The sequence below is a fragment of the Alkalihalobacterium sp. APHAB7 genome, from assembly GCF_048323755.1.
Lineage (GTDB): Bacteria > Bacillota > Bacilli > Bacillales > Bacillaceae_F > Alkalihalobacterium.
The window spans coordinates 1-115,343 of the sequence record NZ_JBLWFS010000008.1 but is presented as its reverse complement, the minus strand read 5'-3'; the positions used below and the strand labels follow the sequence as shown (position 1 = coordinate 115,343).

At 37.9% G+C, this 115,343-nt stretch carries 107 protein-coding genes, 2 pseudogenes and 1 riboswitch (1 of these 110 running past the window's edge); of the genes and pseudogenes, 72 read left to right on the top strand and 37 right to left on the bottom strand.

Annotated elements, in window-relative coordinates; genetic code table 11:
* From adhE to ACNSTQ_RS10445, 11 genes are all read left to right on the top strand, one after another.
* A protein-coding gene (adhE, locus tag ACNSTQ_RS10495; RefSeq protein WP_418199788.1) for a bifunctional acetaldehyde-CoA/alcohol dehydrogenase crosses the window boundary here: on the top strand, nucleotides 1-1,783 show its 3' portion. It extends 821 nt beyond the left edge of the window; 1,783 of the gene's 2,604 nt are visible here — the last part of the coding sequence; its start codon lies off the left edge, out of view; it ends in the stop codon at nucleotides 1,781-1,783.
* A 358-nt stretch (nucleotides 1,784-2,141) separates the two neighbouring features.
* Entirely contained in the window at nucleotides 2,142-2,486 is a 345-nt protein-coding gene (locus tag ACNSTQ_RS10490) for an ArsR/SmtB family transcription factor (protein ID WP_418199787.1), read from the top strand.
* A gap of 35 nt (nucleotides 2,487-2,521) precedes the next feature.
* Nucleotides 2,522-3,589 (top strand): ACR3 family arsenite efflux transporter, encoded by a 1,068-nt coding sequence (gene arsB / locus ACNSTQ_RS10485; RefSeq protein ID WP_418199786.1) that lies wholly within the window; start codon nucleotides 2,522-2,524, stop codon nucleotides 3,587-3,589.
* Nucleotides 3,590-3,610: 21 nt separating this feature from the next.
* The gene (gene arsC / locus ACNSTQ_RS10480; protein WP_418199785.1) at nucleotides 3,611-4,030 is read left to right on the top strand and encodes an arsenate reductase (thioredoxin); all 420 of its coding nucleotides are present in this window, start codon (nucleotides 3,611-3,613) and stop codon (nucleotides 4,028-4,030) included.
* Between the two features lie 80 nt (nucleotides 4,031-4,110).
* Entirely contained in the window at nucleotides 4,111-4,476 is a 366-nt protein-coding gene (arsD, locus tag ACNSTQ_RS10475; protein WP_418199784.1) for an arsenite efflux transporter metallochaperone ArsD, read from the top strand.
* 15 nt (nucleotides 4,477-4,491) lie between these two features.
* Nucleotides 4,492-6,261 carry an arsenical pump-driving ATPase gene (arsA, locus tag ACNSTQ_RS10470; protein ID WP_418199783.1) on the top strand — a complete coding sequence of 590 codons (1,770 nt, stop codon included), beginning with the start codon at nucleotides 4,492-4,494 and terminating at the stop codon, nucleotides 6,259-6,261.
* A gap of 227 nt (nucleotides 6,262-6,488) precedes the next feature.
* Nucleotides 6,489-7,964 (top strand): protein adenylyltransferase SelO, encoded by a 1,476-nt coding sequence (locus tag ACNSTQ_RS10465; protein WP_418199782.1) that lies wholly within the window; start codon nucleotides 6,489-6,491, stop codon nucleotides 7,962-7,964.
* Between the two features lie 210 nt (nucleotides 7,965-8,174).
* Entirely contained in the window at nucleotides 8,175-8,840 is a 666-nt protein-coding gene (locus tag ACNSTQ_RS10460) for an NAD-dependent epimerase/dehydratase family protein (protein ID WP_418199781.1), read from the top strand.
* A gap of 456 nt (nucleotides 8,841-9,296) precedes the next feature.
* Nucleotides 9,297-9,422, top strand: a complete 126-nt coding sequence (gene sda, locus ACNSTQ_RS10455) for a sporulation histidine kinase inhibitor Sda (protein WP_418199780.1) — start codon at nucleotides 9,297-9,299, stop codon at nucleotides 9,420-9,422.
* 352 nt (nucleotides 9,423-9,774) lie between these two features.
* Nucleotides 9,775-10,506 carry a LytR/AlgR family response regulator transcription factor gene (locus ACNSTQ_RS10450; RefSeq protein WP_418199779.1) on the top strand — a complete coding sequence of 244 codons (732 nt, stop codon included), beginning with the start codon at nucleotides 9,775-9,777 and terminating at the stop codon, nucleotides 10,504-10,506.
* 166 nt (nucleotides 10,507-10,672) lie between these two features.
* The gene (locus ACNSTQ_RS10445) at nucleotides 10,673-12,541 is read left to right on the top strand and encodes an ATP-binding protein (protein WP_418199778.1); all 1,869 of its coding nucleotides are present in this window, start codon (nucleotides 10,673-10,675) and stop codon (nucleotides 12,539-12,541) included.
* Between the two features lie 84 nt (nucleotides 12,542-12,625).
* On the opposite strand, the gene ACNSTQ_RS10440 is transcribed toward ACNSTQ_RS10445, so the two are convergent.
* The 3 genes from ACNSTQ_RS10440 to ACNSTQ_RS10430 form a co-directional block, all read right to left on the bottom strand.
* The gene (locus tag ACNSTQ_RS10440; RefSeq protein WP_418199777.1) at nucleotides 12,626-12,778 is read right to left on the bottom strand and encodes a DUF6241 domain-containing protein; all 153 of its coding nucleotides are present in this window, start codon (nucleotides 12,776-12,778) and stop codon (nucleotides 12,626-12,628) included.
* Nucleotides 12,779-12,918: 140 nt separating this feature from the next.
* Nucleotides 12,919-13,548: a sterol desaturase family protein gene (locus ACNSTQ_RS10435; RefSeq protein WP_418199776.1), complete on the bottom strand. Its 630-nt coding sequence runs from the start codon at nucleotides 13,546-13,548 to the stop codon at nucleotides 12,919-12,921.
* Between the two features lie 15 nt (nucleotides 13,549-13,563).
* The gene (locus ACNSTQ_RS10430) at nucleotides 13,564-14,247 is read right to left on the bottom strand and encodes a GntR family transcriptional regulator (RefSeq protein WP_418199775.1); all 684 of its coding nucleotides are present in this window, start codon (nucleotides 14,245-14,247) and stop codon (nucleotides 13,564-13,566) included.
* 408 nt (nucleotides 14,248-14,655) lie between these two features.
* Between ACNSTQ_RS10430 and ACNSTQ_RS10425 the strand changes: the two genes are divergently transcribed.
* From ACNSTQ_RS10425 to ACNSTQ_RS10415, 3 genes are all read left to right on the top strand, one after another.
* On the top strand, nucleotides 14,656-17,730 hold the full coding sequence (locus tag ACNSTQ_RS10425) for a GNAT family N-acetyltransferase (RefSeq protein ID WP_418199774.1): 3,075 nt from the start codon (nucleotides 14,656-14,658) through the stop codon (nucleotides 17,728-17,730).
* Between the two features lie 11 nt (nucleotides 17,731-17,741).
* Complete coding sequence (locus tag ACNSTQ_RS10420) at nucleotides 17,742-18,593, top strand: amidohydrolase family protein (RefSeq protein ID WP_418199773.1); 852 nt, start codon at nucleotides 17,742-17,744, stop codon at nucleotides 18,591-18,593.
* A gap of 276 nt (nucleotides 18,594-18,869) precedes the next feature.
* Nucleotides 18,870-20,576: an acyl-CoA dehydrogenase gene (locus ACNSTQ_RS10415; RefSeq protein WP_418199772.1), complete on the top strand. Its 1,707-nt coding sequence runs from the start codon at nucleotides 18,870-18,872 to the stop codon at nucleotides 20,574-20,576.
* 186 nt (nucleotides 20,577-20,762) lie between these two features.
* On the opposite strand, the gene ACNSTQ_RS10410 is transcribed toward ACNSTQ_RS10415, so the two are convergent.
* Nucleotides 20,763-21,479, bottom strand: coding sequence for a 3-ketoacyl-ACP reductase (locus tag ACNSTQ_RS10410; RefSeq protein ID WP_418199771.1), 717 nt, complete (start codon nucleotides 21,477-21,479; stop codon nucleotides 20,763-20,765).
* A gap of 351 nt (nucleotides 21,480-21,830) precedes the next feature.
* Here ACNSTQ_RS10410 and ACNSTQ_RS10405 point away from each other — a divergent pair, with 351 nt between their 5' ends.
* Nucleotides 21,831-23,174, top strand: a complete 1,344-nt coding sequence (locus ACNSTQ_RS10405; protein ID WP_418199770.1) for an alkaline phosphatase — start codon at nucleotides 21,831-21,833, stop codon at nucleotides 23,172-23,174.
* A 345-nt stretch (nucleotides 23,175-23,519) separates the two neighbouring features.
* Nucleotides 23,520-24,665, top strand: coding sequence for a S8 family peptidase (locus ACNSTQ_RS10400; protein WP_418199769.1), 1,146 nt, complete (start codon nucleotides 23,520-23,522; stop codon nucleotides 24,663-24,665).
* A gap of 96 nt (nucleotides 24,666-24,761) precedes the next feature.
* On the opposite strand, the gene ACNSTQ_RS10395 is transcribed toward ACNSTQ_RS10400, so the two are convergent.
* Complete coding sequence (locus tag ACNSTQ_RS10395; protein WP_418199768.1) at nucleotides 24,762-24,923, bottom strand: hypothetical protein; 162 nt, start codon at nucleotides 24,921-24,923, stop codon at nucleotides 24,762-24,764.
* 202 nt (nucleotides 24,924-25,125) lie between these two features.
* Here ACNSTQ_RS10395 and ACNSTQ_RS10390 point away from each other — a divergent pair, with 202 nt between their 5' ends.
* The 12 genes from ACNSTQ_RS10390 (at nucleotide 25,126) to ACNSTQ_RS10335 (ending at nucleotide 39,087) form a co-directional block, all read left to right on the top strand.
* Complete coding sequence (locus ACNSTQ_RS10390; RefSeq protein ID WP_418199767.1) at nucleotides 25,126-25,995, top strand: helix-turn-helix domain-containing protein; 870 nt, start codon at nucleotides 25,126-25,128, stop codon at nucleotides 25,993-25,995.
* 797 nt (nucleotides 25,996-26,792) lie between these two features.
* A complete protein-coding gene (locus ACNSTQ_RS10385; protein ID WP_418199766.1) occupies nucleotides 26,793-28,133 on the top strand; it encodes a cytochrome ubiquinol oxidase subunit I in 1,341 nt (446 codons plus the stop codon).
* Nucleotides 28,130-29,146, top strand: coding sequence for a cytochrome d ubiquinol oxidase subunit II (locus ACNSTQ_RS10380; protein ID WP_418199765.1), 1,017 nt, complete (start codon nucleotides 28,130-28,132; stop codon nucleotides 29,144-29,146). Before ACNSTQ_RS10385 ends, ACNSTQ_RS10380 begins: the two co-directional genes overlap by 4 nt.
* Nucleotides 29,147-29,158: 12 nt before the next feature.
* Entirely contained in the window at nucleotides 29,159-29,260 is a 102-nt protein-coding gene (gene cydS, locus ACNSTQ_RS10375) for a cytochrome bd oxidase small subunit CydS (protein ID WP_418199764.1), read from the top strand.
* Nucleotides 29,261-29,263: 3 nt separating this feature from the next.
* A complete protein-coding gene (cydD, locus tag ACNSTQ_RS10370) occupies nucleotides 29,264-30,979 on the top strand; it encodes a thiol reductant ABC exporter subunit CydD (protein ID WP_418199763.1) in 1,716 nt (571 codons plus the stop codon).
* A 2-nt stretch (nucleotides 30,980-30,981) separates the two neighbouring features.
* Nucleotides 30,982-32,700, top strand: coding sequence for a thiol reductant ABC exporter subunit CydC (gene cydC, locus ACNSTQ_RS10365; protein ID WP_418199762.1), 1,719 nt, complete (start codon nucleotides 30,982-30,984; stop codon nucleotides 32,698-32,700).
* A 483-nt stretch (nucleotides 32,701-33,183) separates the two neighbouring features.
* Nucleotides 33,184-34,713 carry an AbgT family transporter gene (locus ACNSTQ_RS10360; protein WP_418199761.1) on the top strand — a complete coding sequence of 510 codons (1,530 nt, stop codon included), beginning with the start codon at nucleotides 33,184-33,186 and terminating at the stop codon, nucleotides 34,711-34,713.
* A gap of 259 nt (nucleotides 34,714-34,972) precedes the next feature.
* Nucleotides 34,973-35,389: a GAF domain-containing protein gene (locus ACNSTQ_RS10355; RefSeq protein ID WP_418199760.1), complete on the top strand. Its 417-nt coding sequence runs from the start codon at nucleotides 34,973-34,975 to the stop codon at nucleotides 35,387-35,389.
* Nucleotides 35,390-35,761: 372 nt separating this feature from the next.
* Nucleotides 35,762-36,415, top strand: a complete 654-nt coding sequence (locus tag ACNSTQ_RS10350) for a response regulator transcription factor (protein ID WP_418199835.1) — start codon at nucleotides 35,762-35,764, stop codon at nucleotides 36,413-36,415.
* Complete coding sequence (locus ACNSTQ_RS10345; protein WP_418199759.1) at nucleotides 36,408-37,514, top strand: PAS domain-containing protein; 1,107 nt, start codon at nucleotides 36,408-36,410, stop codon at nucleotides 37,512-37,514. Before ACNSTQ_RS10350 ends, ACNSTQ_RS10345 begins: the two co-directional genes overlap by 8 nt.
* Nucleotides 37,515-38,349: 835 nt before the next feature.
* Nucleotides 38,350-38,775, top strand: coding sequence for a universal stress protein (locus ACNSTQ_RS10340; RefSeq protein WP_418199758.1), 426 nt, complete (start codon nucleotides 38,350-38,352; stop codon nucleotides 38,773-38,775).
* 93 nt (nucleotides 38,776-38,868) lie between these two features.
* On the top strand, nucleotides 38,869-39,087 hold the full coding sequence (locus tag ACNSTQ_RS10335) for a KTSC domain-containing protein (protein ID WP_418199757.1): 219 nt from the start codon (nucleotides 38,869-38,871) through the stop codon (nucleotides 39,085-39,087).
* A 394-nt stretch (nucleotides 39,088-39,481) separates the two neighbouring features.
* On the opposite strand, the gene ACNSTQ_RS10330 is transcribed toward ACNSTQ_RS10335, so the two are convergent.
* From ACNSTQ_RS10330 to ACNSTQ_RS10315, 4 genes are all read right to left on the bottom strand, one after another.
* A complete protein-coding gene (locus ACNSTQ_RS10330) occupies nucleotides 39,482-40,534 on the bottom strand; it encodes an iron-containing alcohol dehydrogenase family protein (protein ID WP_418199756.1) in 1,053 nt (350 codons plus the stop codon).
* Nucleotides 40,531-41,184, bottom strand: coding sequence for an MtnX-like HAD-IB family phosphatase (locus ACNSTQ_RS10325; protein WP_418199755.1), 654 nt, complete (start codon nucleotides 41,182-41,184; stop codon nucleotides 40,531-40,533). Before ACNSTQ_RS10325 ends, ACNSTQ_RS10330 begins: the two co-directional genes overlap by 4 nt.
* Before the next feature lie 106 nt (nucleotides 41,185-41,290).
* The gene (locus ACNSTQ_RS10320; protein ID WP_418199754.1) at nucleotides 41,291-42,502 is read right to left on the bottom strand and encodes a SpoIIE family protein phosphatase; all 1,212 of its coding nucleotides are present in this window, start codon (nucleotides 42,500-42,502) and stop codon (nucleotides 41,291-41,293) included.
* A complete protein-coding gene (locus ACNSTQ_RS10315) occupies nucleotides 42,495-43,346 on the bottom strand; it encodes an alpha/beta fold hydrolase (RefSeq protein WP_418199753.1) in 852 nt (283 codons plus the stop codon). Before ACNSTQ_RS10315 ends, ACNSTQ_RS10320 begins: the two co-directional genes overlap by 8 nt.
* A 536-nt stretch (nucleotides 43,347-43,882) precedes the next feature.
* Between ACNSTQ_RS10315 and rlmN the strand changes: the two genes are divergently transcribed.
* Nucleotides 43,883-44,944: a 23S rRNA (adenine(2503)-C(2))-methyltransferase RlmN gene (gene rlmN / locus ACNSTQ_RS10310; protein WP_418199752.1), complete on the top strand. Its 1,062-nt coding sequence runs from the start codon at nucleotides 43,883-43,885 to the stop codon at nucleotides 44,942-44,944.
* Nucleotides 44,945-45,054: 110 nt separating this feature from the next.
* Here the strand turns inward: rlmN and fbpA are convergent, their stop codons facing one another.
* Nucleotides 45,055-45,231, bottom strand: a complete 177-nt coding sequence (fbpA, locus tag ACNSTQ_RS10305) for a Fur-regulated basic protein FbpA (RefSeq protein ID WP_418199751.1) — start codon at nucleotides 45,229-45,231, stop codon at nucleotides 45,055-45,057.
* A gap of 598 nt (nucleotides 45,232-45,829) precedes the next feature.
* On the opposite strand from fbpA, the gene ACNSTQ_RS10300 reads away from it, so the two are divergent.
* From ACNSTQ_RS10300 to ACNSTQ_RS10275, 6 genes are all read left to right on the top strand, one after another.
* Nucleotides 45,830-46,720 carry a nitrilase-related carbon-nitrogen hydrolase gene (locus tag ACNSTQ_RS10300; protein ID WP_418199750.1) on the top strand — a complete coding sequence of 297 codons (891 nt, stop codon included), beginning with the start codon at nucleotides 45,830-45,832 and terminating at the stop codon, nucleotides 46,718-46,720.
* Between the two features lie 269 nt (nucleotides 46,721-46,989).
* Nucleotides 46,990-48,342 carry an NAD(P)-dependent oxidoreductase gene (locus ACNSTQ_RS10295; protein WP_418199834.1) on the top strand — a complete coding sequence of 451 codons (1,353 nt, stop codon included), beginning with the start codon at nucleotides 46,990-46,992 and terminating at the stop codon, nucleotides 48,340-48,342.
* A gap of 23 nt (nucleotides 48,343-48,365) precedes the next feature.
* The gene (gene preA / locus ACNSTQ_RS10290; RefSeq protein ID WP_418199749.1) at nucleotides 48,366-49,652 is read left to right on the top strand and encodes an NAD-dependent dihydropyrimidine dehydrogenase subunit PreA; all 1,287 of its coding nucleotides are present in this window, start codon (nucleotides 48,366-48,368) and stop codon (nucleotides 49,650-49,652) included.
* A gap of 21 nt (nucleotides 49,653-49,673) precedes the next feature.
* The gene (gene hydA, locus ACNSTQ_RS10285; RefSeq protein ID WP_418199748.1) at nucleotides 49,674-51,089 is read left to right on the top strand and encodes a dihydropyrimidinase; all 1,416 of its coding nucleotides are present in this window, start codon (nucleotides 49,674-49,676) and stop codon (nucleotides 51,087-51,089) included.
* Between the two features lie 153 nt (nucleotides 51,090-51,242).
* A complete protein-coding gene (locus ACNSTQ_RS10280) occupies nucleotides 51,243-52,700 on the top strand; it encodes an NCS1 family transporter (RefSeq protein WP_418199833.1) in 1,458 nt (485 codons plus the stop codon).
* Between the two features lie 46 nt (nucleotides 52,701-52,746).
* Complete coding sequence (locus ACNSTQ_RS10275; RefSeq protein ID WP_418199747.1) at nucleotides 52,747-52,980, top strand: hypothetical protein; 234 nt, start codon at nucleotides 52,747-52,749, stop codon at nucleotides 52,978-52,980.
* Between the two features lie 79 nt (nucleotides 52,981-53,059).
* Here ACNSTQ_RS10275 and guaC read toward each other — a convergent pair whose 3' ends face one another.
* Complete coding sequence (guaC, locus tag ACNSTQ_RS10270; RefSeq protein ID WP_418199746.1) at nucleotides 53,060-54,043, bottom strand: GMP reductase; 984 nt, start codon at nucleotides 54,041-54,043, stop codon at nucleotides 53,060-53,062.
* A gap of 81 nt (nucleotides 54,044-54,124) precedes the next feature.
* Nucleotides 54,125-54,224: riboswitch (purine riboswitch) on the bottom strand.
* Nucleotides 54,225-54,575: 351 nt separating this feature from the next.
* On the opposite strand from guaC, the gene ACNSTQ_RS10265 reads away from it, so the two are divergent.
* Nucleotides 54,576-55,052, top strand: a complete 477-nt coding sequence (locus ACNSTQ_RS10265; RefSeq protein ID WP_418199745.1) for a CarD family transcriptional regulator — start codon at nucleotides 54,576-54,578, stop codon at nucleotides 55,050-55,052.
* A 518-nt stretch (nucleotides 55,053-55,570) separates the two neighbouring features.
* On the opposite strand, the gene ACNSTQ_RS10260 is transcribed toward ACNSTQ_RS10265, so the two are convergent.
* Nucleotides 55,571-55,771, bottom strand: coding sequence for a cold-shock protein (locus tag ACNSTQ_RS10260; protein WP_418199744.1), 201 nt, complete (start codon nucleotides 55,769-55,771; stop codon nucleotides 55,571-55,573).
* 524 nt (nucleotides 55,772-56,295) lie between these two features.
* Here ACNSTQ_RS10260 and ACNSTQ_RS10255 point away from each other — a divergent pair.
* The 4 genes from ACNSTQ_RS10255 (at nucleotide 56,296) to ald (ending at nucleotide 62,475) form a co-directional block, all read left to right on the top strand.
* Entirely contained in the window at nucleotides 56,296-57,912 is a 1,617-nt protein-coding gene (locus tag ACNSTQ_RS10255) for a PucR family transcriptional regulator (RefSeq protein ID WP_418199743.1), read from the top strand.
* Between the two features lie 263 nt (nucleotides 57,913-58,175).
* Nucleotides 58,176-59,642, top strand: coding sequence for a CoA-acylating methylmalonate-semialdehyde dehydrogenase (locus ACNSTQ_RS10250; RefSeq protein ID WP_418199742.1), 1,467 nt, complete (start codon nucleotides 58,176-58,178; stop codon nucleotides 59,640-59,642).
* Between the two features lie 168 nt (nucleotides 59,643-59,810).
* Nucleotides 59,811-61,169, top strand: a complete 1,359-nt coding sequence (locus ACNSTQ_RS10245; RefSeq protein WP_418199741.1) for an aspartate aminotransferase family protein — start codon at nucleotides 59,811-59,813, stop codon at nucleotides 61,167-61,169.
* Between the two features lie 181 nt (nucleotides 61,170-61,350).
* Nucleotides 61,351-62,475 carry an alanine dehydrogenase gene (gene ald, locus ACNSTQ_RS10240; RefSeq protein ID WP_418199740.1) on the top strand — a complete coding sequence of 375 codons (1,125 nt, stop codon included), beginning with the start codon at nucleotides 61,351-61,353 and terminating at the stop codon, nucleotides 62,473-62,475.
* 543 nt (nucleotides 62,476-63,018) lie between these two features.
* Here the strand turns inward: ald and ACNSTQ_RS10235 are convergent.
* A complete protein-coding gene (locus ACNSTQ_RS10235; protein ID WP_418199739.1) occupies nucleotides 63,019-63,510 on the bottom strand; it encodes a hypothetical protein in 492 nt (163 codons plus the stop codon).
* Nucleotides 63,511-63,738: 228 nt separating this feature from the next.
* Here ACNSTQ_RS10235 and ACNSTQ_RS10230 point away from each other — a divergent pair, with 228 nt between their 5' ends.
* A complete protein-coding gene (locus tag ACNSTQ_RS10230; protein WP_418199738.1) occupies nucleotides 63,739-64,131 on the top strand; it encodes a hypothetical protein in 393 nt (130 codons plus the stop codon).
* A gap of 7 nt (nucleotides 64,132-64,138) precedes the next feature.
* On the opposite strand, the gene ACNSTQ_RS10225 is transcribed toward ACNSTQ_RS10230, so the two are convergent.
* Entirely contained in the window at nucleotides 64,139-64,957 is an 819-nt protein-coding gene (locus ACNSTQ_RS10225; protein WP_418199737.1) for a tyrosine-protein phosphatase, read from the bottom strand.
* Between the two features lie 253 nt (nucleotides 64,958-65,210).
* Between ACNSTQ_RS10225 and ACNSTQ_RS10220 the strand changes: the two genes are divergently transcribed.
* The 3 genes from ACNSTQ_RS10220 (at nucleotide 65,211) to ACNSTQ_RS10210 (ending at nucleotide 69,219) form a co-directional block, all read left to right on the top strand.
* On the top strand, nucleotides 65,211-66,542 hold the full coding sequence (locus ACNSTQ_RS10220; protein WP_418199736.1) for a S8 family peptidase: 1,332 nt from the start codon (nucleotides 65,211-65,213) through the stop codon (nucleotides 66,540-66,542).
* Between the two features lie 445 nt (nucleotides 66,543-66,987).
* Nucleotides 66,988-68,397: an alanine/glycine:cation symporter family protein gene (locus ACNSTQ_RS10215; protein ID WP_418199832.1), complete on the top strand. Its 1,410-nt coding sequence runs from the start codon at nucleotides 66,988-66,990 to the stop codon at nucleotides 68,395-68,397.
* A 129-nt stretch (nucleotides 68,398-68,526) separates the two neighbouring features.
* The gene (locus ACNSTQ_RS10210; RefSeq protein WP_418199735.1) at nucleotides 68,527-69,219 is read left to right on the top strand and encodes a pseudouridine synthase; all 693 of its coding nucleotides are present in this window, start codon (nucleotides 68,527-68,529) and stop codon (nucleotides 69,217-69,219) included.
* A 443-nt stretch (nucleotides 69,220-69,662) separates the two neighbouring features.
* On the opposite strand, the gene ACNSTQ_RS10205 is transcribed toward ACNSTQ_RS10210, so the two are convergent.
* Both ACNSTQ_RS10205 and ACNSTQ_RS10200 read right to left on the bottom strand, forming a co-directional pair.
* Entirely contained in the window at nucleotides 69,663-69,977 is a 315-nt protein-coding gene (locus ACNSTQ_RS10205; RefSeq protein ID WP_418199734.1) for a DUF3817 domain-containing protein, read from the bottom strand.
* Between the two features lie 166 nt (nucleotides 69,978-70,143).
* Entirely contained in the window at nucleotides 70,144-70,914 is a 771-nt protein-coding gene (locus ACNSTQ_RS10200) for an endonuclease/exonuclease/phosphatase family protein (RefSeq protein ID WP_418199733.1), read from the bottom strand.
* A 174-nt stretch (nucleotides 70,915-71,088) separates the two neighbouring features.
* Between ACNSTQ_RS10200 and ACNSTQ_RS10195 the strand changes: the two genes are divergently transcribed.
* On the top strand, nucleotides 71,089-72,180 hold the full coding sequence (locus tag ACNSTQ_RS10195) for a nitric oxide synthase oxygenase (protein ID WP_418199732.1): 1,092 nt from the start codon (nucleotides 71,089-71,091) through the stop codon (nucleotides 72,178-72,180).
* A gap of 123 nt (nucleotides 72,181-72,303) precedes the next feature.
* On the opposite strand, the pseudogene ACNSTQ_RS10190 reads toward ACNSTQ_RS10195, so the two are convergent.
* Nucleotides 72,304-72,702, bottom strand: a pseudogene (locus ACNSTQ_RS10190) (metal-dependent hydrolase); the annotation flags it as partial.
* Between ACNSTQ_RS10190 and ACNSTQ_RS10185 the strand changes: the two are divergent.
* Entirely contained in the window at nucleotides 72,685-72,831 is a 147-nt protein-coding gene (locus ACNSTQ_RS10185) for a hypothetical protein (protein ID WP_418199731.1), read from the top strand. The pseudogene ACNSTQ_RS10190 and the gene ACNSTQ_RS10185 sit on opposite strands and share 18 nt — an antisense overlap.
* A 78-nt stretch (nucleotides 72,832-72,909) precedes the next feature.
* On the opposite strand, the gene ACNSTQ_RS10180 is transcribed toward ACNSTQ_RS10185, so the two are convergent.
* Nucleotides 72,910-74,246, bottom strand: a protein-coding gene (locus ACNSTQ_RS10180) for an IS3 family transposase (protein ID WP_418199730.1) whose coding sequence is annotated in 2 segments (ribosomal slippage) — nucleotides 72,910-73,859 and nucleotides 73,859-74,246 — 1,338 coding nt in all. Because the reading frame shifts where the segments join, the coding sequence is not laid out codon by codon here.
* Nucleotides 74,247-74,489: 243 nt separating this feature from the next.
* Here ACNSTQ_RS10180 and ACNSTQ_RS10175 point away from each other — a divergent pair.
* Together ACNSTQ_RS10175 and ACNSTQ_RS10170 are read left to right on the top strand one after the other, a co-directional pair.
* On the top strand, nucleotides 74,490-74,654 hold the full coding sequence (locus ACNSTQ_RS10175; RefSeq protein WP_418199729.1) for a hypothetical protein: 165 nt from the start codon (nucleotides 74,490-74,492) through the stop codon (nucleotides 74,652-74,654).
* Between the two features lie 191 nt (nucleotides 74,655-74,845).
* On the top strand, nucleotides 74,846-75,148 hold the full coding sequence (locus ACNSTQ_RS10170) for a hypothetical protein (RefSeq protein ID WP_418199728.1): 303 nt from the start codon (nucleotides 74,846-74,848) through the stop codon (nucleotides 75,146-75,148).
* On the opposite strand, the gene ACNSTQ_RS10165 is transcribed toward ACNSTQ_RS10170, so the two are convergent.
* The 7 genes from ACNSTQ_RS10165 to ACNSTQ_RS10135 form a co-directional block, all read right to left on the bottom strand.
* Nucleotides 75,149-75,349, bottom strand: coding sequence for a PLDc N-terminal domain-containing protein (locus ACNSTQ_RS10165; RefSeq protein WP_418199727.1), 201 nt, complete (start codon nucleotides 75,347-75,349; stop codon nucleotides 75,149-75,151).
* Between the two features lie 175 nt (nucleotides 75,350-75,524).
* Nucleotides 75,525-75,911, bottom strand: a complete 387-nt coding sequence (locus ACNSTQ_RS10160) for an ectoine synthase (RefSeq protein WP_275119450.1) — start codon at nucleotides 75,909-75,911, stop codon at nucleotides 75,525-75,527.
* Between the two features lie 106 nt (nucleotides 75,912-76,017).
* The gene (gene ectB, locus ACNSTQ_RS10155) at nucleotides 76,018-77,301 is read right to left on the bottom strand and encodes a diaminobutyrate--2-oxoglutarate transaminase (RefSeq protein ID WP_418199726.1); all 1,284 of its coding nucleotides are present in this window, start codon (nucleotides 77,299-77,301) and stop codon (nucleotides 76,018-76,020) included.
* A gap of 121 nt (nucleotides 77,302-77,422) precedes the next feature.
* Entirely contained in the window at nucleotides 77,423-77,947 is a 525-nt protein-coding gene (ectA, locus tag ACNSTQ_RS10150) for a diaminobutyrate acetyltransferase (protein ID WP_418199725.1), read from the bottom strand.
* A gap of 631 nt (nucleotides 77,948-78,578) precedes the next feature.
* Nucleotides 78,579-78,737 (bottom strand): YfhD family protein, encoded by a 159-nt coding sequence (locus tag ACNSTQ_RS10145; protein ID WP_418199724.1) that lies wholly within the window; start codon nucleotides 78,735-78,737, stop codon nucleotides 78,579-78,581.
* Between the two features lie 150 nt (nucleotides 78,738-78,887).
* Nucleotides 78,888-78,998, bottom strand: a complete 111-nt coding sequence (locus ACNSTQ_RS10140; RefSeq protein ID WP_275119455.1) for a YfhE family protein — start codon at nucleotides 78,996-78,998, stop codon at nucleotides 78,888-78,890.
* A gap of 110 nt (nucleotides 78,999-79,108) precedes the next feature.
* The gene (locus ACNSTQ_RS10135; protein ID WP_418199723.1) at nucleotides 79,109-80,032 is read right to left on the bottom strand and encodes a TIGR01777 family oxidoreductase; all 924 of its coding nucleotides are present in this window, start codon (nucleotides 80,030-80,032) and stop codon (nucleotides 79,109-79,111) included.
* 194 nt (nucleotides 80,033-80,226) lie between these two features.
* Between ACNSTQ_RS10135 and recX the strand changes: the two genes are divergently transcribed.
* The 3 genes from recX to ACNSTQ_RS10120 all read left to right on the top strand — a co-directional run bounded on the left by recX (nucleotide 80,227) and on the right by ACNSTQ_RS10120 (nucleotide 83,192).
* A complete protein-coding gene (gene recX / locus ACNSTQ_RS10130) occupies nucleotides 80,227-81,033 on the top strand; it encodes a recombination regulator RecX (RefSeq protein ID WP_418199722.1) in 807 nt (268 codons plus the stop codon).
* 95 nt (nucleotides 81,034-81,128) lie between these two features.
* Entirely contained in the window at nucleotides 81,129-82,802 is a 1,674-nt protein-coding gene (locus ACNSTQ_RS10125; RefSeq protein WP_418199721.1) for an L-lactate permease, read from the top strand.
* An 81-nt stretch (nucleotides 82,803-82,883) separates the two neighbouring features.
* Complete coding sequence (locus ACNSTQ_RS10120) at nucleotides 82,884-83,192, top strand: YfhH family protein (RefSeq protein ID WP_418199720.1); 309 nt, start codon at nucleotides 82,884-82,886, stop codon at nucleotides 83,190-83,192.
* A gap of 176 nt (nucleotides 83,193-83,368) precedes the next feature.
* Here the strand turns inward: ACNSTQ_RS10120 and ACNSTQ_RS10115 are convergent, their stop codons facing one another.
* Entirely contained in the window at nucleotides 83,369-83,515 is a 147-nt protein-coding gene (locus ACNSTQ_RS10115) for a YpzG family protein (protein WP_075388112.1), read from the bottom strand.
* 45 nt (nucleotides 83,516-83,560) lie between these two features.
* Nucleotides 83,561-83,707, bottom strand: a complete 147-nt coding sequence (sspK, locus tag ACNSTQ_RS10110; protein WP_418199719.1) for a small, acid-soluble spore protein K — start codon at nucleotides 83,705-83,707, stop codon at nucleotides 83,561-83,563.
* A 140-nt stretch (nucleotides 83,708-83,847) separates the two neighbouring features.
* Between sspK and ACNSTQ_RS10105 the strand changes: the two genes are divergently transcribed.
* Nucleotides 83,848-84,114 carry a YfhJ family protein gene (locus ACNSTQ_RS10105; protein ID WP_418199718.1) on the top strand — a complete coding sequence of 89 codons (267 nt, stop codon included), beginning with the start codon at nucleotides 83,848-83,850 and terminating at the stop codon, nucleotides 84,112-84,114.
* A 68-nt stretch (nucleotides 84,115-84,182) separates the two neighbouring features.
* Here ACNSTQ_RS10105 and ACNSTQ_RS10100 read toward each other — a convergent pair whose 3' ends face one another.
* Entirely contained in the window at nucleotides 84,183-85,166 is a 984-nt protein-coding gene (locus tag ACNSTQ_RS10100) for a metal-dependent hydrolase (protein WP_418199717.1), read from the bottom strand.
* A gap of 526 nt (nucleotides 85,167-85,692) precedes the next feature.
* Between ACNSTQ_RS10100 and ACNSTQ_RS10095 the strand changes: the two genes are divergently transcribed.
* The 7 genes from ACNSTQ_RS10095 to ACNSTQ_RS10065 are packed head-to-tail and all read left to right on the top strand — an operon-like array spanning nucleotide 85,693 to nucleotide 91,307.
* Nucleotides 85,693-86,007 (top strand): hypothetical protein, encoded by a 315-nt coding sequence (locus ACNSTQ_RS10095; RefSeq protein ID WP_418199716.1) that lies wholly within the window; start codon nucleotides 85,693-85,695, stop codon nucleotides 86,005-86,007.
* 18 nt (nucleotides 86,008-86,025) lie between these two features.
* A complete protein-coding gene (mutY, locus tag ACNSTQ_RS10090) occupies nucleotides 86,026-87,111 on the top strand; it encodes an A/G-specific adenine glycosylase (protein ID WP_418199715.1) in 1,086 nt (361 codons plus the stop codon).
* A 5-nt stretch (nucleotides 87,112-87,116) separates the two neighbouring features.
* A complete protein-coding gene (locus ACNSTQ_RS10085) occupies nucleotides 87,117-87,875 on the top strand; it encodes an SDR family NAD(P)-dependent oxidoreductase (protein ID WP_418199714.1) in 759 nt (252 codons plus the stop codon).
* A gap of 12 nt (nucleotides 87,876-87,887) precedes the next feature.
* Nucleotides 87,888-88,541, top strand: a complete 654-nt coding sequence (gene bluB / locus ACNSTQ_RS10080; protein WP_418199713.1) for a 5,6-dimethylbenzimidazole synthase — start codon at nucleotides 87,888-87,890, stop codon at nucleotides 88,539-88,541.
* A 36-nt stretch (nucleotides 88,542-88,577) separates the two neighbouring features.
* Nucleotides 88,578-90,191, top strand: coding sequence for a gamma-glutamyltransferase family protein (locus ACNSTQ_RS10075; protein WP_418199712.1), 1,614 nt, complete (start codon nucleotides 88,578-88,580; stop codon nucleotides 90,189-90,191).
* Nucleotides 90,192-90,213: 22 nt separating this feature from the next.
* A complete protein-coding gene (locus ACNSTQ_RS10070) occupies nucleotides 90,214-90,780 on the top strand; it encodes a chromate transporter (RefSeq protein WP_418199711.1) in 567 nt (188 codons plus the stop codon).
* Nucleotides 90,777-91,307, top strand: a complete 531-nt coding sequence (locus ACNSTQ_RS10065) for a chromate transporter (RefSeq protein ID WP_275119468.1) — start codon at nucleotides 90,777-90,779, stop codon at nucleotides 91,305-91,307. The genes ACNSTQ_RS10070 and ACNSTQ_RS10065 overlap by 4 nt, the downstream gene beginning before the upstream one ends.
* Before the next feature lie 245 nt (nucleotides 91,308-91,552).
* Here the strand turns inward: ACNSTQ_RS10065 and ACNSTQ_RS10060 are convergent, their stop codons facing one another.
* From ACNSTQ_RS10060 to ACNSTQ_RS10045, 4 genes are all read right to left on the bottom strand, one after another.
* The gene (locus tag ACNSTQ_RS10060; protein WP_418199710.1) at nucleotides 91,553-91,888 is read right to left on the bottom strand and encodes a hypothetical protein; all 336 of its coding nucleotides are present in this window, start codon (nucleotides 91,886-91,888) and stop codon (nucleotides 91,553-91,555) included.
* A 208-nt stretch (nucleotides 91,889-92,096) separates the two neighbouring features.
* On the bottom strand, nucleotides 92,097-93,059 hold the full coding sequence (locus ACNSTQ_RS10055; RefSeq protein WP_418199709.1) for an NADPH:quinone reductase: 963 nt from the start codon (nucleotides 93,057-93,059) through the stop codon (nucleotides 92,097-92,099).
* Nucleotides 93,060-93,071: 12 nt separating this feature from the next.
* Nucleotides 93,072-94,223 carry an LL-diaminopimelate aminotransferase gene (locus ACNSTQ_RS10050; RefSeq protein WP_418199708.1) on the bottom strand — a complete coding sequence of 384 codons (1,152 nt, stop codon included), beginning with the start codon at nucleotides 94,221-94,223 and terminating at the stop codon, nucleotides 93,072-93,074.
* A gap of 198 nt (nucleotides 94,224-94,421) precedes the next feature.
* Complete coding sequence (locus ACNSTQ_RS10045; protein WP_418199707.1) at nucleotides 94,422-94,643, bottom strand: cytosolic protein; 222 nt, start codon at nucleotides 94,641-94,643, stop codon at nucleotides 94,422-94,424.
* A gap of 181 nt (nucleotides 94,644-94,824) precedes the next feature.
* Here ACNSTQ_RS10045 and ACNSTQ_RS10040 point away from each other — a divergent pair, with 181 nt between their 5' ends.
* From ACNSTQ_RS10040 to ACNSTQ_RS10025, 4 genes are all read left to right on the top strand, one after another.
* Entirely contained in the window at nucleotides 94,825-95,019 is a 195-nt protein-coding gene (locus ACNSTQ_RS10040) for a gamma-type small acid-soluble spore protein (RefSeq protein ID WP_418199706.1), read from the top strand.
* A 571-nt stretch (nucleotides 95,020-95,590) separates the two neighbouring features.
* Entirely contained in the window at nucleotides 95,591-96,046 is a 456-nt protein-coding gene (locus ACNSTQ_RS10035) for a DUF3939 domain-containing protein (RefSeq protein ID WP_418199705.1), read from the top strand.
* Between the two features lie 18 nt (nucleotides 96,047-96,064).
* The gene (locus ACNSTQ_RS10030; RefSeq protein WP_418199704.1) at nucleotides 96,065-96,595 is read left to right on the top strand and encodes a DUF402 domain-containing protein; all 531 of its coding nucleotides are present in this window, start codon (nucleotides 96,065-96,067) and stop codon (nucleotides 96,593-96,595) included.
* A 270-nt stretch (nucleotides 96,596-96,865) separates the two neighbouring features.
* Nucleotides 96,866-98,611 carry an ABC transporter ATP-binding protein gene (locus ACNSTQ_RS10025; protein ID WP_418199831.1) on the top strand — a complete coding sequence of 582 codons (1,746 nt, stop codon included), beginning with the start codon at nucleotides 96,866-96,868 and terminating at the stop codon, nucleotides 98,609-98,611.
* 476 nt (nucleotides 98,612-99,087) lie between these two features.
* On the opposite strand, the gene ACNSTQ_RS10020 is transcribed toward ACNSTQ_RS10025, so the two are convergent.
* On the bottom strand, nucleotides 99,088-99,735 hold the full coding sequence (locus ACNSTQ_RS10020; protein ID WP_418199830.1) for a vitamin K epoxide reductase family protein: 648 nt from the start codon (nucleotides 99,733-99,735) through the stop codon (nucleotides 99,088-99,090).
* Between the two features lie 101 nt (nucleotides 99,736-99,836).
* On the opposite strand from ACNSTQ_RS10020, the pseudogene ACNSTQ_RS10015 reads away from it, so the two are divergent.
* Nucleotides 99,837-100,139 (top strand): annotated as a pseudogene (locus ACNSTQ_RS10015) (GNAT family N-acetyltransferase); the annotation flags it as partial.
* A gap of 264 nt (nucleotides 100,140-100,403) precedes the next feature.
* Here the strand turns inward: ACNSTQ_RS10015 and ACNSTQ_RS10010 are convergent.
* The 3 genes from ACNSTQ_RS10010 to ACNSTQ_RS10000 all read right to left on the bottom strand — a co-directional run bounded on the left by ACNSTQ_RS10010 (nucleotide 100,404) and on the right by ACNSTQ_RS10000 (nucleotide 108,161).
* The gene (locus ACNSTQ_RS10010) at nucleotides 100,404-101,486 is read right to left on the bottom strand and encodes an FUSC family protein (protein ID WP_418199703.1); all 1,083 of its coding nucleotides are present in this window, start codon (nucleotides 101,484-101,486) and stop codon (nucleotides 100,404-100,406) included.
* A gap of 435 nt (nucleotides 101,487-101,921) precedes the next feature.
* Nucleotides 101,922-106,409 (bottom strand): glutamate synthase-related protein, encoded by a 4,488-nt coding sequence (locus ACNSTQ_RS10005; RefSeq protein ID WP_418199702.1) that lies wholly within the window; start codon nucleotides 106,407-106,409, stop codon nucleotides 101,922-101,924.
* 459 nt (nucleotides 106,410-106,868) lie between these two features.
* Nucleotides 106,869-108,161, bottom strand: coding sequence for a glutamate-1-semialdehyde 2,1-aminomutase (locus ACNSTQ_RS10000; RefSeq protein ID WP_418199701.1), 1,293 nt, complete (start codon nucleotides 108,159-108,161; stop codon nucleotides 106,869-106,871).
* 155 nt (nucleotides 108,162-108,316) lie between these two features.
* Here ACNSTQ_RS10000 and ACNSTQ_RS09995 point away from each other — a divergent pair, with 155 nt between their 5' ends.
* From ACNSTQ_RS09995 to perR, 7 genes are all read left to right on the top strand, one after another.
* Complete coding sequence (locus ACNSTQ_RS09995; RefSeq protein WP_418199700.1) at nucleotides 108,317-109,333, top strand: ABC transporter ATP-binding protein; 1,017 nt, start codon at nucleotides 108,317-108,319, stop codon at nucleotides 109,331-109,333.
* Nucleotides 109,323-110,117 carry an ABC transporter permease gene (locus ACNSTQ_RS09990; RefSeq protein ID WP_418199699.1) on the top strand — a complete coding sequence of 265 codons (795 nt, stop codon included), beginning with the start codon at nucleotides 109,323-109,325 and terminating at the stop codon, nucleotides 110,115-110,117. Before ACNSTQ_RS09995 ends, ACNSTQ_RS09990 begins: the two co-directional genes overlap by 11 nt.
* A 4-nt stretch (nucleotides 110,118-110,121) precedes the next feature.
* Nucleotides 110,122-110,907, top strand: coding sequence for an ABC transporter permease (locus ACNSTQ_RS09985; RefSeq protein ID WP_418199698.1), 786 nt, complete (start codon nucleotides 110,122-110,124; stop codon nucleotides 110,905-110,907).
* Nucleotides 110,908-111,659: 752 nt separating this feature from the next.
* On the top strand, nucleotides 111,660-112,082 hold the full coding sequence (locus tag ACNSTQ_RS09980; RefSeq protein ID WP_418199697.1) for an ion channel: 423 nt from the start codon (nucleotides 111,660-111,662) through the stop codon (nucleotides 112,080-112,082).
* 59 nt (nucleotides 112,083-112,141) lie between these two features.
* On the top strand, nucleotides 112,142-112,612 hold the full coding sequence (bcp, locus tag ACNSTQ_RS09975; protein ID WP_418199696.1) for a thioredoxin-dependent thiol peroxidase: 471 nt from the start codon (nucleotides 112,142-112,144) through the stop codon (nucleotides 112,610-112,612).
* 42 nt (nucleotides 112,613-112,654) lie between these two features.
* Complete coding sequence (locus ACNSTQ_RS09970; RefSeq protein WP_418199829.1) at nucleotides 112,655-112,942, top strand: cyclic-di-AMP receptor; 288 nt, start codon at nucleotides 112,655-112,657, stop codon at nucleotides 112,940-112,942.
* Between the two features lie 127 nt (nucleotides 112,943-113,069).
* On the top strand, nucleotides 113,070-113,507 hold the full coding sequence (gene perR / locus ACNSTQ_RS09965; RefSeq protein ID WP_275119485.1) for a peroxide-responsive transcriptional repressor PerR: 438 nt from the start codon (nucleotides 113,070-113,072) through the stop codon (nucleotides 113,505-113,507).
* 31 nt (nucleotides 113,508-113,538) lie between these two features.
* On the opposite strand, the gene ACNSTQ_RS09960 is transcribed toward perR, so the two are convergent.
* Nucleotides 113,539-113,889: a YgzB family protein gene (locus ACNSTQ_RS09960; RefSeq protein WP_275119486.1), complete on the bottom strand. Its 351-nt coding sequence runs from the start codon at nucleotides 113,887-113,889 to the stop codon at nucleotides 113,539-113,541.
* A 211-nt stretch (nucleotides 113,890-114,100) separates the two neighbouring features.
* On the opposite strand from ACNSTQ_RS09960, the gene ACNSTQ_RS09955 reads away from it, so the two are divergent.
* Nucleotides 114,101-114,967, top strand: coding sequence for a nucleotidyltransferase-like protein (locus tag ACNSTQ_RS09955; protein WP_418199695.1), 867 nt, complete (start codon nucleotides 114,101-114,103; stop codon nucleotides 114,965-114,967).
* Nucleotides 114,968-115,343 lie beyond the last annotated feature (376 nt).

Here is a 115,343-nt window from a genome sequence, read left to right as displayed (position 1 = left end):
AATGGAGAGGAATGGCTGCTATTTTCTAAATGAAAAAGAACGAAAGAAAGTAGAAAAGCTTGTGATTAATGAAAAGAGCTGCGCAGTTAATCCAGATATCGTTGGTAAAACACCTTATTATATTGCAAGTCTCGCTGGTGTTGATGTACCTGAAGATACGAAAATATTAATAGCAGAAATTAAAGGGGTAGGCCCAGAATATCCACTATCTCGTGAAAAGTTAAGTCCAGTTCTAGCTTTTTATAAAGTAAACTCTACAGAGGAAGGATTAACTCGGGCAGAAGAAATGTTGGCTTTTGGGGGACTAGGTCACTCGGCGGTCATCCATTCTGAAAATGATGGAGTTATTAAAGAGTTTGGAAATCGAATGAAAGCTGGGCGTTTAATTGTGAACTCGCCTTCTAGTCAAGGAGCAATCGGGGACATATACAATGCATTCTTACCTTCGTTAACTTTAGGGTGCGGTTCCTATGGACGTAATTCAGTTTCTTCTAATGTTAGTGCCGTTCATTTGTTAAATATTAAAAGATTAGCGAGAAGGAATACAAACATGCAATGGTTTAAGGTGCCACCAAAAATTTACTTTGAAAAACATTCCACTCAGTATTTATCGAAGATGCCGAAAATCTCAAAAGCGTTCATTGTAACTGATCCAGGCATGGTAAAGCTCGGTTATGTGGACAAGGTGTTGTATTACTTAAGAAAACGCAGTGATTATGTACATTGTGAAATCTTCTCAGATGTTGAACCAGACCCATCGATTGAAACCGTCATGAAAGGTGCAGAAATGATGCACAATTTTCAACCAGATGTAATTATTGCGCTTGGCGGTGGTTCTGCGATGGACGCAGCAAAAGGAATGTGGTTATTTTATGAGCATCCAGAGACGGACTTTAAAGGCTTAAAACAAAAGTTTCTCGATATTCGTAAACGAATTTTTAAATATCCAAACCTAGGAGGAAAAGCACAGTTTGTTGCCATTCCAACAACTTCAGGAACGGGTTCAGAGGTTACCTCTTTCTCGGTCATTACGGATAAAGAGAACAATGTAAAATATCCGTTAGCTGACTATGAGTTAACGCCTGATGTAGCGATCATCGATCCTCAATTTGTAATGACAGTACCAAAGCATGTTACGGCAGATACAGGAATGGATGTATTAACTCATGCGATTGAAGCGTATGTCTCCATCATGGCTAATGATTTTACAGATGGTTTGGCTATGAAAGCCATTCAGCTTGTATTCGACTATCTTCCAACAGCGTATCGTAATGGAAGTAACGAGCTTGCTCGAGAAAAAATGCATAATGCGTCAACGATCGCTGGAATGGCCTTTGCGAATGCTTTCTTAGGAATTAACCATAGTTTAGCTCATAAACTAGGTGCTGAGTTCCATATTCCGCATGGTCGTGCAAATACAATCTTAATGCCGCATGTTATCCGGTACAATGCAACAAAACCGAAGAAGTTTACCGCTTTTCCTAAATATGAGCATTTCATTGCGAACGAGCGTTACGCTGAAATAGCAAAAATGCTTGGTTTACCTGCTAGAACGACAGAAGAGGGAGTTGAAAGCTTAGTTCAAGCGGTTTCTAAATTGGCAAAAGAACTAGACATTCCAATGAGTATTGAAGCGTGCGGTGTAACGAAAGAAGACTTTGAGGCCAAAGTCGAACAGTTAGCAGAGCGTGCGTTTGAAGATCAATGTACAACAGCGAATCCAAAGCTGCCATTAGTCACTGAGTTAGCAGAGATTTACCAAAATGCATTTAAAGGTATGTAGAGTAACTTCTTCTAATTAAAAGAATGTAAACAGCATGAAAAATTCCTAAAGCACCGGTTAAGAAATTAGAAATCTGATTTCTTAACCGGCTTTTGTTGCTAATTAAAGCTTAAATGAATGGGGATATGTAAATGACCACTATAGTATTCTTAACAAATACTTCACAAAGAGACAGTTGAAATTTATATATAAGTGAAATATCATATAAGTAAATACTTATATGATCGAGTTCCATAGTATTTAGCACCGGAATAATATTGAGGAATGGTTTAAAACTAAATCTCATAATAAAATCCGTTACATATATAAGTATATTATTATATGGTGATATTGATAATGAATTTTAGGGGGTGTTTGCATGCGAGTGTCAACTGTTGAAATAGAAAAAGCGGCCGCGATCTTGAAATTATTAGGTGATAAAACACGACTAACGATGGTTAAAATACTCGACTCCAATGATTGTTGTGTTTGTGAATTTGTAGAGATATTCAAAACGAGTCAACCTGCCATTAGTCAACATATTCGTAAGTTAAAAGATGTAGGCATTGTTCGAGAAACAAGAAGAGGACAGTGGATCATCTATTCCTTAAATAAAGATAATGACTATTATCCATTGGTTCAAAATCTGCTTCAACATCTTCCGAATCAAGATTTTAAATTAGATGAATTGGAAGAGCAAGGTTTACGGATTACATGTGAATAATATAAAAATAATAAACATGAAGGAGAGCGAGAGAAGTGAGTACAGAAAAGGAAGAGAAGCAGGGCATTGGTCTTTTCGAGCGCTATTTAACTGTCTGGGTTGCTCTATGTATCATTGTTGGTCTTGCGATTGGACAGTGGCTGCCAGCTGTTCCAGAGACGTTAAGCCAATTTGAATATGCCCAAGTATCCATCCCTGTAGCCATACTAATTTGGCTCATGATTTATCCAATGATGGCACAAATCGATTTTAAAAGTATCGTAGATGCTGGAAAGAAACCAAAAGGATTAGTTGTTACATTAGTAGTCAATTGGATTATCAAACCTTTTACGATGTTTTTCTTTGCCTGGTTGTTCTTTAAAGTAATTTTTTCACCATTTATTTCGGGTGACCTGGCAACGGAGTACATTGCTGGTGCCGTTTTGTTAGGTGCGGCTCCGTGTACAGCGATGGTGTTTGTATGGAGCTATTTAACAAGGGGAGATGCAAGTTATACACTAATTCAAGTTTCAGTAAATGATTTGATCTTAATTTTTGCCTATGGCCCTATCGTCATGTTTTTACTACGCATTAACAATGTGATTGTTCCATATGAAACAGTCATCTTGTCTGTTGTATTGTTTATTGTTGTTCCTTTAGTTGCGGGATATATTTCTCGCGTTTTATTAATAAAAAATAAAGGAAAAGAATGGTTTGAACAGGTCTATTTAAAGAGAGCTGGAAAATTTACAATGGTTGGTTTATTACTCACGTTGATCATTATTTTTTCTTTCCAAGGTGATGTTATTTTAAATAATCCATTTCATATCGGTCTAATTGCTATTCCGTTAATCATTCAAACCTTCTTTATATTTATTATTGCCTACTTCTGGGCAAGGAAGTGGCGTCTTGAGCATAGTGTCGCGGCCCCTGCTGCTATGATTGGAACTAGTAATTTCTTTGAACTAGCCGTTGCCGTGTCCATTGCGTTATTTGGATTAAATTCAGGAGCCACATTAGTCACCGTAGTAGGTGTTCTTGTAGAAGTGCCGTTAATGCTGTATTTAGTCAAAATAGCGAACAATACAAAGCATTGGTTCCCAAGTCAAAAATTAGCAAAATAAATTTAAGAAGGAGTTTTTAAGTTGAGTAAGCAAACAATTTATTTTTTATGTACAGGAAATTCATGCAGAAGTCAGATGGCTGAGGGGTGGGCAAAGAAGTACTTAGGAGATGAGTGGAACGTCTACAGTGCTGGAATTGAAGCTCACGGATTAAATCCGAATGCTGTAAAAGCTATGAAGGAAGCTGGAATTGACATTACAAATCAAACATCAGATATTATTGATCCAGAAATTTTAAATACAGCTGATTTAATTGTTACTTTATGCGGTGATGCAGCTGACAAATGCCCGGTGACACCATCACATGTAAAAAGAGAGCATTGGGGCTTTGATGATCCAGCAAAAGCTGTAGGAACAGACGAAGAGAAATGGGCATTTTTCCAGCGTGTACGTGATGAGATCCGTGATAGACTTAAGCAGTTTAGTGAAACGGGTAAATAAGAGAATTACAATTAAAAAACCAAGAGAGTCTTCTCTTGGTTTTTATTACTACTGAAATCAGAATATGGGAGGGTATAAAAATGAAAAAAGTTGAAATTTTTGATCCTGCAATGTGTTGTTCTACAGGTGTTTGTGGACCAAGTGTTGATCCAGAATTAACACGAGTGGCATCAGCTGTTTATTCATTAGAAAAAAATGGATTTAATATAGTGCGTTATCAATTAACAAACGATCCAGATAAATTTGCTGAAAATCAAGATGTAAATCGTATTTTACATGAAAAAGGACCTGATGCGCTCCCAGTTATTTTAGTAAATGATCAGGTTGTAAAAGTAGGAAGTTATCCGACGAATGATGAATTTGCAAAATGGTTTGAGGTGAAACCTGAAGAATTAACTAAAAAACCAAAAGTTCATCTTTCTATTGATTTAAAATCTTCGAAGTAAGAAAGAAGGGAAATGATGTTTCAGTCTTTCGATCCAAAACATGTAATTGATACACCTTTTCTTTTTTTGACTGGAAAAGGTGGGGTAGGTAAAACGTCAACGGCTTGTGCAACAGCCGTGGCATTAGCGGATAGTGGAAAAAAGGTGTTATTGATTAGCACAGACCCTGCTTCTAATTTACAAGACGTATTTGAAATAGAATTTACAAATTCACCGAAAAGAGTGCCTTCAGTAGAAAACTTATATGCAAGTAACTTAGACCCGGAAAGCTCAGCACTAGCTTATCGAGAAAAAGTTGTTGGTCCATACCGAGGGAAGCTTCCTGATGCCGTAGTAGCTACGATGGAAGAGCAATTGTCAGGAGCTTGTACAGTTGAAATCGCAGCTTTTGATGAATTTACTGGCTTGCTAACGAATGACGAAATTGTAAACGAATTTGACCATATTATTTTCGACACCGCTCCAACCGGTCATACATTACGGTTATTGCAACTTCCAACGGCTTGGAATGGATTTTTAGAAGAAGCGACACATGGTGCATCGTGTTTAGGACCTTTATCTGGACTAGCAGATAAAAAGGATCTTTATTCTCAAACAGTTGATGTTCTTTCAGATCCTAGCCAAACGACTTTGATACTCGTAACAAGACCGGACGTTTCATCACTTTTAGAGGCTGATCGTGCATCAATAGAACTGAACGAGATCGGTATAAAAAAGCAGGTACTCATCGTTAACGGTCTCCTCTTGAACCATGTCAAAGAAGATGAAGTATCATTGGCCTTTTATCAGCGGCAAAGAAAGGCATTAGAACAAATGCCTAATCATTTAGGACAAACAGCGATTTACTCCTTACCATTTGTATCTTATTCATTAACCGGTGTGGAAAACCTTCGGAGAATTTTCAAACCAGATGATTTGACAGTAAAAGAGTTAGTAAGCGATTTAGAATTAAATCATCTTTTAAGGTTGGATGATGCGATTAATGATTTTTCATCTACAAATACAAGGCTTATATTTACAATGGGTAAAGGTGGTGTTGGAAAGACAACAGTTGCCTCTGCAATTGCTGTTGGTTTAGTTGAAAAAGGACATCGCGTCCATTTAACAACGACAGACCCAGCTGCCCACTTACAGTATCATTTCCAGGACAAAGATCTCAATCAAAATTTAACTATTAGTAGGATCGATCCAAAAGAGGAAGTAGAGAACTATAAAGCTGATGTTTTAGCAAACGCCGAAAAAGAGTTAGATGACGATGGTTTGGCGTATTTGAAGGAAGACCTAAATTCACCTTGCACAGAAGAAATTGCCGTATTCCGAGCATTTGCTGAAGTAGTGGCCAGATCAGTAGATGAAATAGTTGTAATTGATACTGCTCCAACCGGACATACCTTATTATTATTAGATGCGGCTCAGTCATATAGTAAAGAAATTGCTAGGTCGACAGGGGAAGTACCAGAAAGTGTCAAAAAATTGCTTCCTCAAATTAGAAATCCTGAACAGACAGCTGTAGTTATTGTGACCTTGGCAGAAGCGACACCTGTTTTAGAAGCTTCTCGTTTACAAGACGATCTAAAACGCGCTCACATTCGTCCGAAATGGTGGATCATTAATCAAAGTTTATTAGCCACTAATACAAAAGACCCTGTGTTAAGAGGTAAGGCTGTTTCAGAAAAGGAATGGATTCAACAGGTAAGAGAAAAAGAGGCTGAGAAGTGTGCAATTATTCCTTGGCTGAATGAAGAAAAGGTAGGGTATGACAAGTTAAAAGATTATATTAGCTAGTAGTGGATGTTAATTGGAAGATAAATTGTTAATAAGAAAGAGCATAGCTAGTGCACGCCTAGTTTAGGTACGCATTGGTTGTGCTCTTTTCCATATGGGAAAGGTATAAAGTGTTGGAAGAAACAGACAATAAAAGAGCTTTAAAGTTTGGAACTAGAATGAGATAACTGTAAAATCATCATATAGTTAAATTGAATAAAAATTCGAAAGAAGAGAAGGAGAGTATGATGACCGAAAGAATAGCAATGCAAGAAGCAGGCTGGAATTTAGACAATAGTTATGCAAGTCTACCGAAACCTTTTTTTTCAACCATCGATGTAAATCCTGTTCGTTCACCTGAATTAGTTATTCTCAATGAAGAATTAGCTACCTCTCTAGGATTAAAAGCAGAGGAGTTAAAAGGAGTTGATGCTGTAGCGGTGTTTGCAGGTAATGCGATGCCTGAAGGCTCAATCCCTCTTGCTCAAGCTTATGCGGGGCATCAGTTTGGACATTTTACGATGCTAGGAGATGGAAGGGCTCTTTTAGTTGGTGAACAGATGACTTCGAGTGGTGAGCGTTTTGATATTCAGCTTAAGGGCTCGGGGAGAACACCTTATTCCCGCGGGGGGGACGGTCGAGCGGCACTTGGACCGATGCTACGCGAATATATCATGAGCGAAGCGATGCATGCACTTGGTATCCCCACCACCCGTAGCTTAGCGGTGGTAACAACAGGTGAGTTCGTCATTCGTGAAACAGATTTACCTGGTGCCATCTTGACTCGCGTTGCTGCTAGTCACCTGCGAGTTGGAACCTTTCAATATGCCGCTAAATGGGGAGCGGTTGATGATATAAGAGCGTTAGCTGATTATACAATAGAACGACATTACCCAAATGTTAATAATGACTCTAACCGTTATCTTTCGCTTCTTCGCGAAGTGATTAAGCGACAGGCGAGTTTAATTACAAAATGGCAAATGGTTGGATTTATTCATGGGGTGATGAATACAGACAACATGACGATTTGTGGGGAAACGATTGATTATGGACCATGTGCTTTCATGGATACTTATGATCCGGATACCGTATTTAGCTCAATTGACAGACAAGGTCGTTATGCTTATGGTAACCAACCTTATATTGGAGGTTGGAATTTAGCTAGATTTGCTGAAACACTTTTACCACTTTTACATGATGACCAAGAAGAGGCTGTCAAACTCGCCCAAAAGGAAATATCAGGTTTTACCGAGTTGTATACGGCCAATTGGCTGGCTGGAATGCGAGCGAAGTTAGGATTGTTTCATGAGGAAGAAGAGGATGAAACACTGATTGAAGGCCTCCTCAGTATTATGAAGGAGTATCGTGCTGATTTTACAAATACATTCCGCGCATTAACGTTCGATCAGCTAGAGGACACAGACTTATCCGGTAAAAAAGAATTTGATCAATGGTATGAACTGTGGCAAGCGAGACTTGGCAAACAGGATGAAGCCAAAGAGGCTTCACACGAATTGATGAAGACGAACAATCCTGCAATCATTCCTCGTAACCATCGAGTAGAGGAAGCGTTAGAAGCAGCAGTGGAACGTGAGGATTACAGTGTGATGGAGAAACTTCTTAAGGCGCTATCTAAACCGTATGAGCATTCTTGTGAACAAGCGGAATATAGTACGTTGCCTGATCCAGCGAGTCATCCTTACCGTACATTTTGCGGGACTTGATCTAGAAGACGTGGAGAAAAATGTAATCTAGAAATGATGAAGCCAGAAGTCTCGCTATAAACCCTTTGTGATTTAGGAGTGAGAGTTCTGGCTTGTTTAATATTCTTTAAGTAATATGGATGTGAGAACATGAAGTGGTACACTAATAAATTTTATTAGAATAGAACAGCGTTTGGCGTATATAAAATCGTTTGAAGAGGGGATAAAAAAATGAAGCAAAAAACTGCTCTCATTGTAGGAGCCACAGGTTTAATTGGAAATGAATTATTACAGATTTTACTTAACAAATCGGAATATAAAAAAGTGATTGCTATTGTACGAAAGCCGCTTGGAATCAGCCACTCCAAATTAGAAGAAAAGGTCATCGATTTTGACCAATTAGATGAGTCTCTGATTAATTTTGAAGTGGACGATGTGTTTAGTTGTCTCGGAACGACAATCAGAAAAGCAAAGTCGCAAGAAGTGATGCGGAAAGTTGATGTCACATATCCGTTAACGATTGCAAGGTTAACGAGAAAAATGGGGGCCAAACAGTTTCTGTTTGTGAGTTCACTTTCTGCAAACGCTCAATCCTCGAATTTTTACTTAAGAATAAAAGGAGAGTTGGAAGAAGAAGTTAGCCAAATCAATTTTGATTCTGTTACGATTTTCCGTCCGTCTCTTCTAATGGGAAAGCGCCAAGAGTTCAGATTAGGAGAAAAATCGGCCGAAGTGTTCTACACAGCACTTTCTGTATTCTTTATAGGTCCATTGAAAAAGTTTAAAGCTATACAAGGAAGAACGGTTGCTAACGCCATGTTTAAGGCAGCTCAATTGGATCATAACGGAGTAACTATCTACCCATCGGATAAAATTGAAGGGTTAGGGAAATCTTGATAGAGATCAAAACAGAAATAAAAAACAGTAGATATTATGCTTTCATTTTCATTTTTTGTATGTGTGCATGTAGTCTTGATGTATCCTCATAGAATTTTAGTCATTTAATAACCTCTACTCTTCATTCCTTGGATTTAAAATCATCATTATTTTTACCATCCTCTATTCTAAAAGAGTTGCTTTAAGCTATTGGACCGTAAACGAAACGAAAGCTTAGTTCTTCACGCTTTAGCGTGAAGCTTTTTAAGAACGGTCCAATAGCAACAAAGTTTCTGATAATAGCGGTTTACAAAAAAAGTTCAAAGGTCGATTTGGTTTTCTGAAATAACTAATAGTTTGTTTAATATGTCTAATTTATTGTTTGAATGTAGTGTTTTAAATGATCAATAAAGTTTAAGAATAGGTATTATAGTGAATAGAAGGATAGCTTAGATTTTTTATAGGAGTGATAAGAACATGTACCAATTGAGTAACAAAATGCTAATAAATACTTACAGGAAGGCCATTAATTTAAATTTAGAGAAAGACTTTATAAAAATGCTAGAAAAAGAGATGGATAAGAGACAACTAGAAAGATTTTAATGGACAAAAAATAAGCTTCATACCATGGGGTTTAGGTGTATAGGTTAACCTATACTTTAAATAATGGCTAAGCACAATGTTGATATTCAACATCAACTTTAAACTCGTCTAAATAAAAGGGTGTTGGTAATGTTTTACTCATTCAGTTAGATCAATAGATGAAGAAGAAAATAATGATACAATGAGGTAAACCATTCTTCAGAAAATTAAAGAATTTCACACTAAAAACTCACTAACAACGGGACTATTAAAGTTTGCAAGATAAAAGTATTTCGGTATTGAATTAAAAATTATGTAACAAACGTTTCTAGATACTGCAAGAAAGGCATCTAGCTAAATGGAGGTACTTTAATTGGATCCAAAAATAAAAGTAGTTATCGCTGAAGACCATATAGATGCACAAGAAATAATTGCAAGCTTTATTGAACCTCTTAAAACGTTTGAAGTTATTGGTATAGTTGATAATGGTGAAAGTCTATTAGAGTTGAACTTCAATAGGAAGCCTAATTTAATCATAGCAGACATCAACATGCCTAAACTAAATGGAATTGAAGCTATTTCATCATGTTTAAAAGTTAACCCTGACTTAAAATTTATCTATACAACCGCTTACGATGACTATGCTGTTAAGGCTTTTGATTTAAATGCAGTAGATTATGTAATGAAGCCAATAAAGCAAGACCGTTTATATATTGCTTTAGAGAGGGTAAGTGCGTTACTACTTAATCAAAGTCAAGTCGGAAAGAAGGAAATTCTAACGATAAAAAGGGATAGCACATCGTATTTTATTCATTTCTCAAAAATTGTTTGTATCGAAAAAGAAAATCGAAAAACAATTATTCATACAGAAGATCAAAAGTATGAAACGAATGAATCGTTAGATAGTATGTTTAAACGGTTAAATGATCATTTCTTTCGAACACATCGGTCATTTATTGTTAATGTCAATTACATTTCTCATATAGTCTTAGAAGGTGAGACATATTTTGCTTATTTTAGAAACTATCCTCACTATGCCCATGTGTCTAAACGACGAATAAATGAACTTTATAAAACTCTATCTTATGATATAGAAAACTTTTAGTAGCGGGGTATACCGTATATTAAAAGTTTTTTATTTTGCTGAAAATACCGTTGACTAGGAGATTTGAGCGAATCCATCTATTTCCTTTGTCAATAATTCTTACGGTACGCTAAACTTTTAATTATAACTTAAGAGTCAAGTTAGTTTTTTGATGGGGGAAATTGAAATGGTCGAACAAACAGAAAACACAACATTAGATAGTGAGAGTCTTACGCTACAGCAATTAATAAAGAGGCTAGGAGAAAAAGGCTCTCATATTATATATATGTTTAATGAATATGATAAGTATATTGAAAATGCTTTAGCTTATATATCTGAAGGCATAGATAATAGGGATAAGATCTTATTAATTGAGAGTCAAGACGTTTATACTAGTATTACGAAAAAGTTAATACAAATGGGTTACTCAGAGGATGATAGACAATTAATAAAATATACTACTAACACTGATTTCTATCGTTCTGAAGAAACATTTAGTGCTGAAAAAAGTATAGAACAACTTAGTGGACTATTAAAGGGAAATATTGAGCGTGGTGTAAGAACAAGAATTTGGGGTCAGGTTCTGGCTAGTAACTCATCTATTTGTGAAATAAGATTGTATGAGAATGACTGTGATCATTTTTTCCATGGAAAAAACATTGTATCCGTTTGTGCATATAACGGACTCATTACCCCTGCGTTTCTTCAAAATGAACTTTTAAAAGTTCATGAGTATTTAATGCTTGATAGTCAAATCGAAAAGTCTCCCTTTTACAATAGAAACTATATGGATAGATTTTCTGAATTCGAACTGGAAAAGTTACAAAAACTAGAGAAAGAAAACGACTTGTTAAAAGCTAAAAATGAAAAACTAATACTAAATAGTGCTCGTCAAAAAGAGCGAGAAAAGTATTTAAAGCTTGAAAAAATGAATGCAGAAAAGGCTAGTCGTGAAAAAAGTGTATTTCTATCGCAAATGAGTCATGATTTACGAACACCATTAAACACCATTCAAGGCTATTCGCAAATAATGCTAATGGATGAAATTGATAAGAATATCCGAAAGAAAATATCGAAAATATATAATGCTTCTGAACATTTATTAAAGCTAATTGAAGAAATATTAGGTTTTACGGTTATAGATTCAGGGCAGATAAACATACAAAAAGAGGAAATCGAGTTAATACCTTTCCTTGAAAATTGCATCGAAACGATATTAGAAATTAGTACACCTGGAATAAACATTCAATTAGAAGAGATTGAAGATAATGTCTACATTGAGGCAGATCCATTTCGACTTCATCAAATCATTACGAATTTACTAAACAATGCAATGAAATATAGCAGACCAAATGGGACAATAAAGATCTATTGTACTTTGGATAAACATACTGAGGACATTAAAATAAATATAAAAGATACAGGAATTGGAATTGAAAATGAAGAGCTTGATTTAATATTCGAGCCTTTTTATAGATCGAAAAACAGTATGAATAACTGGGAAGGAACAGGTTTAGGATTGGCAATTGTTGCTCAACTGACAAAAAGAATGAACGGGAAGTACGGGGTATTAGCAGAGGAAGGAAAGGGATCAACGTTTTGGGTCTCGTTTAATAGAGTTAAGCCTAACCATTATTCTGATAGCGAGTATAAGGAAACCCAAATAGGGTCAATTTCTTTGCAGGATACAATCAAGGTTTTATATGTTGAAGACAAGCAGGAAAATATTGATGTAATGACTTCAATGTTACATTTAATTGGAAATGTTAACTTACATTGCGTCACTTCTGGTTGCGCAGGTATAGAAAAGGCATTTGAATTACACCCTGATATCATAATGTTAGACCTTAGCTTACCAGATATAGATGGTTTTGAGGTATTAAACAAACTTAAGTCTAATCCTATCACGCAAAACTTACCTATTATAGCAGTAAGTGCCGATGCATTGGAAACTACGATTAAGAAGGCATTGTTAGAAGGGTGCACAGCATATGTGACAAAGCCAATTAGCATGGAAGAAATAAATAGGGTAATTGTAAAAGTAATGAGGACATAAGTAGCAATTTTACTATGTCCTGTTAACTACCAAAAATATGTAAAAATAGAAACGCCAGTGCCATACTGACGTTTTTTTGATTGTTTATTCAAAATACATTTGAATATATTCTCTTTCTTCCTCTTCAGTTAACAATCTTGTTGCTTTACCGACGGTTCCTCCTTGAATCTCCCAAATTACATTATGATCATATACAGCTTGACTAAAGTCGCCTTTAGTTGATCTAGAAGGTAACAAATTTGCTGTAGGTCGAGTGTTAACATTGTTAAATTTTTATTGATTAGTGATTAGTGGGGAACTGTATCCCTAACCTTCATTCGAACAGAATACAGTTCCACGGAAATATTTGTTGTTTTGGATCCTATCATATTTTTTAATTATAACTTTATATTGTGTTCGTCTCGTTTCTCAAGGTTCTTAGCCGTTTCACTCGTCTCAACATCTTTTTGATCCCTGAATGTACCTAGTAAAAAATCATAGGCTGGATTCGTTACGCCGTACCAGTAGTTTTCGTTTTTAAAATGATGCCATAAATGAATTTTCTTCATCCACTTTCCCCATGGGGATATTGGCTGAATGGGGCGGTGAGCAACATAATGCTTCCACTCATAAAATAATAAGAAAAGCATTACACCTGCAATGAAAGCATTGGTAATGACCAAGCTCCATGTAAAAAAGTAGACAATAACAGCAGTCATAGCAATGGCAGGTAAGCTGTACCATAATGGTAAAAATAACAGATGCAAGTCATTCGGTTTTGAATGATGGTCATAGTGAATTCGCTTCATGAATTTAAGAAGGTAGCCGTTTTTAGGTGGCTTCATATGAAATATAAACCGATGTGTAAGGTATTCGTTCAGCGTATAACCAATCATCCCTAGTAAAAAAGCCAGCAAGGTCATGATAGAAAAGCTGAAAATCATAAACCCAAAACTAATAAAGAAGAGAAAGCTCATGATAAACACATCAGGGAACAAGAAAAACTCTTTTACGTATTTTCCTTTCATTATAAAAGCCTCCTTTTAGTCTTTTCGATCTTTCCAAAGTGTTAAACTTCTTTCCATGACCTTTCTAGCAATTTTCTCGGCTTCAATGGAGTCCCCCTTTAAAGCTATCGTTAGTAGCTCGTTGTAATATTGTAATGATAATTTTCTATGTGCTTCGATAGAAAAATATCGAGTTGCCATCGGCAAGTAGAAGGAGTCGAAGCTATTTAGGATGAGCAGGTAAATCGGGTTTGGCGATAGACTAGCAAATTCTTTTTGTAACTTCCAATCAAACGCTGCATAAGTATCGGCATCGTCTTTCAAATCCTCTAAGTGAGCTAGCAAAGCAACGACTTTGGCTTGGTTGCCTGTGACAGCATCGCGAATGTATGTTGGCGTCAAAGAACATCGTAATTCGAGCAAGTACAGAATAAACTCATCTGTTACAGATTGTTGATTTTGAACAATACTGACGAGCATCGTTAAATTGCCTTGACTCCAATAATTATTTACTATTGATGGTTGCCCTTTTCGCGCTGTGATCCAGCCATCTCGCTCTAAACGCTGTAACGCCTCTCTGACGGTAGGGCGTCCTACACTGAATGTTTTAGCAAGTTCTCTTTCAGGAGGGAGTGCACTTCCTGCATGTAATTTTCCTGTTAGTATTTCATCGATTAATTTTTTCTCTACTTTGTCTGATGTACGGTCGCTTTTTTTCAAGTTCGTCTTCCTCCAATATATGAATATGAATTAGTGTATTTAGGTATTACATGTAGTTAACTGTGGTATTACCAAAATTATAAATTAAAACTGAATTTTCTGTCAAATTACTTTTAACTGTATGCAGGGTATTTTGTGTAAGTATGAAACCCCCGGCTGTAATCTTTGAGACCAGGACAATCCTTTAACAGTTATCATGCTCAACCGTTACTTCTACTTGAAACTACTGAAGAAGAATTTGAATATTCTTTACTTTATTCTCATAACATTTTAAACTATGAAAAGGTATGTAAAATTTACCAATACAAAATGAAAGGGGGAGTTGGCGATGATCAAATTCGTCAATGTTATTCAAAAAATTAAAAATTGTGAGGTTCGACATACAAAAACATAGTGTAGGAGGAAGTTATGAAAACTTCAGCTCAAGTGAAAATCGTAGAATATCATGAAGGTCTTGCTAGGGGAGTAGCCAAAATGTGGAATGAAAGTCGAGATGACTGGGGTGGTGACTCGGCTGTTATGTCAGAGCAAGATGTGATTGAAAAGGAAGCAAACTCTGCAAATCTCCATTTATTTTTGGCACTGGTTGGGGAAGAAGTAGTTGGGTATTGTGGCTTATCCGAATATAAAGAAGACGAGGGCTCTCTTTATATTCCCTTACTGAATGTCCACCCATCCTATCAAGGGCTAAAGATCGGAAAGCAACTCGTATTAAGAGCGATTGAGAAAACGGTCGAATTGAATTGGCCGAGATTAGACTTATTTACGTGGGCTGGAAATACAAAGGCCGTTCCACTTTATAAAAAGTGCGGCTTCTTTTGGGAAGAAAGAGATGATGTGACACACTTAATGAACTTTATTCCAATGGTACTCCAAGTGGAATGGCTTCGTCCTTTTTTTGAAAAGCACAATTGGTATACTACGAGTCAACGCAACATTGAGGTAAAGCCAGATGGTATAAAAGAAAACGGACATACTTACTATGAGTATAGATGGGAAGCCGGTAACGAATTTGTACGAATTCAAGTAGAACGAACAGGACGAGGATTTCGCCTAATTGAAACGCAAGATTTATTAGTAGAAATGAAGCTACCAGCTTTTAAATTACTTGAAAAAGAGGAGCACCTTGTCACGTACCGTATCGTTAATAAAACCGATCAGTCAATGGCAGTCTCTATCTTAGGGAAATCAACAATGACTGTGGATCATAGCTTCATAGAAACGCTCGATATTAAAGACGAATGGGTTGGGGAAGTACCTTTGAAGCTGACTATGGCGAAAAGTGAACCGAGTCCTTGGAAAACTCACCCTGTCGTTGAAGTCAACCTCGAGATGAATGGAAGCGTGTTTCCACTAAAAATGGGGGTATATCCAAAAAAAGCAGGAAAGCTGCATTTTCGTTCTATGAAGAAAAATTGGATCCCTCAGCAAAAAGGAACCGTAAATTTAGACCTTGAAAGTCAACTAGAAGAAGAAACAACATGGACGATCAAACTTCCTGTGAATGAAGTAGTGAAATGGCAACTTTCAGAAGTAAAGACAACACTTCAAGGAAAAGAACGAGTCTCTATTCCTTTGGATTGTGAGCTTCTGAAAAATGGTTTTCTCACAGAAGAAGTTGAAGTACATGTACAACGGCCGAACGGCCAATCGTTCACTTTTACAACTAATTTGTCTATCGCCTTTCCAGGGGCTGGCGCAAAGTTTGGTGGAGAGAGTGAAGGGTATTGGTATATATACAACGGACCTTACTTTGTTAAGATAGAAAAGAGAAATCATATTGCAAAAATAGGCTCGATTCGTTCCAAGCAAGCACCACTTACACTACTTACACCTAAAATTGGGAAACCTTATAGTGAAGAGTTTTCGAAAAAGGAAGCGACTTCTGTAGAATTTATTAATTGCAATGAAGCGTCAGTAATCAAAACGACCCTGGATTCTGAAGCCTTTCCTCATCTTACACTCCATACTTCATTTACATTATATGGAGATGGATTAGTAGAATTAAAACATGAAATCAATAACGAAGGACAAGATGAAAAAGAGTCGATTTCTCTTCTACAGCCTTTTATTCCAAAATTCGATAATATGGCTATTCCTCAAAAAGAGGGTGTAATGATTGGTAATGAAGCCACGATACCATTTACCCCTTACATATCGGATAAGGATATTTCAGAACCTTGGATGTTCACTTCGGCTTCAAATGGGGAAACAAAGGCAATTGCCTGGCCTAAGGAAGCAATTGGGAGAAAAGATGACTGGCGCTTTGCGGTTGAATATAAGCTGGGTACGATTGGGTCAAGCGGGAAGGCTAGCTTTGGTCCAATTCAAATTGGGATTAATACGGTAATGACCTGGTCGGATTGGCGAGAGTTAGTCGTTGAGGAAGGGACTAATCGTTTGAAGGAATTGCCACTTTATACTTTAGAGGCAGAAGGTGGGAACATGATTTCCGCTGTCGGTGAAAAGGTCGATTATTCTTTCCATTCGATGCTGACTCCTTATGTACATGGAAGTTTAATGTTACAGCATAATGGAAAGTTATATATGAAGGAAACGAAATTTGAGGATGCTGTTCATCATATTACACTGCAACTAGAGCACAAACAGCCAGGCATACAGTCCATTACTGGAGACTTTCGTTCGTCTAGTCACCGTGCGCAAGTGCAATCTTTGCAGTTGGTGAAAGGAAAACGAGAAGTGACAACTGTCGAGAGTAATGGGATTTGGACGGTTCAAAACGGTGTGATTGAGTATAAGGCTTCTTCGACTTATTTTCCAGGTGTCTACTCCCTAACTTATAAAGGAGAAGAATCATTACACCACCAATACCCAGAAGCCGGGCCGAAAGCGTGGTGGAACCCATGGGGCGGCGGATTACGATACACATTTCAAAATGTAAGCGCCTATTCAATGATGAAGGAGAATACTACGGTAGAGTCTGTAACAAAAGTTGATGAGTATGGGCATCAGTGGACAGGGCTTTGTATCTCTACTGCATTTACAGAGCATGAAACGATGAAAGGAGTTGTCCTTCGTCAGTTTGCTTTAACATTACCAGAAGTTCCAGTTATCGCTTTATTTGCAGAAATTGAGCAAAGCTCGGGAAGAACATTTACAACTGAAGTGTTGGACTTAGAGGCTTTCATTAAACCAGCAGAAAAACTGACTTCTTGTTATGCAAACATGCCGACTGAAGGCACCATCCATACGTATTATGCTGGGGTGGAGGAGTTTATTTTAAAAGATACACCTTTTGTTACAATCGGGTCTGATGAGCGGGAAGATGATCTAATCGTTATCCATCCAAGGGAGAAAAAAATGGCAGAGCTATACATGAATCAAGAAGTGATGTTAGTAGCTTCTGAAACGGATTGGTCTGCTTCGTCTGGAGAGATCGTCAGAATTCAACCGACGATCATGCTATTTGGTGATGGTAAACAAACACACTATACACAATTACAAAGACTTTCGTTTAAATAGGAGTTATATTGATGAAAATGATTGACGCACATATTCACTTTTCGAATATAGGTAGCTTTAAAGAAACCGCAAAAAATCTTTCACTCGTTGATTACTCAAGTTACGGTCTGCAGCAGGAAATGAAAAACGGAAATATTCAATTAGCGATTGGTATGGGGGTTACGGAAACTCCGCAAATGGGGTTCCCTGATCATCATGCCGTTTCACCAATGGGGCTGGACTTAGAGGAAGAACTACCGCCTAAAGTAGCCGTATGTCCTGGCATTAATCCATACCACCTAAATCAGTCGGGTTTAGATGCTTTAGAAAAAGAGTTACAGAAATCAGAAGTTGTAGGCATTAAAATATACTTAGGTTATTACCCGTACTATGCGTATGACGCCGTTTATCAGCCGGTTTATGACTTGGCGGCAGCCTACCGGGTTCCTGTCGTTTTTCATACGGGGGACACCTATTCTGAAAGAGGGCTGTTAAAGTACTCTCATCCACTGACACTTGATGAAGTGGCAGTCATGCGGCGTGATGTCAATTTTATGATGGCTCATTTAGGCGACCCTTGGGTTTTAACAGGTGCTGAAGTGGTTTATAAAAATCGCAATATGTTTGCAGACCTGTCAGGCTGGGTCGTCGGAACAAAAGAAGAGCTGGACGCAAAATCAAAAGGAAACTTCCTTGATCACATCCGGCATGCCATCACTTTTTGTGATCATTATGAAAAGCTACTGTTCGGTTCAGACTGGCCGTTAGCTCCAATAAAAGATTACGCGAATTTCATTGGCGACTTAATTCCATCTAAGCATGTTGAAGATGTTTTTTATCAAAATGCCATTCGGTTATTTCCTAAGATAGAAAAGATGATGTAGGTCGCGCAAAGAAGGCAGTTAACTTATTGCGGAAACAGTGTTTTTATCACAAATACCGACCTTGGAATTCCTAAAATCTTGTTCATCTTTTTTTAGCAGAATAATAGAGGTGCAAATCATCATGTGATATGCACCTTTTTTTTGTTTGTTATTAAATTATCCCCCTTACTAATTGACCATTTACAAAAAATAGTAAAAAACAAGCAGGATTTTTAAGAGTCTTTATCTAATTTAAACTGAGTGAATATTCATTCATTTTATAAAAGGAGGAGTAGTATGCTTTTTTTAAACCCTATGAACGTTAGCCAACAGGTGGAGGACGAGAAGACTAAAACTTTAATGGAAAAGACAGTAAAATTCTTTGAGGAAAAGGGACTTGATAATATAAAGGAAGAGGACCAAGCTTCTAAATGGTACGATGATTTCATTGAATTTCTAAAAGAAGAAGAAATTTTTGCTACGCTATTAACCCCAACAGGTTATGGTGATGAAGAGGCAAGATTTGATTTGTCTCGTATTTGTGATTTTAGCGAGTTAACGGCATTTTATTCTTTGGCTTATCAATATTGTTATCAAGTGAGTATACTGGGTCTTGGGCCAATCTGGATGTCTAACAATGAGGAGCTAAAACAAAGAACGGGGAAGCTCTTGAAAGATGGGGGTATTTTTGCCTTTGGCATGTCCGAAAAAAAGCACGGAGCTGATTTGTACTCAAACCAAATGAAGCTGTACACTCAAGATGACGGCTCTTATATAGGAAACGGTTCTAAGTACTATATAGGAAATGCGAATAAAGCAGCGCTAGTCTCTGTTTTTGGACGTATAGCTGAAACAGATGAATTTGTATTTTTTGTCGTTGATCCAACTAATGAAAACTATCATTTACAAAAGAAAATTAATACATCAGGAGTTCGCCCAGCGTTTGTTGGTGCATTTTCAATTGAGGATTATCCAATTACAGATGCTGAAGTGCTATCAAAAGGGCGTGCAGCATGGGATTCGTCTTTATCGACGGTGAACATTGGTAAGTTCCAGTTAGGGTTTGCTTCAGCAGGAATTTGCCAGCATGCTTTTTATGAGGCGCTAAATCATGCGGATAATCGCGTATTGTATGGACAAAAGGTTACTGATTTTAACCATGTACAAGATTTATTTACCGAGTCGTATGTACGTATTATTGCCATGAAGCTTTATGCATTAAGGGCTGTTGATTACTTCCGATCTTCATCTGAAGAAGATCGCCGGTATCTTTTATTTAACCCTATTCAAAAAATGAAAGTAACAAAGCAAGGAATGGAAGTCATTGATATGCTGTTGGATATCGTTGCAGCTAAAGGGTTTGAACAAGATACGTACATGGAATTAGCCATTCGAGATATCGGTATGATTCCTCGTTTAGAAGGAACGAGTCATGTTAATATGGCTTTAGTTATTAAGTTTATGGAAAATTACTTCTTTAATAACGAGGAGTTTGCAGAAATCCCTACACGTCGTGATGCACAAGATGATTCTAATTTATTTAAACAAACCACTGGATCGTTAGGAAGTGTAAAATTCCCAGACTATCGCCGTAGCTATGAGGGGATCAATCACCTTAATGTAATAACGTTCTTAGAGCAAGTTGAGCTATTACGAGAAATGTTATACAAAGCACCGCTGACGAAAGAACAGCAAGAAAATAAAAATTATATGCTCCATTTAGGTGAACTATTTACAATGGTTGTTTACGCTCAGCTTGTCATAGAAAATGCTAAACTGTATCAAGTGGACGGCGATGTTATAAATCATATGTTTAAATTTATGGTTAGTGATTTTGCCCAATATGCTCTTGCACATTTGTCCAAGTTTGAGAATACTTCGGAACAAGTGGAGTTTTTAGAGAGAATGTTAAAACGACCACAAATCAATGCCGACCAAGAGAAGAAAATTTGGAAAGAACACGTACTGCCATTAAAAGAAGCGATGACAGCTCTAGTAAAATGATTATGATCAGTAGATGTAGAAATATAGGGTCGATTACTAACTTAAAAGCCAATGAGTGAAAAGTAGAAAATAGTATGAAGAAATGAGCTCTCGGGAAAAACCGAAGCTCATTTTTTTAATAGCCAACTGAAGTTTTTAATTCAAATCCTTGAATAAGTGCATTGTCATGTCATGTGATCAACTACCTTATGGATTTGTTGACCATAACCCAGCGGTTTTGACAAAAACTCTAGGGTGGAGTTTTAATCCTGCGACTAGCATTTCTGCTAAATCTTCTGGATGCATGACATTTTCAGGGTTTCCAGTAATAAGATTAGATTCGACGGCTAAATCCGTTACAACCGTACTTGGCGTTAGTGCTGTCACACGGATATTATGTTTTCTCACTTCTAGCATCAGTGATTCTGTGAGTCCCATGACGGCAAATTTAGAAGCGCTGTACGCGCTTGTAACAGGGGCGCCTTTTTGGCCGGCTGTTGATGCAATATTCACAATGTCTCCCGATTTTCTTTCAATCATTTGCGGTAATACCGCTCGAGTGACATGATAGACACCCATTAAGTTAACCCGAATGATATTTTCCCACTCTTCTGGGGTTAAATCTAAAAAACCTCCAAACTTGCCGACACCGGCATTATTAATGAGAATGTCGATAGAACCTAAATCGGATTGAATATGGTCAACAGCATGTTCAACAGATACCAAATTAGCGACATCAGCTGTTGCCGCAGAAATCGTAACATTATAGGGTTCCAGATCTGAAGTAAGCTTTTCGAGGTTTGACATATTAAGGCCGAGTAAGCCAACATTTACGCCCTCTTTAGCTAAAGCGATGGCGATAGCTCGTCCAATCCCTCTACCAGCGCCAGTAATTAATGCATTTTTTCCATTTAGTGCATTCAATGACAACACTCCTAATAAGAAATAGTGACTAGAAATGGGATGCATCGATACTTTTAGTCATTATATATTTTGCATAGAAATTTTTTATATTCCAATGGATACAACTGGATGAGTTGGGGGTTAGGATGGGAAGCGATAGAGCATACTTACCTTATGGAATTTTTGATACTTAGTAAGCTTTATTTTCTTTATAAAAGGCTTTTTTTCAATGATTGTTGCTCTTTGCTTTTCGATCGTAAGCCAAGCCGATGCTTGGCTCTTCACGCATAGCGCTTTTCACGTAACCGTCCACAAGCAACACAGTATACGAAAACTGCCTTATAAACAAGTTAAAAATGAGAGGTCGAAATGATGAAGTATAACAAGAGAACGATACCTATCCTTTGTTTTATTTTACTTTTCACGAGTTTCTTATTGGATCATCCTGTGGAAGCGAATAGTACAGGCCATGAAGCTGCCCACGTAAACAATGTAATTTTTATGATACCTGATGGGTTTTCTACTAGTTATGCTACCAATTATCGAATTTACAAAGGAAGTGAGGAGTCAAGTCTCGACCCATTGCTAGTAGGAATGATGAAGACGAAATCAGCTAATAATTGGGTTACAGATTCGGCTGCTGCTGCAACAGCAATGGCAACAGGATATAAAACCAATAATGATATGATAAGTATTTCTTCGGACGGAAAACCGTTAGAAACGATTTTGGAAGCAACAAAAAAAGCGGGTAAGGTGACAGGACTCGTTGCTACCTCTACCGTTACACATGCAACGCCAGCCGCCTTTGCTGCGCATGTTTCGTCCCGTGAAAGTAAAGCCGAAGTAGCCTTACAAATGGTAGAAAAAGTGGATGTTCTTCTTGGTGGCGGCAAGCGAAATTTCTTACCTCAATCATCCGGCGGTTTGCAAAAAGACCGGAATTTAATAGAAGAACTACAGCATAAAGGCTACTCATTCATTGAAAATCGGGACGAGCTGTTAAAGCATCAAGAATATACAAGTAAGTTATTAGGTTTATTTGCTGCAGGACCGATGTCACCAGAGCTCGACCGTCACGTGACAGAACAACCGAGCTTGGCTGAAATGACGACAGCTGCTATCACCTCGTTAAGTCAACATCCTGAAGGTTTTTTCTTAATGGTTGAAGGAAGCCAAATTGATTGGGCTGGACACGCTCACGATGCAGCTTGGGCGATGAAGGATATAGAAGCGTTTGAAAAAGCAGTTGAGGTCGTGTTAGATTTTGCTGAAAAAGACCAACATACTTTGGTAGTTGTGGGCGGTGATCATGATACAGGTGGAATGAGCGTAGGTGGGTATGGTGCCTATTTATCGAAAGCTGACGTTCTTCGTGATGTAAAAGCAACCGGTAAATATATGGCAGAACAATTAAATTCAAAACGAAGTAATGCAAAAGAAGTTTTGAAGAAATACGCAAACATTGAATTAACGAAAGAAGAAGCGAAACGAATTAAAAAAGCGGAAGCCGAGGAATTGGGGTATGTGATCAACACGATCACTAGTGAACGTGCGTACATCGGCTGGACGACGAAGGTACATTCTGGACTGGATGTTCCGTTATATGCCTACGGTCCTGCTTCGGATTGGTTTCGTGGTTCAATAGATAATACGGATGTGCCAAAACTGATGGCTAAGGCGATGAACATTCCATTTCTGTCTTCGGAGGGTTATTAACAAAATTCTGAAAAGCACCGTGATGATTACTCACGGTGCTTTTCTCATATAACGTCATATGGAAAATGGATAAATTGTTTAGGTGAGGCTAGACATAAAAAAGTGAAATATACAAAATTTTACTTATGCATAAAAGAATATTGTTTGTCATCAAAGCTATTTAATAATAGTTTATTATAGTTAAGTTAATGCGAGTTTTAGTTTTTGGTTAATTTTGAAGATTGGTAATAGTAGTTTTCTCCATTATAGTGAACACACGAGGTTTTTTAGTGGCACTAAACTTTTAGTGTGGGTTCAAAATCTTTGGCCAAAGTTTTGATATAAACTAATCAATGGAGGTATTGGATGAAAAAACTTTTAATATTATTACTTGTCTTAGGGATCGTTTTCAGTACTGGGTTAGTTTCTGTTGCAGCAAATCATACAACGGATGAAAGTAGCGAAGAGTATTTAGTAATGTTTGACGGGCCAGCTGAAAAGGGGCTTCTTCAAGCTTTTGGTGTAAAAACTGAAGACATTCTTTACGAATACAGTCTTAAACCGGTAGTACATCTAGAATTAACTTCAAAACAAGCTCGAGGGTTACAAAACCACCCACAAATTAAATATGTTGAAAAAAATGCAGAAGCACAAGCATTCGGTCAAACCGTTCCTTGGGGAGTACCGCACGTCCAATCAACTGAAGTCCATAATATGGGGCAAACAGGAACCGGTGTTAAAGTAGCTATTTTAGATACAGGTATTGATAATACTCACGAAGATTTAGCCGCCAATGTTAAAGGTGGACATTCTGTATTTACCGATACTGCTAACAAAGATCCATTTTATGATGGAAGTGGTCATGGTACACACGTTGCTGGAACAGTTGGGGCAATTGATAATAATCTAGGTGTTATTGGAGTTGCGTACCAATCGGATTTATACGCTGTTAAAGTTCTAAATAATGATGGCAGTGGTTCTTACGCTGGTATTGCAGAAGGTATTGAATGGTCTATACTTAACGGAATGGACATTATTAATATGAGTTTAGGAGGTTCACAATCTTCTTCTATACTAAAAGAATTTTGTGATCTCGCATATGATGAAGGCTTACTAGTTGTTGCAGCAGCAGGAAACAGTGGGAATCGTGGAGGAAACAACGATAGTGTCGGTTACCCAGCAAAATATGAATCTGTTATTGCTGTAGCAGCCATTGACGAAAATAATAACCGTGCTTCCTTTTCAAGTACTGGGCCTGCAGTAGAGATTTCGGCTCCTGGAGTAAGTGTATTAAGTACAATTCCTGGTAATGGTTATGCTTCATACAATGGTACTTCGATGGCATCACCACATGTTGCAGGTGTGGCTGCGCTTGTATGGGGAGAGCATGCTCATTTAACCAATAAGGAATTGCGCAATTTACTGAATAACACAGCTATTGATCTAGGACGCAGTAATCAATTTGGCAATGGATTAGTTCAAGCTAAAGATGCAATTGATTTTGTACGTTAATTAATAAAAGAGTATAGAAACGAATGAGGTGTCCCTAAATTTTTAGGGACGCCTCATTTTTACCTTCGATGATTGAAATTTATATCATACTATTTTCTAGTGTTCTGAAGGCAACTCTGTGGGAGTAGTAAGATTTTCGTTCATAGCAACTACAGATAGTTTTTCATTCAACGTATTTGAAGGGGTAGTGCCGTAGTTTCCTTGTAACATTAAACCAATAACTAAGCATGAAAATCCAATCATAATTCTCTTTTTCATATTGAAACCACCTCTTTTTATGAATATATTAGATTATAACTCATTTATTATATTTTTAATTAATAGAATATTGTGATTATAATTAAAAATATAGTATTATATCAAAGTTTTAATTCCTTTTATCTCAGGTGATATAACTCTAGGCATATTTCGTTTAAAACATTACAAAGAATTCCTGAATACATTGATAGGGGGAAAAGAAATGGATACGTTAGGAATAAAAATTAAAGAATTACGCTTACAACGAGGAATGTCTCAAAAAAATTTAGCAAAGGGCATATGCACGCAAGCTCAAATTAGTAAAATTGAGAAGGGATATGTTCTCCCGCTGACATCGACTTTACATAGTTTAGCGGAAAGACTTGGTACAAATGTGAATTACATTTTAGATTTAACCATTTATAAAAAATTAGATTATGTTATTGAAGTTCAGTCCCAAATGAGACAGCTGGTAAGAAAAAAGAAGTATGGTGAACTCTACGAACAAGTTCAGCTTGAAAAAGCAAGTCCGTTATTCCAAGAAGTGTATAAATACCGTCAATTTGTGATGTGGCATGAAGGGATTTGTGAATTTCACTTAAATCATGACGCAAAGAAAGCTTTAGCAGTCCTGCAAGAGGCGTTACTGATAACAAACGTTAGTGAAGAAGTCTACTCAGAACGGGAGATAGAAATAGTCAACAGTATGGGCATCGTTCACTTTGAAACAGGGCATTATGATGAAGCTATTACCAACTATGTCAAAGCATTAAAACAATTTACTAATGATAACAAACCTACAGATATAAGAGTCCGCCTTTTGTATAACTTAGCTAAAGCACTTACGAGAAAAGAGCAGTATGAGGCTTCTATCGAACAGTGTAAAAAAGCCATACAATTATGTATGAAAAACCATCTGATGTACCTCTTAGGAGAACTTCATTATCATATGGCTTATAATTTCATGTTACTTACAAAATGTGAGAGTGCATTAACACACTTTGAAAGTGCTATATCCATATTTAAATTACAAGGAAATCAAAGATATATAGAGCATATCGAGCTAAAGATGGAAGAAGCCGCAAAGCTGTAGTATGTTCACGGATCTATTTTAATTTATGTTGGAATTAAACCAAGCGACAAAAGTGTAAGAGCAAAGGCAGATATAAGAGGGCTCTCTACCTAATGTATCTGTTTTTTTCTCTTTTTCAAACATAAGCCTTTCAATAGGTTCGAGTACATCCTTTGAAAGTAAATTAGGGGACTAACAGGCCCTTATTCCTGTCGAAAGTTTAATTTTTCTTGTGTTAGAGGACTCAGAAGCCCTTATTTACTACTATTTGCGATGTTTCTCAGTGATTTTGATTAAATAAGGGCCTGTGAGTCCGGGAAATATCGAAATACGAAGGTTTTCGATAAAATAAGGGCCTCTCAGTCCCCTAAAAAGAAACTAGTATTAATTTAACTATGAATCTTAGATTATAGAGTTATTGCAACGGATCAGTTACAGTCCATACGCCCGCGCTAAGTGAACGGATAGGGGTGCCCATTCTTATTCATGGTACCAGGTACCAGCAAAATTGTTGTAGCGCAGCCTGCTCCCCTGATCCATCAAATGTGTCCAAAAACCAGAAAACGAAGTTGTCCACCCTCGGCACTTGTAAGCACCAAGCAACCGCTTGTTATCATTAAGCAAGCACCCCCTTGCCGCCGCCAAGCAACCCCCACCACTTTCCCTGTCTGCCACAAATTGCTCACGTTTCTGCCACGGAATTCTCAATCCTTTGTAACAGAATTGTTTAATATGTGATATATTTCACAAACAAATCAGGTATACACTATACATATAGTTTTATATTGATATAGAAACGTAGTTAGAGGAGGGGAAAAATGGAGTCGGTTGAATTTAGTCGCTACTTAACGATGTTGACGCTGTCCGTACACGTAGTTTTTGCAACAGTTGGTGTTGGTATCCCTGTCATGATTATGCTTGCTCATTGGATCGGTCTCAGAAGACAAGATGAACATTATCTTTTAATGGCTAAACGTTGGGCCCGTGGTTATGTTATCAGTGTAGCCGTTGGTGTTGTAACGGGAACCGCGATCGCGTTGCAACTTGCGCTTTTATGGCCTCGATTTATGGAGTTTGCCGGTCAGCTTGTTGCACTGCCACTATTTATGGAGACATTCGCCTTTTTCTTTGAGGCCATTTTTCTCGGAATTTACTTATATACTTGGGATCGTTTTAAAAACCCGAAGCATCATTTTTATTTACTTGCTCCAGTCGTATTAGGCGCGACCATGTCCGCATTATTTATTACTTCAGTCAATGGGTTTATGAATACACCGCAAGGGTTTACATTAATGAACGGTGAGTTAGTTAATATTTCACCACTACTTGCGATGTTTAACCCGGCAATGCCTACGAAAGTAGCACACGTTTTAACGTCTGCTTATATGACTTCAGCATTTGTCCTTGCATCGATTGCTGCTTTCCACTTGCTACGTGGTAATCGTCATGAATATCATCGTAAAGGACTCGCTTTAACGATGAAGGTAGGATTTATTTTTTGTGTGGCAACAGCGCTTATTGGAGATTTATCAGGAAAGTTTCTAGCAGAATATCAACCTGAAAAATTAGCAGCTGCAGAATGGCACTTTGAGACAGAAGCGGAAGCACCACTTGTCCTATTTGGTGTGTTAACCGAAGAGAATGAAGTGAAATACGGTATTAAAATTCCTTATGCACTTAGTATTCTTGTTCATAATCATCCATCTGGAGTTGTAACTGGTTTGAATGATATTCCAGAAGAGTATCATCCGCCGTACGTTGTTCATTACTTTTTTGACATTATGGTAACGATCGGTGTAGGTTTAACGGTTCTTTCATTTATTTATTGGATTGCTTTGTCACGAAATTGGGCATTTATAAAAACGCGTGCGTTTCGTTTCTTACTCGTTACGACTGGACCACTAGCGATGCTTGCTATTCAAGCTGGATGGTGGTTTACCGAGGTAGGTCGTCAACCATGGATTATGAATGGATATATGACGACTGCAGAAGGTGCGACAGACTCACCTCATGTCTGGATTATGTTTATCGCATTTGCCGTTCTTTACTTTATCTTGATGGTTGGAACTGCAGTTGTATTGGTTCGTATGTTTAAAAAGAATCCGGTTGAGCGTGAGTTAGAGAAACTTTCGAACGAACAAAGGAGTGTTGCAAAATGACGATTGAGATACTAGGAATATCGGTATTATGGTTGTTCCTATTTGGCTATGTCATTGTAGCCTCCATCGATTTTGGAGCGGGATTTTTCAATGCTTCCACGATCGTTACGGGGAAGCATCATATCGTAAATAATGTCATTCAGCGATATTTATCTCCTGTATGGGAGATTACGAATGTGTTTCTTGTATTCTTTTTTGTTGGAATGATTGGATTTTTTCCGAAGACCGCTTATTATTTTGGGACGGTTTTATTGATACCTATTAGTATTTCGATTATTTTGTTGGCGTTACGAGGAAGTTATTATGCGTTTGGAACTTACGGTACGAAGGGGCATAAAGGATATACACTGATGTACGGTGTTACAGGTGTTCTTATCCCTGCTTCACTGTCGACGGCTTTAATTGTGTCTCAAGGCGGCTTTATTCGAGAGACATCTTGGGGCGGGATCGAGCTAGACTATATTGCCCTGCTCACGAGTCCGTTCGCATGGTCGATCGTACTGCTTAGTCTTGTCAGTGTGTTATTTATATCTGCGAGCTTTTTAGCTTATTATTCTTCAGTAGCGGAAGATCAGAAGGCGCTTCGTTTATTCCGAAAATACACTTGGATTTGGAGCTTTCCTACGATCATCACAGCTCTCGGGATAATTATAGAAATGAAATGGCATAACCCTGCACATTTCGAAGGTTTACTCTCCCTCTGGTGGGTGTTTGCTGTATCATTTGTATGTTTTGTCGTTAGTTTATGGTTTTTAAAAACAAGACAATACGGTTGGTCATTTATATTTGTTGTTCTTCAATTTGCTTGTGCTTTCTATGGTTACGGCGTGTCACGCTATCCGTATTTATTGTATCCGCACTTAACGATTTATGACAGTTTTACGAATGAAACGATGGCTTATGCATTGATTGTCGTATTTATTTTAGGGTTAATGTTACTCATTCCGTCGCTATATTTAGTATTTAAGCTGTTTGTGATGAATAAGCCTTACATTAAAAAAGGTAATGTATAAGGAGGAAAAACTATGCACAACTTTTTACTGTTTTATGCACCGCTACTAGTTGTCGTGCTTGCGATGATTTTTTCCTTATTCGTAGCCACTAAAAGTACAAAGTACGAGGACTAGACCATGAAAACACTGCAAAAGCTTGCCAAGGAACAAAAGGGCCGGTACTATACGCTTTTTGCACTAGCCATTGCATTCGGAATCGTTATTATTATGCAATCGTTTTTGATTGTTTCAATTGTAGATGATCTTTTCTTAAATCAAGTTTCATTTGATCAAGTAACAGCTTTCTTATTACTCTTGTTAGCCGTCTTTATTTTCCGGTCTTTTCTCTCGTATTGGAGTGGAAAGATCGGCTTGAAAATGGCGGCTCAAGTAAAGGCAAATTATCGTAAGCGGCTGCTGCTAGTGTACTCCAGTCATTCATTAATGTCATCTTACAAAGGACAATCTGGTCAAAAAGTAAGTGTGATGATGGATGCCGTTGATGAACTTGATAACTTTTTTAGTAAGTATGTGCCGCAACGAATTATAACGACTGTTGTTCCATTGATGATCTTAGTCGTTGTTTTCACGCAACACGTATATTCAGGGTTAATTCTTTTATTTACAGCCCCGTTTATTCCGATATTTATGATTATTATTGGTAAAATGACGCAACAAAAGTCAGAGGAAAAGCTTGATAGTTTAACAGCTTTCTCAGGCCGATTCTTGGATACACTTCAAGGTCTTTTGAGCTTAAAGTTATATGGGCGATCGAAACATTACAAAGAAGTGATTCGTCAAAGTAGTTTAGAGTTTCGAGATGCAACGATGAAAATCTTAAAAGTAGCTTTTACTTCGTCTTTAATGCTTGAGTTTATCTCAATGCTTAGTATTGGACTTGTTGCACTAGAGTTGGGTTTTCGTCTCGTTGTTTTCAATGAAATTAGTTTTTTTACCGCTTTTTTCATTCTTTTACTCGTTCCTGAATTTTACAATATGTTAAAGGAGCTAGGGAGTGCTTTTCATGCAGGTCGTAGTAGTACGGGGGCATCCGAAAAAATTGAACGAGAACTTTCACAAGTGGAACAAACACATACGTGGGGGAACCGTTCATTAACAAAAGCACCTGTTTCATTAGAATTAAGAAACGTTAATTTTCAATATGAGACAAAAGGATTTACATTAAGCGATATAAATGCCAACCTTCCAATGAATGGCCAGATTGCTATTGTAGGAAAAAGTGGATCTGGTAAAACGACACTTCTTCATATTGTTGCAGGATTAATCCGTCCGCAAGAAGGAGAAGTACTCGTAGATGGACATGAGCGTTTAGACTATAAAGAAGAAGATTGGTTCAGCCATATTAGTTATATCACACAACACCCTTATTTATTTTCTGGGACAATTACAGAGAATATTGCGCTTGGTACGAAAGCATCTACATCTGAAATTGAGGAGGCTGCTGTTAAAGCTGGGATTTCTGACTTAATTGAAACGTTGCCAGAGCGTTATAATACTCCAATTGGGGAAGGTGGAAGAGGGCTTTCTGGTGGTGAGAAACAACGAATTGCATTAGCTCGTGCTTTTCTTAAGAAGCCATCGATTGTACTTTTTGATGAGCCAACAACAGGTCTTGATTTATTCACAGAGCAAATACTGCAAAAGTCAATGAAGGAATTAGCCCAAACTTCAACAGTTATTACTGTCGCTCACAGGTTACAGACCATTAAAGAAGCGAATCACATTTTATTTCTCGAAAGCGGAGAATTGAAAGCTCAAGGAACTCATGAACAGTTGAAAGCATCTGTTTCATCTTATAAGAAACTGTTCTCTAAAAACGAGGAGGAGGAGTAGTGATGCATGAGTTATTAAATACGATCCGAATTATCATGTTAAAAAAGAAAGATGTAATTCTATCTATCGTATTTGCCTATGTTGCAGGAATAACGGCTGTCGGTTTGTTTGCTGCAAATGGTTATTTAATTTCACAAGCTGCTCTCCAACCCCCGTTATATGTATTATTAGTTATGGTTGCCGTTGTTAAAATGGGCAGTATCTTGCGTGCAACGAGTCGGTATGGGGAACGATATTATTCTCATAGAGCGACATTCACCATGTTAAGTGATTTACGTGTTCATTTCTTTGACAGATTAGAAAAGCTTGCACCGAGCATGTTATCAAAATATCGTAGTGGTGACCTGCTTGCCCGTATCGTCGGTGATGTGGAAAGCTTACAAAACTTCTTCCTGCGTGTTTTGTACCCGCCGATTATTATGGTGACTGTCTTTCTAAGTACGATACTATTTGTATCCTTTTATTCGATTGCGATTGTTATTCTACTAACGATAGGTCTACTTTTAACAGGGGTAGTAATTCCAGCTTGGTTTGCGTACAAGCAGAAAAAGGTTAGTAATCGAATACGGGAGGAACGAGGTCATTTATCTACAGAAGTCACTGAATGGTTTCAAGGCTTTCGTGAGTTGAAAATCCATCAAAAGTTAGAAGAAAAAGAACAACAACTTGTTGCTGCATCAAATGCCTATATTCAAGAAGATCAACAAGCAGGACAACACGCCTTGTATAATCAATCCTTCAATACAGCCGTTTCTTTAATTATCGTTTGGTCTGTACTAGCGGCTGGAGCCTATTCAGTGGCCAATGGAAGCTTAGATGGACTTTTTCTAGCTATGCTCGTGATGGTTAGTTTAACAGTATTTGATCATTCGACACCAATGGCGGCTTTTCCCGTTTTTTATGAAGAAAGCAAGAGAGCGGCAACACGACTGGGCTCGGTCGTAAATGAAGATGATCGAGCATGGACTTCAACTGTTGGGATGAGTTCTTTTCCGAGTGGTGCACCATCAATTGAACTGAAAGGAATTCATCTTACGTTTCCTGCGGAACCACGTAAAACATTGAATGATGTTAACTTATATTTACCGGCTGGTTCAAAAACAGCGATCGTTGGGCCGAGTGGTTCTGGGAAATCGACATTGTTGAGTTTGATGTTGAAATTACAAGTCGCCAATGAAGGTGAACTATTATTAAGTGGTACGAATATAAACGAGCTTAAGCAAGAAAGCGCTTGGGAAAACTCGAATGTTATCTTGCAAGAAAATCACTTTTTTAATGGAACGATTAAAGAAAATCTATTATTATCATCGAACGATTTGACAGATGAAGAACTAAAACAATTATTAGCCGATGTACAACTGTCACACCTTGAATTATCTGATCCTGTCTTGGAGAAAGGGCAAAACTTATCAGGTGGAGAAAGACAACGGCTTGCGATGGCCCGAGCTGTTGCAAAAGGTGCTTCGTTCTGGCTGCTGGATGAACCGACTTCATCACTCGATTCTTGGACAGAACGTCGCCTTTATGAATTGTTGTATAAAAAGGCGAAGGAAGACACGGTAGTCGTTGTTAGTCACAGGCTTGAAGGGCTAGAACAGATGGACCAAATTATCGTCATGGATCAAGGGGAAATTGTGGAAAAGGGCACGTTCACAGAACTTATGGAGGCTGAAGGGTATTTTTATCAGTTAAAACAAATTGAGAAAAGTATATTAAAATAAAAGCTATGTTAAAAAATACTGTTGATATCCGTTGATTTTGGGCAATGAGCCCCAAAACAACAATACTCTTTAACAGCACTAGAATTATTATTATTACTAGGACTCTTAGGAATAGAGTCCTTTTTGTATTCGATTGCCAATCGTAGAAGAGTGTTCTTAATTTAGCAAGGCCACATACATTACTATTCCTCATGATTTGTATCAACTACAATAGAACGCACCCAAAGCCATTTTGACAGGAACTCTATTCGAATTTGTTCATTTAGTTATTTTAGAAAAATTCTAAAAAGAATTACTTTATAGCTTCATAGTGATTGTAAATCGACAATGCTTATTGATATAAAAGGATTTTAGTAATAATTAACAGAAAAATCATAGTATTAGATATAGTAGATATTTTACTAATATAGTTGTTTGCTAGTTGTAAACGCTTTACACTAGTTGTTGCAACCTTTACACTAATTTTTCTAAAGGAGGTAACACATGAGTCGTTTACAATTAGAAAATGAAAATGAAGCAAAAATAGGACCGATGATGAAGTTTTTGAATGTTGTCGAACGTGTAGGAAATAAGCTTCCGCATCCTTTTATGCTATTTGTTTATTTGGCAGCAGCCACAATGGTATTTTCAGCAATATTAAGCTTCTTCAATGTTAGTGTATTTCACCCAGGTACAGAGGAAGAAGTACATATTAAAAGCTTAATTTCAGGAGAAGGTCTCCAATATATTACGGGATCAATGGTTTCCAATTTTTCTGGATTTGCACCGTTAGGTCTTGTCCTTACGATGATGTTAGGGATAGGGATCGCTCAAAAAGTCGGACTTTTTGAAGCATTTATGAAAAAGACCATCTTAAATACTCCAAAAAGTCTTGTAACTTATGCTGTTATTACAGCAGGGGTCCTAGGGAACTTAGCATCAGATGCAGCTTATATTATTATTCCGCCATTAGCCGCTATGGTCTTTTATGCAATTGGCCGTCATCCATTTGCAGGTTTAGCCGCAGGTTTTGCTGGGGTAGGTGCTGGTTTTACAGCAAACTTCATTGTTGCTGGTACAGATGCACTTCTCTCAGGTATTTCGACTGAGGTAGCGAAGACGGTAGATCCAACAGTTATCGTAACACCTGTTGACAACTATTTCTTTATGAGTGCGTCAGTAGTCATGCTAGTCATTGTTGGCGCATTAGTTACTGAAAAAATCATTGAGCCTAGGCTTGGTACTTACACAGGTAAAGCAATTGACACAACGTTTGAAGTAACAAAAGAAGAAACTAAAGCTTTACGTCGTACAGGTATTGCTGCTGTAGCCTATCTTGGTTTATTAGCAATGGTCGTTTTACCAGCTAGTTCTCCACTTCGAGCAGAAGATGGTGGACTTGTACCATCACCATTCATTTCTGGAATTGTTCCTATTATTCTATTTTTCTTTATTACATTAGCAATTGTGTACGGGGCTTCGGTAGGGAAAATCAAGAATACTAGTGATGTTCCGACGTTAATGGGTGAGGCAATGAAAGACATGTCCGGCTATATCGTACTTGTCTTTGCAGTAGCTCAATTTATTGCTTACTTTAATTGGTCAAACATTGGTATCTGGATGGCCGTTTCATTTGCTGACTTGCTTCAAAGCGTCAATATGACAGGCTTACCGGTTATTATTGGTTTTATTCTATTAACTGCAATTCTGAATTTATTTATTATTAGTGGATCGGCACAGTGGGCATTAATGGCGCCAGTCTTTATTCCAATGTTTATGATAATGGGTTATGATCCTGCATTTGTTCAGTTAGGATTTAGAATTGCTGATTCTTCAACGAATATTATTTCACCGTTAAACCCATACATTCCGATGTTGTTAATGTTTATGAAGGACTACGATAAAAAGGCTGGATTTGGGACTCTATTCTCTCTAATGCTACCATTCTCTATTTTCTTCTTAGGGGCATGGATTGTGTTACTCATTATTTGGGTGTTAGTAGGATTACCTATAGGTCCAGGTATTACGATGTAATCTATCATCTATAATGCAAGAAATGGTTGAGGTTGGCCTTGAGTCAGCCTCTTTTTGATTGGCTCTTCACGCATAGCATGAAGCGAAAACGGTCCAAAAGGAACAAAGTTTACGAAAACAGCCTTTTGATTTTTATTATTGTTAAAAATTATATAAGAGATTATCAAAAAATCAGGGTTTTTCCTGAATTACTTTTTCTTAAAAACAAGATAGAATAATTATAGATGGAAAATAGAAATATAGTGGAGATGTAGTTGAGATGCATATATTAGAGGAACTTAATTTAAAAACGTCTAGCGATTTTGCAGCAATAGCTTTCGTAGTTCCAATTAGTCATCACATTTACTGGGGAGAAGCAGTTGGCAGTTTAAACGAAAAGTATAAGGGGATGCGGAAGAAGTACGGCAGTGGTTTAATCGGCGCAGTTGCTCGTCATGGACGAATGATTGTTATTGATGATCGTCTTCCTAACGCAAGTCAGAAGCGACTAGAATCCCCCATCATGCTTGCAGAGAAACTCTTTGCTGCGATTGCTGCACCTATCTTCCTAGATAATGAGATAAAAGGGGTTTTACTTGTAGGAAGCCGAAGCAACCGCGTTTATTCACAAGAGGAAATTGAAACGATTGTCGACAAAACGAAAGAAGTTGCATTACTTTTAGGTGTTGAAAAATAACTAACAAATACTAAGACGATAGAGTTTTTCTACCCCATGTTGCCACTAATTATATAGAAGAGTACTAGTGATGCTGCTTTTTAAGTTATGCTTAAGAGGTGACATCGCTTTTTTTTGTTTGGTCGTTTTCGTATACTGCCTTTTGTAATTAGACTTAACCAGATAGGAGATAGAAAGAGGCGACATGAAATAATGATAAAAAAGGTTGGTATATTAAAATATTATAAAAAAGTTGGTATAATAAAAATGGAATGTAAGTAATAAAAGTTTCCATTTCAATGTAAGGTAATTTGATATACTATTAATAACGTTAGTACTATAAAATTAGTAGAAATGATACAGATAGGATACTGTAGAAGGTGAGGTATGAGTATGATTAAGCTCCTTATCGTTGATGATCATATCGTTGTACGTTCAGGCCTGACGATGCTTTTAAACGGTAAAAATGATATAGAAGTTGTAGGGGAAGCCGCAGAGGGAGATGAAGCGATCCGAAAGGCTCAAGAATTGAAGCCTGATGTAATTTTGATGGATTTAAGTATGCCACAAGGAAAAGGTGGCTTAGCTGCAACAACTGAAATTAAACAGCTGTTGCCTGATACTGCGATCTTAGTTTTGACTATGCACGATGATGATGAGTATTTATTTAATGCCATCCATGCAGGAGCTTCTGGATATATCTTGAAAAGCTCACCTCATGAAGAGTTGCTAGCAGCCATCCAATCGGTTTCTACAGGAAATGCTTACTTAAATCCAATAGCTACAAAGCGATTAATGAGTGAGTATATGGAAAAGTTAAGCAATGGCGGAAATTCTAAAACGTTTGAATCCCTGTCTCAACGTGAAAGAGAAGTACTTGAGTGGATTGCTAAAGGTTATTCTAATAAAGAAATTGCTGAAAATCTCATTATTAGCGTAAAGACCGTTGAAACACATAAAAGTAATATCATGGAAAAACTTCACCTTAAAACGAGACCGGAATTAGTGAAATATGCGTTGCAGAAAGGACTGCTTAACTTTGACTAATGATAAAGGCTTTGAAAGAGAGCAAAAAGGTTTTGGACAAAGTGAACTGAGTCTCTTAAAAGAGATAGACCAACATATTGCAGACTCATTATTTCGAGATGACCTAAAGCAATCACTCAAAGAAATGACAGATATTCGGTTTGCATTAGATGAATCATCTATTGTAGCTATCACAAATCATAAAGGTCAAATTAAATATGTAAACGATAAATTTTGTGAGATTTCTAAGTACAACAGACCAGAGCTTATTGGACAAGATCATAGAATTATAAACTCAGGTTTTCATGACAAAGAGTTCATGACTAACCTATGGAAAACGATATCTTCGGGCAAGGTTTGGAAGGGCGAGATTAAAAATAGGGCAAAAGATGGTTCCTATTATTGGGTGAACACAACGATTGTTCCGTTTTTATCCAGTGAGGGTGTCCCTTATCAATATTTGGCGATACGTAATGAAGTAACACAGTTAAAGAAGGCAGAAGAAGAGTTAAAAGTGATGATGAACCGGGTATTAGAAATTCAAGAAGAAGAACGGAAACGGTTCTCACGTGAGCTGCATGATGGGATTGGACAAAGCTTATTTTCTTTAATTATCCATATGGATCGAATGATGAGTGAGGATAATTATTCTTCCATGGAAACACTACGTAATGAAGTGTCCGGAATTATGGAGGAGATAAGAAGTTTAGCTTGGGATTTACGACCTTCCCTGCTCGATGACCTTGGTGTTGTTCCGGCTATTAATCGGCACATTGATAAATTCTCTCAGTACTACGGGATTGATGTTGAATTCAACTGTAATTTACGTAAGCGTCTTGATATGCAAAAGGAAACAACCCTCTATCGAATCATTCAAGAGTCGTTAACGAATATTGCTAAGTATGCAAACGTTTCTGATGCTTATGTAACATTAACAGAAACTGAGGATTACGTTCAGGCGACAATTAAGGATGAAGGAAAAGGGTTTGTCCGAAATAATGGAAAGGGCGTCGGACTCTTTAGTATGGAAGAACGGGCTAGAAGTGTAAATGGCACCTTTCATATTCAGTCTGAGCTAGACAAAGGGACGACGGTAACATTAATTGTACCGAAAGCATGATGATCGTTTCATTAGCAAAAACCAAGCAATCGCTTGGTTTTTTTGAATGCGAGAGGAAATCATAAGATTGGAAGATGGCTAGCTCCAGCGCCGAGGGCGAATCAATTAGCAAGACTTCGTTCACCCTTGATATGATAAATCGAGCTACATCGGATCAATAATGATCACCGTGTTTGTATCTGCTTTACGACGGAAGAAATAGAGACGAGCAAATGTAATTCATTTTGCTTACTTTTTTTGCGGACTGAGAGGCCCTTATTTAACGAAACCCTTCATATTTAGATATTTAAGCGGTCTTAGTTGGGATTTAAGTTTATATTATTCCTATTTATGGAAAAATCACCTAAAAAGTAATTTAGACTGAAGTTTTTACTTATACTGGATAATAATGAAGCTAAGCGGCCATTTAGATCAGGGTTTTCCCTATATGTGGGAGTAAGCATAGCTAAACGTATATGAAGAACCAGAGAGACTGCCTTATATAAAGGTAGTCTTTTTTAGATACTCTCTTATTTGTTTCCGTCGATCTTCTGAGAGGTTGTTATCGATTATAGGGGTTTTTGACACTAAAAAGTTCAGGAGTTCTCCCGATAACAATTTTACGAATCAGTTGGTATGATTTAGGAAAGAGATCAACGAAGGGAGTTACTTCAAAATGCTTAGTCTAATCGGAACATTTTTAATTTGCTACATATTGTTGATGATGCATCATAGTAAACTCTCAAACAATTAAATAACGTTAACAACTGATTCATAAACAACAAGATATATTTATAGGCACTCAAAATTTTTAACTTATAAAATAAAAAAATGAATTGATGGAGGTAAATGAATTATGAATACTTCAAAATTATTGGTAGCTTATGACGGATCTGAAACGAGTAAAAAAGCGCTCTTGAAAGCAAAGGAGATCGCGGAACAAAACAACGAAACAACTCTTTTGGTTGTTACTGTTTGGGATTTACCTAATGCTAGCTATGAAGCACACAACTATCAATATTTGACTGAAATCTACCAAAAAGAAGCTGAGGAGAAAATTAAAGCCATCGAAGAATTAATTCATGACTTACCAAATGAAAAAGAAACAGCTATTTTAAAAGGTCCTGCAGCTAGTACAATTATTGAATTTGCTGAAAACAAAGATGTAGATTTGATTGTGCTAGGAAATAGAGGGTTAGGTGGGATTAAGCGGTTCTTTCTTGGTAGTGTCAGTTTCCATGTTGTTCAAAAAGCTCCATGCGATGTTTTTGTTGTCAAATAAATATAGTCTGTTTAAAATCCAGATCAAGTTTAAATTTAGTGTAATAGGTTATAGACCTATAAATAAGTAAAATTTTATAGGAGGAACAAAATAATGACACTTTCTTTTACAAAAATAGATGCTGAAAATATTGAATCCGTTGCCTATGATAAAACAACAAAGAAGTTCCACGTACGTTTTAAAACTGGCGATCTATACATCTACTACGCGGTAACAGAACAATCTTATGTGAGCTTTATGTCTGCTATCGACAAAGAAGCCTATTATTTAAAAGAGATAAAGGACCAATACGAAGAACGAAAGGTTTCTTAATCTGCTTTTCATCAAAGCGGAAGATAAAAGAACCGAGTATATAAGGAAAAGAGGGATCATTCCTACCTATAAATGGTGGGTGTGTCCCTCTTTTTGACGTTGATCTCGAAGACTCTGTAGCTATTGGACTGTAGGCAAGTGAACGGGAGTTTTCCTGAACCTTTTAATAGCGAAATCCCCTAATTAGCCTTAAGGATTTTTATGGAATTTGATCAGATAAGAGGGTGAAAATTAATGTTCTAAACAAAAATAAGTGCCACCATCGAAACAGAATTCGAAAGTAAGGCACTTATTGGTAATTTTTTTGTATTAATAGCTTAGTATATGTTTTATTAATATGAAAAGGTTAACCCTGATTTTTATAGGGGGCTTCCCTAATAGCAGTTTACTCTGTTTACTTTAAAAGTTCCTTTAATAGAGGATCTTCGTTAAGAAATTGTAAAGCTTTTGTTTGGTAGGTTGGGTCGTGCAGGTATGTATAGCGATTTGGTTTTATGCTTGGTGCCATCTGGATAGCTTTAGCGAATTCCTCTTTTTTTAAGTGAAGTGTTTTCACATAATTAAAAAATCCAGTTCGTTCAAAGACTTTTTTCATTCGTTCAGCCCGGTGATTTTGCACATTAGCCATGATATAAGTAGCCACTCCGACTTGAATGCCGTGCATCTCGGGTTGTCTAGCGATCTTATCTAATGCATGTGAAATGAGATGTTCTGAGCCGCTGATGGGTGAACTGTTACCACTGATTGCAGTTGCAATTCCTCCCATTGTGGCTGAACTAATTAATTCCTTTAAAAGGATTGGACTTTGAATGTCCGTCATAGGAGTACGGATGAAGCTATTGACAGCTTTTTTACTTAACATAGATGCAAATGCATTTACATTACTCTTTCCGTGTTGTTCTTCAAATTCCCAATCATAAATAGCCGTTATATTGCTCATTAAGTCTCCAATACCAGCTAAAATAAACCGTCTAGGCGCAAGCTTAATAATACTTAAGTCAGCTAAGATGCCGTAGGGGACTTTTGCAGGGACGGTTGTCTTTTTTCCATCGACGTGAATGGAACAGTTGCTGGAGGCAAACCCATCGTTAGAAGCTGATGTTGGAATGCTAATAAAAGGACTTCTTCTAGCGTATGCAATGTATTTTCCATAATCAATGATCGATCCGCCCCCAATGGCAATGACCGCATCATAACGTGGTATTTCAAAAGCTTTTTTTATTAAGTCTTGTATATCGAGGTTCGAATTTAGCACAAGAGTATCAACATGCAGAAAAGAACAAGCCTTCATAGCATCTTCTTTAAACTGATCAAACGTGAAATCATCAAAGATAATGACAACACTTGTAAATTGATGCTTATGTAGAATTTCGCCTAAGCGATCGAGAACATCATTATTAATTTCTAAAATAGCAGGAATGGGTACACTTGTAACAGGAGTGATCATGAGTTGAGCACTCCTTTTGAAATTAAATAAGCTTCTACCTCTTTAAAGGTCTCAACAGGAACGAATGGGATGTTTTTTTCTTTCAATAGTTCTTGCAGTCCATTCTTGGCGAATGTCAAATCAGCATATTGTGCAGGATGGCTATCTGGTTCGCTGTCGCCAATAAAATAAACGGTATCGTACTCTTTTTTTAATTCCTTAATGACTTTGGATTTATCGATTCCATATCTTTTAGAATAATGCCGGTGAGTCTCGTCAATGTTTAGATGGATATTCTTTTCTCGAAAGAAACCTTCGTTTGAAAAGATTTTTACATTTGTAATTTCGTGTTTTTCAAGTAAGTGATAAATATAATAGTCTGTTCCAGCACTCAACACAAAGAAATCTCCATTTTGTTCTTGAACTTTTCTAATAAATGTCGGAACATAGTCGTCAATCGGAAGGGATAATATGTCCTTAATGATTTGTTCTTCACTTTGATGAATGGAAGAAAATACAGTCTTTAAGAAATCAATATCAAGTAGTTCTTGTGCTTTCCACTTTTTAAAGAGGTCGCGTCCCGCTGGAAAGTACTTCTCAATCACTAAACAATAAAAGTCTTGATTTGAAATTGTTCCATCAAAATCGGAAACGAATGCCCAATTTTTCATACGTTCAACTCCTAAGAAAATGTTCTCATATGGTAATTAGGTTTTGAATGTTTTATTAATATTATTAGGTTTTCTTTGAACCATACTCATAAACGCTGGATTGAATTTAACAGATATCAATGAATATGAGACATTGATCGTCCCGGTTATAAACCGGATGTTTTTTATCTTCAATACATTGAACAATCGTTGCTTTCAATTCTTCTATGGGCATAGTAGGATTTTGTGTAAATAAGGAAAGTAACGTATCTAATCCGATGGAGTCCGTTACGCCGTCTGTATACAGTAATAGACGGCCGCTTTCAGAATAAGGAAATGTTACTTTCTCAAACGTTAAACCATCGATTAATCCTATAGGAGGTGTTGTCGATTCTAGCTCGACTTCTTTACCGTTACGATCAAGCCAGACAGCAGAAGGATGCCCAGAGTTGATGTACTCTATTTGTTTCGACAAGGTGTCGATTACGAGGTAAATACCCGTACAATAGTGTCTTGCGTTTTCATCGTTTTCAAAGAGTGTGTGAAGATGATGGTCTAATTCTTTCATTACGATATCGACTGACACTCCCTTTGATATTAGCCTTTCGAACAACGAACGAAGGTACATCGTAATTAAAGCCGATGAAATCCCGTGTCCCATAACATCTAAAATAATAATTCCGTATTTGTGCTGGTCGATTTGGTAATACCCGTACATATCACCAGATAATTCACTAGATGCTTTATAGTACGAAGCAATTTGCACAATATCATTCTCGATCGGAACAGGTAAAGCTTGCTCCTGAATGCTTTTTGCTAATTGGAGTTCTTTGTTAATTCTCTCTTGGTATTTTTGATTTTGTTCATTCAGCTTAAGAAGTTCCTCTTGCTTGTTCTCAAGCGTATGTAGAACTCGTTCTAAGTCGGTTAGAGCTTTATTTTTATCTGATAAAGCTTCTTCTGCGAGCTTCTTAGCCTCAAGAAGTTCACTTTCGTAATTGTTACGTTTGTGCATGGGCATAAATACACATTCGTTAACGAACGTTCCTAACCTATGTTGGCGCTTTGCATTAAGAAGTACAGGCATATCCTTTCCATTACTTGAGCGCAGTGAAATGTACATTTCTTCTACCTTCTCTTCTAATTTGATTAAGGGGAAGAAATAAAGTTGATAAAAAGCTCGTGCTGCAACACTTAGTATCAGATTGATATGCTGATCTTGTAGTTCATCACGTGTATAGTCAAGAAAGTCGAGTAAAGTTTGATTAACCGCTATGATTGTTCCATCATCCGTAATTGAGAGATAACCACACGGGGCGAAATTGAGTTGCTCATCCATTGTAATAACCGTCTACTTTCTTGTTGTCTTGATCAGGTAATCTCAGTTGCAAATATTCACTAATGAATTGTATCGTTTCTTTAGGGTGGCTGACGTGTGGACAATGTCCAGTTGCTTGCATTAATTTAAGCGTACTGTCAGCAAGGTTGTTATGAACAAATTCACCGACTTCAAGTGGTGCAATAACATCATTCGCACATTGGAGAATAAGGGAAGGGACAGATACCTTTTCCAGATCTTTACGATTGTCTGCAAAGAAAGTTGTCAGAGCAAATTGTCGCGCAATTAATGGATCTGTTGAACAAAAACTTTCCTCAAGCTCTAGCGCTAATTCGGGGCGTTCAGGATTATTCATAACCGTCGGTGCAAAAAATTTAGCCCAACCGATATAATTTCTCTCCATCATATCAATTAAGCCGAGAAGATCTTCTCGTTCAAATCCTCCTGCGTAAGCGGGCGGATCATTTAAGTAGCAAGGAGAAGGACCGATGAGAATAAGATGCTTAAAAAGGTCAGGCCTTCGAATAGAAGCAAGTACTCCAATCGTACTTCCAACAGAATGTCCAACAAAGATCGTTTCTTTTAAATCAAGAGCGGAACATATGCTTATTAAATCTTCAGCGTAGGCTGAAAGGTCGTTATATTTAGTGGGATCGTAAGCTTGAATGTCTGACTGACCTGTACCAATATAATCAAATAAGATCACACGAAAGTCCGCTTCAAAGGCAGGAGATACATACCGCCACATATTTTGATCACACCCAAAGCCTGGAGCGAAAAGAATGGTTCGCTTCCCGTGACCTTTAACCGTAACATTTGATTGAGATAGGATGTTTTGAATCATGTAAAAGCTCCTTAAGAAATGATCGGAATTAAAAAAACAGATAGTAATACCTATGTCTAATTATATTTTGTTTTTACTAAAAGCAAATAGGGAAAATGAGCGTAAATAGATATTTTTTTACTATTTTCATCTTTATATAGATTATCATATTGTTGGCCTTACGTTTAATTGTTTGGCTCTTTTTTTAAAAAGCTCTTTTTACAAAGATTGTTGCTCCGTGCTTTTGGACCGTAAGCCAAGCGAATGCTTGGCTCTTCACGCTAGGCGTGAAGCTTTTAAAAATAAAATAGCCGTTCAGACAAATGAATTTGTCTTGAAAAGGCTATTTTATTTTCAAAAAACGGTCCAAAAGCAACAAAGTTTACGAAAACAGCCAATTACTTTTACGTGATGATAGCAATATAACGGATTGTAAGTTACTTCATTTGACGAATTTCCGCTTTTGTTTTAATATATAGAATTTGAGACAATAATAAAACTAATACTAGTTATTAGATAATTACCAGAAATTTTGGAGATTGAAAAGAGGGTATTAAATGAATAAACCTTCCATTTATGGATTAACATTAGAAAAATTAACGGCATGGTTAATGGAACACGGCCATAAAAAGTTCCGCGCTCAACAGGTGTGGGACTGGTTATATCGAAAGCGAGTTACAGATTTTGCAGAAATGACAAATGTTAATAAAGAGTGTTTGCAACTATTAGAAGAACATTATGTCATTCATACTTTAAGGGAGCATGTAAAGCAAGAATCAGCCGACGGTACAGTTAAGTTCTTATTTAAGTTACAGGACGGAAACTTAATTGAAACGGTGTTAATGCGCCATAAGTACGGACTTTCTGTTTGTGTAACAACACAAGTAGGTTGTAACATTGGCTGTAGTTTTTGTGCGAGTGGACTTTTAACGAAAAGTCGTGACTTATCAAGTGGAGAAATTGTTGAACAGATTATGAATGTTCAACATCATTTAGACCAAGCCGGCAAAGACGAAAGAGTGAGTCACATTGTCGTGATGGGAATCGGCGAGCCATTTGATAACTTCGAAAATCTGATTGACTTTTTAGATATCATGAAAGATCACAAAGGTCTAGCAATCGGGGCAAGACATATTACCGTTTCTACGAGTGGGCTTTCTGATAAGATTTATGAATTTGCTGATTTAAAAATGCAAGTCAATTTAGCGATTTCATTACATGCTCCAAACAATGAACTTCGAACACGTATTATGAAAATTAATCGTGCGATTCCGATTGAAAAATTAATGAAAGCTATAGATTATTATATTGAAAAAACGAACCGACGAATTACGTTGGAATATATTTTATTAAAAGATGTAAATGATCAACGGGAAACGGCTCAAGAACTTGCTAATTTAATTGGAGATCGTCGTCGCTTAACGTATGTAAACCTAATCCCATACAATCCGGTAGATGAACATAGTCAATATCAAAGAAGTGAAAAGGAATCTGTCATGGCATTCTATGATACGTTGAAAAAGAATGGAATTAACTGTGTCATTCGTCAAGAACACGGAACCGATATTGATGCGGCATGCGGACAGTTAAGAAGTAAACAAATTAAACAAAAGCAATAAGGTAGACCAAGAGTAAAGTGAGTCGTGATTATGGAGACTCTCATTACAAAAGCCAGTAGAAATGATTAATTAATCATTTCTACTGGCTTTTTCTTGCCTTTAACAAGAAGTTATATTTCATCACAAAGTATATATTGATTAGTTTTTTGAGAATGTAGGAATAGTTTTAATTCTTGCTCTGTTGCTTCATAAAACTGACGGCCATCTGGCATTTTGTAATGTTGATAGTTGATTAATGAATCGATTAGATGTTCTTTCTCATTCGAGTATGATGTGATTAAGGACATTGTTCTAGCCTCCTTACTTGTAAACGCTTACAGGTTCATTGTAAGTCCCTATGTTGAAATTGTCAAACTATTGGAACTTTTAACTATAGATGAAAGATTACCTGCCAAGCTATTTTTCATTACACCGAAAATACTACAATTTTTGCAAGTATCGTATGGTATAACTAGAGTTATTAAAAGGTATGAAGGGGTGATAGATGTAACCTCAGTCTCCTAAATGAATTTTTGGGTAGGAAGAAAAGTATATTTTACAATATGATAAATAATTGAATAACACGATTTAACACTTTGTATAGTGTATTAGCCTACAAGTGCATGTAAAATTAACTCAAACTTCAAAATATTCAGTTATATAATACCTTCGTGTAGATAAAAGGATACATAGAAAGGTAGTAGAAAAGTCGTTACCGTTCTAATAAAATATGTAAACGCTTACAAAGTTTATTTGTGTTGAACAGCGACTTTCAATATAAAGCTAGTAAGAAGTGTCTGAAATAAGTTGATTGGTTTAACTCAGCTTTGTGGGATGATTGAATATCCTCGGAGTTAAGTTTTACTTTATCTTATAAATGTATTGATATATCAAGGAGGAATGGAAATGTCAGATAACGTAAAAATTGGACTTATTCAAGCTTCTAACGATGTACATGGAGATGAGCCCGTAGAGGTTCATAAAGAAAAGGCGATCGAAAAACATATAAAGTTAGTTAGAGAGGCTAAAGATAAAGGTGCTCAAATTATCTGTTTACAGGAAATTTTTTATGGCCCCTATTTCTGCTCGGAACAAAATCCGAAATGGTATGATGCTGCAGAAGAAATTCCGAATGGTCCTACAACGAAACGTTTTCAAGATTTAGCTAAAGAATTAGGTGTCGTCATTGTTCTGCCAATATATGAACGTGAAGGAATTGCGACTTACTATAACACTGCTGCAGTTATTGACGCAGACGGATCATACTTAGGGAAGTACCGTAAACAACATATTCCTCAAGTCGCTGTTGGTGATGAAGGATGCGGGTTCTGGGAGAAGTATTACTTCAAGCCAGGTAATCTAGGTTATCCGGTCTTTGATACAGCTTTTGCAAAAGTAGGGGTCTACATTTGTTATGACCGTCATTTCCCTGAGGGTGCTAGATTACTAGGGTTAAACGGTGCGGAAATCATCTTTAATCCATCGGCAACTGTTGCTGGTTTGTCTGAATATCTCTGGAAGCTAGAGCAACCAGCTCATGCTGTAGCTAACGGATTTTACGTTGGAGCGATTAATCGTGTAGGAGTAGAAGCCCCGTGGAACATGGGTGAGTTCTATGGTCAGTCGTATTTAGTGGATCCACGAGGGAGCTTCGTGTCCATCGGAAGTCGTGATAAAGACGAAGTAATTATTGGTGAAATGAATAAAAAAATGATCCGTGAAGTAAGAGATACGTGGCAATTCTACCGTGACCGCCGTCCGGAAACATATGAAGAAATGACTTCATTATTACCATAATAACAAAATGATAGGAGGGTGACTCAAAAGTGTCTTCACTCCGCCGGTTACACAAGAATAGAGCTGCGTGTATGCATAGTTCTAACGGTTAAGCGGTGGTTGCCTGACACTTTACCTAAAGTCATCCTCTATTTTCAAAATGTAATAGATCGATAAAAAAATTACGACCAAAGCTCTAGAATAAAGCAGTTAGATCGTTGAAAAGCCCCTAATGAAAAGTTTTACTTTATTTGATAAAGGAGGCATTTGTATTGAACCCGAAAAACTCTATGAATATATCATTAGTTGATTTAAAGAAAAACTTTGAAGAAGTCCACCCAGGCTTGTCTAATCAAGAAGCCATTGAAGAAGCGAACCGCTGTTTGTATTGTTACGATGCACCCTGTATTACCGCTTGCCCGACTGGAATTGACATCCCAACATTTATTAAAAAAATCGCATCTGGAAATTTAAAAGGTTCTGCAAAAACAATCATGACGTCAAACCCGATAGGTGCAAGCTGTGCGCGAGTCTGTCCAACAGAGGAATTGTGTGAAGGTGCTTGTGTTCTCAATCATTCTACTAAACCTATCATGATTGGAAACTTACAGCGATTTGCAACAGACTGGGCAATCAAAAATGAGCAAGTATTATTCAAAGCCGGTCAGAAAAACGGAAAGAAAGTTGCGATTGTTGGCGGAGGGCCTGCCGGTTTGTCGGCTGCTCGTGAACTTGCACTATTAGGGTATCAAGTGACAATCTTTGAAGCGGAAAAAGAAGCGGGTGGATTAAATACGTACGGTATCGTTTCATTCCGCTTACCTCAGGCTATTTCATTCTGGGAAGTTGATCAAGTGAAAAGCTTGGACGTCGAAATACGTACGAATACACGAGTCGGTACAGATGTTTCAGTTAAGGAGCTTACGGAAAACTACGATGCTGTTATTCTTGCAATCGGAATGTCGAGTGTTCCACAACTAGGGATTGACGGTGAAGATTTAGACGGTGTACACGATGCCATTGAATTCGTTAAAGAAACGAAAGATAAAGTTTCTGATCATCTCTTAGGAAAACGTGCGGTCGTCATTGGAGCAGGAAATACAGCGATTGACGGTGCGACATGTTCGGTTCGTCTTGGAGCTGAGAATGTAAAAATTCTTTATCGTCGAACGGAAGCTGAGATGACAGCTTATGATTTCGAGTACGAGTTTGCTAAACAAGATGGTGTTGAATTCCGATGGTTAACTGCCCCGAAACGAATAATTGGCGATGACAATGGCAAGGTCACTGCGATTGAATGTATCAAGATGGAATTAGGTGAGCCTGATGAAGGTGGACGTAGACGACCTGTACCTGTGGAAGGATCTGAGTTTATTTTACAAGTAGACGCTGTTATTAAAGCGATTGGTCAATCTAGATACGTTCAATTGATTGAGGAGTTCGGTTTAGACCATGATGGCGGTGTCGTTAAAATCGATGAGGGGACGTTCCAAACGTCTAACGAAAAGGTCTATGCCTGTGGAGATGTCATTTTTGGTAAAGGACAAGGAGAAGCGATGGTAGTATCGGCTGCTCAACAAGGAAAAGAAACAGCATACGCGATCCATAAGCAATTATTTAAGCAAGTAACAGAAACTGCATAAAAAAAGAGGAGGTTGATTTGTCTATGGCTGATTTACGAATAGATCTTGCAGGAATAAAGTCGCCGAATCCATTTTGGCTTGCTTCAGCTCCTCCGACCAATTCAGGCTACCAAGTTCAACGAGCATTTGAAGCGGGGTGGGGCGGAGCGGTTTGGAAAACGTTAGGTGATCCTATCTTAAACGTTTCCTCGCGCTTTGCCGCTGTCAGTTTTAATGGCCAAAAGGTTGCGGGGTTCAATAATATCGAGCTGATTACAGACCGCCCGCTTGAAGTTAATTTAAAAGAAATCTATGAAACGAAAAAGAGATTTCCTAATCACGCGATCATTGCATCATTAATGGTTGAACCGAAGCAAGAAAAGTGGCATGAGATCGTAAAACGAGTGGAGGATGTTGGTGTTGATGGACTGGAGCTTAACTTTGGCTGTCCACACGGAATGGCTGAGCGGGGAATGGGTGCCGCTTCAGGTCAAGTTCCTGAACTAGTCGAAAAGCAGACCTACTGGGTGAAAGAAGTCGCACAAACACCTGTCATTGTAAAGCTGACACCGAATATTACGGATATCACAGTTACAGCTGAATCAGCCGTACAAGGCGGAGCGGATGCAATTAGTATGATTAATACGATCAACAGTCTGGCTGGTGTCGATATTGATAGTTGGAATACGATACCACATGTAGCAGGTAAGGGTGCTCATGGTGGATATTGTGGACCTGCAGTCAAACCAATCGCACTTAACATGGTCGCTGAATGTGCACGCAACCCTCGTATTAACGTTCCAATTTCAGGGATTGGTGGCATCTCGAATTGGAGAGATACGGTTGAATTTTTACTGATGGGTGCAACAGGTGTTCAAATTTGTACAGCAGCGATGCACCACGGGTTCCGTATCGTCGAAGATATGATTGAAGGTCTATCCAATTATCTAGATGAAAGAGGAATCGCTTCCTTAGATGGAATTATCGGAAAGTCAGTAGAGCGGTATTCAGATTGGGGTAACCTTGATCTCAATTATAAAGTAGTTGCCAAAATCAATAATGATGTTTGTATTAATTGTAATAAATGTCATATTGCTTGTGAGGATACATCCCATCAATGTATCGATATGTTAAAGGACGGCCATGGGAATGACTTTTTACAAGTTCGTGAAGAAGATTGTGTTGGCTGTAACTTGTGTTCGATCGTTTGTCCAGTAGATGGAGCAATTGACATGGTTGAATTAAGGAGTGAACATCCACCGATGACGTGGAACGAACGACAGGCTGCGATTGGCTCAGTTCAAAGTTGTGAAGTAGATAGTATTAAGTAATGAGAATTAGGGGGAAAACGAATGAAGAAAATTATTAAAAATGGAATCATTGTAACAGCTGCAGATACGTATCAAGCTGACTTACTTATTGAAAATGGAAAGATCGCTGCAATTGGTCAAGATTTTCCAGTAGGTGGCGCAGAAGTTATTGATGCAAAAGGTTCTTATGTTTTTCCTGGTGGCATTGACCCTCATACCCATCTTGAAATGCCGTTTGGCGGAACGGTTTCTAAGGATGATTTTGAAACAGGAACAATGGCTGCAGCATTCGGCGGTACGACAACGGTCATTGACTTTTGCTTAACCAATAAAGGCGAGTCAATGAAAAATGCGATTCAAACATGGCATGCAAAATCCAAGGATAAAGCTGTTATCGATTATAGCTTTCACCTGATGATTGGTGAAATTAATGATGATGTTTTAGATGAGCTCCCAGTCGTTATGGATGAAGAAGGAATCACTTCATTTAAAGTGTTTATGGCTTATAAAAATGTATTCCAAGCGGATGATGGTACGTTATTCCGGACATTACTTGCGGCAAAAGAACTTGGCGGGCTAGTCATGGTTCATGCTGAAAATGGTGATGTTATTGAATATCTAGTAAACGAAGCGCTAGAACAAGGAAATACGGATCCAATCTATCATGCATTAACACGTCCGCCAGAAGTGGAAGGAGAAGCGACGGGAAGAGCTGCTCAATTAACAGGGTTGGCAAACTCTCAATTATACGTTGTTCACGTTTCGTGTGCCGAAGCCGTTGAGAAGATCGCGGAAGCAAGAAGGAAAGGGTATGATGTATGGGGTGAAACATGTCCTCAGTACTTAGTACTTGATCAAACGCATTTGGAAAAACCAGACTTTGAGGGAGCAAAATACGTATGGTCACCGCCGCTCCGAGAAAAGTGGCATCAAGATGTTTTATGGAATGCTTTAAAGAACGGGGATCTTCAAACATTAGGATCTGATCAATGTTCTTTTGACTTCAACGGTCAAAAAGATTTAGGAAAAGGAGACTTTTCTAAAATCCCTAATGGCGGCCCTATTATAGAAGATCGCGTCAGTATTCTATTTTCTGAAGGTGTCAAAAAAGGCCGCATAAACATAAACCAATTTGTTGATATTGTAGCAACTAGAAATGCGAAGCTGTTTGGATTGTATCCACAAAAAGGGACGATTGCTGTTGGAGCAGATGCTGATATTGTCATCTTTGACCCGAATGTCGAGAGAACGATCTCTGCCCAGACGCATCATATGGCTGTTGATTATAACCCGTTTGAAGGAATGAAAATAACAGGTGAACCTGTATCTGTCTTATCTCGCGGTGAGTTTGTTATTCGTGAGAAGCAATTTGTAGGTAAAGCAGGGCAGGGTCAGTATTTAAAAAGAGCAAGATATAATTCATCAGCTGTAAATATAACTGATAAGGTGAGTAATTAATATATCCTTACGAATCATTATCCCAAATAACAATTGCTTGACCAAGAGTTCTTCGGTCGAGCAATTGCTCTAATAAACACGGTAAGAGGCCCAACGTCGATCTGTCATTATTTAACTGAATATTTAGAAAATAATAAGAGGTAGGGTGATATGATGAAGGAAAAGCAAAGTCATCTAAAGTCTCCAGATTTGTTACCAATTCCACATAGTGGAAAGAAGATTGGATCGGTTGGGTTCGCGTTCATTTGGGTTGGAATGGCTGTTGTTCTTGCAGCCTTTGCCATTGGTGGTTCAGGTGTGCAAAGTCTCTCGCTAGGTTGGGTAGTTCTAGCAACGATTATTGGAAGTATAGCGATTGGTCTATGTATGACATTGACGGGTGACATTGGGGTGGAACATGGATTATCGTTCCCTGTTTATATGAGGGCTCCATTTGGTACAATCGGTACTCATATACCATCTATGATACGTGGTTTTGTTGCAGCGTGTTGGTTTGGGATTAATACGTATTTCGGTTCAACCGCGATGAATGGAATCCTATTCGTTTTATTTGGCTTTGATAATTGGTTCGTCTGTTTCTTGATCTTTGCAACACTCCAAGTGATTAATACTGCTTTAGGTATTAAAGCTGTTGAGCGTTTTGCTGACTTAGCCGCACCGATTATTATTATTATTTCAGGTTGGATGTATTTAACGTTATCGGATCAAGCGTTAGCAGAAGGCCGTAATGTGTGGGCTTGGGTGGAAAGTCCAGTAACAGGAGGAGCAGCTATTACTGCATTTATGATTGTTATTATGAGTAACATGGGCTTCTGGGGTACACTTGCTGCAGATATGCCGTCGATTTCTCGTTTTATAAAAGGACCGAAACTTGAAAGAAATTGGTTTAAACGTAATAAATCGCAAATTGCAGGTAGCTTAATTGCATTACCGATCGTGCAGACGTTCATGGTTGTTATCGGAGCGGTGTCTTATATTGCCGTTGCTAACTATGACCCAGTCGTTGCCCTTCAACAAGCAGCAAGTGGATTGGTATTAGGTGTACTATTGCTTATGATTGTGTTTGCACAATGGTCGACAAATATATCGGCTAACTTAATTCCAGCTGCGACTATTTTTTCTAATGTTGGAGGACCAAGAGTTCCGTTTTGGGCAGGTGTAGTAGCTGCAGGGGTGATTGGCTCTTTAGTACAGCCTTGGAGTTTGTTTGGCATTATCATTCCAGCCTTACTTATTGTCGGTGGAATATTGTCGGCGATCGTAGGTATTTTAGTAGCTGATTATTATCTTCTTCGTAAACGTCGCGTGAATGTCCCTGACTTATATAAGGAAGATGGCCAATATAGTTACGCAGGAGGTTTTAATGCGGCTGGTTACATTGCCTGGATCTTGGGAGGGACTGCAGCTTACTTTTTAGCCAACTACTCGTTTATTGTTGGATTTGCTGTTGGGTTAGTATCCTATTATTTCCTTGCGAAGTACTGGTGGTTTGTGAAGTACAAACAAGCAGAGATTGAAGACCCAAGTGATGAGAAATATTTAGGCATTACAGTAGGTCGAGATTGGGAAATTAGTGAAGGAAACGAAGAAGTAAAAAAAGTTGCACCATAAAAGTTTGAAAGAGTAGTAAAGAAAGAAAGAAAGAAAGGAGACGACCATGGCCGAATATCAACAATTTATTGCTGAAAGAGAGAAAATTGATTTTTTACTAGAACAAGGTTATGCAATTAAAGGGGTAACGGAAAACTTAAGCGGGGCATTTGTCGAGTTTGAGTTAAAAAGGCCGGATCCATCCGGTCATAAAAGTCCAATCGAAAGACTGCACATCTTAACCGCTGATGCGAGAAAATATTTTAGTTCAATCATTATCCAGCAAAACCAAACGACGTAATAAAAAAAGACCATCAAATTGTTGTTAATTTGATGGTCTTTTCATTTTCCCTATAAAAGAAGCTTTCTTTGGTAAAACCTTAATATACCTTATCCCCATTAAAAATAGAGTTTTTCACAATGACATAATCTACGTGGCGAATGGAATCTAGCGTAGTTCCGCCAGCGTATGAGATAGAAGATTGCAGATCTTGCTCCATTTCAGTTAACGTATCTTGTAAGGAACCCTTATGCTCCACGTACATTTTTTTACCTTCTACGTTCTTCTTTTCTCCTTTTTGGAATTCAGAAGCAGAACCGAAATATTCTTTCACTACCTTTCCATCAATTTCAATCGTTTCTCCTGGTGATTCTTCATGCCCGGCAAATAGAGAGCCAATCATGACCATCGATGCACCGAAACGAATGGACTTGGCGATATCCCCGTGTGTTCGTATGCCACCATCAGCAATAACCGGTTTACTTGCTGCCTTTGCACACCAACGAAGTGCTGCCAGCTGCCATCCTCCAGTCCCAAATCCTGTTTTAATTTTTGTAATACATACTTTCCCAGGACCAATCCCAACCTTTGTCGCATCGGCACCAGCATACTCAAGTTCACGTACAGCTTCAGGAGTCCCGACATTACCAGCAATGACAAAGCTCTCAGGTAGGTGCTTTTTAATATGCTGAATCATGTTAATGACCGCATTTGAATGACCATGTGCAATGTCAATCGTAATGAATTCAGGGGTAAGATTTGCCTCTGTCAGCTCTTCAATAAATTGATATTCTTCATCTTTCACTCCAACACTAATAGAAGCGTAAAGGCCTTTTGCCTGCATTTCCTTCACAAATGACAACCGTTTTTCCGGCTCAAAGCGATGCATAATATAAAAATAATTATTTTCAGCAAGATAAAGGGCTATGTTTTCATCAATAATAGTTTGCATATTAGCAGGCACAACAGGAAGTTTAAACTCACGACCTCCTAGTGTTACAGTGGTATCACACTCCAAACGGCTGTTAACAACACATTTATTAGGGATTAACTGAATATCTTCATAATCAAATACATTTTCCATGATCTACACTCCCAAAAGATAAATTTTTAGATAATGTTCGTCTAAATCTAAAAGGCAAAAAAAATCCTAACTATAAATGGGTAGAGGAATCCACCCATTCGTAGTTAGGAATTTAAGGCTCCTAGTAGAAACTCTTAGACCATATTTCTAAGAATATACGAATGATGATTAATATTTTACTTAAACACAAAAACGATTATAACCGAACTTTTATTATATGTAAATACTCATTGTTCGTATTTTATCTATAAAAATTAAAGGGACTTATACGTTAGTATTAAAAATGTTGCTTTTTGTGTTATTTGCGCAGGAAGGTTTTATATAGATTAAGAATATTTAAGTTAGTAGAGTTTACAGAATATACGGGGGAAAATTAAACCTTCATTTTGTTGGTAATGCGACACAGTGCCTATTGTTTTTGCTTTTTCTAATTTCTGAAGAAATAGTAGTTGACAACTAAAATAAATTTATGATATTATTAAAAATTTGATAAAAAACAATATGCATGATATGATTAAGAAAGTTACCATTTATGGAGGTGGGTTATTTGTTTCAAATTGGTGATAACATTGTTTATTCAATGCACGGAGCAGGTATAATTAAAGCCATAGAAGAAAAGGAAATCTCAGGGGACAAACAACAGTATTATGTCATAAAAATGTTAATCAGTAATATGCAAGTCATGATTCCTACGGGTAAAATATTGAGTTCATGTATACGCCCTGTTACTGACATAAATGCATTAAAACAGATCATACACATTTTTCAGCATGGAGAATCAGATAGATTGCTGCCGTGGAAACAAAGGTATAAAGTGAACATGGACAAAATAAAAACGGGTAAAATACAAGATTGTGCTGAAGTTGTACGTGATTTAATGCGTATGAAGAAAGAAAAAGCACTGAATACAAGCGAAAAAAAGATGTTAGATAACGCACATGAATTTTTGATTAGTGAACTCGAGTTAATTAAAGGGATTACTGAAAATCAAATAAAGAGTTTCTATTAAGCTTAACTTAAGACAATGTATTACATCTCCCGAAAGTTTATTATTAAAAGTAAATTCTTTCAAAGACATTCAACTTCTTCAACTCACCTTTAGAGCATTAACCTCTTTTTTTATTTCTACAATCTATTCCGTTTTCATTATTAAAATTTCTTTTACGAACGTTTGAATTTCCATCAAATAACAAAACGAATGGGTAACACCATAGGGTCAACTATAAAAATGGTTTCCGGGCCAGGAAACCATTTTTTATTTTAGGCTCTTTTCTAAAAGAGTGTTGCTTTTAGCTATTGGACCGTAACCAAGCCAAAGCTTGGTTACGGTCCAATAGCAACAAAGTTTACGAAAACAGCCTTATTTTATTTACATAACAATAGTAAAGGTTACTGGTGATGATTTTAAATCCTTGGATGAAGGGCAATGCGTACAATTTCACATTAGCGTCATGACAATGTGCGACTGCCTGTCGCACAAAAAAACAGGCCCTATATAAAGAGCCTGTTTGTATAAACGATTTAAGATTAAGCAGCTTGAACGTTAGCAGCTTGAGCTCCACGAGCACCTTGCTCAACGTCAAACGTTACTTTTTGACCTTCGTCTAATGATTTGAAGCCTTCACTTTGGATAGCAGAGAAGTGTACGAATACATCGTCTCCATTTTCACGTTCGATAAAACCAAAACCTTTTTCTGCATTAAACCATTTTACTGTACCTTTTTCCATATTTGTTGCCTCCTAGTGCGTTACCACACATTTTTTACTATCCTTGCCCAAAGTATCATCAAGACGAAAAGTCGATATTCATACTATTCTTTACACCGAACAAAAATAACTTCTTTATCATAGCAGGAAACAGGAAAAATTGCAAATGATTGGAATTCAACTAAAATAGTAAAAATCTCACAAAGAAAAAGAAAAGCAATCATGCAATACAAACAAATAACTTTTAATGACCAGTCTATATTAGATAAACCGTGGGAATGGAAATATTCAACACCACCTTCTTTATAAACGTAAAGCAAAAGAAGTCATAGGTTAGAATTTTGCATTAACGAAATGTCGAGAGGGACAGGAGGAGTTGTGATACACGTGCTATTTCACTAACAATTGTTCAAGTATGGATAGAAAATCTACCATACTTTTTGTTTGTTTTGTCTGAAAATAAAGGGAATTCTGACATACAAATAGAAATAGTTGATAACTATATTCTTATGTTATTAGGTAGATGGTGAAAAGGAAGTGAGGCAATGAAATCATATATAACCATTAATGAAATCTTACAAAGAAAGCACTTTGATAACACCGAAGTGATCGCTGGAGCAGATGGTTTACACCGAAATGTAAAATGGGTTCATGTTGTTGAAGTGGTCAATATTCGAAAGTTATTAAATGGTCATGAGCTAATTCTTACCACTGGTTTAGGCTGGAAAGAAAATAAAGCTTTATTTATTTCGTTTCTCAAGCAATTAATTGAAAGTAACGCTTCCGGTTTATGTATTGAATTAGGAACACACACCTCAAACATTCCTCAAGAAATTATTGAAATTGCTAATAAACATCAGTTTCCAATTATTCTTTTTCACCAAGAAGTAGCATTCGTACAAATCACTCAAGATATTCATTCACTGCTTATCAATCAACAATATCAAATGATTTCTGATCTAGAGAGTTACTCCCAAACGTTAAATAAACAATTACTCGAAATTGAACACTATGAAGAAATCCTAACGTTTTTCCAGTCGTTTTTAGATGTCCAAGTTGTTACGTTTTTTAATGAAGATATGATTTTTATTCCCCAATTATCAGCGAGTGAAAGACGAAACGTATTAGAAAAAATTGAGGCAGAACAACAGGACCCCCTTGTTGCTTCAATTGGTCGTCAGCCCGTACAAATCTTAGGTCATCAGTTTGCTGAATTGGTTATCGTTACAGATCAGAGAGAGATTAATGAATTTGATTTGCTTATTCTCGATCGAACGACGACCGCACTTGCTCAATATCTGTTACGAGATTTATATGTAGAAGAAAAGCGAAGAATGAAAGAAGCGGAGTGGATGACGGATTGGTTAGAAGGTCATCACAGTAATGAGGGAATTAAGGAGCATTTAACGTATGTAGAGCCTGGCTTAAAGTTAAATGGGGGGATTGTATGCACGTGTAAATTAAATTTAACGAGTCAGACATCTACTTTAGATGGAACATACTTTAAACTTTTATTCCGCACAATTTTCGAGCAACAAGGGTTTTATGTTTTTTCTATTGAAATTAGACATCATATCGTATTTATATTAGGAAATAAACGGACACCCAAAACATGGAAGGCTAGAATGACAGATGGATTTAAGCGGTTGAATACAGCCGATTATTCTAAAAAGTTAAAAGTAGCTTCGATTTCCTTTGGTGTAGGTAAGTTTGTCAAGCAGCTAAGTGATATACATATAAGCTATAAAACGGCAAAAGAGACATTACGACTACAAGATAAATTATCACAAGAAGGTAAGAGTTATTTCTACGATGACTTGCATTTGTACCGAATACTATCACTCATTAATAGGCACAGTGACCTTCAAGAAATCGTGATGGAGTATTTGCAGCCTGTCATGGAATACGATAGAAAATATAATGGTAAGCTAATAGAAACATTGAAAGCCTATCTAGCATGTAACGGTTCAAAACAAGAAACAGCGAAAAAGCTTTTTGTAGTCAGACAAACGATGTATCATCGGATCGAAAAGTTAGAAACGCTTCTAGGCCCGGACTTTATGCATTCAGAAAAGAGGCTTGCCATCGAATTTATGTTACTGGCCTACGACTACTTAAACATGACCGAAAATGACAACCCAACCGCCGCTCACGAGATGTAAAAGACTGTAAAACACTGTAAAACACTGTAAAATACTGTAAAACACTGTAAAACACTGTAAAACACTGTAAAACACTGTAAAACACCCAGTGCCAGGTACCTTTAGCGCAACAGCGCATTAAAGGTACCTGGCACTGTTCATTTTGTGGAATTATCTTATCTAGATATTTTACATTGTGTCTAATGAAGGCCCTTACAAAATGAGAGATAATGATTACAAGGATTAGATATTTGAAAAATCAGAAAATAATAGGAGGAACGACTATGACAGTGATAAAAAATCAAACAAATGTATTAAAAAATTACATTAACGGTCAGTGGGTAGAATCAAACAGTACAAACTTATTAGAAGTACCGAATCCAGCCACGGGAGAGGTGTTAGCGACAGTTCCCGTTTCGACAAAAGAAGATGTCGATCAAGCGGTGCAAGCAGCAAGTGAAGCTTTTCGTACGTGGAAAAACACACCTGTACCGAAACGGGCTCGTATTTTATTTAAATTTCACACGCTCCTTTCCGATAATCATGATGAATTAGCGAAGTTAATCGTTCAAGAAAATGGGAAAGCGTTTAAGGAAGCACATGGTGAAGTACAACGTGGAATTGAATGTGTGGAATTTGCAGCAGGTGCCCCAACACTCATGATGGGTGAAACATTATCAGGTATTGCGGAGGACATCGACTCCGAAATGTTCCGTTACCCATTAGGTGTCATTGGTGGAATTACTCCATTTAATTTCCCGATGATGGTGCCATTATGGATGTTCCCGTTAGCCATTGCTTGTGGAAATACATTCGTTCTTAAGCCATCTGAAAGAACGCCGATGTTAGCTAGTCGACTAGCTGAATTGTTTACACAAGCAGGTGCTCCAGCGGGTGTACTAAATGTTGTTCATGGTGCCCATGATGTCGTCAATGGCTTACTTGATCATGAAGAAGTTAAAGCGATTTCCTTTGTTGGCTCACAGCCAGTTGCAAAATATGTCTATGAGCGTGCGGCCGCAAATGGTAAACGAGTTCAAGCGCTTTCTGGTGCGAAAAACCACCATATTGTTATGCCGGATGCTGACGTAGAAAAGGCAGTTACACATATTGTTGCATCTGCTTATGGCAGTGCTGGGCAACGTTGTATGGCTTGTAGTGCTGTCGTTGTTGTCGGTGATGGAGAGGCATTTGTAAGGGAATTAAAGGCAAGGGCTGATGAGTTAATCATTGGTAACGGATTAGATGATGAAGTTCTTTTAACACCAGTCATTCGGGACTCCCATCGTGCGAAAGTATTAGATTATATCTCAAAAGGGGTTGAAGAAGGAGCATCTTTAATCCGTGACGGTCGAAAAGAAATGGATGAAATGAAGGACGGAAACTTCTTAGGACCAACAATTTTTGATCATGTAACACCAGAAATGGTAATTGCGAAAGAGGAAATCTTTGCACCTGTTATTAGTATGCTGCGTGCAGAAGATTTAGATGGAGGATTAGAATACATTCGTAAGTCTCGTTACGGAAATGGGGCGACCATCTATACGAAGGATGCAAAAGCCGTTCGTAAATTCCGTGAAGAGGCTGATGCAGGAATGCTTGGTATTAACGTAGGTGTACCAGCAACAATGGCTTTCTTCCCATTCTCAGGTTGGAAAGATTCGTTCTACGGTGACCTCCATGTCAATGGAAAAGACGGTGTTAATTTCTTTACGCGTAAGAAAATGATTACATCTAGATATGATTTTTAAATAAAGCATTTTGACAGTTAGTAAAATAGACAGGGCTTTCGCCGTCATTATTGAGGTGGAAGCCAACTATTTTCTAATGTTAGAAAATATAAGGAATGAATGGTAAACCCTACAACCCTTGCAGTTGGACGTTCAAAAATGTTTTTAGAGGAGGAAGGAGGAAGGACAATGCTCAGTACAAATGAAAATAGTAAAGCGCTAGAAAAAGATGAAAAATACATTTGGCATTCAATGAAGCCATATAATCCAGATGGAACAATGGTGGTGACAAAAGCAAAAGGAGCTTGGGTGACTGACCATGATGGGAATAGATATTTAGATGCCATGTCTGGTTTATGGTGTGTCAATGTAGGGTACGGACGTACCGAATTAGCTGAGGCGGCGTATGAGCAATTAAAAGAGTTAGCGTATTTTCCACTGACACAAAGTCATTTACCTGCGATTAAACTAGGCGAAAAATTAAATGAATGGCTCGGAGATGAGTACGTTATTTTCTTCTCGAATAGTGGTTCGGAAGCGAATGAAACGGCATTTAAAATAGCAAGACAGTATCACCAACAAAAAGGTGATACGAACCGATATAAATTTATTTCAAGATATCGTGCGTATCACGGGAATTCAATGGGTGCACTTGCTGCGACTGGGCAGGCTGAAAGAAAGTATAGATATGAACCGTTAGCACCTGGGTTTATCCACGTTCCTCCACCGGACTTATACCGTTCAAATGATGCTCCTGATTGCCCTCCTGCGGAATTAGAGGCGGTTCAAGCAATCGACCGTACGATGACGTGGGAATTAAGTGAAACGATCGCTGGAGTCATTATGGAGCCAATCATTACAGGAGGCGGTGTACTCGTCCCGCCTGATGGGTATATGTCTGCTGTTAAGGAAATATGTGAAAAGCATGGGGCTTTAATGATTGTTGATGAGGTGATTTGTGGTTTCGGCCGTACGGGTGAACCATTTGGATTTATGAATTACGGTGTAAAGCCAGATATTATAACGATGGCAAAAGGGATTACAAGTGCCTACTTGCCGTTATCAGCGACAGCTGTGAAACGTGAAATATACGAAGCGTTTAAAGGTTCGGAGCAGTATGACTACTTTAGACATGTAAATACATTCGGCGGTAGCCCTGCTGCTTGTGCACTAGCTCTTAAAAACCTAGAAATTATGGAAAAAGAAAACTTATTTGATCGGTCGAAGCGGTTAGGAGAACGACTGAAAAATGATCTCCAAAACCTTCTTCAAAACCATCCTTATGTTGGAGATGTACGAGGAAGGGGTCTTCTCATCGGGATCGAACTCGTTGCCGATAAAGCGACGAAGACTCCAATTGATGTAAGTATTGTCAATAAAGTCATCGCTTCTTGTAAACAAAAGGGCGTTATTATTGGTAAAAATGGCGCTACTGTAGCTGGCTTTAATAATGTACTAACGATCGCGCCACCATTAAATACAGAAGAAGAGGACCTAGCCTTCTTAGTTCAAACGCTGAAAGAAGCGCTGAATGAATTAAAAGATTAATAAGTATAAATCTAGTAATCAGTGAATGGACACTAGTATGAAGCAAAGTGCAAAAAGCTGTTATGGCTGAGTATAAAGGTTGAGTGAGAAAAAAGGTTATAAAGGTGAAATAAATATGGTAGCAGGTACCTTTAGTCCACTAAAGGTACCTGCTACCATTTAAAGAAGGGGGTTCGTTGTTGTGCGGATTGGTGTGCCAAAGGAGATTAAAAATAATGAAAACCGTGTTGCTTTAACTCCAGGAGGGGTGTTGAACTTAGTAAAAGAAGGTCATGAGGTTTTTATAGAAACGTGTGCTGGCCTTGGGTCTGGTTTCTACGATGAACTGTATACTGAAGCTGGTGCTGTTATCGTAACCACTGAAGAGGCCTGGGCCTGTGAAATGGTTATGAAAGTGAAGGAGCCGTTACGAGAAGAATATCGTTATTTTTATGAGGGGCTTGTTTTATTTACGTATTTACATCTAGCGGCAGAACGCGAATTAACAAAAGCTCTTATAGAAAAAAATGTCGTAGCCATTTCGTATGAAACGGTACAATTCGTCGATGGGAGCTTACCGCTTTTGACACCGATGAGCGAAGTCGCAGGAAGAATGGCAACGCAAATCGGTGCGCAATTTCTGGAAAAAACAAAAGGTGGCAAGGGCATTTTACTCGGCGGCATTCCTGGAGTGAAACGAGGTAAAGTAACAATTATAGGTGGGGGAGTTGTTGGAACAAATGCTGCAAAAATTGCAATCGGCTTAGGCGCTGAAGTTTCCATTATCGATGTAAATCCAAGTCGTTTGCGTGAATTAGATGATATCTTCGGAACGTCGATTCAAACGTTAATGTCGAACCCCCAAACCATTAGTGATGCTTGTTGTGAGGCGGATTTGATAATTGGTGCTGTCTTGATCCCTGGAGCTAAAGCACCGAAGCTGGTTACTGAGGAAACTGTTCGCTTAATGGAAGAAGGTACAGTCATTGTGGATGTTGCGATTGATCAAGGTGGTATCTTTGAAACGGTTGATCGAGTAACAACACATGCGAATCCGACCTATACAAAACATGGTGTTGTGCATTATGCGGTCGGAAACATGCCAGGAGCGGTACCAAGGACATCAACAATAGGCCTTACGAATGTCACCGTGCCTTATGCAATCCAAATAGCTAATAAAGGGTATAGGAAAGCATGTATAGAGAATCCAGCCTTACTCAAAGGGCTAAATATTATGAATGGTTCGGTCGTTTATGAAGGGGTAGCGAAAGCGCACAACCTACCTCATAAGTGCATTTATGAAGTACTTGAAACCCAAGAAGTGTAGTACATGGAAAAACAGGTCGTTAACAAGACAGTTTTATAGATTTCAATTAAGATGGCTAATCTTTTTTGCGGACTCACAGGACCTTATTTCCTTAAATTCTCTCGCTTTTTCATTGTTAGAGGACTGAGAGGACCTTATTTGTCGCATCTTATGTGCAAAAGATTGTTTTTTTAGGCAATAAGGGCTTCTGAGTCCGTTAAACTTTAGAAAACATTGATCTTAACACAAATAACGGCCTCAGAGTCCGTTTTCACTATTAGCGAGGATGATTAGGAAACTCAGCCCTTTGAGTCATCAGCATTTTGTTAAAACTGAGCAAGTTATTGGTTAGCATGACTGTATCAATTGTTCACATGACGCATGCATTTCTTAGAAAATGCAATTGCGAATTAAAGCAGGATAAAGGATAAATGCTCGTATTGCAATAAAAAGAGAGGTGCTAATGTAAAAGTGATATGAACCTCTCTTTTGTAGCTATTTAATTATTTCTCCTCGATCCTTTAAGCAGTAATATTAGTAACACGATTTAAAGCTAAGCTTCAATTATATGACTTTCACATTACTAACTATTTTTTTTAGACTCTCAATCAAATTCTCTACATCCTGCACAGGGTACATAATAAATGTTTTCTTCTTCTTTTTAGGTAAAACAAAAGTAATCGTCCCTGAATTCTTTGCAGGCCACGTAAAATTATGCATCTTCGTTTGGATCCTCACTTGTTGAATTCCCTCTTTTGCCCAAAAAAAATTCTTCTTATCTAATTTTAGAAAATGTAAATTATCAATAATTGTTGGATTTAGTTCATCTTCCTTATCATGACGTTTTAAGATTTTTTTGTTGTAAACCGGTTCAAGGAAAAAGCCAGCAGGATTTCGAGGTAGCATTATATCAGCCATAATGGCATCCGGAATCGTCCCTGCGATTACAGCCCCACAAATACCGTTTTCGGTAATAAAAAGCTTATAGTACTTTCTAGAGCGGAAACCGTATAGATAAGTATAGTCATTAGTGCTGTGTTCGTTTTCTTCCATCACAAATTAAATCCTCCAGTAGGTCTTTATATGTGTGTCTTTGTCTTGAAGCGTTTCCATGTTATTTTACAATAGGTTAAGGAGAAATTCCTAGTTCATACATAACTTGTTCAAGAAAAATAACGAAAGAAGAAGCGGCTACTAATCTATACATTTATTATACTTTTGGTATAAAACCTATTAGTTAAGAGAATATTAGTACTATTAACTGAGAAAAAGGTGGCTATTGTTTTGAAGAGAAAGATAGGTTTTTTTATTGGTATATTTGTAGGTTTTTTATATACAGATTGGCTGTTTCACACGCAGCATGTACATGCTTTCGAAATGACGGCTACCACAACTGTAGAGCGTCTTGGCGCTTTGGCTTTTGGAGGGGCAGGGACAATCCTGTTTTTTATTATTTGTAGAAAAGTATTCTCCCTTTCTTTTTTTCATGGGGTTCTCGCTGCTTCAGGATTTTTTGCAAGTTTTGATATCGTTGTATTTCATTGGTTTTTTAGGTTGCATCGTTTAACGTATGGTCCTGAAGCAGATATTATTGAACCCATTCTCGTTGTGGCGGGAATTATATTATTAGTCTATGCTCTTAGAAAAGAGAGAAGTTTAACTTTTCATACCGAGTAAGCAACGCCTACTGTAAGTATCGGCTTTGAAAGTCTTTACGATCATTTTTACTAATGCCGAGATTTTCATACAAGTACGTATCGAAAGAACCATAATGATCGTTTATTTCTTTTAAGAACGCTTTTAAGTAATCAGGTCTGGCTTCTAATAAAGCATCAATAGCTTTCGGATCAACATCCTTCGTTTTTTCTATAAATTTCTTAGTGAAAACTTTTTGCCTCAACTGATCAAGGTATTTATTAGTGTACATAAAATCTTCAATTACGATTTCTTCGGGAACACCTAAAGTCATTAAAATAACTGAGCTACAAACTCCTGTCCGGTCTTTTCCAGCAACACAATGAAAAACTAAAGGGACGTGTTCTTCTTCAAATACCATCCTTAAAAATTGAGTGTAAGCATCCGTTCGATGAGCAATCACACGATTTAAACGTAACAGCATTTCACCTGGCTCACCTAAGTTGATTTGTTTCCCGTGTAAAGATAGTTCTCCGATTTGCTTTACTTGTTCTTTTTCTTTATTCTCCGGAATGATCGGTAGGTGAACGTTATCAATCCCTGGAATGACAGGGTTTGGCTGTGCTCTCGTTTCATTCGTACGTCGGAGGTCACAAATTCTTTTAATTCCTAGCTTTTGAATATGAAAAATATCATTATCTGTCAGGTCACTTAGAGCTGCGGATCTAAAAAATCGGCCCCATTTTACTTTTCGTCCATCAACGGTCGGATATCCGCCTAAATCACGGAAATTTATTGCTCCTTCTAAGGAAACATCCCGCACATCTTTTTCACCTTCGTATTGTGAAGAAAACTTTAGTTTACTCATGGAATTAACTCCTCTACCTATTTTTTAAACGGCTCCTATAATATTGAGATTGTTTATTCAATTTTATCTAGGTTGAACGTACAGTTTCTACAAAAAATCTCCTTTTAGTTTAACAGATTATTCTGAAATTAATCAAATGACCAAATAATCGTGTGTTAGTTTCTCGCATAATTTTTATGAGTATGGACATTGACCAAATCAACTCTTTTAAAAATCTCATAGAGTATTACATATGTGTAAAGGAGGAATTGAATTGTTTGGATACTCTATGGTGCAACTTGTACGGACCCATGCTCATAAATTAGACAAACCATTGCGGGAAAGAGTGTTAAACCAATACAAGCCATTTAAGTGGACACCTTGTTTTCTTCATAAAATGTTCGAAGGTTTTATAAAAAGAACGAAAAGATTCTCAGTCATTATTGAGTTTGAAGAAGGATGTTATGAAGAGGGATATGACCAAGTCCGGCAAATCTTTAGCAACCATTTTGGATGTAAAGTTCGACATGAGTTTACTAGTGTATCATGTTGTAGTGCCCAAATGACACCTACCGCTTTAGAGAAGGTATTAACAACATCCAGCCAAGTGAGAAAAATTTATTTAAACCGTGAAGTTCATGCTCTACTAGATACAGCTGTTACTGCATCTAATGCACGGGAAGTTGTAAGAAATGGAACTAATCTTACCGGGGAAGGTGTAACGGTAGCTGTTATTGATACGGGAGTTTATCCTCATGCAGATCTTTCGGGTAGAATTGTTGATTTTGTAGATTTTATTAATCAAAGATCAGAACCATATGATGATAATGGACATGGAACTCATTGTGCGGGTGATGCGCTAGGAGATGGATCTGCTTCTGAAGGAAAGTATAGAGGGCCCGCACCAAAAGCAAATTTGGTAGGGATAAAAGTGTTAAATAAACTAGGGTCTGGCTCATTAGAAACGGTAATGCAAGGAGTAGAATATTGCATTCATTACAACGAGAGTAATCCTGAGAATAAAATCGATGTCATCAACTTGTCTTTAGGGTCACCTGCGCTACGATATGAAAATGAGAATGAGGATCCTATGGTGCGAATTGTAAACCAAGCGTGGGATTCAGGGATTGTTGTCTGTGTCGCTGCTGGGAACAGCGGACCAGAATTTGAGACTATTGCAAGTCCTGGCGTCAGTCAGCAAGTAATTACAGTTGGTGCATTAGATGACAGAGACACGGTGGAAAGAGAAGATGACGATGTTGCTAGTTTTTCTAGCAGGGGACCAACCGTATATGGGGAGAGAAAACCTGATATTTTAGCTCCAGGTGTAAATATCGTTTCGCTTCGATCACCGAAATCATTCATAGATAAACTACAAAAAGGGAATCGGGTAGGTTTGAATTATATTACTCTATCAGGCACATCCATGGCGACACCAATATGTGCGGGGATTGTCGCATTAATGTTAGAACATGATCCTACACTAACTCCTAATCAAGTTAAAGAAAGACTAAAAGAAGGTACAGATCTTTGGAACAATCTGGAGGAACCTGAAGTTTATATTTACGGCGCTGGTTATATCAATGCAGAAAACTCTATTCGGTAAAATATAAATAGTATCACCTGCGAATTCATTACTGAAGTTAATTATATTCCCACTTACATCATGGAATTTTTATAGTGTCACTTTATGATGTCGTATTTTTATGGTACCAGGCACCTTTAGTTCACTAAAGGTGCCTGGTACCATTTTTTTTTATTTTTACTTGGGTCTATTTTGGTTGGGGAAACAATAAATTAGTATTGTCAAAGATCGTATACTAAAATACTCTAGTTCAAAACCATTTTTTAGTTGCTTGCATTATGTAAGTTTTTTTTACCATAATACTTTAGTAAACTAACAAATTAACGTTTTAGCATATTGCAACAAGGAAATTTTTAGCTTATAATTCGAATATAAAAAAAGTTCAAAAAATTATACTGGAATAAGAGGAGGGATTTACTTGGAAAGTTTGGTAAACTGGCTTAATGGTATTTTGTGGAGTAATCCGATGATCTACTTTTGTTTGGGAGTAGGGTTACTATTCTCCATCCTTACTCGCTTCTTACAAGTAAGGCACATTAAAGATATGGTCACTTTAATGTTTAGAGGGAAAAGTTCAGCTGCTGGGGTATCATCGTTTCAAGCGATGTCAATCGCACTATCAGGAAGGGTTGGAACAGGTAACATCGCAGGTACAGCAACTGCTATAGCATTTGGGGGACCTGGTGCAGTATTTTGGATGTGGACGATTGCTTTTATCGGAGCATCGAGTGCATTTATTGAGTCAACTTTAGCTCAAGTTTATAAAGAGAAACAAGATGGTTTATATCGCGGGGGACCAGCTTACTATATTGAAAAAGGTATTGGCTGGAAGTGGTACGCAGTCATTTTTGCGATAGCTACTCTTCTTGCTATGAGTCTATTAATGCCAGGAATTCAATCGAATTCAATTGCAATAGCTGTTGATAATGCTTTTTCAATTAACCCTTATGTTACGGCTTCAATATTAATTGCTATTATCGGTGTTATCATTTTTGGTGGGGTTAAAAGGATTGCAAATGTAGCACAGCTAGTTGTTCCTTTTATGGCTGTTGCCTATATCTTACTTGCTTTCGTAATTATCGGTGCAAACATTACAGAATTACCGGCAGTTATATCTTTAATTATTAGTAGTGCCTTTGGTGCAGATGCTGCCTTTGGTGGAATTATTGGTTTAGCGATTGCATGGGGCGTTAAACGTGGTATTTATTCAAACGAAGCAGGTCAAGGAACGGGTCCACATGCGGCAGCAGCTGCGGAAGTTTCTCACCCTGCCAAACAAGGTTTAGTTCAATCGTTCTCAGTATATATTGATACATTACTCGTTTGTTCCGCAACAGCATTCATGATCCTTTTTACAGGAATGTATAACGTTGTAGATGGAGCTGGAAACACAATTGTAAGTTACATTAGTGAAGTTCCTGCCGGTGCAGGTTATACGCAAGCAGCAATTGAATCTGTTATTCCTGGTTTTGGTGCAGCATTCGTTGCAGTAGCGTTATTCTTCTTTGCATTTACTACGATTATGGCATACTACTATATGGCAGAAACAAATGTCGCTTATCTCATTCGTGGTAAAGGAAAGAAAGTCGCCATGTTTGTGTTAAAAGTTATCTTACTCGGTGCGGTATTCTTCGGTGCTGTTCGTGAAGCGGACCTTGCTTGGGCGTTAGGGGACGTTGGTTTAGGATTGATGGTTTGGTTAAACTTAATCGCCATTCTTATTCTTGCGAAACCTGCATTACGAGTACTGAAAGATTATGAAGAGCAAAAGAAACAAGGTCTTGATCCAGTATTTGATCCGAAGAAATTAAATATTAAAAACGCGGATTATTGGGAAAATGAATATAACAAAGATAAAGACAAAATGTCGAGTTAATGTGGAAGACTTAATGAAATAGTTGAGAAGAATACTACAGTTTCAGATGAAGCTGTAGTTTTTTGCGTATATTATTATATGATCTAATAGGATACCAATTAAGTTCTCACGCTAAGAAAGGAAGACAAAATGAGAATTAATAAATTTATTAGCTTAACAGGTGTATGCTCAAGAAGGGAGACGGATCGTTTAATTACTGCCAGGAGAATTACGATTAATGATAGGATCTGTGAGCATGGAGATACAGTCGAACTAACAGATATCGTTCGTATCGACGGCACACAAATTAAGATGAAAGAAAATGATAAAAAGACGTACATTGTGTTTAATAAACCAGTAGGTATAACATGTACCGCACAACCGTTAGTCGAAGGAAATATCATAAAATTCATAAATTATCCAAAGAGAATTTTTCCAGTGGGACGGTTAGAAAAAGCTTCAGAAGGTTTAATATTGCTCACTGATGATGGAGATATTGTAAATAAAATGATGCGTTCTGAAAATAATCATGAGAAAGAATATATTGTAACGGTCGATCAACCAATTACAGATGAATTTATAGATGGTATGTCAAATGGAGTAGAAATTCTCGGGACCACAACAAAATTATGCCACGTGTCCCGTATCAATGAGGATACGTTTCGGATCATACTTACCCAAGGGCTTAATCGGCAAATTAGAAGAATGAGTAAAGTATTTGGCTATAAAGTGAAGCGTCTGCAGCGGGTACGTATTATGAATATTGAGATCGGAACCCTCCGGGCGGGAGAGTGGCGCGAACTAAGTGACAGTGAACTCCACGAATTACTATCATCGTTATAGGACATGATCACAAAGTTTATCAGCGCAGATATAGGAAGAAAATTATAAGCTTTAGAGTAAGGAAAGCACAGTAAAAGGAAGAATTCTGATCTAAAGGAAGCTTTAGAGTAAGGAAATTACAGTAAAAGGAAGAATATCAGCTACAGCTGACAAAATGCCGATTAAAGAAAGAATATCGGCTAGAGCCGACAAAATAACAATAAAAGGAAGAACATTGGCTATAGCCGATGAAATAGCAATAAAAGGAAAAATATCGCCTATAGACGATAAAGTTCCAAAAGATAACCCTACCCCAAAGCAAGTAATTAACCTGAAGCTAAAAGGGAAAATCGCTCATCCCCCAGTTCCAAACTGAAATCAGCGTAAGCCACCCAAAAAACCGCTAGCCTTCAATGCGAGGGCTAGCGGTTCTCATCTTTCACAACAAGTATGGTAAATGTCTTTTACACACTTTCTTTCACTTCTATTTGGTACTGCTTTAAGATGCGGGCATCGTATATAAACGGACCAAAAGGAACCATTGCTGCAATTGAAGCCCCGATAAAGCGAGTTAATGGCCACTTATATTTTACAGTAACGTATAACGCAATACCTAAGTAAAGAACAAATAAAGCGCCGTGTGCAGCACCAATGACTGTCACGAATTGAGGGATATCTGCAATGTATTTTAAAGGCATAGCTAACCCTAGAAGTAATAAATATGACCAACCTTCTAGAAAGCCAATATTTCGAAACCATTTGAGTGGTGTATCTAACATGTTGAACCTCCTCTTGAGATAAACAAGCTTTATATAGTGATTATATCAATAAACACTAACACATAAAAACAACAATATTGTGAAGTGAAAACTCAACGGTATAAAATAAATGGCGCTCTCGCATAGTAAAAGCTTCCTATCTCCAGTCAATGAGAAGAGTAGGAAGCTACAAAGTGATCGGTATATTATTTCTTATTTTAACGAGTGAGGTTATCGGTAAATGATCAGAGGCTTCTTTATACGTAGTTATGACGTCAGAGTAGATGACTTCAAACTTGTCGTTAACAAAAATGTAGTCAAGTTGAATTTTTGGTCTCCGTGAAGGAAACGTTCCGAGTTCTTTTTGGATGCGCTTATCACACGTATTATGAAAATATTTAGCGATTTCGCGGTAATCTCTTGAATGTGGCCTGCAATTCAAGTCCCCCATTAATAAGGTAGGTAATTCACCTGTGGATTCCTCTACAATTTTTTTTATTTGTTTTCGACGTAATAAAGGATGCAGGCTGAAATGGGTAACTAAAGTTTTGACTAAGGTTTGGTTAATTTGAATTGTAGCATCAATGATAGACCGTGGCTCACATAGAAAAGGACGGAGACGAACGATGTGGCTTTTAGATTGTTGAATAGGAAACCTCGAGAATAATGCATTTCCGTATTCCCGTTGTTCGACTTTTCGAGATCGAATGGAAATAGCTGGTGCAAATACATATTCCATTTGCAATTGTTCGGCTAACCAACTCGCTTGATCAATAAACTGGCTTCGTTTTGAAAAGGATTTATCAACCTCATTCAGACCGATAATATCAGCATCACTTTGCTTGATAATCTTAGCAATTCTATGTAAGTCGACACGGCGATCCGTACCTAAACCATGACGTATGTTAAAAGATAAAACTCTCAGTTTAAATGGAACTCCCCCCTTTTCACTTAGCAACTATCTTTGCCGAGACCGGAGAGATTTAGACATCCAAACAGAACATTCATCTTGTGTCTTTTTAGTGAAATAGTCTTAGATCATAGGCTTGATATCTGAATGTCAGCTATAATAATGGTGTTTAATACGGTCATACTAAAATGAAGGTTATTTTTGACAATGAGGTGGGCAATTTTGCAAACAAAAGAAGATTTGTTGAAAGAAGCTGAAAAGTTTATATATATCTGCTACAGAGAGCTAGGAAAAAATGAAGAACAAATTAAAGGGAGGTTGGAAGAAGTAAGGACGGAAATAGAAAAAACAGGGCACTATGATCATACATATGAAGAGCTGGAGCACGGAGCACGGTTGGCTTGGAGAAACAGTAATCGCTGCATTGGAAGGCTGTTTTGGGATAGCTTGCATGTCCTAGATGAGAGGAACGCCGATACGGCTGAAAAAGTAGTCGGTGCTTTAAATAAGCATATTGAATATGGAACGAATGGAGGAAAGATCCTTCCGACAATTACCGTGTTCAAACCGGTGATTAACGGTGAAGAGCAGGTGCGAATATGGAACTACCAACTTATTCGTTATGCTGGCTATGAAACCGAATATGGAATGATCGGCGATCCGGTATCAATTCCATTTACAAAATTCTGTACAGAAATGGGCTGGAAAGGCGAAGGAAGCCATTTCGATGTATTACCGTATGTTATTCAAATGAAGAAGGGTGAACCGCAATGGTTTGAGATACCTAAGGAGATCGTATTAGAAGTTCCGCTTGTTCATCCTGAATTAGAGACATTTTCTGACTTACAGTTAAAATGGTACGCTGTTCCGATTGTTTCTGAGATGAAACTTGAAATTGGAGGTATTCACTATACAGCAGCTCCTTTTAATGGCTGGTATATGGGAACAGAAATTGGTGCTAGAAATTTAGCTGATGAATATCGCTATAACATGTTGCCGAAAATAGCTTCAATCATGGACTTAGACACAAGTCGTGCTTCAACATTATGGAAAGATAAAGCATTAGTTGAGTTAAATGTAGCTGTTCTTCATTCGTTTAAACAGCAAGGAGTAAGTATTGTCGATCATCATACAGCGGCGGCTCAATTTCAGCATTTTGAAGACAAAGAAAAACGTTGCGGGCGTTCATTAACAGGGGACTGGACATGGTTAATTCCACCGGTTTCTCCAGCGACAACTCATATCTTTCATAAACCATATGAAAATGAAGTGATGACACCTAATTACTTTTATCAAGATAAACGGTATGAATAAATAAGAAGCTGACTCGTGCCTCTTCACCTAATGTATATTAGGATAAAGAAGACGGAGAGTCAGCTTTATTTTTCGATGTATTCAAACAAAAAAGGTTGTCCATTCCGATAAAAACGTGGGTCATATAATAGGGATTGTCCCAAACGTTAATCGGATAGAGGAGAAGGGTTCAAGATAACCAGTTCCCCATGCATTAAAAATATCACTAGTATTATGTATAAATACAGCTAGTAGTCCAAGATAAAATAGACGCCGATCTTTTACTCCCCAAATCAAGTAACAAACAGCTATTAAAAAAAGCGCCCAAACTGGAACCATAAATAGAGAGTGGGTAATTCCGCGGTGCCACATTTGATATTGCCCCTCAGTATCCCAGAGTTGTGAAATAACGTCAATGTCTGGAATGTGACTTCCGACAACAGCAGTGAAAAGAGTTGCTCGCTTCATCGGTTTGGACAATTCACGTTTATCTACACCACCATAAATGGCTAAGCCAAACAAGGTATGAGTAATCGAATCCACAAGGTAGCAGTAGATGAGGATTGGTTAGCACTTCGCTTTCGTCATGTGGACAACATTAAGACAATGGTTAGAAAACAAGCAGTGACGGAAAAAGGGAAGCAACGGGTGAATGAATTAGAGAAAAGTTAATGCTCATAGGAATGGTTGAACGAAAAAGACACGAGTATAATATAAAGTGTACCCTTTGTAAAGGACATTTAAAAAAGCCTAAGCAGTTTTAAGAAGATGATCTCTGTATTGAACAGGGGTCATCTTTTTCATATTCCATTGGTATCTAAAATGGTTATAGTATGTCATGTATGATTTAATTTCTTTTTTTAACTCATCGAGTGTTTCGCATGGCTTAATAGAAGTCTCATCTTTAAAGTGACCAAAGAAAGATTCTTGTGGTGCGTTATCCCAACAGTTCCCACGTCTAGACATGGATTGAAGTAACCCCATTCCCTTTATTATTTTTTGAAAGATAGGGCTAGTGTAATGGACGCCTTGATCTGAATGTATAAACGCATTTGGAGCTAACTTTACTCTTCTGTTATTCTTGAGCTTGAGAAGTGTATCTGTTGCGATATCTAAGGTCATACGTTCAGAAATGTGATAAGCCAATAGTTCGTTGGTTGAACCATCTTTAACAGTTGACAAATAGGCCTTTTTCCCTTTGCCATAGAATAAATAGGTAATGTCAATAAGAAGAACCTTTCCAGGTGTATCTTGTTTAAAGTTCCGTTGTAACAAATTTGGGAGGACCCTGTGTTCTTTGGTTGCTTTCATCATTCGCCTATAGGGATTTGCTTTTCTAATAGGGCAGATGATGCCGTACTTCTTCATAATTCTCCGAATACGTTTCAAGTTGAAGACAACCTTAAATTGACCTGCCAATGTCATTTTAATTTGACGAGCCCCTTTTTTACGACTTCTAAATTTATATGCCTTCATTACGATGTTCCTAAGCTGTTTGTCCTTTTCCTCTCGCTTTTTTCTACGTTTTTCTGAGGTTGGATGAAAGTAATTATAAAAGCCAGAACGAGATATACCTGAGACCTCACACAAATAACGAACTTTATTTTTAAGTTTATATTTTTCAATAATGGTTCGAATCAATAGAAACTTTTGTTCAGCTGAAATGGTTATTTCTTCCCCTTTAGCCTCTTTTCGTCTAAATTGAGCTTTTTTAACAATTCATTCTCGGCTTTCAGTAGGTTAATTTGAGCTTGAAGTTGAGCGTTCTTTTCCTCTAAAGAGAGTTCCCCTTCACGTGGTCTTCCTGAATTTCCTTTACGTGTATCTTCTAAACCATCTATTCCACACGCTTGATAGGCAGCACGCCAACGTTTTGAGGCTGATTTTATTCGTTCAATACCGACAATCTCTGTATCAAATCCACATTCTTCAAAAATCATTCTCGGTAATTTGCCATTCTCATTTTCTGCGATAAAATGACGTTTGAATTCATTTGTATATGTTATTCCTTTGGAACTAATAGATTTTACATACGGATTCTTTGATAACAAGGATCTCTCTTTTTCTGTAAATATCTTTTTACTCATTTTGTGCTTCCCCAATTCCTGTTTTATCTTTAAATATAAAAATACCCTACAGAGAGACTTTTTTAAAGTGTCTACTCTATAGGGTACATTTTACATTGTTTTCGTGTCTTTTTATTGCCTTTTTTCTGCACACTCATAAGTTCAAAAGTTCTTCAATTTTACGAGGAATGAAATGTTTTAATTCGCATATAACGAGACTCGGTTTCATATAGTTTCATAAAGCAAGTTACAAGGAGGGGACATATGAGTTTATTTGAAGGCTTTGTTGTCGTTTTTGTAATCATGTTTTTCTCCCTTTTCTTAGGCTTTATGATCATTGGAAATCGAATTGCACACTCGATTGAAACACTTACTGCAAGAGATGCGGCTAAACACTTAGATGAGATTGATAGTAAAATGAACAAATAAATAAAAAAAGAGGATGAACTCAAGTGGCAAACACTGCCAGGCACATTTATTATATAGTTACTACAATTTATGAGTAGCTATAGTTGTGTAAGTGCCACTAGCACAGATGCTTATGAGTCATCCTCATTTTTGTGTCAGATCGTCTTTTTTCGTGTTAGAATATGAACTAAGTAAGGAGGAGGAGTTAATTTATGGAACAAGCTATTTTTAAAGCGCATTTTGTTCATCCGTTAACAAATGTACCGCTTATTATGTTATATAACAATGTTACTGGTCTTATTTCGTTTGAGAGAGACGAAGAAGTGATTAAAGTCATCACTTCAATGAAAGATATCATACCCGAAGAAGTGATAACGGAAGAGAAATTATCAAAAACAGACCATATTTGCAGGTCAGCTTATCCTGCAAATTCCTTAGATGATGTGAAAGAGTTATTAGAGACGATTGGAATTAACGCGAAGCATATAAAATTTGAAAAGATCTTTTTACATTAATTAGTCATTTCGAATGAAAAAATAAATGATTAATCCGAGGACTGGGAAAAATAACGTTCCAATTAGTACGAGCAGGGCATATTCTTTACTATTTCCATTACTAATTGCATCACGGTAAGCCCAAATACTAGTAAATATATTTAATAAAAACAAACCGAATATAAAAAATAAGACAATACTAGCGGCTGCAAATACTTCCATATAAATGTCTCCTTTACATAATAATACTCATTTATTTTATCATACTATGATTAGCTAACAGAATTATGAATAGTAGAGCATCTTAATTAGGATAAGAAAAGGCTGTGCCATCGGAACAAAATTCCGCGGCACAGCCTTTTTTAGTGAACAAGTTTGTAGTTAGTAAAACAGAGAATTAGTCTTCTACTACTGGATATACTCCGTTTTCATCATGTGTTTCAGTTCCAGTAATTGGAGGATTGAATACACAAACCATACGCATATCTGTATTGGCACGCAGTAAATGCTCATCATGCTTATCTAAAGCATAAATCATATTAGCAGAAATAGGGTGGATTTTATTATCACTTAATGTTTCTACTTCACCATCACCTTCAATGCAGTAAACGGCTTCAAGATGATTTTGGTACCAAATATGTGTTTCAGTTCCAGCTTTAATGATTGTATCGTGAACGGAATAACCCATACCATCTTTCTTTAATAATAGTCTGCGACTAGTCCAGTTTTCTCCTTTTACTTCTTGGTCAGTTCCAATAATATCTTCTAATTTAACAACTTTCATTTTAATTTTCCTCCAGTATTGTGTGTTTTTATAGGTGTTATTCTGTAATGTATGAATTTGAGCTGTAATGCTATAAGTTGGCTACGGTTAAGCGTTGCCTTTGTTTTTAGGACGATACAGGTTCTTTTTCGTTTACTAAACTTTTTATGCATTCTTCGATAATGGCAAACCCTTTTTCCAAGCCTTCATTATCAATTGTAAGGGCAGGGAAGAGTTTGAACACTTCATCGTCTGGACCTGCTGTTTCCATAATAAGTCCTCGCTCGAAGGCAGCTTTGGCAATATCAGAAGCGAGACCGTCTACTTCTGTTGCAACTCCTTGCATAAAACCTCGACCGCGTACAGTACCTTTAATTTGCGGATATTTCACAGTAAGGCCGACTAAGAAATCAGTAATCTTCTCAGATTTCTCTTGAATGCTCTTTTCAAAAGAGTCATTTTCCCAATAAGTAAGTGCTTCAGTAGCTGTAACAAAGGCTAAGTTATTTCCACGGAATGTTCCGTTATGCTCGCCCGGCTCCCAAATATCATATTTTGGATTAATTAGTGTTAATGCAAGTGGTAAACCATAGCCGCCAATTGATTTTGATAAGCAGACAATATCTGGTGTAATTCCTGCTTTTTCAAAAGAGAAGAAAGTACCTGTTCTACCCACACCAGCTTGAACATCATCGACGATGAGTAAAATCCCAAAACGGCGACAAATGCTTTCTACTTTTTGTAGCCACTCGAAACGGGCAGCATTAATGCCCCCTTCACCTTGGACTGTCTCGAGGATCATTGCGGCAGGAATTTCAACTCCACTTCCGTTATCTTCTAAAAAGCGCTCGAGATACTCCAGAGTGTCGAGTTCGTCATTGACGAAGCTGTCATATGGCATAGTTACGACATGTTGCAATGGAATACCGGCACCCTTACGCTTAAAAGAATTACCTGTAACTGATAGAGACCCAATTGTCATACCGTGAAAACCGTTGGTAAAGCTAATGACATCCGTACGACCAGTTACTTTTCTTGCAAGCTTTAATGCACTTTCCACTGTATTCGTTCCTGTTGGTCCAGGGAACATAACTTTGTATTCCATATTCCGAGGTTGAAGAATGACAGTATTGAATTTTTCTAGAAACTCAGCCTTTGCTGCTGTCGCTTTGTCTAAAGAATGAGCAATACCATCATTTAAAATATAATCCACTAATTTCGCTTTCATTTTTGGATCATTGTGCCCGTAGTTTAAAGCTCCAGCACCTGAGAAGAAATCAATATACTCGTTACCTTCGACATCCCAAAGTTTGTAGCCTTTAGCCTTGTTAAAAACAGCAGGAAAACTTCTGCAATAACTACGCACCTCAGATTCTAATTCGTTAAATATACTTAAATTATTAGTTTCCATGTTTATAATAGATCCTCCTTTTATTTTGTAAGAAAGGAATTATTCATCAATAATAATTTGTGAAGTTTTTCACATGTACCGATCGAATCATTCATCTTCCGAGAGTTTTTTTAATAAATGCTTACTTATCTTGATTAAATGGTCCAATTCGGAAAGTCAGTTCTGCTTCATGGTCGTCTCCAGGAAACAAGTCTTCTGAGAAACATTCTAGTACTTCACATTTTGTATTGAGATCTCGCCCTAGGCGTCGGAATAGTGATTGAGAGGCCTGATTAGAAGGTGTAACAGTGGCTTCAAGATAATTAATAGTTTGGCAACCTTCTCGGATAATCAACTCTTGTAAGAGGTGAGATGCAAGACCTTTTCCTCGTTGAGAAGCGTCCACTCCGATTTGCCAGACAAAAATGACATCTGGTTTAGTAGGGGGGATGAAGGCTGTTACGAAACCTACAAGTTTGTCATTTTCTTTTGCTACGACACAAGTGTCTGCAAAAAACTCACAAAACATAATGTATTTGTAAGAAGAATTTAAATCGAGCGTAGAGTTATTTACAAGTTCCCACATGGCGGCGCCATCTTCAACAGAAGGCTTTTCAAAAGTAACATTCGGAATCGGTTGGGTAATTGTCTTTGTTAATTGACTCATCGCTTTTCACCTACAAATCGCATTTTATTGTAAATAATAACGTATTCCTCCTTAAATGGATGGTTTTATTAAAATTTATTTTAGCTATTATAAATGATAAGGGGATGTGGAAATTAAAGCAAACCAGCTATTTATTGATAATTCATGATTAATCAGGATGACTTACGTTGCCATCTAGTAAGAGCACGTATCTTTCATATTCCTTCCATATCTTTATGTTTTCGAACAATTTGAAAAAATGTGAGTAAATCTTACAAAACATGACGAAATAAGAAGCAAAGAAATTAATGATGCGTAATTGATGTCTTAGAGGTAACTTAAAATAGGCGCTTTTCTTGGGGATTAAGGGAAGGATAAGGATCCATATTTGATGAGTCAAGGATGGTGGCTTCGTTGGACAATTGAAAAGCTGACTTATAAGCAACAGGCTCATAAGTCAGCTTTTTAAAAGGTAGCGCTGTTATAGAGTACTGTTGATTTTGGGCTATTTTTTCAATCTTCATTTTCTCAAAGGCGTGTGAAATTAATATTTCACACGATGAGCCCAAAATCAACCGATCTCAACAGTATAATCTAACACAGCTTATAAGCTAAGTATAAGTCGCAACGGAGCGCTGGAGCTTTTCTTGTTTTATTTCTTTTTCTTCTTTTTGGCACGACGATCTGCAGCTGCTCCACGCGCATTTGCTTCAATATCCTCAGCATCAGCTAATTCAGCGGAATATTCTACGTCCATTCCATCATTATCAACGTTTGCGATTTGCTGTTGTTTCTTTTTCTTTTTACCCATTTGAAAACACTCCCCTTAGTAGTAGTGGTGCTGCAGATTTTCCTCACTCATCAACAACACCTACTACTAGTTTTAGACAGGTACAGTTCGTTCATGTTATAAAATAATTTCCAAAAAAAAAGGTACTCGAAGTGGAGTACCTGGCATCTACTATCTGCGAGCAGCACGGTCAGCAGCTTTAAAATCGGATTGATACGTAACTTGTTGAGCCTTCTTAAGAGTATGTCTTTCCTGTTGGTCACGACGTTTCTTTTTCTCCATAATGATTCCTCCTAGTAATGAAGTAATACAAATAGTATGAGTAAGTAAGAGGAAAAATATTCTAACTTAACAAATGAATTTATTTTTTATTCTTTGATGAGAAATATGAATTAACGTTCAGAATGAACATCCTGTCTTAATAAATCATGCAACGCGCCATCTATAGTTGAATAATTAAATTTAAATCCGTGACGAAGCGCTTTTTCAGGTAAAACACGTTGTCCTTGCAGGAGTAATGAGCTCATTTCTCCTAATAATAGTTTAAGAGCAAAGGCTGGGGTAGGTAACCAATGGGGGCGCTTAAGAACAGCTGCGATAGTTTTACCCATTTCTTTCATTTGAACTGGCTGCGGAGAAACTACGTTGATCGCTTCTTCGATCTCGTTCGTTTTAATAACAAAATCAATAAGTCGAACGACATCTTGAATATGAACCCAAGAATACCATTGGTCGCCTGAGCCTAAAGCGCCTCCAGCAAACAAACGATAAGGCAGTAACATCTTTGGCAATGCGCCTTCATTTTTATCTAGAACTAAACCTAAGCGAGGAAGAACGGTTCGAATTCCAAGCTCATTTGCTTTCAGCGCTTCTGTTTCCCACTGAAGTACCACTTCTTTTAGAAAGTTGTTTTCACCACCTGCGACGTCATCTTCTGTAAACGTGTGGGTGGTAGAGTGCCCGTAAATGCCAATGGCTGAGGCATTAACAAATACACTAGGTTTATGTTCTAGCTGTTGAAGTAACGTTATAGCCGTATTTGTAGCTTTAATGCGACTCTTTAAGATCCGCGCTTTCTTTTGTTCTGTCCAGCGTCCAGTGCCGATAGAATCTCCAGCTAAATTAATAAAGGCATCAAGAGGAGGAAGTCTTTCTTCTGGTTTAGCTCCTGAAACTAACCACTGAACATAATGAACGTTCGCCTTCTTTTCTTTAGGTGTTCGCGTTAAAATATAAACTTGATGACTTTGTGATATGAAATATTCAGTTAAGGCTGTACCGATAAATCCAGTACCACCAGCTATTGCGATATTCATACAACCACTGCCCTTCAAATGAGTATATATTGCGTTCAATTGTTGTTTAATTATAGTATAAGTAATTTATAAACTTAACAAAAGAAAAATGATCACGTAAATAAAACTTTATAAATGGAAAGAGCGAAAACTTTGGCCTTTCAGTATACTTAAAATGATCATTAATAATTAAGGAAAGTAGATGGGTGATATGTATGGCTGTCATTACAAAAATTACAACACAAAAAAATAACACGGAACGGTTTAATGTTTTTATTAATCAAGGCGCAGGAGAAGAGTACGGATTTAGTGTAGATCAAGATGTCCTTATTTCATGGCAGTTAAAAAAAGGCATGGAGATCGATGTTGAGGAATTAGAGAAAATTTTATCTCAAGATAAAGTAAAAAAAGCCTACAACTTAGCTTTGTCCTATTTGTCTTATCGAATGAGATCAGAAAAAGAAGTTGTCGACTATTTAAAGAAAAAAGAATACGAAGAATGGGAGATTCATCAGGTCATCGGAAAGCTTAACGAATATAACTTTTTAAATGACAATGATTTTGCGGTGGCTTTTGTACGAACGAAAAAAAATACAGGAGTAAAAGGCCCTAAAGTAATTGAACAGGAGTTACTTAAGAAAGGCGTTAACAAAAAACTGGCAGAAGAGGCTCTTGATGAATATAGCTATGCGGAGCAGCTAGACCATATTATGAAATGGGTAGAAAAACAAGCCAGAAAGACATTAAAAGAATCCGAGCAAGCCTATCAACAAAAAATCATACGACAACTTTTATCAAAGGGGTTCTCCTATGAAGTTATTGAAGAAGGGATAAAAGAAAATGTTGTGTCGTTTAATAAAGATCAACAATGGGAAGCAATTCTCCATCAAGGAGAGAAAGGTAAGAAAAAGTTTGCTCATCTAAGTGAATATGAATATCGTTATAAATTGAAGCAATGGCTGTACCAAAAGGGGTTTCCAATTGATCTAATTGATCAATATTTAGAGGATAGTAGGGAATAATAAAATGTCATAAAATAATAACAAAGATATTGTGAAGTGTTGCACAAACTTTGTTATTATTGGTTTATCTTACATCAGAAAGGGAGTAAACAATCGTGAACAGCATCATTGCTTTAACTCCAATCCTTGCCGTTTTATTATTCTTAGTTGTTATGAGGATGCCTGCTATGAAGGCGATGCCAATTAGCTTAATAGCAACAGGTTTACTGGCGTACCTTTATTGGAAAGTTCCTTTTGTACAAATTGTCGCAGCATCAATTGAAGGTATTATTATTGGTTTTTCAATTTTATATATTGTATTCGGGGCTATTTTATTATTAAATACTTTGCAACTGAGTGGGGCAATTACTACTATTCGTAATAGCTTTTTAGAGATAAGTCCGGATAGAAGAGTCCAGCTTATTATCATTGCTTGGCTGTTTGGGGCTTTTATTGAAGGGGCAGCTGGCTTTGGTACACCTGCTGCAATTGCTGCGCCTCTTCTCGTTGCACTAGGTTTTCCTCCATTAGCAGCGGTCGTATTAGCGCTAATCGCCGACAGTAGTCCGGTTTCGTTTGGAGCCGTTGGAACACCTATCATTGTCGGGGTTGAGCAAGGATTGCAAGAAGGCTCTCAAGTAGCTGCTGTTGTAACACCATACTTAACGGATCCAACTCAAATTGGTGAATATGTAAAAGGTGTTGGAGCACAAGTCATGCAAATTGATATTTTTGTTGGCACCTTTATGCCGCTCATTCTTGTCGTCATGTTAACTCGTTTTTTTGGTGAAAATAAATCTTGGCGAGAAGGGTTACAAGTATGGAAGTTTGCTTTGTTTGCAGGACTCGCATTCACAGTACCCGCCCTAGTAGTAGCTGTGTTTCTAGGGCCTGAATTTCCGTCTATTTTCGGTGGATTGTTCGGACTGTTAATCGTTGTTCCAGCAGCGAAACGCGGCTTTCTTCTTCCTGAAAAGGCGTGGGATTTTGCACCCACTGATAAATGGTCACCAGATTGGATAGGAAAGGTGTTAACTTCCCGAAAAAAAGAAGAGAAAGGACCATCGTTAAGTCTAGTTATGGCATGGGTTCCATACCTTTTAGTCGGGCTGTTTCTTGTGCTTACCCGTCTTGAGGTCCTGCCATTTAAAGCTTGGTTTCAGTCTGTGAGATGGAGCTGGCCGAATATTTTAAATACGAATATAAGTACCGCTCTTGAACCACTTTATTTACCTGGGACCATTTTTGTACTAGTCGTCTTAATCACATTTGTTATTCATAAGATGAACTTTGAAAAAATCAAAACGACTTTTGGTTCCTCTGCTCAAGCGGTCGTTGGAAGTGCGGTTACATTATTTACAGCGGTGCCGATGGTTCGGATCTTTATTAATTCTGGAGTGAACGCTTCTGGATTGGAAAGTATGCCGATGGAGCTAGCTAATACGGCTTCCGCAGCATTAGGCGGCAGTTGGCCGTTAGTAGCTCCTTTCATTGGAGCGCTAGGATCATTTGTGTCAGGTAGTGCAACATTCAGTAATATGATGTTTTCGCTATTTCAGTTTAGCGTTGCCGATCAAATTGGAGTTGACCCTACGTTAGTACTTGCGTTACAAGTGTTGGGGTCGAACGGTGGAAATATGATTTGTGTACTTAACGTTGTCGCAGCTGCTTCAGTTGTCGGCTTATTAGGGAAGGAAGGTGCAATTATTCGATTAACATTATTGCCAATGTTTTATTATGCCTTATTTTCAGGTGTGATTGGATTAATTTATGCCTATATCATTTTGTAGATCAGGCTTGTTATTGGTCCCATGGTGTAAAATCCATTATAATAAATACAGATAGAAATAAGCCGATGGAGGCGTAATGGAATGGAAAAGCGTTTTAGTGAAATGACCACATATGAACTTAATAATGAAATTGCTCAATTAAACGAAAAAGCTAAAAAAGCAGAACAAATGGGGATGGCTAGCGAGTTTGCAGTGTATGAGCGCAAAATGATTATTGCAAAAGCATACTTGTTAAACCCTGATGATTATCTTCCTGGCGAGACGTATGAAATGATTGATGAACAATCGAGCTTTTTAATTTCTTACATGAATGGAAGGTTTGCGTGGGGGTATCGCAATGGAAGCAGCGAGCTAGAAGGAGTTCCGATTTCAGTATTAAAATTAAAATAGGGAAGCAAAGGGCTGGCTAATAATTAGCAACACATTAATTGGAGGAGCAGGATGTGCTTTCAATTGACACCCTAGCCCAAAACCAACAAAATAAATTTTAAAAAAGGAGAAGCAGAGGAGTTGCTTCTCCTTTTCAAAATAAGGAAGGAAAATATTAGGAAAACATTCAATGGAAATTATGAACGTTTTCTTGTTTGGACTTTAAGAACGTAGTTGTGGAGGCCTCTTTCTGTCTCACCGTTCACTTGATGGAAAGCATGCTTTGGATTAGCTCGTGGAGATTGGAATGGATCAGCATAGTTTTTGCCTCTTACCTTATGCAAGGTAAAACACCTCCTAGATAGCTTAGAGAAATGAAATCAGTGTCATTAGCGGGATTGATTCGATTGCATCATTCTCTCTTGCGGATGATCCCGAATACTGCCATCAGCTCGTTTAGAAGAATACTCTTCTTTTGCTCTTGGTTCTCCCGAAAATGATTTACGGTTTGGAAATCCTTTCTCTTTGTTACGCATCGGTGAACCCTCCTTTTTACGACAACTTAAAGTTGAACCAAACATTGAAGCAAGTACTGAGTTGCTTGTGCTTCTCTCCTAGTATGAGATGGTACAAGCGATCATATGATATGCAATAATTGTTAGAGGAGGAAGCCTTAATGAATGAGCGAATTGAACGCTTAGCTGATCAATTACTTAAACGAAATGATGAATTATCCTATGGACAAGCCCGAAAATGGGTGGAGAATTTATGGGAAGATTTTGAAGCGACACGAGCAAAATCAGGAAGAACGTATGAGGGGCCTGAAAAAACGGAACAAATTGTGTTGCAATGGATCACTAATTATGGACCTTACTTGCATAAATATGCTTCAAAAAATGAAAAATTTAAACACTTACTTGAAGACGACAGTTTTAAAAATTAGTTTCATTAAATTGCATTAAAAGAGGTCGACTCAAGTGTCAGTAAAAGCGAGACACTTAAGAGTCAACCCTATGATTGTGTAGAGAGTTGTAGTTTTCGTTTTAACGTTTCTTCACTATATACCCAACCTGTATAGGAACTTATGATTTCAAGATTTTCATCTAACTGAACAATGGCTACAAACGGATAATGGCCTTTCGTTCGATATCTTAAATCAATAAATCGAATCTCATGTTGTCCATTGATACTTTCGACCTCCCATCGATACGTAGGAGAAAAGGATAGAAACGCAGACAGGTTTGCATCCTTTCTAGCTGCATTGATGATTGGATCATTAGGTATCGGTTCAAACGGATACTGTTCGAAGAAATTTATTTTATGATTTTTGGATTCAGCAACGTATAACATTTCTTTTGTTCTAATCACTAAATGCCATTGATTCCAACGAAATGTAGGTGAAATAAACACATGAGTTGCACTTGGATGGAGAGACTTAGCATGTGCAATAACTTTTGAACGTGCTTGAAACCTCCATATGTAATAGAAGATAAGCATGAAATAAATGGTCAAAAATGTATAACCAGGATCGAATCCATAGCGCCATAAGATGATACCGACGACATGCGCTAAGAAAATAAATGGATCAAAAATATTTATAGACCCTAGAGCAATCCACCTATGAGTCACAGGCCGCAAAGCTTGTGTACCATATGCGTTAAAAATGTCGACAAAAACATGAAGGAAAACAGCGATAAATGTCCAAAGCCATAAATGTAAATAATTCACTTCAGGAACAAGCATAGAAATTCCACCCGCGATAATAAAAGGCCATATTAATATGGCTGGCAAGGAGTGAGTGATGCCACGGTGATTACGTATATAAACGGCATTATTTCTCAATTTTAGGACGGTATCAAAATCGGGTGCTTGGGAACCGATAATTGCTGCTACCATGACAGTTTGTCTCATAACTGGGTCATTTCCTACAACAGGATCTAATGTAGCAAGCCCACCGAGAGCAATTCCCATAACTACGTGAGTTCCAGTATCCAAGTTTGAACGACCTCCTTTCGGTGAAGCTTGATTATCCAAAGAGCGGGACATTCATTGGCGGACTTCGAGCACTTGTCGTCGCCTATAGGCCGGTCCCCTTCGACATTTCAATATAGTTGCCATTTTACCTTGTTTAGGATCACGTTACACGTATCTTACAACTGCATAGCAAGTAGCGGACTCACAGGCCCTTATTTCTTTCAAAAATGCTTCTTTTCTTAATTTGGAGGACTCAGAAGCCTTTATTTACGACAATTCACGTTTTTTTAACTGATTATAGGCAAATAAGGGCTTTTCAGTCCGCAAAGCACTTCAAAAAGTTGCTTTTTGTTAAAATAAGGTCCTCAGAGTCTGCTAAAAATAAAAACAAGTAGTTAAAACTACTTTCCAAAGCTAAAGTTGCTCGACAGTTCAAAATCCACTACAGTACATACGCCATGGAGCGTTTGCATCCGCTTTTCTTACTAAAAGTCATTACTATATTTATACCCGAAATTGCACTTATTAAAAAGGGGGAACTGAGATTATGACACAATCTTTACAAATTTTTATGGAGTATAGAATAAAATCACAAATGGTTAACGAATATGAACAAGCTATGGAACATATTATTGCCGAACTTCCAAGCTTTGAAGCGTCACAAATTCAGTGGTTTGTAGCGACCGATCAGGAGCATTTGTATGTGGAAATGTTTAAAGTCCCCACTGAAGCTCATTATGTGGCGCTTAAGAAATTAAGACGAGATGAAGAGCATCATCTGTTTAGTAAAATTCATTCAATGGTTGAAGGTGGAAAAGAAAAAATTCATTGTTGGGCATTTCGTGCCAAGAAAGAAGTGTAACAACTGGAGGTTAAAGGGTTGACAGAAATACTACAAGAATTTGACATAAACGGTTTTCGAGATCAGTTAGTTCATTGGTTTGAAGAACACAAAAGAGATTTACCATGGAGAAGGACAAATGATCCGTATCGAATTTGGGTTTCAGAAGTGATGCTTCAACAAACTCGTGTCGATACGGTTATTCCTTATTATAATAACTTTGTACAAAAGTTTCCAACATTACAAGACTTAGCCTATGCGGAAGAACAAGAAATTCTGAAGGCGTGGGAAGGATTAGGCTATTATTCCCGGGTAAGAAATTTACAAACGGCTGTACGTGAGGTTGTCGAGCACTATGGTGGAAAGGTACCTGACACCAAAAAAGATATTAGTCAATTAAAAGGTGTAGGACCGTATACGGCTGGGGCTGTATTAAGTATTGCCTATCATAAACCTGAACCCGCTGTAGATGGGAATGTCATGCGAGTCATTTCAAGAGTTCTCTTAATTGAAGAGGATATTGGGAAAGCAAAAACGAGGCCTATTTTTGAAAAAGCATTAGCTAAGATGATTTCACCGGACAAGCCGTCTGAATTTAATCAAGGATTAATGGAGTTAGGAGCATTAGTTTGCACACCGAAATCTCCTGGCTGTTTGCTGTGTCCCGTTCGCGAGCATTGTCGAGCTTATCATGCCGGCAAAGAGAAAAGCCTGCCAATTAAAGAAAAGAAAACAAAAGTTACAGTAAAAAACATGGCTGCGATTGTTTTGCGAAACCAAAAAGGGGAAGTTCTCATTCAACGAAGGCCGGACTCAGGCTTATTAGCCAAGCTGTGGCAGTTTCCAAATGTAGAAGTAACCAAAAGTACAGACAGCCCACAAGAGTGTTTAGAAGAATTTTTTCGTTCGGAACTCGAAATTTCTGTTAAAATAGAAAGTGCAGTACAAAAAGTGGAACATGTTTTTTCACATCTCGTTTGGAACATTACGGTTTATGAAGGAACTCTTTTATCAGAAAATCATGTAACTAGTGAAGATACCAGATGGGTAGATGAAAATTCGATTGAAAGCTATCCATTCCCAGTTTCACATCAGAAAATAATCGAACAGCAAATAAGAAGGTGAGTGTTATGGATTTAGACCTAAGAAATAAAGTTGTATTAATCACAGGTGGTTCCAAAGGAATTGGTAAAGCAATCGCCAAAGGGTTTCTCGAAGAAGGGGCAAAAGTAGCGGTCATGGCTAGAGATGCTTCTGTTTTAAAAGAGGTAGAACAACAGTTGAAAGGTGTAGTAGGAATTTCTGCAGATTTAACGGATACAACGGAACGTGAGCAAGCGTTTCAGCAGTTTTTATCCGAATTTGGAACGATTGATGTTTTAATAAATAATGTCGGTGGAAGTAATGGTTCAACCACAACAGAAACAGACTTAGCGCTGTTTGAAGAAGCGATGCAGCTTAATTACTTTTCAGCAGTTCACTTTAGTAAACTAGCGTTACCGATTATGAAGAAACACCAATCAGGGGCTATTGTAAATATTTCATCTATATTTGGTAGGGAATCTGGTGGTAAACCGACATATAATAGTGCAAAGGCAGCGATGATCAGCTTTACGAAATCTCTTGCAGACGAAGTCATTAAAGAGGGGATTCGTGTCAACGGAGTAGCCCCAGGTTCAATCCTTCATCCAACGGGAAATTGGCAAAGACGATTAGAAGAAAACCCAGAGAAAATTGAACAGTTTATTGCGAATGAAATCCCGGCTGGACGGTTTGGTACTGTTGAAGAGGTTGCTAATACGGTACTTTTTCTTGCAAGTGAAAAAGCATCGTGGGTGGTTGGAGCTACCTTGAATGTTGATGGTGGTCAATCGAAATCGAATTTTTAAGGGGGAAATCCTATGTATTCAGACGAGCAGAAAAAAACACTGTACGATGTCATTAAACGCCGCCGGGATGTAAGAACTTTTACAAGCCAAGAAGTTCCTGAAGAAGCGATTATGAACATTATTCAGGCAGGCCATGATGGACCATCAGTCGGCTTTATGCAACCATGGAATTTTATTACCATTCAAACACAAGAAGTAAAAGAAAAGCTTGCTTGGGCAGCGAATAAGGAAAAGAGAGCCCTTGCGATTCATTATGAAGATAAAGATGAGAGACATCAAAAATTTCTCGGTTTAAAAGTACAAGGGTTAAAAGAAGCGCCGATTACAATCTGTGTAACATGTGATCCAACTCGAGGCGGTTCACACGTTCTTGGCAGAAACTCAATTCCTGAAACCGACGTAATGTCTACAGCATGCGCGATTCAAAACATGTGGCTGGCGGCTACTGTAGAAGGATTAGCCTTAGGCTGGGTCAGCTTTTACAAAAAAAACGATATAAGAGATATATTAAATATTCCACCACATGTCGATCCCGTCGCTCTTCTTTCCATTGGATATACAGATAATTATCCTGAAAAACCAATTTTAGAAGCTGAAGGTTGGGAGAAAAGACGTCAATTAGACGGACTTATTTTTGCAGAAAAATGGGGAAACAAAGTAGAATAAACGTAAATGTAACACATCAAAAAAGGGGGCAGTTACATGCTATTAGAAAAAGGAAATGAGTATCCATATTCATCACAGCGAATGGTCACATACGGCAAAAAAGGAATGGTAGCAACTTCTCAACCACTTGCTGCTCAAGCAGGCCTAGATATTTTAAAAAAAGGTGGAAATGCAATTGATGCAGCAATAGCTACAGCAGCTTGTCTGACGGTAGTGGAACCTACATCCAATGGAATTGGCGGGGATGCATTTGCTCTTGTTTGGACCAAGGGGAAATTACACGGGTTAAATGCAAACGGGCCTTCACCGAGCTCCATTTCTATCGATGCAGTTAAAGAAAAAGGACATGAAGAAATCCCGAAATTTGGCTGGATTCCAGTTACGGTCCCAGGTGTGCCGGCAGCGTGGGCAGAATTATCGGAAAAGTTCGGGAAATTATCTTTAAAAGAAGTACTTCAGCCAGCGATTGAGTATGCAGAAAACGGCTATCCGTTATCTCCAGTGTTAGCTTATTTCTGGAAAGGTGCTTATAACAGCTACAAAAAACAATTAAATGGCGATGAATTCAAACATTGGTTTGAAACGTTCGCACCAGGTGGCAAACCGCCGGAAGTAGGAGAAGTTTGGTCATCGAAAGGTCATGCTGACACATTAAGAGCCATTGCTGAAACGAATGCAAAAGATTTTTATGAAGGTGAACTCGCAGACAAGATTGATGCGTTTTCACAAGAATATGGTGGCTTTTTACGTAAGGAAGATCTACAAAACTATAAACCAGAATGGGTTGACCCTATTAGTGTGAATTACCGCGGCTACGACGTATGGGAAATTCCGCCGAGTGGTCAAGGTCTCATAGCACTTATGGCATTAAACATTGCAAAAGGGTATGAGTTTTCTCATCGCGATAGTGTGGACACATTACATAAGCAAATTGAGGCAATGAAATTAGCGTTTGTCGATGGCATGAAGTATATTACTGAACCGAAGCATATGAAAACAACTGTGGACAAGCTATTATCTGAAGAATATACAAAAGCAAGAAGAGATTTAATAGGAGACGAGGCTCTACTGCCTGAAGCAGGAGAACCACCTCGAGGCGGAACCGTATATCTAGCAACAGCCGATGAAGAAGGAAATATGGTGTCGTTCATTCAAAGTAATTACATGGGCTTTGGATCGGGTCTTGTAGTTCCAGGCACGGGAATTGGCCTGCAAAACCGTGGTCATAACTTTTCGATGGATCCAAACCACGATAACGCTCTTGCACCAAATAAAAAGACGTTCCATACCATTATCCCCGGCTTCTTAACAAAAGATAATGAAGCTGTCGGTTCGTTTGGAGTAATGGGTGGATTTATGCAACCACAAGGTCATATGCAAGTGGTTATGAATACTATCGATTTCCAATTAAACCCTCAAGCTGCATTAGATGCACCGCGTTGGCAGTGGATGAAGGACAAGACGGTATTAGTAGAGCAATCGATGCCAAGTCATTTGGTCCAAGCGTTAGCAGCAAAAGGCCATCAAGTTCAGATTGCACCTCATTCCGGCAGTTTTGGCAGAGGACAAATTATTTGGCGTGATCCTAAAACGGGTGTTTTAGCAGGTGGAACCGAGATGCGTACAGATGGGGCAATTGCTGTCTGGTAAATAGAAAGGAAATCCAACAAACATGAAATTACAGTGGGAAATATTTATAGCTTTTTTTAGAGTAGGGATATTTGGTTACGGGGGTGGACCTGCGTCCATCCCTCTCGTTCAAAAAGAGGTTGTCGAGCGATATAAATGGATGGATAATGACGAGTTTGGAGACATCCTTGCTATTGGTAATACACTTCCAGGACCGATTGCAACAAAAATGGCAGGTTATATTGGATACCGAGTAGGTGGCTATCTGGGGATGTTAAATGCTATTATGGCATCCATTGTTCCGACGATTATCTTAATGATTTTATTTTTAACGTCCTTAGCCGCATATAAAGATCAAGCGTGGGTTCAAGGAATGACACATGGGGTTCTTCCTGTTGTCGGTGTAATGATGGCTGCCTTAACTTGGCAATTTTTTGATAAAGGAAGAGAAGGGCTCGGCTGGGTAAAAACATCAGCGTTAGTTATCATTTCATTAATTATTATTGAGTTTTTAGGAATCCATCCGGGAATTATAATCGCTATTCTCCTCGCTTATGCCCTAGTTGGCGGAAAGAAAAAATCTACCGAGAAGGAGGCTGACCCATCATGATTTATGTTGAAATATTTATTGCCTTCTTTATTCCGGGGATTATCGGTTATGGCGGCGGACCAGCCTCTATTCCGCTAATTGAGCATGAAGTCGTTCATCGCTATGGGTGGATGACTGTTGACGAATTTGGGGAAGTGTTAGCATTAGGGAATGCGTTGCCAGGCCCAATTGCAACAAAGATGGCAGGCTTCGTCGGTTATGAGCAAGGAGGAGTACTCGGTGCGATTGTCGGTGTCTTTGCTACTGTAGCACCTTCACTCGTCTTAATGATTGCATTACTGAGCCTTCTATATAAATTCCGTCATTCACCAAAAGTAAAGAAAATGACGATGTTGATCCGCCCAACGATCGCTGTTTTATTAGGTGTATTAGCGTATCGTTTCTTCGCTTCTTCCTACGAAGCAACCGGAGTTTGGCAAACAGGGCTACTCATTGTGATTAGTTTATTACTTTTAGAAAAATGGAAAGTGCACCCTGCACTCGTTATTGCCGGTGCATTAGTATATGGCGCGGTGTTCTTAGGGTAAGTCAGACAGAGCTATTGTGAAGCTAATTGCTTTCAAATGGTGTATTTTATTAAAATAAGGGCTTTTGAGTCTGTAAAATTATCAATACGTAGTGATAAATTATTTGATACTGAAATAGAAAAACACATGTAATTTCTTGTTCGAAATTACATGTGTTTTTACTTGTGATTGAATGGTTTGTATCGCTGAAGTACCCTATAGAAAAAAGGTTTACCCTAGTATTAGGCCTAAAGCGATTAAACTCGCTATTCCTCGTTTTCCATTAAATGAATTTCTTCTAATGCTTGTTTGGTCTGAGGTGTACCGAGTTCGTATATCGTTCGATAAACTTGATTAAGTCCACGCTGTGTCTCTCTGCGGTCTGCTTCGGTAAACTCTTCATTAAAGTGTTTAAATGTAAAAAGGTCAGCGGCTTCAAGATCATGAGCTTGGACTTCTTGTAACAACTTTTGAAGTTCGCGGTATTGCTCGTCTGTCGCTTCAATTTCATATTCAATCATCTGACCGTCATGGACGGGTGTACGACTGATGTTGTCCATACTAATCGGGTTTAAATTGACGTAATAAATGTCTTTTCCCATGAAAAAGACTCCCCCTTTACTCATTTAGAAAGATAAGAAAACTCGAAGATGTCTAGCTCCAGGCGCCATCGGCTCGAGGTCGCTTCGGTCCACCAAACGTGTCTAAAAAGCAAGACACTTATTGTTGGCCTCCAGCGCTTGTCGCCGATAAGCAGGCGCCTTGCGCTTTTCTTGTTAGCTTTTGCAAGAGGGAGTGTTTATAAACATTTTAAAACTTAATTAGAATATTTCCGCTAAAACTTTTACTTTCGATTGCTTCATGAGCTTTGGCGGCATCTTTAAAGTCGAACGCTTTACCAATATGAGTTGATAACTTTTTTTGAGCAAAAAGCCTAGAGATTTCTTCACCTGCATTTTTTAATTCATGTGGTGGAGCCTTAAATAATAGTACACCTATTAACGAGGCATTTTTCATATTTAAATAGCGCCACGGTAATGTCGGTGTATTGTTTTTCGGTGAACCAATCGTAACAATCCGGCCTCCGTTTGCTAAGGCTTCAAAATTAGTCTCCATGTTCTCACTTAATGAAACATCCAAAATGACGGGAACGCCTTCGTTGTTCGTCCAAGCATTCACCTCATCGACTAAATTTGTTTCATTATAGAGCACCACTTTATCAGCACCCGCATTACTCGCAATGGTTGCTTTTTCAGCAGAACTTGCGGTTGCAATCACTTTAGCCCCGTGTTGTTTGGCAAGCTGAACAGCAGCATTTCCAACCGCGCCAGCAGCCCCGTAAATGAGTACAGTCTCGCCGGCACTTAATTTTGCCCTGTTAAACAATGATAAATAGGCAGTTACAAAAGCCATGGATAAAGCAGCACCGTCTTCTTCACTGAGATGACTTGCAAGTGGAAATACCTTATCTTCTGGTACCGAGACAAATTCTGCTGCTGTTCCTTTAATGTTTGTGCCCCAAACACGGTCACCGACCTTCCACTTGGTGACATTCTTTCCGACTTCAACGATCGTACCACCTAAATCAAAATGGGGGATATACGGAAATTGTTCAACGGGACGGACACCCGATCGAAAATATGTATCAACTGGATTCACGCCGCTCGCGCCTACTTTCACTAACACTTCATCTGGTTGTAGCGACGGCTTATCGATCTCGATGATTTCAAGAACTTCGGGTCCGCCATGTTTTTGATAAGCAACTGCTTTCATTTTTATGACCTCCTATAAAATAGCCTTTATCCGATGGGCTGCTTCCTTTAATTTTTCTTCATTTTGAACTAAAGCAATCCGTACGTAACCTTCACCGCTGTTACCAAATGCATTACCAGGTGTCACGACAACACCAGCATCTAATGCAGCAAGTGCAAACGACATCGAAGAATAGTGAGAAGGGACCTTGGCCCACACAAACATACCGCCATCAGGTTGCCTCACATTCCAACCTATTTCTTGGAGCGCCTGAACAAAAACATTTCGGCGACGTTCATAGGTTTGACAATGCTGCTCTAGAAAAGTAAAGTCTCCTGTTAAAGCTTCAACTGCTGCCTGTTGGACGGGCAAAAATACGCCATAGTCTAAGTGTGATTTTAACACAGCGAGTGGTTGAAGAAAGTGTGGATCACCAATTACGTAACCAATTCTTGCCCCAGCCATATTAAAACTTTTCGATAAGGAATTAAACTCAATGGCTGTTTTTTCAGCACCTGGGATTGAGAAAATACTTAATGGTTCTCTTCCATCAAATAGAAGTTCAGAGTAAGCAAAATCATGCAGGATTAATATATTATGATCCATACCAAATTGAATTAATTCTTCAAAATCGCTTTTATCTGCTAAGGCAGCCGTTGGGTTCCCAGGATAGTTTGCAATCATTAGTTTAGCGCGTTCTTTAATATCATCTGGGATCACATCCAAGTCAGGCATAAACTGATTTTCTTCCGTTAATGAAACATAATAAAGTTCAGCTCCAGCAATATGTGCACAAGCTGAATAAATCGGGTACCCAGGGTCAGGAACAATAATAACATCTCCTTCATCTAAGTAGGCTAAAGCGATATGAGCTAAACCATCTTGTGAGCCCATGAGTTGCAGGACACTTGGCGGTTGAATTTCAACGCCGTATCTTTCTTTGTAAAAATAAACGACAGCTTCATTAAATGCTTGTGTACTATTGATAGCATATTGATAAGAATGGTCACGAAGTACTTCTTCAGCAAATATTTTTCGAACGTGTTGTGGCGGTGGTTGATCGGGACTGCCGATACTTAAATCAATCATATCTATTCCTTGACTCAGTTTTTCTCTTTTTCGTCCAGCCATTTCAGAAAAAACACTCGTAGTTAAATGTTCTAATCTCCGTGAAGGGTTGATCATTATATTATCCTCCAATTCATTCCTTTACAGAATATTCTAACGGAAATTAAAAGCTTTGCCTATTTATACGGCTGAATTGAATTTAAATTTTTTAACTTCTTTTGAGTGGTGAGCCAGGGGGAGGATCATTAAGAAAGAGGACACAGTTTTTGCAGCTGTGTCCTCTTTCATTACGGGAGCAGATGAATTACTTCACAATTAGTCATAATGAATTTGACTGCCATGCTCATAGTCTGCTTCTTGTTTAAAGCCACCTCTATGTTCTATTTCTTTTATGATTTCACGATGAATGGTAACGCCTTCTGAATTTAAATATGGAGTCATTTGCTGTAAGCCTTTATGAAAATAAGCCAACTCCTTATCAGACCAATCTTTTTTAGACATCATTGAGAGTTCAGTCATGTCGCGTCCTACGTACATACAGAGTGTCCCCCTTATCTAATAATACTCATAGTGTTTGTGTGAAGCACTTGTCCTATGCTTGACAATGGCAAGAATAGTTGATGGGGAAACTACATCTTTTTGTAAAAAAAATTTCGGGAAAATTTTTGGATAAAGTGATGGACTTCAGGACAAATTAATTTCTGTGGAGGTGAGACTCATGAATAACAACCAACAAAACCAAGCATCTAAAACTAACGCTCAACAAGTGAGACAGCAAAACGCTGCTTCTGCTCAAGGGCAAAGCTACAACACTGAATTTGCTAGTGAAACTGATGCACAAGAAGTACGTCAGCAAAACCAGCAATCAGCACAACGTAAGCAACAAGCTTCTTCAAACCAACAAGGTCAATAATTATTATTGACGAAAGGCACTTTCTGAGAGACGTTCAGAAAGTGCTTTTTTACGTGGGGAGCGGGTGACAATAATAGGAGCATTACAGTCATTTAGAAGATCATCCCCTCAAATGAACGAGAGTGGACTAAAGTAAATGATTACTATTATCTGTAATATTTAAGTTACACACAGATATTTAGGTCAACTATCTTACATTAAATAGAATTTAAAGTGTTTAAATAATAACTTAGAGTAAAATAATACCATTAATTGGAGAGAACTGACTTTAAGTCACCACTTAGGAATACTTTTTGCCATTATAAGTAAAATTCGTTATCTAATGGTTGGTACAAAGCTCTCTTTCTACATAATAAAGTGGTTCCTTACGTTTCAACCTGAACACTTTCCACCTCGGCTCATTTGAGTCATGCTCATTGGTGTAAGTGTAATTTCTTCAAACTGAATCCGTAAATAATTGGGTTATTCATTTTAAAATAAATTTTAAAAATGTATAATAATATAGAGAAAACTTTTTGTGGCGTAAGCAGTGAACCGTTTTATATTTTTTCTTATCGGAAGGAGAACCGTTATGTTCTGGAAGAAGAACCGAAAAAAGGAGGAAGAAGAAAGAAATCAACAAGAGATTGATGTTTCAATTGACGAAGTAAGACAGGCAATCAAGCAATGTGCAAGTGATATGCCAATGGGGATTTCGTTACGGTCGTTCGTTAACGATGATCATTCCATTAACTTTAAATTACTAAAAGGTATTCTAAAAGGTATACCTAAGCAAAAATTTTACATGTCAAAAGAGACGTTTGAAGTATTTGAAGACGCTGAAAAGGCAAGAACAATTGATAAAGTACAAATTGGTGTCGATCAATATATAAGTGAAAAAAATGAGATCCCAGTTATGCCGGGAGATCCAACATTTCGAATTAGTTACTTTCTAATTAAGGAATATATACATCATGAGCAGCCCGACTACCCGTTATATATCGATCCTAATGACCATTTAGTTACACACCGGCGTCCAAATCAGTAAGCGAGAAAGGAGCAATTCATGGATTTTCCCAAGACTGGAAGTGTTATTCAAGTCCAGAGCTATAAACATAATGGCTTCATTCATCGCGTCTGGGAAGAAACCGTGGTACTAAAAGGGACGTCAAAAGTAGTAATTGGTGGTAATGACCGTATATTAGTGAAGGAAGCAGATGGTCGCCAATGGCGGACACGTGAGCCGGCTATATGTTATTTTGATGCAAATCATTGGTTTAATACAATTGGTATGATCAGATCGGACGGGATTTACTATTACTGCAATTTAGGCTCCCCTTTTACATGGGATGAAGAAGCGTTAAAGTATATTGATTATGATTTAGATATTAAAGTTTTTCCTGATATGACTTATAAGCTTTTAGATGAAGATGAATATGAAGTTCATCGAAAGCAAATGAAATATCCTGATCAACTCGATCATATTTTAGAACGAAATGTAGAAGAACTCATTTCTTGGATCCACCAACGTAAGGGGCCATTTGCACCTCAATTCGTTGAAATGTGGTACGAGCGCTTTTTACAATATCGACTATAGAGGCTGACTCATAAGTATCTGTTCTCCTCATATTTTGATATATAGGGTGTCCCATAAAAGGGTAACACTCTGTACATCTTAATAAGGTGACAGATACTTGTTATTGAGTCTGCCTTTTTTTATAAGACTGTTTTCGTAAACTGTTGCTATTGGATTTGCAGGATTGAAATAGTGGAATTAGAGGCCGTTATTTCGGTCAAAATCCGTTCATTGATTAAATTAAAGGACTGAGAAGCACGTAATACATATTATTGATATGGGGGGATCGATCTGACCTCTATTAGAAGATATTTACAATTTGTAAAGCCGTATTGGAAGATCGTTGCAGTCGCTGTTTGTATCGGTATTTTTAAATTTGGGATTCCGCTATTAACACCGCTAATTGTGAAGTATGTTATTGATGACATCGTATTAGCGGAAACATTATTACAAGATGAAAAAATCACAAAATTACTTTGGTTAATGGGCATTATGTTTTTTGTTTTCGTAGTTGTGCGGCCGCCGATTGAGTATTATCGACAATACTATGCGCAATGGATTGGAAGTAAAGTATTATATGATATCCGAAAAAAGCTGTTTTCACATATCCAAAAACTAAGTCTCCGTTACTATTCGAACCGAAAAGTCGGGGAAATTATCTCGAGAGTCATTCACGATGTCGAGCAAACGAAAAACTTCGTCATCACAGGCTTGATGAATATTTGGCTCGATTTATTTACAATATTAATAGCACTGGCGATTATGTTCTCAATGAACGCTTGGTTAACTTTAGTTGCGATTTGCATGTTCCCATTCTATGGATTTTCTATAAAATTCTTTTATTCTAGATTGCGTCACTTAACAAGAGTCCGATCTCAAGCACTGGCAGAAGTTCAGGGTCACCTTCATGAGAGAATTCAAGGCATGAATGTAATTAAAAGCTTTGCTTTAGAAAATTACGAAAAAGAGCAATTTGCAAATCGAAATGGACATTTTCTAGAGAGAGCGCTTGACCAAACTCGCTGGAATGCAAAGACATTTGCGGTGGTTAACACGATAACGGATGTAGCTCCACTTCTTGTCATTCTTGTTTCAGGATATTTTGTCATTACAGGACGGGTAGAAATTGGGGCAATGGTGGCTTTTGTAATGTACATGGAGCGTCTGTACAATCCGCTTAGAAGGCTTGTTAATTCTTCGACAACTTTAACTCAGTCGATTGCTTCAATGGATCGTGTATTTGAATTTTTGGATGAAAAGTACGACATTGTAGACCTTGAAAATGCTAAACCTTTAACGTATGTAAAAGGTGATATTTCTTTTAAGAATGTGACATTCCGTTACGATGAAGACAGTTTAACGGTTATAAAAGATTTTAATTTAGAAGTAAAAGCTGGAGAAACGATCGCCTTCGTTGGAATGAGTGGCGGAGGGAAAAGTACAATCATTAGTTTAATACCAAGATTTTATGATGTGACAGAGGGTTGTATTGAAATTGACGGATACGATATTCGAAATTACGAAGTTCAAAGTATTCGAGATAAAATTGGCATGGTGTTGCAGGATAATATCCTTTTTAGTGACACAATTAAGATGAATATTTTGATGGGGAATCCTAGTGCTTCCGACGATGAAGTCATCGCTGCAGCTATGGCCGCTAATGCCCATGATTTTATTATGAATTTACCTAATGGATACGAAACTGAAGTAGGTGAACGGGGAGTTAAGCTGTCAGGCGGTCAAAAACAACGGATTGCAATTGCGAGAGTTTTCCTAAAAAATCCTCCCATCTTAATCTTCGATGAAGCTACATCCGCACTCGACTTAGAAAGTGAACACTACATTCAAGAAGCCCTAGAAATTTTAGCGAAAAACCGAACGACCTTTATTGTTGCTCATCGCCTGTCGACGATTACTCATGCTGACCGAATTGTCGTTGTAGAAGACGGAGGAATTGCTGAAATTGGTACACATGATGAGCTGATGAAAAAGAATGGCAGTTACAAAAGGCTTTTTGAAGTGCAGCAGTTGAACTAATAAGAAAACGCAGCCGGTTTAATGATAATTGGAACTCAAGCTGAAAGAGGAGTTTTATTCAAGAAAGCTGTTGTCGTATACTTTTGTTGTTGTTGAAATCAAGGAAAGTGTCCTTCACAAAGCGGATGAAGGACAAAACAGAGCTGAAAAGCGAGAAAAATGTTCCTCATAAAGCCGATGAAGGATAAAACAAAGCTGAAAAGCAAGGGAAATGTCCTTCATAAAGCCGATGAAAGACAGAACAGAGCTAAAAAGCAAGGAAAGTGTCCTTCATAAAGCCGATGAAGGACAGAACAGAGCTGAAAAGCAAGGAAAGTGTCCTTCACAAAGCGGATGAAGGACAAACAAAGCTGAAAAGCAAGAAAAATGTCCTTCATAAGCCTATGAAGGACAAAACTAAATCGTACTCCTGTGATAAAGTCTTTCATTGAAACAGATGGTTATTTTGTCGCCAAGAAAGTATCCGTTCAAAATTATTATGAACCTGGTGCTGGGATGATTGTCGCGAACCAGAAGCTGATCACAGGAAGTAAGGCTATGATAAACAGAAGGAACATCCAAGTTAAGCCTTTACGATCCAATGCAGAACGAGCATCACGAACAAGTTCACGAAGTGGTGGTAATTTACTCATGCGTAACATCACAAGTTCAAGCACTAAAAGTAGCACTGTAGCTACCGCAGATACGAGACAGAAAGGGCAAATCGCTTCAATGACAAATAATTGTAAATATACAAAGAATGCAGAAGACATCACACCAATGATTGTTATCGGTGTTAACACTTTAAGCACTAAAGGATGACGTGTTTGAAACCACAATCCAGAAAGTACGAGAGTTGTAAGATAATAAAATCCTCCCATTAAAGCAAGTGGAATCCCCATTACATACGCCCATTCACTAGTCATAACCGCCCACGGTGTGCCGGTTACATCAAAGCTTGCCGGTAGTGGAAGTACCCAGAAATGAACTCCCGTTAAGAAAATACTCACAGCCCACCCAAGTACGGCAATCGCCGTAAAGACACCAAATAATTTCGGTACAGCCGATCCATAAGAATACGCGGAACCAGTTGTTGTTTCTTGACTTCCTTCTCTTTTAAAATTTATCGTTCTTTCATGTACCATCTCTTTCAAAGTAATCCCTCCATTTAAATTTTAATACCCTGTAAGGTATATTTGAATTATAATATAGGGTAGGGGGTATGTCAAGGGGTTAAAAATAATATGAACAAATTGTGGGAGTGGGCAGAATTGTTGAAGGTGGGGCTATTTATTTCTATATTCAAGATATAATGGTTCATCCAGATTATCAGAAACAGGGTATTGGAAATGAAATAATGAAAATTTTGATTAAATACTTAAATACAAATGCCCCAGACAAGGCTGTTGTTGGTTTGTTTGCATCACAAGGTAAAGGACCGTTCTATGAGAACTATAATTTTAAAGACTTCTCCCCCAATGGCATGATATTCAAATTGCTTAACCAGTTCATGATGACACTTCAGATGTTCCAATTGATCTCCCGATAGAAACAAAACTTTCTACATCCTCCAAATATGCTGTAATTTTTTCCTCAAGGGTATATTTAGCCATAGAAAAACTGCACCTCCAATTGTTAGATAGTTCCAACAATTGGGGTGCAGTTCAAATCTGTGCGTTTTTGTATGCTGTTTGCAGTGTCAATTTGGTTTTGGTTGTATGCGAAATGAATTGTTATTTAGCCTGTGAATTCACTTTTGCCCTCTCAAAACCCGTTACGCTCGGTTTCTACTGCTTACTCTCTACTGGTTGTTTTATTCTTCTTCTTTTTGGACCAGTACTTTATTATCTTTTTTATGATACGTAAAGAAACTGTCCACGAGATGATCTAAATGCTCTAGTTTTTCTTCGTATTCCATGATATGAGAAATAATAGGAAGAAGGTGAAGCCATTCTTCTTTACTGATTTCCGCTTGCTCATATAACTCTAAGTAACTTTCCATTAAGTTGGTTTTACCTTCATCAATTTCTTCTAATACTTCAGGGCTTGGTTGAGAATTTACTTTTCCAGCATACCTTAGTAATATTCTATTGTGATAATCGGTTAATCGTCTTAATTGGTCTTTAATCAGTTCTTGAAGATTTTCTGGCATATGAAACAGTTCATTCTCACGCCGTTCGATGTTTTTCAAAATGGTTGAGATCTTTTGACTGCTTAAGATCATCTGTTTAAATAAAACGACTTTACGAGCTTTACTATATTTATTTTTTATAAAGTAATTTCGTTCTTCTTTATATAAGAGAAAGAAGTTTTCGAGCTTCACCATTTTCTCGTGCAGCATCGAAAGGTCTTTACGCATCGCTTTATGATCTGCATCTCGTGATAAAAGCAACATCGTCCATTGAATGGTTTCCTCGGTATATTCAACGACTTGATGGTACAGTTTCGTTTCGTAACGCGGTGGAATAAACACTAGGTTGACGACAAATGCAGAAAATACACCGATCAGTATGAGCAGAAAACGAATTGAAGCAAACTCAATAAAGTTATCGACTGGACTTTCCATAATAATAATAATGGTTACAATCGCTAATGGTACCGTAGAAGCCTCTAGCTTTAATTTTATAATAATAGCAATCGCAATGACGGTTACTAATCCAACTACAAAGGGTTCTGGCCCGAACGTAAGAACAAAGATGACAGCGAGAACAGCCCCGATAATATTCGCTTGGATTTGTTCGAGTATCGTTTGAAACGATCGATGTATAGACGGTTGAACCGCAAATGTTGCGGCAAGGGCAGCATAGGATGGGTTTTCAAGCCCGATCCAAATCGCAATATATAACGATAAGATAATAGCTAGACCGGTTTTAAAAATTCTTGCACCTAATTTCATAGTTATATGATCCTTTCATGCCTAGAAGCTTAATAAAAACTAAGACAATGAGGTAATATACACGTATACCCAAAAATAATCAAGTAGAAATAACAAACTTCTATAAGGTTAACACAGTTTTACTTAAACCTCTTCTTATTATGCGGACTCAGAGGCCGTAATATTAAGACAAACCTCCACTTATTAGAGTTTAGCGGACTCAAAGGCCGTTATTTGCTTCAAATCAGTAGAAATTCAGCACAAAGAGTAGATAATAAGGTCCTCTCAGTCCGATTCTTTATATGTAACCACATTTTCGTTAGTCTTCATACTATTGATGAACAGTATAGAGAGAAGTGAGGCCGCTAGATGGGGCCATTTCTACATTTGCATAATAATCAAAATATATCGTTCCAAGAAAAAATCGCCCTCAAATGAAAGAGGGCGATTTAACTATTACTCAGTTGAAACCGATGGGTCTGCTTGTTGTTTAACTGGGATGACTTGCATGAAATTCGTTTCTAAGTCTTTCAGAAGTTCAGCAATTAAAGTAGCTTCTTCTGTTTGACCATACTCGGTTAAACGATCTTGATAAAGACCTAATAGTTCATTTAAGTTTTCTTTTCCAGTCTCAGAAAGTGGTTGAAGCTCAACTTTCGCACCTTTTGCGATACGTGCTTGTAACGCTTCTTTCGTTAAGCCCAGTTCAGGCTGATGTCGAAGGTAAACAACTCCACCAGTCATACCTGCACAAATCCATGGTCCTGGATCACCAAGGACAACCCCGCGTCCGTTTGTCATATACTCAAATGCAAATCCTTTAAGGTTCGCATTTACTCCAAGATTAGCGTAGTAGTTTTCTTTTAATGGTTTGGTCAGGCGTCCACCGAAAATCATATCAGCTCCAGATAGACGAATACCTGCACGAGCATCGGCGTTGCCTTGGAACATGAACACACCTTGTTGTGCACCATAACCTGCTCCTTTACCGACCGATCCATTGTAGAACTGACCATCTTTTCCTTTTGCTTTAAAGATCATCATTTGACCACCGAAAGATGTTTTACCAATCCCATCTTGAGCACCGCCGTCAACGTGGATAGCGATTCCTTCACTATTATAAGCACCGAGACCATTTCCAGGAATTGAACCGTCTTTAAAGCTCAACGTAACTTCTGGAAGATTTCGATAAGAGCCATCTAAGTGACCTCTTACACGGTGGCAAGAGACACGGCTTCCGAGAATTCGTTGCTCAGCCGTAACCCCTGAGAACTCTCGAGATTTATTTAAATCTTCGACATTGTAGTCAAGATATTCGGCACCCGCAGCTACAGCAAGTTGATTTTCTTCAGAAGAAGCAGCAACTTCAAGCTGAGGTAACATTGGAACATCTTGAGCCGCAACGACTTGTAACATATTGCTTAAGTCCATTAAGTTCGTACCGCGTGTTTGTTCCAGTAAGTCTGAACGACCTACTAAGTCTTGTGTATTTTCAAATCCGAGTTCACCCGTTAAGGCTTGCAGCTCTTTACCAAACGCTGTAAATAAATTCATTAACCCTTGAACAGCGTTATCGAATTGGCGAGGAACGAAACGGCGAAGGCCGTGTTCTTTCGCTTGAGCTTCTGACTCAATTTGTGTTGCGATCCCGACGTGACATGTGTCTAAGTGACAGCCACGACATGTTGTACATCCGACAGCGATCATAGCTAGTGTACCGAATCCAACACGGTTAGCACCGAGCAACATAATTTTAACAACATCAAGTGCACTGCGCATACCGCCGTCTGCCCAAAGTTCAACTTTGTGACGAAGGCCGGACTCTACTAATGCATTATGCGCTGCCTTAATTCCAATTTCAACTGGAAGACCAACGTGCTGAAGGGCATGAACACGTGCTGCTCCTGTACCGCCGTCAAAACCACTTAGGGTGATGTAGTCAGCACCAGCTTTTGCAATACCTACTGCGATTGTTCCGATGTTAGGAACGACAGGGACTTTCACACACACTTTCGCTTGGTCATTGGCTGTCTTAATTTCAGTCACCATTTGAGCTAAGTCCTCAATTGAATAGATATCATGGTTATTTGAAGGTGAAATCAAATCGGAACCAAGCGTAGCATTACGAGCAGCAGCAACTTTCGCAGTTACTTTGGAACCTGGTAAATGTCCGCCTTCTCCAGGTTTCGCACCTTGACCAATTTTGATTTCGATTAGATTTGTAGAGTTAATGAGCTCAGCATTTACACCGAAACGTCCCGAAGCTACTTGTTGTCCGCGTGTGTTCGGATATTTACCGAGCATATCTTTAATTTCTCCACCTTCACCATTGAAGCTGATCATGTTCAGACGGTCCGCCGCTTCAGCATACGCTCTAAAAGCAATTTCGTTTTGTGAACCGAATGACATTGAACTGATAATGAAAGGAAGGCTGTGTTTGTTCACGCCGACATTAACGTTTTCAGTAGCAACCTTTTTGTCAGATGCTTTAATATCTGCTAGGTGACGAATAGAAATTGGGTTGCTTTCTTCTTGGTCTTTTAATTTTTGACTATATTGACTGTATTCTCCTGAACCAGATGCAATATCACCAATTGCTTTCCAGATTCGAGGGAAGAAGTGGAAAGATTTCCCGGCTCGTGCTTTATCACTTGCAAAATCTTCGACACGAGCTAAAGCATCTTTTCTCATTTCTTCAAAGTTATAACTTAATTCATCCGAACCGAGGAAGTTAACGATGTTTAGAACATCTGATACTTCATTATTTAAACCTATTGCTGAGAACAGGCGTCCATATCCGCGGAGCTCATGAATACCAATCGTAGAAATTACTTTTTCGAGCCCTTTATTTAAGGCTTCAGTTAACTTTAGAACAGGCTCATTAGAGTCGCCACAAACGGTTGCGATCATTAAATATGGATTAATAACGTCTGCGCCTAAACCGAAAAGAACAGCGATATCATGTAAACTACGGATGGAAGCTGAACGGACTACTAAAGAGCAATTACGGCGAATTTGCTTTTCTGTTAATCCTTGGTCGATTGCAGAAGTCACAAGGTGAGGGTCAAGCCATAGGTTCCCGTCGACATGTGATTTTGCATCGTCAATAACAATCAACTCTTTGCCGTTTTGAACAGCTTCTGCTGCTTCTACCATAAGACGTTCTAATGCTTCAGCAACACTTTCTGCTTCTGTAAATGTAGCAGATAACGTATGAATGCTTCCGAGGTTTGTGTAGTAATTGACGATTTGTTCATATGACGGGTAAGTGGTTTGTTCTGTTAAATAAACTCCAGCTTCTCCTTCAACAATGATCGGTGAAGTGAGTTCTAAATTTGTATGACCTTCTTCATGATCAAAAAGTGAAGGACGTTTTCCTAAAATAACACGCGTAGAAAAGTGCTCCATTTCACGGTCACGGTCAATCGCTGGATTTGTAACAACAGCAACACTTTCTTTAATAAAATCAGCAATGTTTTTACGGCCTTGATGTAGTGCTGCTAACGGTGCATCATGACCTAATGAGCGAATTGGCTCAACACCTTTTTCCGCCATTTGCTCGGCCATTTGAATGTGTTCACGATCCCATCCAAAGGCAGCGTAGTGATTATTTGTTACTTTTAACGGTAAGCTTGAAACTTTATTGTTGGTTTCAAAAGCTGGTGGATTCAGTCTGGTGTGACTTCCCACTGTGTTTAATCTTTTATTTAAACGTTGGTAAACTTCTTCTTGATATTCATTTTGGAAGTATACGGATAGCGTATCGTCCTCGTTCCATTTCAGTCCGACTTTTTCACCCGGCGCTAACGGTTTTGGCTCTGAAACGAATTCTGAAGAAGAGATAATCCCTTGTTCTGAAGCGAAATAATAAGACGTTTCATTCTCGATCATCCAAACGGGCCGCAGACCAAGTGCATCAACACTGAATGCAGCTTCATCACCAAAACGAGAAATAATTCCTGCAGGACCTTGAGCAAAATGTCCCCAAGCTTCTCTAATATAGGCATATAAATCTTGGAGATGTTCAGGTAATGCTTTAATTTCATTTACGATCGGCGGGAATAAAATATCGAGCACTTCAAACAAGCTGTAGCCGTGTCTGTAAATCATTGTTTCAATTACGCGGTTTAAGTCTTGAGAGTCACTAGCGCCATCTACAAGAGGCACATCGATCATTCGGGCTTCATCTCTTAGCTTGGCAATCGTATTAATTTCACCATTATGTCCAATGATACTAAATGGCTGCACACGGAAAAAAGTAGATAATGTATTTGTTGAATAACGGTTATGTCCAAGCGTCATAGCAGAAGCAACGAGTGGACTAGCTAAGTCATCATAATAACGAGGAAGGACATCTCCAGCGCCCATTACCTTGTAAATAGCATAATAATTACTTAAAGAAGCGACGTGGATACTAGTATCCTCTTCAATCTCAAGCATTAAGTTATAGATTGCTAGGTTTAACTTAGACACGTCAAAATTAGGGAGTAAGGCAACCTGGAAGAATACCGGTTCTTCTTTACGACCTAATGGGCCTAGCGCATCGCTGTTTGTTACTTGATCCGTTTCAAAGATGATATTAAATGCATGTTTTACAACTAACTGACGAATACGCTCTTTGGCTGCTTCTGTATCTACTTTCTTATCGATAAATAGATGACCAACAACAAAGTCAGGTCGGTCTACGAGATTGCTGTCTGTATTAGCAGCAGACAACTTTTGTTGCCATAATTTCTTTGGGATATCAATGTGGATCCCAACGCCATCGCCTTCATCATTAATAAAACCAGCACGGTGGTTCATCTTAACTAGCGCATCGATACAGTCATCGATGTTCTTTTTCGTCGGTTTTTTTGCTTTTTCCATGACAGATACAATCCCACAGCTGTCATGTTCAATCGTGTTAAAATTTTTAAATGTACTCGGACTCCATGTTTTCTCCATTTAACTGGTCAGAATATCTGACCTTCACCTCCTAAGGTTGAAAGTGCATGTTCGAAAAGTTTGCAAGCAGTGTTCATCTTGTAATAAAACCTTACAACTATTGATAAAAAAAATTCAAACGTGCTCAAGAAATTAGTTCCGCGTTCGTTCTTCTGTTTGTGAACTTTTCGAACAGCCTTCTTGGCTTCAAACATTGTGAAAAATACTTTTCTAACAAATTAAAAATAGAACCTCAAATAGCAGGTTCTAATTGTCAGAATTGTATATAAAGTATATCACGGTCAATGAATAAAATCAATTATTTTTATTCATGTTCATGCTGTTATCATTCAAAAAGCACGAAAAAATTTTTAAAAATAAAACAAGAAAATATTGGTTGTGTAAGCGTTTTCATATGGTCTTACAATAGAAAAACCAGAAAAGGATTTTCTTTTCTGGTTGCATCGAATGTATAATTATTCATTTTGCCATTTTCGCAAACGCATGTTTAACAGCGGTGAGAGTATCGTTTATATCTTGTTCGGTATGGGCTATTGTAAGAAACCAAGCTTCGTATTTTGAAGGGGCTAGGTTAACCCCTTGCTCAAGCATGAGCTTAAAGAATTTAGCGAACATTTCGCCATTGGTGTTTTCAGCTTGTTCATAGTTTGTAATTTTCTCTTTTGTAAAGTATACCGTAAGCGCTCCTTTAAGACGATTAAGCGTGATAGGAATATTGTATGTTTTTGCATGTTCAAGTATACCGTTTTCGAGAAGCTCCCCTAAGTGATCCAGTCGATCATATAATCCTTTTTCTTGCAGAACTTCAAGGCAAGCGATCCCCGCACTAATAGAAGCAGGGTTTCCAGCCATCGTTCCAGCTTGATACGCAGGGCCAAGCGGAGCGACTTTCTCCATGATTTCCTTTTTTCCACCATATGCACCGATTGGAAGCCCGCCGCCAATAATTTTTCCTAAAGCTGTCATATCCGGTTCAACGTTTAATAAGTTCTGCGCACCGCCGTACATGAAGCGGAAGGCTGTAATGACTTCATCATATATAACTAATGCACCAGCTTCGTGTGCTAATTGGTTTACTCCTTCAAGGAATCCTTCTGTCGGTTCAACGATTCCAAAGTTTCCAACAATCGGCTCAACCAATACAGCAGCTATTTCGTGACCCCATTGATCTAATGCTTCTTTAAAACTTTCTAGACAATTGAATGGTACGGTAATCACTTCTTTGGCGATAGACTGAGGTACACCAGCAGAGTCAGGAGTTCCTAGTGTTGCAGGGCCGGAACCTGCAGCTACTAATACTAGATCGGAATGTCCGTGATAGCAGCCTGCAAATTTAATAATCTTGTCGCGGCCTGTATAAGCTCTAGCCACACGAATCGTCGTCATGACTGCCTCTGTACCTGAATTAACAAAACGAATTTTTTCCATAGAAGGAATGGCTTCTTTTAGCATCTTAGCAAATTGAATTTCAAGATTGGTAGGTGTTCCATACAGCACGCCGTTTTCAGCCGCTTTTGTAATCGCCTTTGTAATATGTGGATGAGCATGTCCTGTAATAATTGGTCCATAGGCTGCAAGGTAATCGATGTACCGGTTACCATCTACGTCCCAAAAGTAAGCGCCTTGCCCGCGCTCCATAAAAACGGGAGCACCGCCGCCGACTGCTTTAAAGGAACGTGAAGGACTGTTAACGCCCCCAACGATATGTTCAAGTGCTTCTGAGTAAAGTGTTTCAGAATTTGTATGATTCATTTCTTTGCACCTCTTTATGTAAATTTACCAACTTAATATTACCATAAGCTCCTATCTTGAGCGAAAACGGGGATTACGTTAAACTATTTGAGTTATAGAAAAAAGGTAGTCGTATTTAATATGAAGTACTAAGGAAATAGGAGAGAGGTGTAAGGATGAATGCAATAGAAGTACGTGAATTACGAAAAGAATTCAAGTCCTATTCCAGCCGTTCTGGTTTAGCAGGGGCATTTCGTGATTTATTTACGAGAAACTATAAGATACTTGCAGCGGTTGACGGAATTTCATTTGAAGTGAAGAAAGGGGAAATGGTTGGTTATATCGGTGAAAACGGTGCGGGTAAATCAACGACCATTAAGATGCTTACAGGAATCTTAACCCCGAGTGCAGGTGAAGTTGTTGTGAACGGTATGAACCCGCATAAAGAAAGGGAACGTTTTGTTCGGACGATTGGTGTTGTATTCGGCCAACGATCTCAATTATGGTGGGATATTGCCGTACAAGAATCGTTCAGGCTACTAAAAAAAGTGTACAATATTCCGGATGAACAATATGAACCGCATATTAAGGAAATTATTGAAACGTTAGATTTAGAACCTTTATTAGATAAGCCCGTTCGTAAACTGTCATTAGGACAACGGATGCGGTGTGAACTAGCAGCAGCATTAATTCATAACCCCCCGCTCTTATTTTTAGATGAGCCGACGATTGGATTGGATGTACTAGTTAAGTTAAGGATTCGTGAGTTTCTCAAGAGAATTAATGAAAGGTTTAATACAACGATCCTTTTAACCACTCATGATTTAAGTGACATTGAAGCACTGTGCGAGCGGGTGATTATGCTTGATGAAGGAAAAATCATTTACGATGGATCTCTAGCTAATTTAAAAGGAAATTGGGGTAAAGGAAAAGAAATTCAGTTTCAGTTTGATGAAGTCGTTTCAAAAACAAGTTTAGTAGAAAAAACAGAAGGTCTTAGTCTTCCGATTGAATGGAAGCAAGGTGACCAAGAAAATGTTTGGATGGCGATTGTTTCGCAAGAAGAAGCAGTTTCACAGATTATTAGTTTAGTTGCGAGTCACTTTAAGTTGTCGGATATGAGAATTAACGAGGTTTCAACAGAAGAAATTATTCGTAACATTTATGAAGAAGGTGTGTTCTATGGCAAGTAAATATGTGGAGATGATTCGAATTCGTTTCCTCATGATGCTTGCTTACCGTACAAATTACTATAGTGGTATTTTGATCTATAGTATTAATATTGGTGCCTACTATTTTTTATGGATGGCCATCTATGGTGGGAACGATGAAATACAAGGACTCTCCGTCTTACAAATGACAACGTATGTTGCTGTTGCTTGGATGGCGAGGGCATTTTACTTTAATAATATTGACCGTGAGATTGCGCAAGAAATTAAAGAAGGGAAAGTGGCGATTGAGCTGATTCGACCTTATAACTACTTGGGCATGAAGACGATGCAAGGACTTGGAGAAGGGTTGTTTCGACTGTTTTTCTTCTCTGTTCCAGGTATGTTTATTGTCTGGTTAGTTTTCCCGATTACTTTTTCAGCAAGTCCTTCGACTTGGGTATTCTTCGTTATTTCGCTTATGTTTAGCTTTATTATTAATACGCAAATTAATTTGCTTACCGGCATATTGACGTTCTTCCTCTATAATAATACCGGATTAATTCGAGGGAAACGTGTTGTAATTGATCTCTTTTCAGGTCTGTTATTACCGATTAGTTTTTATCCGATTTGGGCCCAAAATGTAATGACGTTTTTACCTTTTCAGGCGATTAGTTATATTCCGAGTATGATATTTACCGAAGGCTTTACTCATCATGAAGTTTGGCAAGGGTTAGCTACTCAATTCATTTGGGCGGTTGTTTTAATTGTCCCGATCCAAGCCTTATGGGTGATTGCTAGAAAACAAATGGTTGTACAAGGAGGCTAAAATGATGTTTCATCTATCTATGTTTTTTCAATACGCCTCTCAATATTTAAAAACAAGACTGACCTACCGTGTTGATACGGTTGTAGAGATTTTCTCGGATTTACTGTTTCAAGCGGTTAATCTCGTGTTCATTCTCGTAGTCTTTGGACATACCTCGTTCTTAAGCGGTTGGAATCGAGAGGAAATTATTTTTATATATGGCTTTTTTCTAGTTCCTTATGCCATATTCACATCTTTCTTTAATATATGGGATTTTAATGACAGGTACATCGTTAAAGGGGAAATGGACCGTGTTCTAACTCGTCCGATCCACAGTTTATTTCAAATTGTACTCGAACGAATGGAATTGGAGTCTTTATTTGGGGTTATTACAGGTATAGCGATTATGTTTTATGCGGGCAGTCAATTAGGATTGTCACTGTCCTGGTATGATCCGTTTATTTTTGTTGCGCTTGTAATAGGTGGGGCTTTAATTTACGGCAGTATTTTTACGATGCTCGCGAGTATTAGCTTCTGGTCCGACAGTAAGACTGATTTCATGCCGATGATGTACAATATTGGGAACTACGGCAGATATCCGGTTGATATTTATAATGGAGTAATTCGATTTGTTTTAACATGGATCTTACCGTTTGCGTTTGTTGGCGTATATCCCGCGGCTTACTTTTTAGGCAGGGAAGAGTGGTTTATGTATGCGGCCCTGACACCTGTAATGGGAATTATCTTCTTTATACTGGCCATTGTGATTTGGAATGTTGGTGTAACAAAATATCGAGGAGCAGGAAACTGAAATGAGGCGAGGAGTTGAAATTTAACTCCTCGCTTTTCATATTAGTTGCAGGTGCTATCGGGTCGAGGTCGCTTCGGTCTATTAAGTGTGTCTAAAGAGCAAGACACTTATTGCTGACCCTCCAGCGCTTGTATGCCGATAAGCGGGCACCTTACGCTTTACGTGCCTAACGGCAGCTCCAGGTGCTCGACCCTTTGTTAGCCGACATCCGTCGCTTACTTGGGATACGGTCACATTAGTTGTGCAGAAGAGAAGGATCTTCATGACGCATCTATGAAAAAATTAGTGGACTCCACAGGCCCTTATTTCTTTAAAAGGTTGCTAATTTGACTCCTTAAGGACCTCAGAAGCCCCTATTTACTAAATTTCAAGTTGTTTTTGCTTAATATTAAGGAAATAAAGTCCTCTCAGTTCCACAAATGCTTAAATGAAGTCATTTTTGTTAAAATAACGTCCTCTCAGTGCCGCAAAAAATAAAATAGCACCTTAACTGACTGTAATCCCATATTAGAGTGTTGTCTTGCGAGGCCCCTTGAAAAAAGCAGATACAATAAGTGCATGCAACTTTTCGTATGTCTAGCTCCAGGTGCCATCGGCTCGGGGTCGCTTCGGTCCATTAAGCGTGTCTAAAGAGCAAGAGGCTTATTGCTGACCCACCGGCACTTGTCGCCGATAAGCATGTCGCTTCCGCTTTTCTTTTCTCTTGTCCTAATTTTTAAAAATAGCTCATAAATTGGGTTAGAGGTGGTTTTATGGGGGAATTATTGATATTAACCGTCATCCTAATCGCAGTTTTGGGTGTTCTGATGAGTATATTATTGTTATTAAAAAGCCGTCCGGTACGAGGTCAAGCGCTTTCGATACGAAATTTTGTTGTGCTCTTTATCGTTTATATTACCATTACGATTGGGTTTGGTGCTTTGTATATGGCGATGGAAATGGCAGGGATTACGGTTCTTACTGAAGGGAAAAGACATGTCGGCGGGAATGTACTTCATCTTATAGAAGATACGATGTATTTTAGTGCGGTGACGTTACTATCTGTCGGGTACGGTGATATTACTCCACTAGGGTTTGGGCGGCCGATTGCCATGTTTCAAGCGTTAATTGGGTATGTTCTCCCGGCGACATTTGTTGTAACGACCGTCATCTATATGGACAAACGTTCAGATTAGTTGTACTTCTTGACAACTTTCGTTAATCTATACGAAAGAAAACTATTGGAGGGATACAAATGACTGTAGAAATCGGACAAACTGCACCTGAATTTAACTTACCAGCAAACAATGGAGAAAACGTTTCATTAACTGATTATAAAGGTAAAAATATTGTATTGTATTTTTACCCGAAAGATATGACGCCGGGATGTACGACTCAAGCTTGTGACTTTAGGGATCATCATGAAAGTTTTGAAGATGTGGATGCTGTTATTTTAGGGGTCAGTCCCGACCCTGTAGAACGCCATACGAAATTTATTGATAAACACGGACTTCCATTTATTTTGCTCGCGGATGAAAACCATGAGGCAGCTGAAGCATATGATGTATGGAAGCTAAAAAAGAACTTTGGGAAAGAGTATATGGGAATTGAAAGATCCACTTTTATTATCGATAAAGAAGGAAAAATCGTGAAGGAATGGCGTAAAGTAAAAGTGAAAGGTCATGTGGAAGAAGCTCTTTCTTATATAAGGGAAAACCTTAAGTAACAAAGGATTATTAAGGAGAGGGGTTGCAAAGGGTTGAAGTTGATGATTTGTATTATGGAAAATTATTATGCGACTGAAGTTGAAAGACAATTAAAATATAAAGGTTTTCGCATGACGGAACTAGCAAGTACAGGTGGTTTCTTAAGAAAGGGCAGTACAACCTTTTTATTTGGTGTTGAAGAAAAGGATATTGAAGAATTAAGGAAGTCATTACAAGAAGCCTGCTTGCATATAGAAAAGCAAAAAGGGAAAAAGAGATCGGTGGCCCATCGATATACATCATTCATCATCCCGACAAGTCCGGCGTTAGTGCCTTTACTTCAGACTTGATATAAATGGTATACTTAGTTTTCTTTAATGATACAGTGGAAACATTGACAATTTATCGAAAAATAATTATACTATTTATAAATATTATAAATTAAGAATTGTTGTTCTGAAAGCGAGGTGCATGACGATGGCCAAACATCGCCTGCAGGAAGCGATCGATTCTTTGAAAACGACGAAAGTTCGCATGACCCCGCAACGTCATGCAATCTTAGAGTATTTATACGAATCGATGACTCATCCAACAGCGGATGATATTTATAAAGCATTAGAAGGTCGATTTCCTAACATGAGTGTTGCGACTGTCTATAATAACCTGCGTATGTTTAAAGAAGTAGGGATTGTAAAAGAGTTAACCTATGGAGATTCGTCGAGTCGTTTCGATTGTGTAACGACGGACCACTATCATGTGATCTGTACGGATTGCGGAAAGATCGTTGACTTTCATTATCCGGGTCTAGATGAAGTAGAAACCCTTGCTGAACATGTGACGAACTTTGATGTAAGTAATCACCGCATGGAAATCTACGGTGTATGTCCGGATTGTAAGAAGAAATCTACTCATTAAGAGAAAAAGAGCTGAGTGCCTATCGTGGCATTCAGCTTTTTTTACGATTATATTTTAAATCGAATTCTTTACCTTCGAGCTCAGGATCTAGTGTTAATGGTTCATTACAGTTCATACAAGCATCAACACGGCCAAGTACTTTTGTCGTTGTGTTACAGTTAGGGCAGACAACTTTAACTGACTTCGTTGAAATCATACCGATCCAAAAGTACACGACAGTACTTGCGATAACGAATAGAAAACCGAGTAGCATCGTTAAGGACATTATAATAGGAGAGTTCCTAAAGAAAATTCCTACATACATAACGATAATCCCTATAAATACTAAGGATAGGGCGAATGTTCTTATTTTATTTATTTTATTAGAGTGTTTAGTAGACATAGTAGTTTCCCTCCTCGTTTTAGTATAGCATATAGTACGATGTTAAAAAATTATTTAATAGCAATTTATAAATGGAAAAGGGTTTAGAACTTTCTTGTCGAAGAACTATCTGACTTATTATATTAGGAACATTGTGTTCCTTTTTCTTTGGATGTAGTAATGAATGGGAAATGTTTTAATTTTGTAGTGTTTGTAGAGAGGGGACCACTCAATGGAAGTAATGTTAAGACAATTGTATCAAGATAAAGCAAGTGAGCCTGATACATTAGGAATATTAATAGTAGAGAAAGACGCAGGATTTGGATCTATTACTGATGGACATGATGTTATTCTTTTAATTATTAAGGAGAAGGGAACGAGTCCTTGGTTCGTAAGACATTATGAATATTTAGATCAGACGGTTGCAATGAATATGGTTGATGAAGAGCAGTTCTTTCAGTGGATGATTACTGGTGCAAACCGCCGATTTATTGACTGGGTATTCAATGGGAAAGTTCTTTTCGATCGAAATGAATACATATATAATATGAAAAAAAGAATAAATGACTTTCCTTTTGAAGAAAGACAACAAAAGCTGGGGATCGAATTTTCTAAGTTAATTCGACGATATGAGAAAGGGAAAGCCTTATACCAATCTGAGAATTATTACGATGCATTTAATCATATCCTTCACGCTCTTCATCACCAAGCGAGACTTTCTGTCATCGAAAGAGGGTTTTATCCTGAAATTACAGTGTGGGATCAAGTTAAACATATTGAGCCTGAAACATTTAAACTTTATCAGGAATTACTTTTAGGTCAGGAAATGATTGAAAAGAGGGTGGAGCTAGTATTGCTTGCAAATGAATTTGCAATTACTTCAAAAACGCAGCTGGGGAGTATGCATATTCTTAAAATCATGAACAGCTCTATGGATCCTTGGACGATTTCAGAATTAATGGAACACCCAGAGTTAAAGGAGTATTCCATTGACTTAGAACTGTTGGTCAGCTTCTTAGTTCAAAAAGGTGCAATAGAAGTTATTCATAAAGAAACGAAAGCCAAAGGCATCTATCATCGATTGTACGAATGCAGATAAAAAACTTTTCTAAAAATGTTGACCTCTAAAAATAGATATGATATATTATTAATCGTCGCTGTTGCGGCGATGTTTTTTATTTTAAAAACAGCTTTTATTTTTTAAAAACAGAGTGTTGACAATGATGTTCACATGATGTTATACTTTAAAAGTCGCCATCGAGGCGGTTTTGAAAAAAGTTCTTTGAAAACTGAACAAAAAGCCAAGCGAAATAAATGAGATACATGATATCTCGTCAATGTTTTAAAAGTCACAGTGATGAATGATCTTCGATTAAGAACGCAACGTCCTGTTGCAACATCGAAGCCACCACATCCTGTGGAAGTGAGCTATATCAAACACTTTTATGGAGAGTTTGATCCTGGCTCAGGACGAA

Bases quoted from the DNA above. Each gene is read 5' to 3' on its own strand.
- ACNSTQ_RS10490 (WP_418199787.1), top strand. From the start codon at position 2,142: ATGCGAGTGTCAACTGTTGAAATAGAAAAAGCGGCCGCGATCTTGAAA.
- arsD (WP_418199784.1), top strand. From the start codon at position 4,111: ATGAAAAAAGTTGAAATTTTTGATCCTGCAATGTGTTGTTCTACAGGT.
- arsA (WP_418199783.1), top strand. From the start codon at position 4,492: ATGTTTCAGTCTTTCGATCCAAAACATGTAATTGATACACCTTTTCTT.
- ACNSTQ_RS10465 (WP_418199782.1), top strand. From the start codon at position 6,489: ATGACCGAAAGAATAGCAATGCAAGAAGCAGGCTGGAATTTAGACAAT.
- ACNSTQ_RS10460 (WP_418199781.1), top strand. From the start codon at position 8,175: ATGAAGCAAAAAACTGCTCTCATTGTAGGAGCCACAGGTTTAATTGGA.
- sda (WP_418199780.1), top strand. From the start codon at position 9,297: ATGTACCAATTGAGTAACAAAATGCTAATAAATACTTACAGGAAGGCC.
- ACNSTQ_RS10445 (WP_418199778.1), top strand. From the start codon at position 10,673: ATGGTCGAACAAACAGAAAACACAACATTAGATAGTGAGAGTCTTACG.
- ACNSTQ_RS10435 (WP_418199776.1), bottom strand. From the start codon at position 13,548: ATGAAAGGAAAATACGTAAAAGAGTTTTTCTTGTTCCCTGATGTGTTT.
- ACNSTQ_RS10425 (WP_418199774.1), top strand. From the start codon at position 14,656: ATGAAAACTTCAGCTCAAGTGAAAATCGTAGAATATCATGAAGGTCTT.
- ACNSTQ_RS10420 (WP_418199773.1), top strand. From the start codon at position 17,742: ATGAAAATGATTGACGCACATATTCACTTTTCGAATATAGGTAGCTTT.
- ACNSTQ_RS10415 (WP_418199772.1), top strand. From the start codon at position 18,870: ATGCTTTTTTTAAACCCTATGAACGTTAGCCAACAGGTGGAGGACGAG.
- ACNSTQ_RS10405 (WP_418199770.1), top strand. From the start codon at position 21,831: ATGAAGTATAACAAGAGAACGATACCTATCCTTTGTTTTATTTTACTT.
- ACNSTQ_RS10400 (WP_418199769.1), top strand. From the start codon at position 23,520: ATGAAAAAACTTTTAATATTATTACTTGTCTTAGGGATCGTTTTCAGT.
- ACNSTQ_RS10395 (WP_418199768.1), bottom strand. From the start codon at position 24,923: ATGAAAAAGAGAATTATGATTGGATTTTCATGCTTAGTTATTGGTTTA.
- ACNSTQ_RS10390 (WP_418199767.1), top strand. From the start codon at position 25,126: ATGGATACGTTAGGAATAAAAATTAAAGAATTACGCTTACAACGAGGA.
- ACNSTQ_RS10385 (WP_418199766.1), top strand. From the start codon at position 26,793: ATGGAGTCGGTTGAATTTAGTCGCTACTTAACGATGTTGACGCTGTCC.
- ACNSTQ_RS10380 (WP_418199765.1), top strand. From the start codon at position 28,130: ATGACGATTGAGATACTAGGAATATCGGTATTATGGTTGTTCCTATTT.
- cydS (WP_418199764.1), top strand. From the start codon at position 29,159: ATGCACAACTTTTTACTGTTTTATGCACCGCTACTAGTTGTCGTGCTT.
- cydD (WP_418199763.1), top strand. From the start codon at position 29,264: ATGAAAACACTGCAAAAGCTTGCCAAGGAACAAAAGGGCCGGTACTAT.
- cydC (WP_418199762.1), top strand. From the start codon at position 30,982: ATGCATGAGTTATTAAATACGATCCGAATTATCATGTTAAAAAAGAAA.
- ACNSTQ_RS10360 (WP_418199761.1), top strand. From the start codon at position 33,184: ATGAGTCGTTTACAATTAGAAAATGAAAATGAAGCAAAAATAGGACCG.
- ACNSTQ_RS10355 (WP_418199760.1), top strand. From the start codon at position 34,973: ATGCATATATTAGAGGAACTTAATTTAAAAACGTCTAGCGATTTTGCA.
- ACNSTQ_RS10350 (WP_418199835.1), top strand. From the start codon at position 35,762: ATGATTAAGCTCCTTATCGTTGATGATCATATCGTTGTACGTTCAGGC.
- ACNSTQ_RS10340 (WP_418199758.1), top strand. From the start codon at position 38,350: ATGAATACTTCAAAATTATTGGTAGCTTATGACGGATCTGAAACGAGT.
- ACNSTQ_RS10335 (WP_418199757.1), top strand. From the start codon at position 38,869: ATGACACTTTCTTTTACAAAAATAGATGCTGAAAATATTGAATCCGTT.
- ACNSTQ_RS10330 (WP_418199756.1), bottom strand. From the start codon at position 40,534: ATGATCACTCCTGTTACAAGTGTACCCATTCCTGCTATTTTAGAAATT.
- ACNSTQ_RS10325 (WP_418199755.1), bottom strand. From the start codon at position 41,184: ATGAAAAATTGGGCATTCGTTTCCGATTTTGATGGAACAATTTCAAAT.
- ACNSTQ_RS10320 (WP_418199754.1), bottom strand. From the start codon at position 42,502: ATGGATGAGCAACTCAATTTCGCCCCGTGTGGTTATCTCTCAATTACG.
- ACNSTQ_RS10315 (WP_418199753.1), bottom strand. From the start codon at position 43,346: ATGATTCAAAACATCCTATCTCAATCAAATGTTACGGTTAAAGGTCAC.
- rlmN (WP_418199752.1), top strand. From the start codon at position 43,883: ATGAATAAACCTTCCATTTATGGATTAACATTAGAAAAATTAACGGCA.
- fbpA (WP_418199751.1), bottom strand. From the start codon at position 45,231: ATGTCCTTAATCACATCATACTCGAATGAGAAAGAACATCTAATCGAT.
- ACNSTQ_RS10300 (WP_418199750.1), top strand. From the start codon at position 45,830: ATGTCAGATAACGTAAAAATTGGACTTATTCAAGCTTCTAACGATGTA.
- ACNSTQ_RS10295 (WP_418199834.1), top strand. From the start codon at position 46,990: ATGAATATATCATTAGTTGATTTAAAGAAAAACTTTGAAGAAGTCCAC.
- preA (WP_418199749.1), top strand. From the start codon at position 48,366: ATGGCTGATTTACGAATAGATCTTGCAGGAATAAAGTCGCCGAATCCA.
- hydA (WP_418199748.1), top strand. From the start codon at position 49,674: ATGAAGAAAATTATTAAAAATGGAATCATTGTAACAGCTGCAGATACG.
- ACNSTQ_RS10280 (WP_418199833.1), top strand. From the start codon at position 51,243: ATGAAGGAAAAGCAAAGTCATCTAAAGTCTCCAGATTTGTTACCAATT.
- ACNSTQ_RS10275 (WP_418199747.1), top strand. From the start codon at position 52,747: ATGGCCGAATATCAACAATTTATTGCTGAAAGAGAGAAAATTGATTTT.
- guaC (WP_418199746.1), bottom strand. From the start codon at position 54,043: ATGGAAAATGTATTTGATTATGAAGATATTCAGTTAATCCCTAATAAA.
- ACNSTQ_RS10265 (WP_418199745.1), top strand. From the start codon at position 54,576: ATGGAGGTGGGTTATTTGTTTCAAATTGGTGATAACATTGTTTATTCA.
- ACNSTQ_RS10260 (WP_418199744.1), bottom strand. From the start codon at position 55,771: ATGGAAAAAGGTACAGTAAAATGGTTTAATGCAGAAAAAGGTTTTGGT.
- ACNSTQ_RS10255 (WP_418199743.1), top strand. From the start codon at position 56,296: ATGAAATCATATATAACCATTAATGAAATCTTACAAAGAAAGCACTTT.
- ACNSTQ_RS10250 (WP_418199742.1), top strand. From the start codon at position 58,176: ATGACAGTGATAAAAAATCAAACAAATGTATTAAAAAATTACATTAAC.
- ACNSTQ_RS10245 (WP_418199741.1), top strand. From the start codon at position 59,811: ATGCTCAGTACAAATGAAAATAGTAAAGCGCTAGAAAAAGATGAAAAA.
- ACNSTQ_RS10225 (WP_418199737.1), bottom strand. From the start codon at position 64,957: ATGAGTAAACTAAAGTTTTCTTCACAATACGAAGGTGAAAAAGATGTG.
- ACNSTQ_RS10215 (WP_418199832.1), top strand. From the start codon at position 66,988: ATGATCTACTTTTGTTTGGGAGTAGGGTTACTATTCTCCATCCTTACT.
- ACNSTQ_RS10210 (WP_418199735.1), top strand. From the start codon at position 68,527: ATGAGAATTAATAAATTTATTAGCTTAACAGGTGTATGCTCAAGAAGG.
- ACNSTQ_RS10205 (WP_418199734.1), bottom strand. From the start codon at position 69,977: ATGTTAGATACACCACTCAAATGGTTTCGAAATATTGGCTTTCTAGAA.
- ACNSTQ_RS10185 (WP_418199731.1), top strand. From the start codon at position 72,685: ATGAGTAATCGAATCCACAAGGTAGCAGTAGATGAGGATTGGTTAGCA.
- ACNSTQ_RS10175 (WP_418199729.1), top strand. From the start codon at position 74,490: ATGAGTTTATTTGAAGGCTTTGTTGTCGTTTTTGTAATCATGTTTTTC.
- ACNSTQ_RS10170 (WP_418199728.1), top strand. From the start codon at position 74,846: ATGGAACAAGCTATTTTTAAAGCGCATTTTGTTCATCCGTTAACAAAT.
- ACNSTQ_RS10165 (WP_418199727.1), bottom strand. From the start codon at position 75,349: ATGGAAGTATTTGCAGCCGCTAGTATTGTCTTATTTTTTATATTCGGT.
- ACNSTQ_RS10160 (WP_275119450.1), bottom strand. From the start codon at position 75,911: ATGAAAGTTGTTAAATTAGAAGATATTATTGGAACTGACCAAGAAGTA.
- ectB (WP_418199726.1), bottom strand. From the start codon at position 77,301: ATGGAAACTAATAATTTAAGTATATTTAACGAATTAGAATCTGAGGTG.
- ectA (WP_418199725.1), bottom strand. From the start codon at position 77,947: ATGAGTCAATTAACAAAGACAATTACCCAACCGATTCCGAATGTTACT.
- ACNSTQ_RS10145 (WP_418199724.1), bottom strand. From the start codon at position 78,737: ATGGGTAAAAAGAAAAAGAAACAACAGCAAATCGCAAACGTTGATAAT.
- ACNSTQ_RS10140 (WP_275119455.1), bottom strand. From the start codon at position 78,998: ATGGAGAAAAAGAAACGTCGTGACCAACAGGAAAGACATACTCTTAAG.
- ACNSTQ_RS10135 (WP_418199723.1), bottom strand. From the start codon at position 80,032: ATGAATATCGCAATAGCTGGTGGTACTGGATTTATCGGTACAGCCTTA.
- recX (WP_418199722.1), top strand. From the start codon at position 80,227: ATGGCTGTCATTACAAAAATTACAACACAAAAAAATAACACGGAACGG.
- ACNSTQ_RS10120 (WP_418199720.1), top strand. From the start codon at position 82,884: ATGGAAAAGCGTTTTAGTGAAATGACCACATATGAACTTAATAATGAA.
- sspK (WP_418199719.1), bottom strand. From the start codon at position 83,707: ATGCGTAACAAAGAGAAAGGATTTCCAAACCGTAAATCATTTTCGGGA.
- ACNSTQ_RS10105 (WP_418199718.1), top strand. From the start codon at position 83,848: ATGAATGAGCGAATTGAACGCTTAGCTGATCAATTACTTAAACGAAAT.
- ACNSTQ_RS10095 (WP_418199716.1), top strand. From the start codon at position 85,693: ATGACACAATCTTTACAAATTTTTATGGAGTATAGAATAAAATCACAA.
- ACNSTQ_RS10085 (WP_418199714.1), top strand. From the start codon at position 87,117: ATGGATTTAGACCTAAGAAATAAAGTTGTATTAATCACAGGTGGTTCC.
- bluB (WP_418199713.1), top strand. From the start codon at position 87,888: ATGTATTCAGACGAGCAGAAAAAAACACTGTACGATGTCATTAAACGC.
- ACNSTQ_RS10075 (WP_418199712.1), top strand. From the start codon at position 88,578: ATGCTATTAGAAAAAGGAAATGAGTATCCATATTCATCACAGCGAATG.
- ACNSTQ_RS10070 (WP_418199711.1), top strand. From the start codon at position 90,214: ATGAAATTACAGTGGGAAATATTTATAGCTTTTTTTAGAGTAGGGATA.
- ACNSTQ_RS10065 (WP_275119468.1), top strand. From the start codon at position 90,777: ATGATTTATGTTGAAATATTTATTGCCTTCTTTATTCCGGGGATTATC.
- ACNSTQ_RS10060 (WP_418199710.1), bottom strand. From the start codon at position 91,888: ATGGGAAAAGACATTTATTACGTCAATTTAAACCCGATTAGTATGGAC.
- ACNSTQ_RS10055 (WP_418199709.1), bottom strand. From the start codon at position 93,059: ATGAAAGCAGTTGCTTATCAAAAACATGGCGGACCCGAAGTTCTTGAA.
- ACNSTQ_RS10050 (WP_418199708.1), bottom strand. From the start codon at position 94,223: ATGATCAACCCTTCACGGAGATTAGAACATTTAACTACGAGTGTTTTT.
- ACNSTQ_RS10045 (WP_418199707.1), bottom strand. From the start codon at position 94,643: ATGTACGTAGGACGCGACATGACTGAACTCTCAATGATGTCTAAAAAA.
- ACNSTQ_RS10040 (WP_418199706.1), top strand. From the start codon at position 94,825: ATGAATAACAACCAACAAAACCAAGCATCTAAAACTAACGCTCAACAA.
- ACNSTQ_RS10035 (WP_418199705.1), top strand. From the start codon at position 95,591: ATGTTCTGGAAGAAGAACCGAAAAAAGGAGGAAGAAGAAAGAAATCAA.
- ACNSTQ_RS10030 (WP_418199704.1), top strand. From the start codon at position 96,065: ATGGATTTTCCCAAGACTGGAAGTGTTATTCAAGTCCAGAGCTATAAA.
- ACNSTQ_RS10020 (WP_418199830.1), bottom strand. From the start codon at position 99,735: ATGGTACATGAAAGAACGATAAATTTTAAAAGAGAAGGAAGTCAAGAA.
- ACNSTQ_RS10010 (WP_418199703.1), bottom strand. From the start codon at position 101,486: ATGAAATTAGGTGCAAGAATTTTTAAAACCGGTCTAGCTATTATCTTA.
- ACNSTQ_RS10005 (WP_418199702.1), bottom strand. From the start codon at position 106,409: ATGGAGAAAACATGGAGTCCGAGTACATTTAAAAATTTTAACACGATT.
- ACNSTQ_RS10000 (WP_418199701.1), bottom strand. From the start codon at position 108,161: ATGAATCATACAAATTCTGAAACACTTTACTCAGAAGCACTTGAACAT.
- ACNSTQ_RS09995 (WP_418199700.1), top strand. From the start codon at position 108,317: ATGAATGCAATAGAAGTACGTGAATTACGAAAAGAATTCAAGTCCTAT.
- ACNSTQ_RS09990 (WP_418199699.1), top strand. From the start codon at position 109,323: ATGGCAAGTAAATATGTGGAGATGATTCGAATTCGTTTCCTCATGATG.
- ACNSTQ_RS09985 (WP_418199698.1), top strand. From the start codon at position 110,122: ATGTTTCATCTATCTATGTTTTTTCAATACGCCTCTCAATATTTAAAA.
- ACNSTQ_RS09980 (WP_418199697.1), top strand. From the start codon at position 111,660: ATGGGGGAATTATTGATATTAACCGTCATCCTAATCGCAGTTTTGGGT.
- bcp (WP_418199696.1), top strand. From the start codon at position 112,142: ATGACTGTAGAAATCGGACAAACTGCACCTGAATTTAACTTACCAGCA.
- ACNSTQ_RS09970 (WP_418199829.1), top strand. From the start codon at position 112,655: ATGATTTGTATTATGGAAAATTATTATGCGACTGAAGTTGAAAGACAA.
- perR (WP_275119485.1), top strand. From the start codon at position 113,070: ATGGCCAAACATCGCCTGCAGGAAGCGATCGATTCTTTGAAAACGACG.
- ACNSTQ_RS09960 (WP_275119486.1), bottom strand. From the start codon at position 113,889: ATGTCTACTAAACACTCTAATAAAATAAATAAAATAAGAACATTCGCC.
- ACNSTQ_RS09955 (WP_418199695.1), top strand. From the start codon at position 114,101: ATGGAAGTAATGTTAAGACAATTGTATCAAGATAAAGCAAGTGAGCCT.